The organism is Treponema sp. JC4 (assembly GCF_000260795.1).
GTDB lineage: Bacteria > Spirochaetota > Spirochaetia > Treponematales > Treponemataceae > Treponema_D.
Map to the genome: position 1 here is coordinate 173,015 of NZ_AJGU01000001.1, position 115,343 is coordinate 288,357.

Genomic DNA, 115,343 nt, shown 5'->3' on the forward strand with positions numbered 1-115,343 from the left:
AAAACTAACTGATACATAAATTACCTCTATATTAATACTGCAAATAAGCAGTTACATCACAGCTTTAAAAAGTCCGAAGGAACCTGCCATCATAATACAGCCAGCAAGAAGAAGCCCCAGCATTACGGCAAGAATGGTTTTCTTAAAACTTATATCCAGAAGACTGGCCGCAAGAGTTCCAGTCCAGGCTCCTGTTCCCGGAAGAGGAATGCCTACAAAAAGAATCAGGGCAATAAAAAGTCCGTTACCGGCTTTAGCCTGAAGTTTTTCTCCGGCATGACCACCTTTTTCTAAAAAGAAGGTACAGATTTTTCCTGTAAAGCGTTTGTCCTGTCCCCATTCCAGAAAACGGCGGGCAAAAAGATAAATAAAAGGAACTGGAATCAGGTTTCCCAGAATACAAACCAGATAGGACTGCACTACCGGCAGCTGCAAGGCTTGAGAAACCGGAATTGCTCCACGCAGCTCAATCAGGGGAATCATGGAAATAAAAAATATCCAGAGATAGTTTTTAAGCATAGGGGCATTATATATTTTTTTAATTTCTTTTGCCAATTTCTTTTTTCTTTACTGTATAGAATGCCGTGTTATAATATAGAAGATTCTCTTAAGACAGAGTTCAGGAGGCGCCTATGCGACGTTATTTAAATCGTTTTTTTACTGAACTTGCAGCCCTTTTTCTTTCATGCCTTTTAATTTCCTGTTCAGCCCTTTTTAATTCAAGCGACACCGGTTCGGTAAGTTTTTCTCTTTCCAGCGACCAGCTCCGCGCTATAGTGGCTCAGCCTCAGTCTGCCCGCACTCTTATGCAGGAAAATGAACCAATTACTGAAGATGAAGGTGAACTTAGGCATTTAGTTTTACAGCTTGCTGTTTACAGTTATGATTTTCAGACTTTTAAATCAGGTCAATTAAGATATTCCTATTATGAGATTGAAGCAGGAGTTCAAAAATCTGTAACTCTTGATGAAATTCCTGTAGGTCAGTATGCACTTGTTGCTTTGCTTTATCAGGATGAATCGATGATGGGTGATTATATGAGTGATGGTATTGAGCCTTACTACATGCGTCGACCATTGTATTGCGGAGCTGAAGAAAGCATTTATGTAAATTCAGGAAGTCAAAGTGTTGCAGTCACAATGATAGATTTTAGGGGAGCTTTTATAAAAGGTTTTGACCCGGATTATAAAGAAATCCCATATTATGATTTCCAAAGGTATCTGGAAAGTGCTGTAGGTACAGGAGAAGATTCAGATTTTGGACAGATGTGTATTTGTGCTTCTGAAGATAAACCTTTTTATGCCCTGCTTACAGAAAATTACGGAATAGTTTCTATTGGTCTTGTTGAAGGAAGTCCAAAGAGAAACTTTCCTATAAGAGAACTTGCAACAGTTAATTCTGACCTTTCAAATTTTGCCTTCTTAAAGGATACGAATGTAATTACGGTTGATGTAACAGCAAGTCCTTCAGAAACTGAAGGTTATTATGATATGACCTATGAAATTAATTTTCATGGAAAAACACTTGTCTTTAATGGAACTGAAGAATCCGGTGGCGATGAACCTGGTGGAGGTGGAGACGACCCTAGTGGAGGTGGTGATGAAGGTGAAGCAACTCTTAATATAGATATATATACAGATTCGCAGAGTGGAATTGATAAAATAACGATTCCTGCAAATGCTCGATGTGAACTTTCATTTAAAGAAATTGCTGGTATAACTAAAACTTCCGGTTATTGGGCTGGAGGAGAGTATACAATGGATTCTGTAATAGCATTAGATTCTGGTACATATAGAATACCTCTTTCTGTGGCAGCAATAACGTCTGCAGTTACGGCTAGTTGTTCAAGTGATAAAGAACAAGGAGAACTGGTTTTAGAGAAAATTATAGAAGCATCACAAAGTAGTGGAGTTGTTCATGCAACTTGCGTTATGGTAATTTACGATGCTAGTGGTACAGCTATATATAAGTCTGCAGATCAAAATGGTTTTGATTTTTCTTTGACTGGAACTTCTTTATGGCCTACAGTCATATATCTGCCAGACTAAAACTAGAAATTGTTGTTTTCCCCCGGCGGGAGCCTTGAGCAGCGCGGAGCGGTTGCGGCAAGAATTGCCGCAACTGACCGGTTTAGGGAACTGCGAAGTGCGACTGGGAAGGGAAACTCGCCTGAAATATTTAAGAATACTTCAAAAATTAACTCTGGCTGATTGACCAAAAGCCCATAAAATAGTAAAAATAAGCATGTTAAAGACGTCGTAGACAGTATTCAGATTCTTATCAGGGTACTTTCCACGACGTTTTTTTTTATTTAAGGCACTGCCTTTACGCACAAAAAGTTCCGGAGGACAAAGATGGAAAGTTCTGTAACTGAGATGTTCGGCGAAAACGTTTTCAATGAAGAAACAATGAGGGCGCGTTTACCGAAAGAGACTTTTAAGCAGCTGATGAAGACTATTCAGGGCGGCGAAAAGCTTGACCCGACTGTTGCGGCTGTTATCGCTAATGCCATGAAGGACTGGGCGATTGAAAAGGGGGCAACTCACTACACTCACTGGTTCCAGCCTTTGACCGGTGTTACTGCCGAAAAGCACGACTCTTTTATTGAGCCGACTAAAGACGGCCGTGTTATTATGGAATTTTCTGGCAAGGAGCTTGTTCAGGGTGAATCGGATGCTTCTTCTTTCCCTAACGGTGGTATTCGTGCAACTTTTGAGGCTCGCGGTTATACTGCCTGGGATCCGACTTCTTATGTATTCATTAAAGACGGAACTTTGTGTATTCCGACTGTTTTCTGTTCTTATACCGGCGATGCTCTTGATAAAAAGACTCCGCTTTTGCGTTCTATGGAAGCAATTTCTAAGGAAGCTCTCCGCGTTCTTCATCTTTTTGAAGGTAACGAAAACGTTAGCCGCGTAATTACAACTGTCGGCCCTGAGCAGGAATACTTCCTTGTTGATAAATCTGTCTGGGAAAAACGCGAGGACTTGATTTTTACTGGCCGCACTCTCTTTGGCGCTAAGGCTCCTAAAGGTCAGGAACTTGAAGATCACTACTTTGGTAATATTAAATCCCGCGTTCAGGATTTTATGAAGGATTTGAACAAGGAGCTCTGGAAGCTTGGTATCCTTGCTAAAACTGAACACAATGAGGTTGCTCCGGCTCAGCATGAGCTTGCTCCAATTTTTACGACTACTAACATTGCCTGCGACCACAATCAGCTTACTATGGAATTTATGCGTAAGACTGCCCGCAAGCACGGTATGGTTTGTCTTTTGCACGAAAAACCTTTTGCCGGTGTAAACGGTTCGGGTAAGCATAATAACTGGTCTATTTCTACTGATACTGGAAAGAACCTGCTCGACCCTGGAGCTACACCTGCTCAGAATGCTCAGTTCCTTTTGTTCCTGGTTGGTGTAATTAAGGCGGTTGATAAATATCAGGACTTGCTGCGTATTTCTGTTGCATCTGCCGGAAACGATCACCGTCTTGGTGGCAACGAGGCGCCTCCTGCAATTATTTCGGTTTTCCTTGGCGAAGAACTTACTGGTATTCTTGATGCTATTGAAGAGGGAAAACCTTACGGCGGAAAGGGTAAGCAGAAAATGCAGATTGGTGTTACTGTTCTACCTGAATTCAGCCGTGATGCTACTGACCGTAACAGAACTTCTCCTTTTGCCTTTACTGTTAATAAGTTTGAGTTCCGTTCTCTTGGTGCTAATGATTCAATTGCCCTTTGTAATACAATTTTGAACACCTGTGTTGCAGAAGTTTTGAGCGAATTTGCTGATGAACTTGAAGGTGCTAAGGACTTTACTAAAGAACTTAATGCCCTGATTTTGCGTACTATTAAAGAGCACAAGCGTATTATCTTTAATGGTGACGGTTATTCTGAAGAATGGGTTCGCGAGGCTGAAAAACGCGGTCTTTTGAATCTTCCTTCTACTCCGGAAGCTCTGGTTCACCTGCTTGATGAAAAGAACGTTAAGGTTTTCAAGAAGTTCGGTGTTTACTCGGAGACTGAGCTTAAGTCCCGCTTTGAAATCCACAACGAAAACTATTCTAAGATTGTTAAGATTGAAGCAGAAACCATGCTCGAAATGGCTAACAAGCTTTATCTTCCTGCTGCCAGCCGCTTTGGCCGCCGTCTTTCTGATGCAATTAATGCTAAAAAAGCTGCAAATGCAGGGGTAAATGTAAAATATGAAGAAAAGAATCTTGTCCGCGTTTCAGATTTGACCGGTCAGATTTTTGATAACGTTGAAGCGCTTGAAAAGGCTGTTGCTGAGGCAAAGAGTATTGAAGATGCATCAAAACTAGCCTTCTTCTGCCGCCAGCACATTCTTCCTGCCATGAATGCGCTCCGCTCTTCTGTAGACCAGCTTGAAGTTATTACGCCAAAAGACCTGTGGCCGGTGCCAAGCTACGGCGATGTGCAATACAGTGTTGTATAACGGCAATTTACTACAAGGTAATTTGCTCTGACATAAAAAATGGCGCGAGGGAACAGAGTGTGGAGCAAAAACACTCTGATTGTTGCGGTCGCGAAAGCGACCATTCCTATAGTTTCTCAGCAACAATCAGCGTGTAGCGCATTATTGCGCGGTTTTGCTTCATACTCTGCGACCGGGAGCCATTTTTTTTGTAAATGGCACTATTTAATTAGTAAAATATTTCCGTTATAATAAGCTTATGAAGAATTTCGATTACAGCGTTATTTACAGCGACGAAGACATAGTCGTTTTGAACAAACGTTCCGGCATCCTTATTGCTGCAGACCGTTACGACCCGGACGCTCCCCGCCTGGATTTACTTGCAGAAAAAGAATTCGGCAAACTTTACGCCGTTCATAGAATTGATAAAGATACTTCAGGCCTTATTATTTATGCCCGCAATCCAGAGGCTCATAAAAAACTTTCAATGCAGTTTGAAAAACGCGAGGTTCACAAAACTTACCATGCCCTGGTTTACGGCCATCCTCTCTGGCAGGATTTAAAAGTAAAACTTGCCCTCAAGCCGGATGGAGATGCCCGCCACCGTACAGTTGTTGATAAGAAATTCGGAAAGCCAAGTGAAACAGACTTTCATCTGATTGGAACCTGCGGCCAGTTCAGCTGGATAGAAGCAAAACCTCTTACGGGGCGCACTCATCAGATTCGCGTGCATCTTGCGGCTAACGGCCTCAGCATTGTCTGCGACCCTCTTTACAGCGGTAACCAGAAGCCCCTCCGCCTCAGCGAAATTAAGAAAAACTGGCGTGGTGATGAAGAAGAAGAGCGTCCTCTTTTGAAGCGCCTTGCCCTTCATGCCTATAAAATTGAATTTACTCATCCCAAAACAGGCGAAAAGGTAACCTTTACCGCTCCTTATCCGCGTGATATGGAAGCAGTCAGAAAGCAGTTTGCCAAGATTTACAGAGTAGACAGCACTGCAGAGTAAAACAGAGGTTTTAAGTGTCAGCTTCCAGCTTTTGTAAAAAGATAATTTTCCTCTCATTTGTGATTTTTTTCTTTGGAAAACTGTCTGCCTTTGAAATTTTTCAGTTTTCGGTAGCGCCCAAGTATGCATTGCAGAATGGACAGTTGAATGAGTATGTCTTATATACAAACGGACAGAAGCAGAGTGAATTGAACTGGGAAATCCAGAATATCTCTATGATTGGCCTTAATGCTACTATCGGCTGGGAAATGCTTTTACTGGAAGCAGATTGTATGTGGGGAATCCCAAAAGACAGTGGTGCCATGTATGATTCAGACTGGCTCAATACTTCTAATTATGGAATGAAAACTAATTATTCAGAAAGTGATAATAAAGTTAATTACCTTGGTGATTTGGGATTACGCTTTGGTCTGAATATAAAAACCTGGAACTTTCTGAATATCAATCCTTATGTTGGAATTGCCTACACCAGAATCAAATATACTGCGAACGGCGGTACTTACTGGTATGGAAATAATAATCTTTACCCCTATAATGATCCAGACCATTCCTCTTCAGGAACTTTTACTGGTGATGTAATTTCTTATGAACGGGAATTGTTTAATTATCTGCTTGGACTGAAATTAAAGTTTAATTTTTTGACAAGGTTCACAGTTTCTGCTGATTTTGGACTTTCTGTCTTTACCCAGATTAATTCTCTTGATCATCATATTTTGAAAGATGGTACCTCATCTCCTGCTTATTATCTTGATAAAATGCAGGGCTTTTTCAAAAGTTTTAATGTAGGAACAGAAGTAGATGTAAAAATCTGGAAAGGTCTTTCTGCCGGTGCCGGATTTAAGTTTGTTTACATAAATCAGCTTGTCGGAAATGATTATCAGAAGACAAGTTCAGAAACAAAATATTCTTTGCTTTCTACTGCTAATTCCGCTGCCGACGGCTACACCTGGAACGTAGAAGCCTTCGTCCGCTATTCTTTCTAAAAATCCCCTTATTTTTCTACAACGTTGTCGTAATTTTCTTTACAAAAGAGCCTTTTGGTGCTAATAATAGATTTATGGCTGAAGTTACTATTAAAGATATTGCTAGAGAATGCGGAGTTTCTTTTTCGGCGGTAAGTAAAGCGCTGAAGGAGAGTCCGGAAATCAGTGCGGCTACCATAGAACTTGTGCAGAAAACTGCAAAAAAAATGGGCTACCGTGCAAATGCCGCTGCCCGTAAACTGCGCACAAACCGCTCTTACGACATAGGCGTTATCTTTGAAGATGCAACAGAAAGCGGACTTCAGCATCAGTACTTTGCAAGCATTTTTGATTCCTTAAACATAAACGCAAATCTTAACGGCTATAACATCAGCTTTTTGAACAGCGTAAATCGCGAAAAAGATTCTTACCTGAGTCAGGCTAAATACCGGGGCTTTGACGGGGTTGTTATTGCCAGCACAAACGATTATCACCGAAAAGACATTCAGGAACTCATTCATTCAGATATTCCGGTCTGTCTTTTGGACTATACTTCGGAAAACGACTGTTCTTCTGTACTCAGTGATAACGAAAACGGCATAAAACAGATGCTGAATTACCTTATTTCCAAGGGACATAAGCAGATTGCCTACATTTACGGAGACAGCACCGACGTTACAAACGTCCGCCTGGACACTTTTTACGATGTAATGCGGGAAAATAGGCTTCACGTGCCAAAGGAATATATCATAAAAGGCATTTATCACGATACAAAATCCAGCGAAGAGGCTACCAAAAAACTTCTGGCGCTGAAAAATCCTCCTACCTGTATTATGTTCCCAGATGATTTTGCCTATCTTGGCGGGCTCAAAGTTCTTCATGAACATAATCTGGTGCCGGGCCGCGATATCAGCGTTGTCGGTTACGACGGTATCTTCCTTTCTTCAGTTCTTACTCCAGCCCTCACAACCTATGCCCAGAACGCAAAGGAAATCGGGCGGCAGCTGGCAATGCTGCTTATTCAGCGCATAGAAAATCCTGCCCTGGATGTTCAGATTGTCCGTGTAAAAGGCAGCATCCGTGAAGGCGAAACCGTCCTTTCAATATAAAAAATTCCACAAAATTTACTAAATTTTTCTTGACACCTGGTAAAAAAACGGTAATATATAACTGTAATTAACTACAACGTTGTAGTTACGCAAAATAGCAAATCCGTTAAAAAATGAGCTGCGACAGCGGGTCATTTTAGGATTTTCGAGAAGAATGCGTTCGGGCGAGACTTGCGAGCCCGTTGCAATAAAAAAAAGGAGTCTTTTGTCTCCGAAACTAAAAAAAGGGGTAACTTTATGAAAAAGTTAGTATCTGTAGTTGCTGCTGCAGCTATGGTTGGTCTTGCAGCCTTGTCTATGACAAGTTGTGGTGCTGCTAAATCAAAGGCACAGGGTAAAGTTCTTAACATCTGTGTTTGGAATGAAGAGTTCCAGTCACGCTTCAATGATTATTTTGCAAAAGCTGGCCTTGTACCGGAAGATGTAAAGGTTAACTGGATTATCACACCTAACCAGGGTAACGCTTACCAGAATAAATTGGACGAGCTTCTTCTTAGCCAGGAAAATGCTCCAGCTGATGAAAAAGTTGACTTGTTCCTTGTAGAAGCTGACTATGCTTTGAAATATGTTGATTCTCCATATGTATTGGACGTAAAGAAAGATATCGGTCTTACAGACGCTGACCTTGCTAACCAGTACAAATACACCAAAGACGTTATGACAGACTCAAAAGGACGCCTTCGTGGTGTAACATGGCAGGCTTGTCCAGGTGGATTCGTATACCGCCGTTCAATTGCTAAGGCTGTTCTTGGAACTGATGATCCTGCTGAAGTTCAGAAGGCTCTTGGTGACTGGGACCGCTTCGATGCTGTTGCAGCTCAGGCTAAAGCAAAAGGCTACTTCATGCTTTCAGGTTTTGATGATGACTACCGCGTATTCAGCGACAACGTTACAACTCCATGTGTAAAAGATGGAAAAATCAACGTTGATGCTCAGATCCGCCGCTGGGTAATGCAGACTAAAGAATACACAGACAAGGGTTACAACAACAAAGCTAACCTCTGGTCAAATGAATCCTTCAAGGGTGCTTCAAAGAACGGTAAAGTATTCGGTTACTTCGGACCAGCATGGTTCATCGACTTCTGTCTTGCTCCTGCTACTTTGGATGATCCAAATGCAGAAAAGAAACTTGGAAACGGTTCTTACGGTGACTGGGCATTCTGTATGGGTCCACAGGGCTTCTCTTGGGGTGGTACCTGGATTTGTGCAGCAGCTGGTTCAGACAACGTAGATTTGATCAAGAAAATCATGTACACAATGACTTGTGATAAAGAAACAATGGTTAAGATTGCTAAGGAAGCTTCTGACTTCGTAAACAACGAACCTGCTATGCGTGAAGTTGCAGCTTCTGATTACCAGAACCCATTCCTGGGCGGTCAGAACCACATCGCATTGTTCCTTGATTCAGCAAAATCTATTTCTAAGGCTACTATGACTCCTTATGATCAGGGATTTGCTGAAAAAATCCAGGGTGCTATGGCTGATTACTACAACGGAGACGTTGATGAAGCTACAGCATGGGATAACTTCTATAAGTCTTTGAAAGAACTTTATCCTAACTTGCAGAAATAGGCTAAAGTCGATTTCATAGAATTTGCAGGGCGGAATGATAAAGAGCATCTTCCGTTCTGTTAATCACCTCCTATTTGCTGCCTGAAGAGTCCTCCAACATTTTCTTTTTAGGCAGCGTTTTTTTTGCACTTTATTTGAAACGATTAAAAGGTTAGAGGAGCTATCCTGATGGCTAATGAAAAAGTTAAGAAAACAAGAAAAATTAATTACAACAACTGGGGTTATTTTTTTATCGCTCCCTTCTTTGTTGTATTTATAATTTTTCAGCTGATTCCGCTTATCTCTACAATTGGAAACAGTTTTTTTGAAAATTATCGCGTGGGACTTATGCAGGTAGGCCCGACATTCAACGGACTTGCAAACTTTAAGACAGTTCTTTTTGAAAGTGATGTTCCCCGCTACGCTATGAACACACTGATTATGTGGATTTTGGGTTTTGTTCCTCAGATTATTCTTTCCCTGCTTCTTTCTATCTGGTTTACTGATACAGAATTAAGCCTTAAACACACTCAGTTTTTTAAGACTGTAATTTACATGCCGAACTTAATCATGGCTTCGGCTTTTGCAATGCTGTTCTTTGTAATTTTTGCAGACGGTGGTCCTGTAAACAGCATTCTTATGAACATGAATTTGATAAATGATCCTATTCGTTTCCTTGTTAAAACTAAGTCAGTACGCGGACTTGTTGCCTTTATGAACTGCCTTATGTGGTACGGAAACACAACACTGCTTCTTATGAGCGGTATTATGGGAATTGATAACTCAATTTTTGAAGCTGCACGAATCGACGGCGCTAATCCGGTTCAGGTTTTCTTTAAGGTAACCCTTCCTCAGTTAGCACCGATTCTGGTTTACGTTGTAATTACTTCTTTGATTGGTGGTATTCAGATGTTCGATGTTCCTCAGATTTTGACAAATGGTGAAGGAACTCCAAACCGCACTTCTATGACTTTGATTATGTACCTGAACAAACACCTGTTCAGCAAGAACTACGGTCTTGGTGGTGCTGTATCTGTAATCCTTTTTGCAATCACAGCTGCTTTGAGCGGAATTGTCTATAAGTTCAACATGCAGTCATACAAGAGAGGTAGATAATGAAAAGAGCAGCTTTAGCAACAAGACGTTTTATCTGTTATTTTGTTTTGATTGTACTTACATTCCTTTCTCTGGCTCCGTTTGTACTTTTAATTTTGAACTCTACAAGACTTCATTCTCAGCTGGTTAAAGGCTTCAGCCTGATTCCGGGAACTTTCTTCTTTAAGAACCTGGGTAACCTTCTTGCTAATGACAATATTCCTATCCTTACAGGTTTGTGGAACAGTATTATTGTTTCTGTATTCAATGCCTTGCTTTCTGTTTACTTCAGTGCAATGACTGCTTACGGAATCCACATGTACAACTTCAAGGGAAAGTCAGTCGTATTTAAGTTCATCATGGCTATCATGATGATTCCGACACAGGTTACAGCCCTTGGTTTTGTAAAACTTGTAACAGGAATCCACATGATTAATACCTTGTGGCCTTTGATTCTTCCTGCAATTGCAGCCCCTGTAGTTTTCTTCTACGTTTTGCAGTACATGGAATCAGTTTTGCCTTACTCAATCGTTGAAGCAAGCCGTGTAGACGGATGTAACGAGTTCCTTACTTTCAATGTAATCGTTCTTCCAATGATTAAACCTGCTCTTGCAGTTCAGGCAATCTTTGCCTTTGTAAGTTCATGGAACAACTACTTTATGCCTGCTTTGATTATCAGCTCTAAGGCAAAAAAGACAATCCCAATTTTGATTGCCCAGCTTCGTTCTGCAGACTTCATGAAGTTCGACCTGGCTCAGGTTTACATCATGATTTGTGTTGCAATCATTCCGTTACTTATTGTATATCTTTTCCTCTCACGCTACATCATCGGTGGTGTAACATCGGGCGGAGTTAAAGAGTAATTTATAAAATTAGGAGAATAGATTTTATGAAATTCGGAAATTTCGATGACAAAAACAAGGAGTATGTAATCACAACACCAAAGACTCCATACCCTTGGATCAACTACCTTGGAAGCCAGAAATTCTTCAGCTTGATTTCTAACACTACTGGCGGTTATTCATTCTACACAGACGCACGTCTTCGTCGTCTTACACGTTACCGCTACAACGATATGCCGCTTGATAACAACGGACACTACTTCTTCATTAAAGACGGTGACACAATCTGGAACCCAGGCTGGCAGCCAACTCAGACTCCGCTTGATTCTTACGAGTGTCATCACGGATTCGGCTATTCAAAATTCATTTCTAAAAAGAATGATTTGAAGGCTGAAGCAGTTTACTTTGTTCCAAATACAGAAAATGCCGAAGTAGAAATGCTCACCCTCAAGAACGAAGGAAAATCAGACAAAACTGTAAGCCTTGTTTCTTTTGTTGAATGGTGTCTTTACAACGCATCTGACGACTGCCAGAACTTCCAGAGAAACTTCTCTACTGGTGAAGTTGAAATTGAAGGCAGCGCAATCTACCACAAAACAGAATACCGCGAGCGCCGCAATCACTTTACTTTCTACTGGTGTAACCAGAAAATCGACGGATTCGATACAGACCGCGAAACCTTCCTTGGACTTTACAATCCTATTTCTGCACCAAAAACTGTTGTTGAAGGAAAATCTGGAAACTCAGTTGCAGACGGTTGGTCTCCAATCGCTTCTCACCGCGTAAACCTTACTCTTAAGGCCGGTGAAGAAAAGACTTTGATTTTCGTTCTCGGTTACATCGAGATGGATAACGACAAGAAATTCCTTTCTGAAGCAGACAAAAAGAAGGCTCTGGATGCAGGACTTTTGCGCACAAACACAGCTTCTGGCGTAATCAACAAGGAAAAAGCATACGAACTTCAGAAGAAGTTTGATTCAAAAGAGAAGGTAGAAAAAGAACTTGCCGCTCTTAAAGCATTCTGGGATGAAACTCTCAGCCACTTCTCTATCAAAACTGGAGATGAAAAACTTGACCGTATGGCAGTTTGGAACCAGTACCAGTGTGTTGTTACTTACAACTTCGCTCGTTCTGCTTCTTACTTTGAGTCAGGAATTGGTCGTGGTCTTGGTTTCCGCGATACTTCTCAGGATATGCTTGGTGCCGCTCACCAGCTTCCAGCAAGCCGCATCCGCGAGCGCCTTTACGATGTTGCCGCAACCCAGTTTGAAGACGGTTCTGCTTACCACCAGTTCCAGCCTCTTACAAAACGCGGAAACGCTGATATCGGTTCTAACTTCAACGATGACCCGCTCTGGCTGGTTCTTGGTGTTGGTAACTACATCCGCGAAACTGGCGACGTTGACTTCCTTAAAGTTGATGTTCCATTTGATAACTCAGATACAAACAAAGCTACAATGTTCGAGCACCTTCGTCGTTCATACAACTACATCCCTAACCACATGGGACCACACGGCCTGCCACTTATCGGCCGCGCTGACTGGAACGACTGCTTGAACCTAAACTGTTTCTCTACAAACCCTAACGATTCATTCCAGACTTGTACAAACAAGGAAGGAAAGAATGCTGAATCTGTAATGATTGCTCAGATGTTCGTATTTGTAACACCTGACTATGTTCAGATGTGCCGCCTTATGGGTGATGAAGCAGAAGCTAAACGCGCTGAAGAACTCTGCAAGAAGATGGAAGAAGCTATCTGTACAGCAGGTTGGGACGGAGAATGGTATGTTCGCGCTTACGACGACGCAGGACATAAAATCGGTTCTAACGAATGCGAAAACGGAAAAATCTTCATCGAAAGCCAGGGCTTTGGTACAATGGCAAAAATCGGTAAAGATAAAGGCTATCCTGAAAAATCTCTGAACAGCGTAAAGAAATACCTTGATTCTAAATACGGAATCTGTATCCTTTGGCCAGCTTACCAGGAATACCACGTTGAACTTGGTGAAGTTTCTTCTTATCCACCTGGATACAAAGAGAACGGCGGTATCTTCTGCCATAACAATCCATGGGTTGTAATTGGTGAAGTTGTAAACGGACGCCCTCAGGACGCCTGGGAACACTACACAAAGATTGGACCAGCATGGGTTGAAGAAAAATGGTCAGATATCCACCGCACAGAGCCTTATGTTTACAGCCAGATGGTTGCAGGACAGGAAGCTCGCCGCGAAGGTGAAGCTAAGAACTCTTGGCTTACAGGTACAGCTGCATGGAACTTTGTTGCACTTTCACAGTACATCTGCGGTTTGCGCCCACAGCACGCTGGTCTGGAAATTGAACCACGCCTTCCTGAACACGTTAAGAACGCTGAGTTCACACGTAAGTTCCGTGGCGTAACCTACCACATCACTGTAGAAAACAAGAAGAATACAGGAGCTGTTTCGCTTGAAGTAAAGGGCGGAAAGGCAAATGGTCTGATTGTTGCTGCTGACGCTGGTGCTAAAGACGTTTACGTTAAGGCTGTAGTAGCTTAAGTTTTTCTTTAAGAATTACAAGGCAGTTTGCCTATGAGGCAGACTGCCTTTTTTTATTCACAGATCACTGTAACTGAATCATCATAAGTAATTCCATACAAGGTTGCAGCAATGTAGAGAGTATAGGTGTCCGGTAAGGCATTAGCCGCATCTATCGTAAGAATGTTAGTATTTGAGGATGTAACATCTGTACTTCCTGTTGATAAAACAAGATTCCATGAAATTTCACTTAAAACAGAAGCTGTTATGTCAGTTCCGTTCTGCATAATTGTAGGAGTAACAGCTAACTCGGAAGCAGAGCCTGCGGAAATTGCAGAAGCGCTCAATGCAAAAGTCATTGTAATTCCGAATGGATTTGTAAAGCTTCCACCGCTAAGAACAAAGGCTGCCTCATTACCTGAAGAATCAAGACCAATGGCATAGTTGCAGTCACTTATGAATACAGAGCCCGGCAGTGCAGTATTAGTTGTGCCGTAACCGCTTGTAAAGGTAACGTCATTGATAATAGAAGAAGATGGAATGCTTACGTAAATTGTACTTCCGCTTATATCACCAAGGATATTAAGTTTTTGAGAAGCTGATGACCCGCTTGTATATGGAAGCACAATATTTCTGCTGGCATTGGTATTGTCATTGAATATAAGTGTATTATCCTTAATGATATTAGCCCCGGAAATTTTCAGCCCCATAGAGTTGTTTACCGCACTGTAATTAGACGAATCCGTTCCGGTCGATACTCCTGTTATAGAGTTTCCGCTTATTGTAACACCACCGGAAAGTCTTGTAGCAGCAGTTCCGTTAAGGGCAGAACCAAATGCAGTTAGGGATGTATCAGGAGAAACAACAGTATTATCAGTAATCTTAGTATCTTTAATTGTGATATAAGTTCCAACTCCCATCTGGGTTGCGTCAATTCCTGCAGAACCTGCAGCACCATTCAGAGTATTACCAGAAATTTCACATTCAGTAATATTTATGGTGTAATCAGATTTGATAAGAATGGCAGTACCTGTGTAATCTGTTGTGTTATTAATAAACTTACAGTTCTTTATTTCCAGAGTTTTGCCGGAAGCGTCAGAAGAAGAAACAAATAGGCCTCCGCCGCCCTGGTTGTCAGATGTGGTTCCGCCTTTGAAAATAAGGTTTTCAAGATTAATATTTCCGTTTGTCCAGCCAATCTGAAGAACGCGGCACTTAGAATTTGCATTAATTGTACGAAGGCCATCATAACCTGAAATTGTAATATTACGTACAGGAAGTAAATCTGCAAACTTATAGGTAGTAAGATTTATTTCCTGGTTGATTTCCAGATCGCTTGTAATAAAGATTTTTCCTTCTGTAAGGGTACTGTCATCTGCAAGAGTATCGCTGAGTTTTGAAAGGGCTGCTGTAACTGTTGCAACCGGCTTGGTTCTTGAGCCGGAATCTTCATCACTTCCTGAAGAAGAAACATAGAAAATGGCCGGACAGGTTATAGTTACGTTGGATACAGCAGCTACGGAACTTGTAATATAACCTTCTTTTGCAGCAAATGCCGTAATTTCATAAGTTCCAGGTGGAAGATCAATATCAATATCATCATTTGTTGTGCCTGAGATTTCAGAAATGTTTCCGTCAAATACAGGCTTTCCGTTTGTTTCTCTTACAGTATAGCTTATGGTAACAGGCGCACAGTCCAGGCTTTCTTCGGAATTATAATAAGCCTTGCCCGAATGTGTGATAGATATTGTATATAGGCGTGTATCAATGTCGGCTTCTAGAGGAGCTCCGGAAGACAGAGGATTTCCCTCTGCATCGGTGATTTTTGGAATGTCTATAACAGGAATCCTGTTAGATGCAGAAATTGAATTACTAAGTCCGTAATCATCTTCAAATGTGATATTAAATGTGGTATCGCTGGAAGACAGGGCAATGCCGCTTTTATAATATACAGCAGCATAGGCCTCTGCAGGTTTACCGGCAACACCTGGAAAAACAGGGTAAATGCTGGTATCGGCCCCCAAAGGGTATGTGACCGGTGTGGAAGTATAAAAATCAGATGAACGTTCTGTAAAATCTTCATCAGAATAGATTTCTGCAAGTCCGCCGGAGATTTTCCCGTCACTAAAATAATATGCATTGCCATTTATAATAAGTTTGTGAAGATCCTTTTGATGAACAGTACCATTCAATACTGGAATATAAAAACATAGAATGTAGGACCCGGCTGCAACTCCCTGGTCCGCCTGCAGCATTGCTCCAAGTGCTACCGGCGGAATTGAGTTGGCACGGGCAGAAACATTACAGGTATCATAGATTACACTTTCAGAATCGTCTGTTAAATAGATTTTTCCGCTTAGCTTTTTTAAATCGTAGTTGGCTTTATCAAGTTCAAACAAAAACTCCTGGCTAAAGGTGATTTTTGCTGAATATCGGTCTGATCCCTGAGTGTAGGTAAGAGCAGTGTCTCCGGCTAGTGTCTTAACGTCATCTCCTTCAAACTCATATTTCACTGAAAATGCCTTTTTTTGTGGATTACGCAGTTCAAACGAAAGATTTTGCACAGAATCTGTGGCTACGCAAAGTATTCCGTCAGATCCCTGAGTTCCTTCCGGCAGTGTAATATTTTCTATTCCTAATCCGTCAATTGAATTCTCAAAGAAGTCCTTTACAGAAAGATTGAACATGTCGCAGGACGGAAGTAGTAAGGTTCCCAGATAAACAAAAAGAGAAAGTAAAATTTTATTCAATCTATGCAATATATTCATATTACGCTAATCTATCGTAACCTCACCGTCTGTACATATAACTTTTGTAATACCGCTGTTAGTATTCCAGCCAGGTGTTAAATCGATTTTTCCCCATTCTTCAACAGTACAATTTTCAGAACTATCATAATTTATAGAAGTAAGATTATAGCATCCTTCAAAAGCCCACATATGAATTTCTTCTATAGTTTCAGGAAGTCTGATATATGATAAAGCGGTACAATCTACAAAGGCATTCATTTGTATTTTTTTAGTACCACTATTAATTACAACTGAAACAAGTGAGGTACAGCCTGAAAAAGCATTTCCGCGTATATCCTCTAACGAAGAAGGTAATATTATTGAAGATAAATTAGTACAACCATCAAATGCCCCCTGATCTATCTCAAGCAGAGTTAATCCTGTTGTTTCACTTAAATCAAGATTTACTAATTTTGTAGAAGCCATTATTTCAGTTTTTAATGCAGTTATGGTAGTTGCATCTATAGTACCTTTTACAATTGTATTATTACTGTCTAAACATTTTATATTCATTGTTGATGGGCAACCATTATTCCAGTTATTTCCTTTTACAAGAGAATTCCAGTTACTTGTAGCACCTGCATACTCAATAGTTGCCAATTGTTTACAACTTGAAAAAAGAGATTCTGGAATTGATGTTACAGAATAAGGTATATTTATGCTTGTAAGAGCCCAGCAAGTACTAAATGCACTTTTACCAAAAGTGGTTAAAGAATCTGGAATATTTATTGATGCAAGTTGTTTACAGCTTTGGAAAGCACCTTGTTTAATTTCTGTCACATTACCTTGCAGTGTTATGCTGGTAATGTTTGAACAACCTTTGAAAGTTTCATAGTCCAGTATAGTTACACCGGAAGGAATTGTGATTGCACCTGTAAGGTTAGAACAATTTTCAAAAGCTCTGATACCTATGTAATTTACACCGCTTGGAATAGTTATTTCTGTCAATCCGGAACAGCCTGAGAATACATAATTACTAATTCTAGTTAGACCCGCAGGAAGATTCACTTTTGTAATTTTCTTACAATTATAAAAGAAGAATTCTCCAATTGTTGTTATGTTAGAAGGAATAGTTATTTCACCTTCTATATTTTTACAACCATAGAAGGTTCTTTCGCCCATAGATGTAATACCATCCGGAAATGATATAGATGTAAGCGAAGAACAATTATAGAATGCAAAACTTGATATTGTTTTTAATGAGTTTGGGAAAGAAATATCTTTAAGATTTATACATTCATTAAAGGCATAGCCGCTAATTGATTCAAGTGTATCAGGGAAAATAATTCCGCTAAGATTTGTACAGTTATCAAAGGCTCTGATTGGAATTGAAGTTAAACCTGTAGTGTCTGATAAATCAATAGAAACCTTTATGTCAGATTTTTCTGGTTCAGCGTAAAGATTATCAAGACCTGTTTTCATTGCGGTGAACATATCTGAAGTGATGTCTCCATATAATTTTAAGGATCCATCAGAGGTCATAGATTCTATTGTACCTACTATATCCATAGAAAGATTTCCATCATTTAAAATTGTCCATATAACAGGATTTACAGTACCAGATATTGATTGTGGTGTAACCGCAAATTTTGTAACTTCATCAGAAAGAGTTACACCGGCAGCTGCCCGTAGAACTTCAATTCCCGCAGCATATTCTGCAGGTGTAATTGTAGCTGTTAGTCCGTTAGCTGCATCTGGCGGATTAAGAGAGCCGGTAACTGTAATAGTTGAATAAGTTCCGCTTACTAAAGCAAGATATATAGCATTTTTACCTTCGCTTCCGGCAGGAATATAAGCAGAATTTGAAATATTAAGTGTACCTGTATTGTTACAGATAGCTCCGCCGTTTGTTCCTGCTGTATTATCAGAAATTGTACCGCCTTCCATATTTAATATAGAACCGCTTCCAATATAAATGCCACCACCATTAGAACCGGCTTCATTATTTGAAATAGAACCGCCAAAAAGATTTAATGTATCACTTCCACCACATCTGATTCCGGCTCCTCCATACAAAGAACCGTTGTAAGAAATACTTCCGTTATAAATATTTACAAGGGCATCACCGGCAGTATAAATTCCACCACCCTGATTTTTTGTGTAATTATGAATAACTCCACCTGTAAATGAATCATCAGGGGTAGAGCTGTCTATATATCCTATATAAAGCTTACCACCATTACAGTAAATGCCGCCACCTAAATTGTCTGCATAGTTAGAATATGAATCTGATGTAGCAGGAGATAAAGCGCTTTCTCCTACAATTGCATTTCCATACATATAAAGCTGGCCGTTAGGTTCAATAACTACACCACCGCCGTTTGCATTTGTAGAATTTCCACTGATTACTGTTCCGTTTCCAATTTTTACAACAGAAATAGGGTCGGAACTTGAAGAACCCTGCGTACCAATCTGAATACCGTGGGATTTTCCTTTTGTAATTGTAAGGTTTGTAAGCGTAACAGGAACAGAAGCAGATACGGCGAGAACTGGTGCAGAAGAAGAGTTGTCTCCGTCTAGTACGCCGTTTGTATCACTGCTTTCTTCCGGTGTACCGTCAATTGTAATTGAAGTAACGGTTGTATCATCAATTGTTATTGGTTTATCAGCATCAGTATTATCGCTTGCAGGAATTGAGTTTGTTCCGCTAAGAGTTCCGGCAACATGAATTGAATATGGAACAGAACCGTCTTTAAGATAAGTAATAAATTGAAGCGCAGCTTTTATAGTTTTAAATGGGTTATCCTTATGATTTGATTTTGTAATTCCAGCAAAAGAGTCAGGATCATTTCCTGAACTGCTAAGGTAAATGTCTGTTATGGTTTCTGCCAGGGTGATTTTTCCTGCCGGATTAATTATATAATCAGCTGAACTAACAGCAAATTTACTATAATTATCTGCAAGGTATGTTCCTGAAATAAGCTGGGTACCAAGCGAAAAACTTTCCGGAGTAATTGTTGCCGCCGGAAGTGTTTCTGATGTAATTTGACTGGTAACTTTAATTAATCCGTTAGAACAGATATATACATCATTAATTTTCTGTGTGTCATCATATGGAATAATAATGTTTCCACCAAGCATGAGTTCACCTGTACCGGTTATGTAAACTGCGCCACCCCTACCAGAAACATCATCCTTTACAGCCTTATTATTCTTAAGTTCACAATCAATAATCGTAAAATATTTACCGGAAGTTACTTTTACAGCTCCACCTTCTGATGTAGCAATATTGTTTTCAAAAACAGAATTTTCGACACTGGCATTTGAGTTCTTTTGAGCAAGGATTTGAAATCCGGCACCTTCTTTTGCTGTATTATTTGAAATTGTACAGTTTGAAATCTTGCAAAGCTTAATATTACTGCTGGTTGCCACATAAAGAGCACCTCCGGAAGCAGATGTTGAAGAACCGGATGCAGTAGCATGATTGTCCGTAATTATACAATTTTCTGCTTCAAACTTTCCGCTTTCCAGAAAAATTCCTGCACCTTTTGAAGCCTTACCGTTTTGAATGGTAATTCCTTCTAATTTTACAGATATGTTCGCATCTGTACTTATCGAAAAAACACTGCCGCTTGCATTACCATCTACTATCGCTGTTTTTCCGGTCAGGTTTTGAATTGTAAGAGATTTCATTTTAGTAGTGCTGATACTTACATTCTCTGTAATTGTACCGGCAACATAAATTGTATAATCAACGTTTTCATTATCAGCTGCAATAATTTTATTTAATGCACCGGTTATACTAGCAAGAGGTGCATAGGCACTTCCAAGATTATCGTCTGAAGGAGCGGGATAATCTGGATTATCAAAAATCTTATCATTTGAAACATAGAAAAGACTTCTTTCCCAGGTTTTTAAAGTATCTGAACTTATATTAAAGTTTCCGCTGCTGTCTATGACAGAACTTGAATCTGAACTGGCAACCCATTTATTTGTTGTTACGGCCGGATATACAGTAAAAAACTGTTTTACGGAATATAAGACAGCACCGTTCAAATCACAAAAATATAATGTAGCAAAATAATTACCGGAAAGAAGATTAGATACATGAATTTTTGATGTAGTAAGTTCACCACCAGCTGCCATGGCAGTATCCCATGCAGATTGAGAATCAGAATCGCTAAATGCTATAGAAATGCTGTTTACAGAACTATCAACAGTTATTGCCAGGTCAATAGTGCCCCGTCCGCTTTCAGGAGTCAGATAAACATCCTTTGAAAGAGCAGGAGTTGAAGTATCAATAGTTTCCTGATATGTATCTGACATAACAACATAAGCGTCAGATTTTCGTCTGATTCCGGCTGTTATTTTCCATGTATAACCAGATTTAAGTCCTATTGTGTATTTGAGATTAGATTCAACAGTACCGGTTGCAGAAAGATTTGCACTATCCCCAACAGTTACTGCACTTACAAAATATTCATATCCCGAAGAACCTCCGCTGGAAGTATCTGGCAAAAGATTTGGAATTGCACTACGGCTGGAAGATGTTTCTGAATAATCAATGTTTGAAAGCTGTGCAGCCTGCCGGCGTGCACTTGAGTCTATATTACCTGAAAGATAAACAATAGATTCTGAATGACTGGGATCTGAAGTATCAAAATTATCACTGACAAGATTTGAACAGGAAACAAAAAAAGAAAGTAATGCTATACAGACAGCAGAAAGAGAAAATTTTATTTCAAAAAGTGTCGGTTTAATCATCTTACCTCATCATTGATTTATCCCTCATCCCGCACTTTTTATATAGAGAAATTATAACATATATTTGTAAATCTATCTAATTAAATTTAAATGTAATAAAAAAAAAGCAGTCTGCCGTCAGGGCAAACTGCCTTTTAATTAAACTTTACATTCCTATTCGAGGATAGCACCCTTATCAGCAGAGCTTACAAGTTTAGCATATCTTGCCAGGTATCCAGTCTTAACTTTTGGCTCCGGTGCCTTCCATGCGGCGCGGCGGCGTTCAAGTTCTTCGTCGCTTACATCAAGGTGAATCTTGTAGTTGTTGATATCAAGAGTGATTTTATCACCTTCCTGAACAAGGGCGATTGGACCACCTACCGCAGCTTCCGGTGAACAGTGACCAAGAGATGCACCTCGGGTTGCGCCCGAGAAGCGGCCGTCTGTAATCAAGGCTACCTGTTTATCAAGTCCCTGTCCTGCAAGAGCAGCTGTTACGGCCAGCATTTCGCGCATACCAGGGCCACCTTTTGGACCTTCGTAGCGGATAACTACAACGTCACCCGGTTTAATCTGTGCCTTCTGAACAGCCTCCATTGCCTGGCTTTCATCATCGAATACGCGGGCAGGACCTGTGTGGAGCATAAGTTCTTTTGCGCATGCAGAACGTTTTACAACAGTTCCGTTTGGAGCAAGGTTTCCGAATAGGATTGCAATACCACCGTTGTCGCTGAATGGATTTTCAATCGGACGGAGGATTTCTGGATTGCGGTTGCGGACACCCTTAATATTTTCTGCAATTGTTTTTCCTGTTGCAGTAATCAAAGAAGTGTTGATAAGATTTTTCTTTGCAAGTTCAGCCAAAACTGCCTGAACTCCGCCTGCATCATCAAGTTCGCACATAAAGGTGTGACCGGCAGGTGCAAGGTGGCAAAGGTTAGGAGTTCTGTTAGAAATCTCATTTACTTCGTGAAGGTCAAGTTCAAGACCTGCTTCGTGCATAATTGCAGGAACGTGAAGCATTGTGTTAGAAGAACAGCCCAAAGCCATATCTGCAGCAAGAGCATTGCGGAAGTTTTCTGCTGTCATCATTTTGCGGGCTGTAATTCCCTTGTTGTAAAGGTTCATAACTGCCATACCTGCGTGTTTTGCAAGGGCAATACGTTCTCCTGTTACTGCTGGGATAGTTCCGTTTCCTGGAAGACCAAGCCCAAGAACTTCAGTCAGACAGTTCATAGAGTTTGCAGTGAACATACCAGAGCAGGCACCACAGCCAGGGCAGGCACGGTGTTCCATTTCTTTAAGCTGTTCTTCTGTGATTTTTCCAACTGCAAGACCACCTACAGCTTCGAACATATCAGTTAAAGAAAGATTTTTTCCAGAATAAGGATTTGAGCTGTCGTTACCAGCAAGGTGTCCTGGCATCATTGGACCACCAGAAACAAATACTGTCGGCAAGTCAAGGCGGGCAGCTGCCATAAGCATACCAGGAACAATTTTGTCACAGTTTGGAATCATAACGAGGGCGTCAAACTGGTGAGCCTTTGCTACACATTCAACGCTGTCTGCAATAAGTTCGCGGGTTACAAGGGAATACTTCATTCCTTCGTGGCCCATTGCAATACCGTCGCAAACGCCGATTGCAGGAAATTCAACTGGAGTTCCACCTGCCATTCTAACGCCGGCCTTTACAGCCTCAGAAATGCGGTCAAGTTCAATATGTCCCGGAATCAGTTCGTTTTTTGCACAGATAATTCCAACTAATGGTTGATTTAATTCTTCGTCTGTGTAGCCAGAAGCATAAAATAAAGAACGGTGAGGTGCACGTGCTACACCTTTTTTAGCGTTATCACTTTTCATAAAATCCTCGCTTATAAAAAACTATGCCGGTTATGCCAGCTTTATTTCAATTTAATAATAATCATAAAAGCTATTCTAATCAATAAAATAATTTATAAATACTAAAGTTTCTTAAATATAAATAAAAAAAAAGCGTTCCCTCCGTAGAAGGAACGCAGAATATTTTTAATTCAAATGAAAAAAATCGACTACTCGTACTTGTCCTGAATGACAAGTTTAATAAGCATGTCACTCTTAATTGAGACACGCTTTCTCTGTTCTGCAAGTTCATTGCTGTCAAGACTGATTCGCGACTGTTCACAAATCATCTTTCCGTAATCAGAAAGGCTTGCCGGGCTTGAAGCTTCGCAGGCAAAAATTACATTACGCTTGTTGATAAAGTGGAAGTAGAACTGCTGGAACTCTTCGTTATCAGAAGGCAAAGCGTAAAGCATAATAATTCTCTTGAAATCGTGAATTCTTGCAATTTTCTTTACACAAGTCATCAGTTTTTCAGAGAATGAATGTTCTCCAATATCAGAAGTGATGATTTTTTCGGCAATTACGAACAAATCTCCATCCTCTGGAGGCTCGCCTGCTGGTTCACAAAGTTCAATTTTACTGAAACCAACCGATTCAATAAGGATTTTTGTTTTCGAATCGAGGGCTAAGCGGTCTTTAGGCTGGAAGTGAACATCATCACGGCCGGCACCAGCTTCCTCACCACCGGAAGAAAAGAGATTAGCAAGCTCATCAGTTGAAATTGCAGCGCTTGATGGTGCGCCTTCCTCTTTAGCTTCTTCAGCCTCAATCCCAACGCCGCTTACACTGTCAACGCGGGCTTTTTCTTCACCCATGATATCAGCAAGCATATCATCAACATTATCAGACATTTTATTTTCCTCCGTGTTTTCTGCATCATTTTCTTCTATGTTTATAGCGTTTTCAGTAACGTTTTCTTCAGTCGTTTCTGTTTCAACAGGAGCTTCTTCAGCACCCATTGCTGTCAGTTCTTCAGCAGAGGCTCCAATCTCTTCAATTGTATCAATTGCCTCGTTCTCAACTGTGGCACTTTCAAGCTCATCTCCTGCTGCTTCAACTTCTTCATCAGCAGCTCCGATTTCAGAACTGAAAATATCATCATCTTCGAGGTCGTCTGCATCAGCCATAATAACTTCTGCTTCAGAATCTTCGCTTAAACTGTCTTCATAAAATTCAATCTTATTTTTCTGGGCAGGCGAAATCTTAATTCTAAGCTTATCATCTCCGTCCAGCGATTTTTCATAAAGACAGCCATCATCTTTGATGTAAAAAAGATTGTTTCCTTCATCCACCCTGATATTACGGATAGAATCACAGCCTTCAAAAGCATCATCTGCAAGTTCGTAAAGCTTAGCAGGAAGTACAACCGTTTCCAGACCCTTGCAGTCAGCAAATGCTCTGGAGTGAATTTTTGCAACCGTGTTCGGAACTACTACCGATTTAATGGAAGAACAGCCTGCGCAGCAGTTTTCCGGCAGTTCCTGAATACCCGCTCTAAAAGGAATATCAGTCAGTGACGAACAGTTGTAAAAAAGACCTTCCGGGAATTCTGTAACGACATTAGGCATAGAAACCTTAGTGAGATTAGAACATCCCGAAAACAAATATGGGGGCAGAACCTGTAAAGAAGGAGGCAGTTTTACGCTTTGGAGAGACTCAAGGTTCTCAAAAAGACAGTCAGGCAGTTCCTTTACCGAATCAGGAAGGGTGATGGAAGAAACATTTGTTCCTGCAAAGGCTTCGTCCGCAATCTCCTTTGGTCCGTAAGGCACCTGTCCGTTGAATTCGCTGGAAGCAGAATCAATTCCAACCAGCACATTCATGTCAGACGTAAAAAGCAAACCATTCTTTGATGTATAATCAGACATAACAATATTTTAACACCCAATTTACAATATCGCAATTAAATTCTAAAAAATATTAAATCTTGAAACACCCCTATTTTTTAGTTTATAATATTCGAATTATGACAAGATGTTTTACAATGTTGAAGCCGGGTGTTGTTAACCGCCGGTTGGTTGGCGAAGTTATTTCTCGCCTTGAAAAAAAAGGATTTAAGCTCGTAGGTTTGAAAATGCTTCATCCTTCAAAGGAAATTGCAGAAGCACATTATGCAGAGCACAAGGGAAAACCTTTCTATGATGGACTTGTAGAGTATGTTACTTCTGGTCCAGTTGTTGCAATGGTATGGCAGGCTGATAACTGTGTTGAATTGATCCGCAAATTCTGCGGTGCTACAAAACCTGAAGAAGCAATGCCAGGAACTATCCGTGGTGATTACTGTACACATACAGCACGCAATATCATCCACGCATCAGACAGTGATGCCAGCGCAGAACGCGAAATTAAGCTCTGGTTCAACGAGAACGAGATTTACGACTGGAACGACGCAGAGGCTGGGTGCTATTAGCCGATAATGGAGGAAGCGTTAAAAACAAAGCTGCGACAGCGGGTTTGTTTAGCTTCATCCTTGAAAAATGGCTCAAGCGGCGAGACTAGCGAGCCGCAATTCAGGACAAAAGAAGGCGATTGTAATGAGTAAAAAATCTGTTGGAGTAATCGGCGGCGGTGCCTGGGGTACAGGATTAGCACAGGCTCTTGCACGCGGAAATCACAATGTTCAAATCTGGGCATTGGAACAGGATGTAGTAGATTCAATCAACAACGAGCACGAAAATAAACGTTTTCTTGCAGGCTACAAACTTTCCGAAAAACTTACTGCTACTACTAATATCATTGAAGCTGCGACTGGAAAAGATTTCCTCATCATTGCATCACCTTCTTTGTTTTTGGCAAGCACAATTAAAAAGATTGTCGATGTTCCTAATATCAAAAGCGGAAAGACAATCATCGCTTCATTAACAAAGGGCTTTGTTCCTACAGAAGACGGTCCTAAGTTAATTCTTGAAACAATGGAAGAAGTTCTTCCTGCCTGCTACAAGGGAAAAACCGTTTATGTTGCAGGGCCTAGCCATGCAGAGGAAGTTGCTATGGGTAAGCTTACAGGTCTTGTTTCAGCCTGTGCATATCCACGTAATTCTATTAAGGTTCGAGAACTTTTGCGTGTTCCTGGCCTTATGGTTTATTCAAGCTTTGATGTAATCGGAGTTCAGATTTGTGCTGCCGCTAAGAACGTTGTTGCCGTTGTTTACGGTGCAATGGACGCAATCGCAGAACATTCTGATACCTTTGGTGATAACACAGAAAGCCTTTTGATGGCTGCCGGCCTGAATGAAATTCAGATGCTTGGCTTTGCGATGGGAGCAACCCATGCAGAAACATTTACGTCTATTTCCGGTGTAGGAGACCTGGATGTAACCTGTAAAAGTAAATACGGCCGCAACCGCCGTTTTGGTCAGGATTTAATCAAAACTGACATGCTTTCAAAGTTCAAGGATATTGATGATTTGATAGCAAACGTTGCAAAAATCGGCTACCTTCCTGAAGGTGCCATTGCATGTAAGTACGTACACGAAATTGCAAAGAAGAAGGGCCTCAAGCTCATGATTTGTAACGGACTTTACAGAATTTTGAACAAGGAAATTACCCCTGAAGACTTTATGAACGAGCTTTACAATCAGGGAAAAAAGATATACGTAAGACGAAAGAATACAAAGAAAATTGTACCGGATAAGCGCTAAATCGAAGAACCGTTAAAAAACGAGCTGCGGCAGCGGGTCGTTTTAGGTTCATCGATAAAATCGCTCCGAGCGGAGTAATCCGCGAGTCAAAAACTTTGTAATAAGGATTAAAAGTATGTTAGAGAAACTTTCTGGCGCTTTTTCAAGCGTTGTTAAAACCCTTAGCGGTAAATCAACTATTACAGAGAAGAATATTGAGGACACAGTTGAGCAGATTAAAATGGCTCTTCTTGAAGCCGATGTAAACCTTCGCGTTGTACGCCGCTTTGTTAATTCTACAATCGAAGAAGCAAAGGGAGAAAAGGTTCTTAAAGCCGTAGATCCTGGCCAGCAGTTTGTAAAAATCATTTACGACAAAATTGTTGCCATGCTGGGTGACACAAAGGTTGACCTTCACCTTAAGGGACCTGATACTCAGTCGGTTATCCTTATGCTTGGTTTGCAGGGTGCCGGTAAAACTACTGCTGCCCATAAACTTGCCGCAAAACTCCTTAAAGACGGAAGAAAGCCTCTCCTTGCTGCCTGTGACTTAGTTCGTCCAGCCGCTGTTGAACAGCTTTCTCAGCTTGGAGAAAAAATCGGAGTTCCGGTTTTCAAAGAAAATTCAAAAGATGCCGTTAAGAACGCAAAAGAAGCAATTGATTTTGCCCGCCGTAACGGAAACGATACAATCATCATCGATACTGCTGGTCGTCTTCAGATTGATGAAGAGATGATGGCAGAGCTTGTAAAAATCAAGAAGGTAACCGGCCCGGTAGAGGTTCTTTTAGTTGCCGATGCAATGACCGGTCAGAATGCTGTTGAAATTGCCAAGAGCTTTGACGAGCAGCTGGGACTTACCGGCGTTATCCTTACAAAGTTCGACTCAGATGCCCGCGGTGGTGCGGCACTTTCTCTTAAAACAATCACCGATAAGCCGATTTTGTTCGTTGGTACCGGTGAAAAAACAGAAGATTTTGAAGTTTTCCATCCTGAACGAATTGCCAGCCGTATTCTTGGCATGGGTGATATCGTTTCCCTGGTTGAAAAAGCTCAGGAAACTGTTGATGAAGAAGCTGCCCTCAAAATGCAGAAAAAACTTCAGCGCAACGAGTTTACTTTGCAGGATATGCTTGAACAGTTCCAGCAGGTTAAAAAGATGGGCAGCATGAGTAAACTTCTGGAAATGCTTCCTGGTATGAACGGAATTGACCCAAGCCAGCTTGATATGAGCGGCATGAAAAAGAATGAAGCTATAATTCAGAGTATGACTTACAAAGAGCGCCTGAATCATCTTATTATTGGTCCAAGCCGCCGCAAGCGTATTGCCAAAGGTTCCGGAACCAGCGTTGCCGACGTAAACAAACTTATCAAACAGTTTGAAAAGACAAAGCTCATGATGAAAAAAGTAAGCCGTAACCGTGGCCTCCAGGGCAAAATGATGAATCAGCTTGGCTTAGACCCTTCTGCCATGATGGGTGGTGCAGGTGGAATGGGCGGTCTGGACATGAATGCCCTCAAGGGTATGGACATGAGTAAACTGCAGGCTATGGCTAGACGTTTTAGATAACGGGGCGTTGCGGGGTGTCCCCGCAGAGAGGGTAGCGTAAAAGCAACGCTTTGGAGCGTAGGGGGAGACTTCCCCCTCCTTTTTTTTTTAACCTAATTCACCCTAATCACGCTGGCGCTTCGGCCGTCGGCGGTGTAGATTTTTTCCGGGTTTGTGTTGTCCAGAATAGGGGTGAGACCCAGATAGTAGTTATAGTAATATGTGCCGCTTGTCAGGGGTAGTTCAAGTTCGTAAAGACCCGGCTGAATTTCTTCAAGCTGGTAAATCCATGGATCCCAGTTGGTGAAGGTGCCGGCAAGGTTGAGTTTTAGGCCGCTTTCGCCCTTATAAATGAACTTTACGGTGTCGTTGGAAGTTGCCTCGGTTTCAATTTTTATCTGGCCAAGATTTTCGAGTTTAGAAAAGTACAAATTTACCTGATTGTCGTATTCCTTATTTGGATTCAGGGGGTCGGTTGTCCAAAGGCCGTCGATTACCAGACGGTATTTTAAGGTGTCAAAACGGTGCTGGCGCTGATAGCAGTAAAAAAGGTGCTTGCGGGTAGAGACGCCTTCGTCATCGGTGTTTGAAAGCACCTGAAATGGGTGAATTACCTGATAATTTTCAAAATCAAAGGCAATTCCCACCGAGCGGTTGTTGGTATTTGCCGTAAAAATGATGTAATCTTCCGTTACAATCGGTTCACCCGGTTTTTCAATATTGTGCAAAAGTGTATCAAGCTCAAAATTCTGATAGTTTGCCGGAGCTGCCGCAAACCCCATTCCTGTGCAGAAAAATCCTGCCAGTGCCGACATCAAAACAAATTTTGTCATTTTCATATTCACAATATCGGCAGGTGTCGCTGGAGATTTAGGAATTTTTGAGTGTTAACTAAAATATTATTATGTAGGATAAAATGGCGGAGCCGGGGGAGGCGTACTTATACTTTGGAAGATAAAAAAGGGCGTTGCCGGGGTTCGTGGTTAGCGAAGCTTCAAAAGCGCGGCCGATGCCTCCACTCTAGTGTTAAGAGCCGCCAATGCGGAGCTAACCACGGTTCCCGGCGAAAGCCCTTTTTTTCTTTTATATATAAGTAACATTTTGTTAAAGTGCCCCTTAAAAAATTCCGTTAATTTACAAAGAAGAGTGGGGAAAAACAACTCTCTTGTAATATTGAAGTGTTGTGGGGTAAAATTACACTATGCCAGGCTTGAGCCAACTTAAAAAGTTTAACAACGACATGCTTTCTCTGGGTAACGAAGTTACCGTCCGTGCTACTCGTGGCGAAAAGCCTGTAAAAGTCGAAATCCCGGCTACAATTCCCGATGTTGATGATTCAGAAGATTTTGTTATCGGAATGCCGATGAACGAAATCGTAAAAGAAGAAGCTCCTGCTCCGGAGGATTTTTCTGATATTACCGGTATTGGCGCTCCTGCTGCTGAAACTTCAGGAGCTAACGATTCCGCTGAAACAAGTGCTTCTTCTGCCCCTGACATGTCTGACCTGCTTAATCTTGGAATGGGCATGGGTGGCGGTGATGATGCTGGCGAAGGCGGCGGAGATATGCCAGACCTTTCTATGTTTGAAGATGAACCGGAGCCAGAACCTGAGCCGGAACCAGAAGAAATCCCGATTTCAGATTTGGGTCTTGATGCCCTTCTTGCGGGTGCCGGTTTTGACGAACCAGAACCTGAGCCGGAACCAGAACCTGATCCTGCTGCGATTGCAGAGAGATTTCCTGAACTTGCAGAATTGGCAGGAAGCGGGGTGCAACCGGTTGAAGAAGAGCTTTCAGATTTACCTGATTTGAATTCAGACCTGGCCGAACTTGCTGATATTGGCGACCTTGATATTCCAGGTATTGAAAAAGAAGCTACTCAAGAAGATGTTGAGGCTGCCGCTGAACGCCTTGATCTGGATAATTCTTTTGCAGATGATTCAGCCCTTCCTTCTATGGAAGAACTTACCGGAGAACCTGTAGAAGAGGCTGCAGAAGTACCTTCAGAATCTTTTGACTTTGATGCTGATAACCTTCCTTCTTTTGATGAAAATATAGAAGCAGATGCTTCCCCTGCTGAAGAAGTTGTGCCAGAAGCTGAACCTGAAACAGAAACTCCGGTCGAAGCAGAAGCTTCTCCTGCAGAAGATTTTTCTCTCGAAGATATTCCAGAACTTAATGAGCTCGGAATTATTGAAGCTCAACCAGAAGCAGCAAGTGAGGCAGAAGCTGAAGTTGTGCCAGAAGCTGCAGAAGAGCCTGAGACTGTTCCAGAAGCAAATCCGGCTGAGGAAGAAGAACTTGCTGGTCTTGAACCTCTGGACAGTATTGCTTCTCAGTTTGTTGATAACAATAAAGAGTCTGCTCCAAAAGCCTTTGACGTTTCAGATCTTGATGATTTGAACCTTGATGATATTCCTGAAGTTGAAATAAAGTCTCCAAAACCAAAAGCTGCCCGCTCTGGTCTTTTTGGCGAAATGCCTGAAGATGATATGTTCGACGAGTTTGATTTGAGCGGCGGTTTTGATGATGATGAAGAAACAAATATTCATCCAGAAACTAAGTCTGACAAAAAAGATAATGGACCAAAACTCTTCGATAATACAGGTACTAATATAGAAGAAAGTGCTGAAGAAGCTGAAAGTCTTGATGAAATTCCAGTTGAAGAAGTAAAACCGGCGCCTTCTGTAGAAGATATTAATTTTGATGAACTTAGCCTGGATGGCCTTGATATAGACGGCTTTGAGGATATGGGTGCACCTGCAGAAGCAGAAGAAGTTCCTGCGGAAACTGCTGAAGCTGAAGAAGTTCCAGTTGAAACAGCCCCAGAAGTTGCTGAAGAGCCTGCAGAAGAAGCTGAAATTACAGAGCCAGAAGTTGCAGAAGAACTTTCTGATGATGAGGCAATTGAAGAAACTCCTGTTGCAGAAGAAGGCGGAATATCAGCCGATGATCTGAATCTTGATGATATGGACTTTGGTCCAACAGAGACTACCGGAGATGAAGCTTTTGAAACTCCTGTAGAGGAAGCGCCTGCAGCAGATGAATCAGATACAACAGGTGAAGGACTTGATACCTCAGGTCTTGATGATTTGAATCTTGACGATATGGATTTTGGAACTGGCGAGGCAAGTGAAGCAAGTGAAGTTCCGACAGAAGAAGCCCCAGCTGCAGAAACTGCTGAAGAGCCTGCGGAAGAAGTTCCGGCTGAAGAAACAGCCCTTTCCGCTGCTGACTTAAATCTGGACGACATGGATTTTTCTATGCCGGAGCCTGCAGAAACTGATGTAGAGGCAGAAGAAAATGTAGAAACTGCTGACGCTACTGATGCTGCAGAACCTTCAACATCAGACTTGTTTGATCTCAGCGATATGGACATGCCGTCTATGGACGACACCATTCCCGCTGAAGATACTTCTGCTGACATTTCTGCTGAAAGTCCATCCGAAGAAGCTGACATGTCAGCTGGTGACCTCAACCTTGATGATATGGATTTTGGAAGTCCTGATGTTGCTGCAACTTCACTTGAAGAAACTCCTTCAGATGCAGCAGATTCCCCGGCAGTAGAAAGTGATATTTCTGCAGGCGACTTAAATCTTGATGATATGGACTTTGGTCTTCCTTCAGGCGATTCTGGCGAAGAACTTTCAATGCCAGATTATACCGACGCCGTTGCCGAAGAAGTTTCTGATAATGAAGATCTCAGTCTTGATTCTCTCAACTCCGGCATAGAAGAATCTGACGAACCTGTAGAAGCCTTTGATACTACCGGCATGGATGACATGGACTTTGGTATTTCAGATACCGACAGTCAGATCAGTGAAGATGACTTCCTTGGCGGCGGAGATGACGATGACTTTGTAATTCCAGGATTCTCTGAAATCGCAGAAGAAAAAGAAGAGCCTGCTCCAAAAAGCAAAAAGACTCCTAAAAAAGAAGAACCTGAAGAATCAGAACTTGATCAGCCGGACTTTTCAGAAGCAATTCCTGGCGAAGAGCTTCCTCCAAATACCCTTTCAGATGCCCAGTACAAGGTCTTCCTCAAGAATTTCAGCGAATATCCGCTCAATGTACGTCTTGCCTTTGAAAACTTTATCGTTCAGGACGAATTTACAGAAGACGCTGAATTCGAAGTAATTGAAAAAATTATAAACAAGGCTCCTGCCCGCCAGGTTGCCTCAATGCTCGAAAAAATGCTGGACATTTCAATTCCTGTTCCGCGTGATTTTGAGCACCGTTCAGCAGAAGAATACGAAGCTTATAAAAAATCACTTTCTTACCAGCTGCGTAACAGAATTATTCCGGGCTTTATCGTAGGTTGTGCTTTAATTCTGGTTGGAATTGGAATTTTCAATTTTGCCAAGAACTGTATCTATAAACCTCTTAAGGCAAACTCCCTTTACAAGCAGGGCTATGCTCTTTTACAGACAGAAGAATATCCTCAGTCGGAAATCAAATTTGATGAAGCTGTAAAATACCGTCTCAGCCGTCCCTGGTTCTTCAATTATGCCCGCGGCTATCGTGACCACAAACAGTATCAGCGTGCCGAAAAAATGTATCAGAATATCCTAATGTGCTTCCGTCATGATAAGGAAGCCGGTCTTGAATATGCCGACATGGAACTTTACGATATGGTAAATTATGAGCGTGCTGAAGAAATTGTTCGCCGCGAAGTTCTTGATTATCATATTAATGATGCCGACGGAATTCTTGAGCTTGGTGATATCTATCTTGAATGGGGAACTGAAAAAGACCCTTCAAAACTGGATCTTGCCCGCGAACAGTATGCTTCTCTTATGCAGCTTTATAAGCCTAATAATCTCTATATTGGCCGTATGATGCGCTACTTTATCCGCTCAGACAAGCTTCGTCAGGTTCTGGAAATCCGCCAGAATTTTGATGAAACTAAGGAAAAATCACTTCCTGCAGATGACTGGACAGAGCTTTCCGGCTATCTTCTTGATAAATATTATGGACCTCTTCCTGCAAGTCAGGAATATCTGCGCTTCCAGATTGACGGACTCCGCCGTCTTCTTTTGACTGCGGCTCATGCAAATCCGGAAAATCCTGTGGCTCTCTATAATCTTTCTAAATACTACGTTCTTTCTAACGAAAGCGAAAGGGTAGAAAACACCCTTAAAAATACCCTCAGAAAGTTTGATGCCGCTAAGTCTATCAAGCGCCGCGATCTTTACAAATATATTGATACCTACAAGCTTTTGGGCGAATATTACGAATCAAATGGTGAGCACGTTCAGGCTCAGGAGCAGTATGCGGAAGGAATTTCCCTTTATACTCAGGAACGTGATAACGCAGGCTTTGAAGGAAACAAGGATATCGGAAAGCTTTATGAAGATATGGCAGACTTAAAATACTTTGTTTCTGCTGATTATGATGACGCCCTTAAAAATTACATGTCTTCTGTTGAACTTGAAAACGACAGTCCTCAGATCCGTTACCGCATAGGCTTTATTCAGTATAATAACGATAACCTGACAGAAGCTCTTGGTTCCTTTATGAAGGCCGGAGACGGAAATATCAAGGAAAAGAATCTTATGCTGGCAATGGCAAATACCCTCAGCCTGCGCGGAGACGATTATGCAGCCGAAGGTTATTACAATCAGCTGGTTAAACGCCTTGATGAAGATGTTCTTGAACGCCAGATGGTATTCCCTCAGGTAAACGACAGTGATTACGACATTGTAAATACTTATCTTTGCGCATCAAACAACTACGGTGTAACACTTTACCGTCTTGCAAAAAGAACTGGAAACAGCAGCCTGAACGCAAAATCAATCGTTCAATTCCAGCAGTCAGTTCGAGCCTGGGATGCGCTTACACGTAACCAGAATACGCTTTTGCGTCTGGGCGGAACAAACCTTGCTGAGCAGAATATAAAATATGTAACTCACAATTTCTCAGAATATGAGCCGGCAATTTATACAGAAATTCCAAAAACTCTGACAGATAATGAGAGGTAATGCAGATGCAGAACAGCATTCAGTACGGTATCTATTTAAGACAAAAAGCAAACTCAATTGCCAAGGAACTTTTTAGAAAAAGCATTCATATCTGTTCAAGTTTTGTGCCCTTGTTTCTTGGTCTTGCCTATTATCCGACCTTATGGCTCTTGGTTTTTGCCCTTGCCGGTTATTCTTTGTGTGAATTTTTACGCCTTAAGGGTGTTACAATTCCCCTTGTTTCAAAAATAACTGAGGTTGCAGCCCGTAAACGCGATGAAAACCGTTTTGTACTTGGTCCTGTAACGCTTGTAATCGGAATAATTATTGCAGCCCTGCTTTTACCGCCGGAATGTGCAAAGGTTGGAATATTTGCACTTGCATTTGGAGACGGCCTTGCAAGTCTTTCCGGTAAGTTAATCGGAAAAATTACAATTCCTGGCAGCCACGGAAAAACAGTTGCCGGAAGCCTTACCTGTTTTCTTGCAGTTTACATTGCCACCTTCTGCTGCTGTCAGAACTGCTATGTAAGTCTTCTTACCGGCTGTGCAGCTATGATTCTGGAAATGCTGCCTCTTTCTGATTTTGATAATGTTTTGATTCCTGTAACAATCGGGCTTTTCTTTGGAATTGTAAGTTAGAAGGCCTCAAGTAAGCTAGATTAAGAATTCCACAAATACTGATTGTGCAGTTCCTTAAAATAAAGCACTGTTCCCACCGAAAGAAAAATTACCCCGATAATCAGCTGAAAAAGTGTGTAGCAGTGCTTTAAAATCAAAGATCCCGTTCCAAGTACAAAAAATCCCAGCGTAGTAATCTGAGAAAGTTCCCTCTTGTAATTATTCATGCACATAGAAAGTACAGAAATAATAACAGAAACAACTATGAATAATCTGATTATTTTAGAAAAGGCGGCAGCTGAAGTAAAATTCGGAAGAAGAATGCCTGTATTAATTGGAATAGAAAAAGCAACAAAGGTAGCCGCAACAATAATAATCATACAGTTCTGTTCAAGATTCTGACGGTATTCTTCGCCGGAAAAAAGCACAAGCGCCATCAGCGAAACGGGACCCAGAAAAGTTCCTGTAAGAACTATATTGTTAATTGCAATTAATGCAGTATGAAAACTTCCTGCAAGATTTAAAAGCGGAATAAAAATGCGGGCTGTATCCAGAAGAATTGAAAGCAAAAACAAAAGAAAGTAAGCAAGTTCTCCAGCCTGAGTCTTATAAAAAGCATATAATATAGTAAAACTTGTTCCGCAAAGATAAATGAACTGAAAGAAAATCCCGGAATAGGAAAAAACAGGCTTAAAGCCGAATAAAAAGGAAGCTGGTGAGTTTTCCGGTAACTTTACTTCCGGGACACTAAGGTTTTTTGCAAAAATCTGGTAGTGAAAAAATATCAAGTCAAAAATGAAAACAATCAGTGTAAAAATAAAAAATCCCATGTAGAAACGATTTCGAGCTTTAATTGTCATAATAAAAAAAATAACAGTAAAGACTTTTTCTGTAAAGCCGAAAATAAAGTGATAGACCATAATTTTTGGGAGGATTTATGAAAAAATCGTTCTTGTGCAGTTTTGCTTTTTTACTGGCTGCTACAGCATTAAATGCGGGGGATGTTGCCTCTTTTGTAGATAAAGGATTTTCAGCAGACGGAAAATATTATGTTTTTGCTCAGTATGGAAAAACAGATAAAAAGTTTCAGGGATGGGCAGAAATTTATCAGGTTGATATTGCCGCAAATGACTATGTAGATTCCGGCGTTTTCAAGACACGTCCGTCTGCTGCAACTGCCGACAAAAACGGAAAGGCTGTTTATGACGAGCTGGAAGCAAAGTCTGCTTCTTATATAAATGGGCTCAACTGTAAAAGAGCAAACGCAGAGCACGTGCTTTATATTCTTGATGATGTTCATAAAACTGGAACAGACGAAATTGTATTCAAGGATTTTACAAGCGCAGATCTTGAAAATCAGAATTCTTACAGAATTACTCTGGTTCCAACAATCAATGGTAAAGGAAAAAATGCCCGTTCATCTTTCTATATAAATCTTGAAAAATATGATGCCGATGGCTACGTGCTCAGCACCCAGAGAATCGGTTCTCCTTCTATCAGCCGCAAGGGAGTTACAAATTATAAGATTGAACGCATCTTCCGCGATGAGTGCGGAAAAAATCTTATCTTTGTAATTGAAAAGCATTATGAAGATGATGCAGGCCTTTCTGTGCGCTACATGGTAGAGGCTGCAAAACTCAGATAAAATTGCAGAATTTTTAAACTTTTTTTGAAAAATACTTCCGATTTTTAACAGTCTGCGACTAGTGTATATGTAGAAAATAAAAAGAGGAAGCCTATGAAAAAGTACAAACAAATTATTCTGTCTTTAGTACAGACTATCTTGATTACAGGCATTACGCTATTCAGCGTAATGCCTTTTTCATGTAAGGTGACTCCTGAGGGAGTTCAGATTGTGGGCGGAGATTATGCGTCTCCTGTAATAGAAAATATTGAAGTGGTTGACGAAAACTCGCTTCAAATCAGCTTTTCGGAAAAGGTGAAGGTTACGGGAGCTGTGCTTTCGCCCTTCATTGAAGGAATTTCAGATTCCTATTCCCATTCAAAAACAGAAGAACTTTCTACGGCTCTGAAAGCTGCAAGCGGGGGCTATGGGAAAATTCCTGTTACCATCGAAGCTCAGGAAGATGAAAAAACGATAGTTTTTAATTTTACCTCTTCTACGATTATCGGGAATTCTTATGAACTTTATGCCGTAGTTGAAGATCAGATTGGAAATACTCTTACCTTTTCAACCCGTTTTACCGGCTATAATTCACGCGTTCCTCAGATGATTATGACAGAACTGTATTTTTACAACGAGTCTAATAAAGAGAAAAGCCTCTTGCGTACGGAATATGTAGAACTTCTTGCCCTTAGTGACGGAAACCTTGCAAATCTTTGCCTTTATGGTGCCAGCAAGGGAATTGAAAAAGGATATAATTTCCCGCCGATCGAAGTTCATAAGGGTGAAATCCTTCTTGTTCACCTGCGTCAGAAGGGGGAGGGCTGTATTTCAGAAGAAGGTGAGGATTTGAATCTGGCTGCCAGCGGAATTTCTCCTGCCGGGATTCGTGATTTGTGGACTTCTGATAAGGATTTATGTTATACGAAAAGTGCAGATGCCCTTATTCTTGAAAACAAGGCAAGTTCCCAGATTCTTGACGGAGTCTGCTTTGCAAATCCTGAGGCACTGGAATGGAAAAGTAATGTTCTGCTTGCCGTTGAGCGCCTTTATAATTACGGAATCATAGACAGCATGGATATTTCTGATGCAGTAAGAAAGCCAAAGAATGACAGTGCAGCAAAGTCACTTACAAGAATTGATGCAGAAGATATTAAAAATAATATAGAAGAAAATGATTATCTGGAAGAGGATTATCCTTTGGAAAGTCCTGCCTCTAACTGGGAAATGGCAGCCCGGTCTGAAGGGAGAATTTGAAAGTAGATTGTAAAATTCTGCAAACTTGTGTTAAACTATCCAAATGGTTGAATTATTAGCTCCTGCGGGAAATATTGAATCTTTGGATGCAGCAATCGGCGAAGGTGCCGATGCAGTTTATTTGGGACTGAAGAGTTTTAACGCGCGCCTTAGAACATCAAATTTTGCATGGAATCAGTTTGAGGCGGCTGTAGAAACTCTTCACCGTCAGAACAAGAAAATTTACGTAACAGTTAATACTGTAAGCGAAGAGCGCGAAACTGAGCGTCTTTACCGCTTTTTATCTTATCTCAATGAAGTTGGACCAGACGGCCTTATTGTGCAGGATTATGCTATCATGCGCATGGCTCAGGAATTCTTTCCGAATATGGAACTTCATGCTTCTACTCAGATGAACGTAGAAAGCACTGCCGCAGTACGCCTTTTGCAGAAGCAGGGGGTAAAACGAATGGTGCTTGCTCGAGAACTGGGACTGGAAGAAATTCAGAAAATAAAAAACGAAACAGGCGCAAACCTTGAAGTTTTTGTTCACGGAGCTCTTTGTGTAAGTGAATCGGGCCTCTGTCTCTTTTCAAGCTTCTTAGGCGGAAAGTCTGCTAACCGGGGAATGTGTGCTCAGGCCTGCCGCCGCTACTACAATGCAGAAGTTTCCGGTGGAATTAAGAGCGGTTACTACTTTTCTCCTTGTGATCTTCAGCTTATAGATCATATTCCGGATCTTATTGAAGCCGGTGTTGATTCTTTTAAGATTGAAGGACGCATGAAGAGTGCCGAATACGTTGGCAGTGTAGTTGCAGCTTACCGTTATGTAATTGATCATTATAAGGAAGATAAAAAAGGCGCAATTGCAGCCGGCAAACGTATGCTTGCTTCTGATTTTGCCCGTTCAAAAACAGACTACTGGTACGGCTTTAAGACTCTTGATGATGGCGTTAAAAACTCTGCCCAGAAGATTTTGAATCCTGACCAGGCTGGCGGAACCGGTATTTATCTTGGAAAAATCTCTGCAATTAAGGCAGCACCTCGTGAACTTGTAGAGGCTATCCGCGCTAATGCAAATCCTGATACTCCTCAGGAGCAGATAAATGTAAAAATGGCCTGTCTTTCCGGCGGTTCATACGACCCTGATCCGGGTGATTCAATCCGTCTTCATAAAAAGGACGATACTGGCCGCGTAAGCCACAAAATCCGCTCTGTTGAACTTGATGAAGAAAAAGGAAAACGCTGGATTGATATTCCGGGCGGCTTTGCTGTTGGTGATGAAGTTTACCTTTTGCAGATTAAGTCAGGCTCAAAACGCTATCAGCGAGTTTTGCCGGGTGACCTTGGCCGTTACCGCAAGCAGCCTAAAGATGAAATGCTTCCGATTCTTGACCTTACACCGGTAAAAGATAAGGAACTTGCTTACTTTCCGGACGGCATTTATGCCCAGGTTTCTTCTATTGCAGATGTCTTTGCAGTTCAGGGCTTAAAACCTGTTCGTCTCATTCTGGAATATAACTCAGAAACTTCATATGACCTTTTGAATCATAAGACTGTCCTGCCTTTCTCCAAAAAGCAGATTTTTATTTCGCTTGATCCTTTCTGTAGTCCTCTTCAGGAAGACCAGCTTAAAAATGAACTTACAGCCCTTGTAGAAGACGGCTATAAAAACTTTGTAGTAAACAACCTTGCCCACATTCAGATGCTCAAATCTATGGGCGTTAATATGGTTGCAGGTCCTTACCTTTATACCTTCAACCGCTGGGCAGTTTCCTGGCTTGAAAACCTTAACATCGGAGCCTTTATTTCTCCGTATGAAAATTCAAGAAAGAATCTTGAAGCAACTTACGAAGAAAAAGTGCGTTCCCGTGTTCTGGTGCCAGTCTTTGCATACCCGGCTCTTTTCCGCATGCGCTTTAAAATGCCTTCTGACTATGATTTTACTTTCTTCTCTGATAAAGAGGAAAAAATGTTCAAAATCAGCTCTACTCAGGACGGTTCTTTTGTAATGCCGGAAGAACCATTCAGCATTGTAGATAAGGTAAATATTCTGCAGGGCTCAGGCTTTAAGAAACTCCTTGTTGATTTTTCAAAGACAAAGGTTTCAAAAAGCCAGATAAAAGCCATTATGACTTCGCTTGTTAAGCAGCAGCCTCTCCCAGAAATTTCCAGATTCAACTGGAAAGACGGTTTTTATAATCCGGAAAAACTTGAGGAATATAAAGCTGCCGCTGAACGTGCCGCTGCCGCAAAGGCAAAGGGAACTGCACCTGCAAGAAGCCCTTCTTCAAGAGCTACTCCTGCAAAAGGCAGACCTGGCGCAAAGTTCAAAGGACGTAAAAAACGCTAGAAAACCGTTTCTTCTGCAGAAGTTTCAAGACTGGCTGAGCTTGCCTGACTTTCGACCTCTTCTGCAGAAGCCTCTTCTTCTTCGTTTGCCATTACAGAATTGTTGAACTTTGGTTTGTATTCAATGTGTTCTGCAACTACATAAACCCTGCTGGCAGTTTTTCCGTCCTTATCCTTCCATCTGTCCTGCTTGATTCGTCCCACGACTCTCATGCCCTGACCCTTATCAACTTTCTTTTTACAGTATTCCGCGAGCTTTCCGTAAGCTTCCACATCAAAATACGACACTTCAGAAACGCCTTCATTATTACGGCTTTTGTACCAGCGGTTTACTGCAACCGGAAATCTGCATACAAAAAAGCCTGCTTTTGGCTCCGAAAATTCTGCCTTTTTTACGGCATTTCCTTCAATAATCAAAGAATTCAACTGATTCATATAAAACCTCATACCTTTTAGTTTTTTGCTTTTTCCGGCCGGGAAAAATGTTGAACTTCAACATATATACACTTCCCCTGATTTTGAGGTTTTGACAAAAATTTTGAAAAAAAATTCGAGAAATTTAAAGAAATTTTTCAAATTATCTATACAAATTTACGAGATGAGCCAAAATTTACTGTCTGATAACAAAAGCTAAGAATTATCTGTTGGAAATCAGCCTGAGCATATAAAGTGCAACGTACTCGGTCAGGGCTTTGTTGTTACCAAGTCTCTGCATATTAGGTGCGGCAGTTAATGTTTCTGCAAGATTTTTAATACGTTCTTTTGTAAAGGTCGAATCAGAAAGAGTACGTAAAACCTTACGGGTATAGTCCCGGATTAAAGCGTTTACATCTTCATTCAGCTGATTGTAGGCGTCTTTAGAAATGCGTTTGTTCCATTGTTTTTCAAGATAGTTTAATTCACGGTCAATAGTTGAACCTTCCGGAATCATATCCTGTGTAATGTCTTTTGCCTTTGCGGAAAGTATATCGGCTCTGCTCTTCTTGCGGCCTGCACCAGCTTCTTCTTCCAGCTCTTCAAAAGGATTGTTTGCGGCACTATTTCTTGCTGCCTTTTCCCGCTGGCTTTTACCGGAAGTAAAGAGGGCAAAAATCCAGGAAATAATAGGCATTGTGTAGTAGAAAGGAAGTCTAGCCTTAGCATTTGCAAGAATTTTTGCGTTTTTCAGCATCAAAAGATCATGATAAGGCAGAAGTTTTCCGTTTACAAAAAGTCTGAAGCCCTGAGGCATTTCAGATTCATCTTTATCAAAGGCCAGAAGAGTCATAAAGTTAGCACTTAAAAGGGCATGTAAAACCGGCGAATTCTGTTCAACAAGCTTGTGAAGCGCATTTTCAAAATGACTTATATTTGTCATTTCAGGAAGCTTTTCGTGATCCATCAGGGTGTTGTACCACTTGTCTTCCAGAAAGCGTTCAATAGAATCATGGGCTTCGTTACAAAGACGAACGACAACATTGAGTACGTTTTTTTTGTAGACAAAATAGCGGGTGCCTGAAGAAACTTTAAAAACAAGCAGCGGCGGAAGTTCATTTGATTCACCTTCCGTTGTAAGTCTCTGTAAAGTCTTTTTCAAATCTTCTTCGTTGTAAATTCCGTATAAATCCTTTCCAGACTTATCCTTAAATTTAAGAATCTGATTCATAGAAAAGAAGTATGGAGGTTTTCCCAGTGAACCTTCCAGCTCATTAAGGGCATCCTGTTTTTTCTTGTTATCCTGGAATTTAGCCTTCAGGTATGAACTGTGGATTTCTGCAATCTGAACTGCCTGAAGAATATTTACATCATCAGTCGTTCTATCCTGAATTTTAAGATAATCCTGTTTAATAAAGTACAAAAGCTGATTCCAGAAGTAATAATCATCCCCGTCTGCAAGCTGAGAAAAGTTATTTTCATTTGCATCTACAAATTTTGAATAGAAACCGCGGATTGGAACTTCCTTTGTAGGATTTGTAGAACGCAGTTTTTTCAAAAAGTAGTCGTGATATTCTTCTTTTTTTAGGATTCTGCGGATTTTCTGCTGGGCACTTTCAATCAAAATTTTCATTGAAATGCAGGATGGCAATACTAAAGCTGGAATTTCCTGAGAAAATTCCAGAAAAAAAAATCTGATTTGTTTTTGATGTGTCTTTTTCTATTAAAGACGGAATGTATGAAACGGCAGCTTTTCGCTCAATGGCTGTCAGCGGAAACTGCTTAGGTAAATCAGAAACAAGGGGATAGGGAGTGGAATCATTTCTGAGAATTTCGTTGTACTGGGCTGTGTAGCGGGATACAAAGAAATTAAAGGCAACAATCATCTTTTTATTGCCGTTTGTTGTCATGGCAACCAGATGTTTTTCGCTCAAGCCCTGAAGTTCAGCATTTATAGTGCCCGCTGTATCACCCAGATATTTTACAAGTTCTCCCTGTTCTTCAACATGATGATCTGCATATTTTTTGATATAGGTACAGAATTCCTTAAAATCAATGAAAGGGGATTTTTGTTTATCAGCGTAATATTTAATTAATGCACTTAAATTTGCTGTAGTTGCCATATCATTGCTATTTTATATCAGATTAATTTACTTTACAACGGAAAATCACTATAATTTTTTTCTATGAAAGCAATTGAATTGGAAAAGGCCTACGAGCCAAAGTCATTTGAAGACAGAATTTATAGCGAATGGGAAACAAAAGGCTATTTTAAACCTGCCAGCGACGAAGCTTCCCCTGTACACGCACAGTACAAATGCCAGTGCGAAGATTGTAATAAGAAAACAAACACATATTCAGTCGTGATTCCACCTCCAAACGTAACAGGCGTTCTTCACATGGGACACGGACTTAACAATACTCTTCAGGATATCGTTGTACGCTATCACCGTATGAAGGGCGACAACACTCTCTGGCTCACAGGTACTGATCACGCCGGAATTGCAACTCAGAACGTTGTTGAACGCCAGCTTAAAAAAGAAGGTCTTACCCGCAACGACCTGGGCCGCGAAAAATTCCTTGAACGCACATGGAAGGTTAAGGAAGACCACCATAATACAATCGTAAAGCAGCAGAGAAAACTTGGAAACTCTACAGACTGGGAACGCGAACGCTTTACTTATGATGAAGGACTTAGCGCTGCAGTTCGCGACGTTTTTGTTACTCTTTATGAGCGCGGACTTATGTATCGCGGAAAGCGCCTTGTAAACTGGTGTCCTCGTTGTGGTACTGCCCTTGCTGATGATGAAGTTGACCATGAAGATACACAGGGTGCAATGTATCACCTTTATTATGAATATGCTGATGGAAGCGGAAAGATTGAAGTTGCAACAACTCGTCCGGAAACCTTCTTTGGTGATACTGCCGTTGCCGTAAATCCTAATGACGAGCGCTATAAGGCAATCGTAGGAAAGAAGCTTAAGCTTCCTCTTACTGGAAAAGAAATCCCAATCATCGCTGATGATTATGTTGATATGGAATTCGGAACCGGTATGGTAAAAATTACTCCGGCTCACGACCCTAACGACTGGGAAGTTGGAAAACGCCACAACCTTGAAGTTATCAACCTTCTTACTCCAGACGGACGCTTGAACGAAAACGTTCCTGAAAAATACCGCGGACTCAAGTCTGAAGCTGCCCGCAAACTGGTAATTGAAGATTTGACAGAAGCTGGCCTTTTCAAGGGTGAAGAAAAAATGGTTCACTCGGTTGGTCACTGCTACCGCTGTAAAACTGTAGTAGAGCCATATTTGAGCGACCAGTGGTTTGTAAAAATGAAGCCTATGGCAGACAAGGCTCTTGCAGCCTGGAAAAAAGGCGAAATTCAGTTCTTCCCTCAGAAATGGGAAAACACCTATTCTCACTGGCTTGAAAATATCCGCGACTGGTGTGTAAGCCGCCAGATCTGGTGGGGTCACCGTATTCCTGCCTGGTACTGTCAGAAGTGCGGAGAAGTAATTGTAAGCCGCGAAGATCCATGCAAGTGTCCAAAGTGTGGCGCTGCTGCCTCAGACCTAAAACAGGATGAAGATGTACTCGATACATGGTTCTCTTCATGGCTCTGGCCTTTCTCAACTCTGGGATGGCCTGAAAATACTGCAGATCTTGAAAAATTCTATCCTACAACTGCTCTTGTAACAGCCTACGATATCATCTTCTTCTGGGTTAGCCGTATGATTATGGCTGGTCTTGAATTTACAGGAAAAGCTCCTTTCCATGATATCTATATTCACGGTCTTGTACGCGATAAGCAGGGACGCAAAATGTCTAAGTCTCTTGGTAACGGTATGGACCCTCTTGAGATTATCGATATGTACGGTGCCGACGCCCTTAAGTTCACTCTTGGATTTATGTGCGCACAGGGACAGGATATTCTTATCGATAAAGATTCTTTCAAACTCGGTTCACGCTTCTGTAACAAAGTCTGGAACGCAAGCCGCTACCTTCTTGGAAACCTTGAAGGCCGCAATCTTGTTCCTGTAACAGACGCTGACCTTACAGAGCTGGACAAGTGGATTTACAGCCGCCTCAACTACGCCGCAAAAACTGCCCGCGAAGCTCTGGATACTTACCGCTACAACGATGCCGCAAGCGCTCTTATGGAATACTTCTGGAACGAGTTCTGCGACTGGTATGTTGAAGCTACAAAAATCAACTTCAAAAATGGTGATGATAAGGAAAAAGACCGCCAGGCTTCAGTTCTTATGAACATCCTGGAAGAAAACCTTCGTCTTTTGCACCCATATCTTCCATTTGTTACAGAAGAAATTTACGGAAAGCTTCCTCTTTCTGAAATTGCCGCTAACCGTAAATCAGCTGGAACTCAGAAAGTTGCATCTAACAGCGAATATGCAGGAATGCTCATTAACGCGCCATATCCTGAATACACAGCTGACCGCGAAAATGCAGAAATCGAAGCCCGCTTTGAAGTTCTTAAGGAACTCATCGGTAAAACCCGCGCTCTCCGCGTAGACTGCGGAATTGACCCTGCTTCAAAAATCAATATTGCTATTTTGATTGAAAAGGGTTCTGCTGCCGAAGTTTGCCGCGAAAAAGTTGAAATGATTCAGCTCTTGGCCGGTGTTGCAAAAGTTGACTTTGTTGAGGCAAAACCAGCATCTTCAATTGGTACAGTAGGAAAAGGTTTTGAGTCTTTCATCCTTGTTGACGAAAATATCAACAAAGAGCAGCTTATTGCCCGCTTCCAGAAAACAATTGAAAAGGAACAGGGTTATGCCCGCATGAGCCAGAACAAGCTCAACGGAAACTTTGCTAAGCACGCGCCTGCAAATCTTGTAGAAGAGGAAAAGGCCCGTCTTGCAGAAAGCGAACGAAAAATTGCAACGCTTGAAAGTTATCTTGCGGATTTGAAGTAGAAATTTTATAAATCTGTGCTAAACTGTTAAGCAAGGAAATGGAGGCAGGCAATGGCTAAACAGAAATACGAAATGCGAATTGACCGCTCAAAGGATATGGATCCTGAGCACATGCAGCAGCTCAAAGACATTGTTCTTGCTCCTTATATGCAGCTTGCCACCGGCCTGATAGGTAAAGCCCGTCATGCCGGCGGTAATATGTTCCGTCACCAGATGGACACCCTTTCCATTCTTATTGATTACGGCTATATCGATTCCATTCTGTTAAAAGCCAGCGTCGTTCACGACACAGTAGAAGATATTCCTAACTTTGACCGCAACCTGATTATTAATTGTGATGAAGAAGGGCAGACCGTTCTGAATCTGGTTCTGGAAGTTACCCGCCGTGAAGATGAAGATAAACGCCAGTTCCTTCGCCGCATCCTTGATACTGGCAGCCAGAAGGCAAAAATTCTTAAATGTGCTGACCGAATCAGTAATATGATTTCGCTCGGTTACGTGACAGATCCTAAATTCATTGAACGTTACTGCGACGAAACAGAATTCTTCCTTCTTCCTATGGCACTTGAAATTGACTACAACATGTATCAGGAACTTATCAGCCTGATTATGACCCGCCGCCGCTACCTTGAAGACGGCGGATATTTTGATAACCGGAAGAAAGAGTCTACACCTCCGATCAGCAATTAATTAAAAGCCGAATCCTTTAAGCAGATTCTTTGCCTGTTTTTCAGCCTCTTTCTTTGCTGCTTCTTCAGCTTCTTTTTTAAGGCGTTCTGCTTCAGCCTTAGCTTTAGCTTCCGCCTCTGCTTTTGCCTTTGCAAGTTCTGCTTCTGCCTGTTTTTTAGCCCGGTCTACAGCGCCACTTGCCATATTTTCAAGTTCTTTTTTACGCGCTTCCAGCTCACACTTCATGTTCTGAACGGCTTTATCAGAGTTTTTAATTACCTTTTCAATGTCAGTAAATTCTGCAATCTTATCAGAAGCGATTCCTGTTTTTTCTGCAAGAAGATTATTTATTTTTTCACGTGCCTGATTTGCAATCTTCGAAAGTGCCTTATTAAAGGAACTTGTAAAGGCAGACTGGAAGACATCTCCTGCATCGGTACTTACGTCCAGACTTAAATCATTTTCTTCTGACCATTTATAATCAAAAGAAATCTTCATTTTTTGAATGGAATCAAGAGTGTCTTTATATATATCGTAAACAATTTCCGGCTCAAATGAAGGAGTTATAATCTGAATCTGAGAAAGGTTTAAGATTCCGCTTCCGGAAACTTTACTGTCTGACTTAGGTACAGTTGCAGTACAGTTCAAATCAGCCTTAGATTTCATTCCGTAGGAGTCAATTACCACATCGGTTGGAATGTTTTTGCCGTCATAAGTTCCGCTAACAAGAGGATTTTCGCTATTTGACCTTGCGTCAATTACCGCGTCTACTTCATTTTTAATTCCAGAAAGAGTAAAAGCAGCCTCCAGAAGTGACTGCTTATCACGCTTGTCTGCATCACTTGAAAATTCCTTCGCAAGAAGTTTCCAGCCTTCTCCTGAACCGTAAGCATTTTCCAGAAGGAATTTAGGAACCTTATCTTCTTTATAATAAACAAAACGGCCTGCCTCACGCTGGGCAATACGTTTTTTCATCTTAAGTTTTTTTGCCTTCTTTTTATCGCTGTTTTTCTTTGCTGCAGAGGCATCGTGTTTTGCCTTTAGTTCAAGCGCCTTGTTGATATACTCCCGTGCTTTTGGCGAATACTGATCTGCCATTCCGTAAACAAAGGCAGTAATCATATCATTGAAGACATTTTTAATTCCCTTGTCTTTAAAAGCGGTAAATTTCCCGATTTCTGCTTCTGCAAGTTTTTTATCTGCTTCAATAGCCTTCTGAATGTCGGAAGAAAGCCCTTTGATTTTTGCAGAATCCTTATCCACGTCCCGAACAAGAGTTTTTGTCTGATCAGAAATTTCATTTCCGGTCTTAATGGCAGAATTTACCAGTTCAATCATTTCCTTGATTTTTGCCGGGTCAGAAAGTTTTGCATAATCAAAATTCTGAACAGATTGAGTAAGTTCTGTCATCTCTTTTACAGATTTTTCGATTTTTGCAGGCTGGTCCTTCCATTTATCAACCAGTTCCGAAGCAGTTTTCTGTGCGTCTTGAGCCACAGCCGGCGATTTCAGATTGGATTCCATATTGTTCAATATGTTTTCCGGATTATAATCAGCAAACATGGAAGACAAAGTATTCTGTGTCTTTGCCATTAAATCATTCTGTTTTTTATTCTGTCCGCCTTCAGATTTTTTTTCGTTTTTATTTTTCTTTTCTGCCTTTGCTTTGTCAGCCTTTTTAACTTTTATAAGTTTTCCTGATTTTGAGCGGTCAGTATTAAAAAGAACTTCTCCAATCGTGATGTTTTCAATATCAACCTTACCGCGAAGGGCCTCTGTAAGATTAAAATCAAGGGTAAAATCCGCAATCTGGAAGAGATTTTTCATATCATCATCGCTGCTAGCCTGCGAAAGATTTTTTACCTGAAGTTTGCTGTTTAAAATTTCTATGTGAGCATAGCCGATGTCAGTTTTAGCATTAAAAACCGATTCCAGTGCGGAAGTAATGGCCCTTTTTACAGCCAGATCCTTAAAAAGTATAACTCCCAGAATCAGGGCTGCCAGAAAACCTGCCGTTACGGCAAAAGGAAGCAGCTTAAAGCCAAACTTTCGGCTTTTAATGTCTTTTGCAAGTTTCCTGAACTTTTTCAGCTGCTTTTTTTCAAGAGTAAGAGATAAATCTGCCGCAAGAAGTTCCGGCTTTTTTTCGTAAGGCAAAAAGAGCCCTTTTACAAGTTCCTTATCTGCCGGTACATCGAGTTTTTTAAGCAGTTGGCTTTCAAGTGCTTTTTCCGTATATTTTTTCTTAAATAATTTAGGAAGCTTTTTAGCAGAAATCAGTTTTGCTTTATTTTCTTTTTTATCTTTCATCTTAATTCCTCAGTTTTAAAATCAGCTTTTTACATTAATTCCAGCGAAGCATTGCGGAATTTTTCTGCAAGCGGCAATTTATAGAAGAACTGCCCGATTTTACTGTTGTTCCAAACCGCTGTGATTTTTGTACGCCAGACTTTTACAAAAAGAACAAGGCAAATAAAGAGCGGAATGTAAATCAAAAGGCTGAAGACAAACGAGCCGCAAACAATGGTGTTATTGAACTTTGTAAAGCCGATAAAAGGAATCTCAATCAGATTTGCAAAAAAGGGCGAAAGTCCGCCTGTAAGAATTGAATATCCCAGTGAATCAAAAAATCCGTCAAAGGCCGGTGCAATAAAGGACATTAAAAGCGTAACAAAAAATAAGCAGTTTTATTAATTCTTATAAAGGAAAAGAAAACAAAAAGCAGATACCACAAAAGATTATTCTTAGGAACAAAGCCCAGCAGTACCCCCAGGCAAACCGCATTAGCAATTTCCCCCGGCTTAGAATTGGAATTCATAATTTTAAATAAGGAAACAAGTTTTTTTATCATGTTTTCTATTATAGCGCCCGTTTTCCTGTATAGTCAAACTTAAAAAATCCTGGGAAAAACGGCAAATTTTTTTTTCAAATTTTTGTCAAAAACGCAAAGGTTAAAAATCTTCTCTACAATTGTAAGTATAAATAACCTTTGCTACTTAAATTTTTTCAAAATTTAAGCTTCAAATTTTGTCAAAACGCGATAAACGGCGGGAGTGTATATATAGAAACTTTGATTTATATAAGGATGCACTATGAAAAACAAACAAACCTTGCGCCCGTCGCCGACTGCGCTATTAAATCCACGAATTGACGCCATTTTCAAGGCAATCTTTACTCAGGAAACCGAAGATTCGAATATGGCCCTTGAATCTTTAATTTCCAGTGTACTCGGAAGAAAAATCGACAGCCTTAAAATAACTTCCAATGAACCTCCGGTAACAACCACAAAAGACAAGAAAATGTCCTTTGATGTAAGCGTTACCTTTGAAGGCGGTGAACGTGCTTCAATTGAAATGCAGGGACGAAACGTCGACAACAGCTTTGAAACAAGAAGTGAAATTCAGGTTGCAAGGCTCCTGAACAATAATGCAAAAAGTGGAAAAAAATGGAAGGTCAAAAAGGTTTATCAGATTTCCGTACTGAACTTTCACCTTCCAAAAGATGACATCTGTGAAATGTCGTGGTATACTATGAAAAATCAGAAGGGACATGAACTTTCACAACGCCTAAATGTTATCTATATCGACCTTCTAGTTATTAAAAAACTTCTTGGAACGCCGGTTGAAAAACTGACGCCGCTTCAAAAATGGGGTCTTTATCTTTCCTATGCAGATGACGAAAGACAGAAAGACTATATCAGTCAGATTACGCAAAGCGAGAAAGGAATTATGAAAGCAAAGAAAATTATCGGACATATGAGTAAAGCCGAATCTAACTGGCATCTTCAAAATTCCCGTGATATCGGAATACGAGATTATTACACACCTCTTTATAATGCCAAAAAGAAAGGTCGAGCTGAGGGTAGGGCTGAAGGTCGAAAGATAGGCTTAAAAGAAGGTCGTGAGGAAGGTCTTGCTGAAGGACGTGCTGAAGGTAGAGCTGAAGGTAGAGTTGAAGGTCTTGCTGAAGGTCTTGCTGAAGGCGCACAGCAGAAAGCCATCGAAGTTGTTCATTCATTATACGAAAACGGCGCATCCATAGAACTTATCGCCAAGTCTTTGAAGATGACCGAAGAGCAGGTAAAGGAAATTGTAAGCTCTGCGAAGTCCAACTAGGTTATAAAGATATTGTTATTTTATAACTAACGTTCGTTAGTAGTTTAAAACACACCTTTTCTATGGGGTTATTTCCGCAAGAAAGGTGTGTTTTTATTTTATCCAAAGTCCTGGCTCGCAACCGATTTCCCGCAAAATGCAACCGATTGCCTTATTAGATTTACCGCTAATCCAATTTCAGTTTACCGAGTAAACGTTTTTAACAGGTGTTACTGTAAAAAGTTACAAAATATTTTGAAAATTTAAATAATTTTCTTGACTTGCCATTTTTGCTGTGCTAAGATTTTAAATATAAAAAGGTATCAAATTAAAAAGTCGTTGACTCTTTTGAGGCCTAAAAAAAAAGGAGGATTTTTTCAAATGAAAAAAATCGTTGGAATTATTGCAGCTGCTGCTTTGGCTGCTACTGCATTTGCTGAGATTAATATCGGATCTTGGAACAGAGGTGTATTTGTTCCATTCGCTTATGATGGTGACACACTTCGTTCTTTGGAAGGACCAAGCTGGGGAGTAGATGCAACTGGCGGTATCCGTACAGGACTTTCATTCTCTGCTTCTTCAGAAAATGCCGGTGTTGTATTTGACATTCACGGAAACCCTGGTGCTTCTATCGCTATGGGTGATAATGCATATGCATGGGTAAAACCAGTAGATATGCTTACTGTTAAATTTGGTAAAATGGATAACAACTGGGGACGTCTTGACCACTGCTTTGGTACCTGGGATTACTGGCGTTTCAGTAATGAACGTGGTGAAGGTCTTGCCGGTGTAGGCCGCCAGAATGGTCGTGGTGCTGAAATCACATTGCAGCCTGTAGAAGGTCTTGTTATTGATTACGAGGCTAACTTTGATTATGGTACAGTTACATATGATACTGTAATCGATCCTGAAAAGGGTGTAACAACTACAACAACAGCTGGTAATCACACATACAATGTAATGTGGGAAAACTCTTCTACAATGATTGGTTACCAGGCAGATTTCGGTTTCATCCGTGCAATTATCAATGGTCAGGCAGCTAGAAGTTACAAAGCTGGAGAAGATACAAAACCAGCTGCTACATTCGGTCTTGCTGCAGATATTACAGCAATTGAAAACCTTACTTTGAAAGTAGGTTTCGGTATTCCAACATATCTTCAGAGTTCAGATTCATATGTTAAGGCTGCTGTAGCTGCAGACTATAATCTTGATGCTCTTGCACTCCATGCACAGGTTAGCCTTGATGTTCTTCCAAACAAAAAGAAGGCAGATAACAACTACGAGCTTGGAAACATGGGATTCAATGTTGGTGCTGGTGTAGACTATGCATTCAACGATGCTTGGAAACTTGTAACAGATGTTCGCTTCCAGTCATGGTCTAATACAGAAACTGAAGCAGATGGCGCTGATACAAAAATTAAACTTGTTGACCCATCATTCGGTGCTTACATTGGACTTCAGCAGAACCTTACAAATGCATCATTTGCATTCGGTGCTATGTTCGGAAAACGTTCTATGAACATTGCTAACTCAACAGGAAAAGCAGATGACTTCACATTTGCAGTTCCACTTTCTATGACAGTAAGCTTCTAATCTAACCTAACAGTCTAGATTACCAAACGGCGGTTACCTTCGGGCAACCGCCGTTTTTATTTATGAAAGCCGTTTTTTTACCTTGAAATACTTCTTAACTTATACAGGTTTTACAAATCTTCCAGAATAAAAGGTAATATATAAACAGGTTTGAATTTTAATTTATTTTCTTGAGAAACATCTTTTTGTGACAATAAAAATGAATTTGAAATGTATTGTGAATATTTTTTACAAAAAACATCTATGGATTCATGGATTTTGCTCGAATAAGATTTTACTTCAAATGGAACAATCTTATTGCCTGACTGAACTAAGAAATCAACTTCATAAGAATGCGTACTTTTATCTTTATTCCATGTATGATAATAAAGTTCACGACCAGTTGAGTTCATAATTTGAGCCACAATATTTTCATAAAGATATCCTAAATCAGCAGATAATTTGTCACCAAGCAGTTTGCTATAAATATTATCACCTGTTTTTGGTGTTGAATCAAAAATCATTGTTGTAAATAAACCAACATCAGATAAATATAATTTAAAGGTCTGTTCGTCCCTTGTCTGTGAAAGTGCAAGCCCAGGATTTAAAGTGTTGTAACATGCAATAACAGTCCTTGAGTCGAGCAAATCTGAAAATCTTTCTAAATCTTTATTTACTTTTCTTTTTCCTGTTGCTTTAGAAATGACATATCTTTTTTTATTTGTTGCCAACTGAGAGGGAATTGACTTAAACATTTTTCCCATCAACATAAGCCTGAACAGCCTGCGGCATACCGCCTACTGCCATATACATTCTAAAATCTTTCATAAGTTTACGGTTTACACCATTACCAACTTCTGAATTCGATTTATATAAATCTCTTAATATGCCATAAGTGTCATTTCCAATTGCCCACATAAATTCTTCATAATCCATAGGATAAACAGAAATTTTATGTTCCTCTGATGGAATAACTATATCTTTAACATTTTTTTTGATGCTGATTAATGATCCGGTTTCTATGTAATCAAATCTTCCGTCTGCAACAAGATATTTGATTGACTGTCGTACTTTAGGATTAAGCTGTGTTTCATCAAAAATAATTACAGACTCTCTTTTGTATAAGGTGATTCCTGTAACTGTTTGCAAGCGAAGAAAAAATCGTTCAAGATTTGCTATATCCTTAAATACATCATTAAGTTCACTGGTAATATTTGCGAAATCTATTTTTATATATGATTTATAATTTAATTTAGCGAATTCTTCTGCAATTGTCGATTTTCCGACTCGTCTTGCTCCTTCTAGTAAAACCGCATAACTGGGAGCAAAATTTTCTTTCCACTCTTTCATGGAATCTAAAGCTTTTCTTCTGAACATAATAACCTCAAAAAAAATGCAGTTTTTTCAATATTTTTTATTTAAAATAGTGCGTATAATTCAAAAAAATAAAAGCTTCTAGAAAAAATAAAGGAAACTCTGAATAAACTTTATCAAATGTACCTGTTTTTGCTTGGCGCCAAATAGCAAGTAGTATATATTAGATAGAGAAGGCATTCGCTGAAATGCGTCTTGCCTCTCGGTATATTTGCAAAATCGCCACGTGGGTTGAAGCTGTGGCGGTTTATTTTTTAACCAATTTTACAACTTCTTTTGCTTTATTTTAAATATATTACAATACAATATAAGTGTTTATTAATACATATAAAATGCCTAATCTATACACTTGAACTAGATAAATTGATATGTTATAGTTTTTATTACACCCGTGATATGGGCGGTATTGTCCCCAACTGAAACTTGACCGGTTTTTTACTGGAATTTGATTCAAAGGGGGAATGCTATGGATTTATATGAGATTCTGATGGTAGTAAATGCTATCATTCAGCTTATCATTAAAATCGCTCAGCTTCTCTTCCGCAGACGGAAAGATAAAGAGTAAAAAAAATAGCCCACCCTGTCGTTTTTGCACACTGCAGGATGGGCTTATACCTAAGTAATTAGGTTAGCACTGTGGGGCAAGACGCTTGTCGCGGGTGCCCTTTTATTTAACTATAGCATATAGTGATTAATTGTCAAGATAGAAAAAACGGCTTCCAGAATTGGAAGCCGTTTTTAGTTAATTAGACTTGTTCTAAAACTAAAGGATTAGAATTAGAAGTTGATGTCGAGTACAACTGGTACACCAAATGTGAAGCTCTGTGCTTTTCCATCGTCTTTTGCGTGGTTGCCAATCAAGCTGTTTGTTGAACCAGCGAAGCCGAGTTTAAGAGTAGCATTTGTAAGGTGATGTTCAAGACCACCGTAGAATACTACATGGTCATCACCTTCAGCAGTTCCTGAGTACCATGTGCTGTAGTAGCGTACATCACCAACCAATGTGTAAACATCGTTGATTGCGAAGTCAGCACCACCGCCAATACCAAATCCGAACTTACCGTAGTCACCATCATCAGAACCAAGACGACCATCAAAGAATGCGTGAAGTGCAAGAGCATCCAATTTGTAGTTTACACCAGCACCGAACTGAATAGCAGATTCAGCATCAGCTGTTCCATCTTCTGAAGCTGTTGGTTTGAATGTTGTTGGGACACGAACTCCAAACTGTGCATCAAGGTTTTCTACTCCAGTCAACTGGAATGCAGCGTTGATTACACCCCAAGCTTTAGAATCTGTATCACCTTTTGTAATTCCTTTGTCTTTTCCCCAAATCTGTGCCATGATAGTACCTACACCTTCGATTGAGTAAGAAACACCATAGCGAGCGTGATTCCAGAGTTCATTGTATGCTTTGTTGTTAGCACCAGCTGTTACCTGTGTATCGTAGTTGATTTCAAGACCTTCAACAGGTGTAACCAAAAGTGCGAAGTTTGGTGCGAAATTACCGCTATCTGGACGCCAGAAAGCCAAGTCATCACCTTCATGACCGATTCCGTTTGGACGGAGTGTATTCCATGCACCATAACCGAATCCAAGACGCTTCCAGTTTCCATCCATTCTACCAGCAGAAATCTTCAAGAAACTGAATGGTTTTACCCAACCAAAATAGTTATCATGGGTGTTGTCTTCCATATGGATATCAGTTTTAACACCAGCAACTTCATTTTCTGCAGAAACGCTAAGACCAACACGACCTGTACGGTTAGTTGTGTTCAATCCGTTCCATGTCGCTGTTGGACCAACAGTTACGATATCATCTCCATCATAAGCGATTGGTGCAAAAGCTTCATTTGCAGACAAGCCAAAGTTTACTTCGGCGAAAGCAGATGTTGCCAAAGCAGCAGCTGCAATAATTCCAACGATTTTTTTCATTTGAAAAAATCCTCCCTATTTTTTAGAGTTTTAAGGTGCGTTAATTTCTAAAAAATTACCGTCGGATGTTGAGAATAATTCGTTGTATCTTGAGAAAAATTAGTTCAGATTATTTTCCTGAAATGTTGGAAAACGGGGCACTTTTTGTATAATAATGCACAAATTCCTAAATTCCACTTAAATCCAATTTATAAATGTAACTTGAAAGTTCTGTATTCTTGATGAACATCAACATATAGATTGGAAGATAGGTGATTTTTTCCTTTGTCCTTATATTTGAATTGCACAATACGTAGGCACGCTCAATTTGGTAATCTTCATTTCGTAAGATATTTGACAGAGCATTATGCCGTTCGTAATCTTTACCAGACTTTATTTCCAGAGGAATTACTTTATCATCCTGTTTGATAACAAAGTCTAATTCACCATGTTTTTTGCTGTTGTAATAATATAAATTAAATCCGTGAGAATGCAGTTCCTGTGCAACTGCATTTTCATAAATAGCTCCAAAATTCAAATTATTCTCATCATTTAAGATTTTAAGTTGAATTCCTTCTGCATATTGAGACGCAAGCAAGCCTACATCATTTGAAAAAAGCTTAAAAAGATTACGAGATTTTGATAATTCCAGAGGAAGCTTTGGAGCGTCTACATTATAAACCGGTAAGGCCACGCCTGCTTCTTTCAGCCAGATAAAACTATTTTCATATCGATTAAATTTCATATTTTCATTCAGTTTTTTTAAGATGAAGCGTTTATTCTGTGCATTTAATTCCGATGGAATCAAATCAAATATGTTTTTTATATATAATTTGTCCTCAGGATCATACTGACTGATATCTTCTTTATACATCTGAAGAATTGATTTTTGTACAAAAAGCACTTTTTGAATATTATTTGTTTCCAGATATTCCTTCACAACCGCTGGCATTCCTCCAACAACCATGTACAGCCTGATCAGTTCCATTAATTTCTTATGAATCACTTCATCTATAGGCTGATTTTGTTCGAATGAGTTTTTTAGTCTTTCAAAAATACGTTCTGGAAGTCCACAGGCTTCAAAAAATTCCTGAATATCCATAGGATACATTTCTTTTATGCTCATATATCCTACAGGAACTGAACGAATGCTTTTTAATTCAATTCCCAAAAGAGAGCCGCTTAATGCATATTTATAACTACCTTCTTCAACAAGAAATTTAATTGCTGTAATAATTTCAGGAACCCGCTGAACTTCATCAAAAAAAATAAAAGTTTTGTCTTTTTCTAGTTGTACGTTTGTAAAAGCACTCAAACGGAGAAGGATTTCTTCAGCAGAATTTGAATTTATAAAAATAGTTGCTGCTTCCTGGTTTTCAATAAAATTGATTTCTATAAAGTTTTTATAATTAGTTTTGCCATATTTTCTAATTGAATAGGATTTACCGATTTGTCGTGCACCGGTAATCAAAAGAGCTTTATTATTTTCCTCTTTATAAAATTCTTCTAAAAAAGCATCTATTTTTCTTTTCATAAAAAGTTTCCTTAAAATTACGTCCGTTTTTCCAAGGTAATTTTATGGTATTTTGTCCGTTTTTCCAAGGGAAATATTATACATTTTGTCCTTTTTTCCAAGAATTTGCAAAAACTTTTGTCTCCTGTGTAATTCTTTGTTTTTTTATGGTATATTACTAAATGTGAATGTGCAGTGTTTTTGTAACAAATTAGCCTGTCGTTCATTTTATAATTAGATGGCATTCAAAATCTGAATGACCACTTTTCTACATCTTTTAGGAGTATTTATGAAAATCGCAATTAAAAAAGCTTTGATGGCTGCACTTTTGGTGTCGGCGCTTGGAACAAGTTTTGTTTTTTCGGCAAAAGTCAAATATGACGTAAACGGAAATAAAACAAGTTTCTGGAAAGAATTACTTTTGGGAAAACAGAAATATGTTGAATATGATGATGTAAATCTTTACACAAACACAGTATTTCAGCAGCAGAAAGACCGCGACTCAACAATGATTTATAATCCGATGACAAAGGAAGGCGGAGTTTCTACATATTTTGAAACTATGTACTTCAACTTTGTTTTCAATGAAGAAAACCGTAAACTGATTATTGATGGAGTTAATTCATATCTTGATGATTTTACAAACAAACGCCTGATTCATAGTACAAACAAATCTACCAAAATGTATGGAACCGGAAAATGTTTTGCAGAGTTCGGAACTGTAAAAATCATGATGAACCACGAGGCTAAGACAACTTTTAAAGTTGGTTACCGTTTTGTAAAGAAATCACCATATTTTGTAATTTCGGTTCAGGGTGCAAAGGATCAGGCTGAAAATCAGAGTACTTACACTGTAAAAGATTTTCCAACTGTAACAATGTATTTTACAAGAGCGCAGGCAAAAGATTTTGCAGAAAAACTTAATCAGGATCAGCTTGATGTTCTTCAGAAAGAATATGATGAACGCATTTTCAATCAGCAGAATGTAGTTATTCAGGAAAAAGAAGAATACGCATCAGAAAAAGATGCTTACGAAGAACAATAAAAATCTTTAGATTGGATTGAGGCAGCCATAAACGGCTGCCTTTTTTTTATCTGTTTCTAAAAACAATGCCGCGGCGCTTTAGGAAATTGTATAAAGTCTGTTCTGTAACGTGAAAGGTAACGCTGATATATTTTTTTGAAAATCCACTTGAAAGCATTGCGATTATGTCATTTTCATAAGGAGTAAGTTTATAATGCGAGTTCAATTTTCCACGAGGGCGGCCAAGAACAGTCCCTTCTGATTTTTTACGCCGCAGCGCTTCTCGGGTTCTGTCAGAAATCAAGGTTCGCTCTATTTCTGCCGAGATGCTGAAGGCAAATGCCAGCACCTTACTTGTAAGATCGGTTCCTAGTTTGTAACCTTCTTTTACAGTATAAACAAGAACTTCGTCTTCCATCAGTCGATTGAGGATGGACATAATCATAAACATACTGCGCCCCAGCCGGGAAAGCTCAGAACAGATAATCAAATCACCTTTTTTAACATTTCCTAAAAGCCGCCCCAGAGTGCGCTTGGATGGTGCCACTGTTCCACTGATAGTTTCTGCAATCCACTTGTCAATTTTGATTTTATGCCGTTTTGCATATCTCAAAATCTCATATTTCTGATTTTGAACCGTCTGCTTGTCCGTGCTTACACGAATGTATCCATAAACCATAGCCTGCCTCCGTCGCAATTTTCGACAGAAAGGGCGGAAATTATTACCTCTTAAAATTGACAAAAATTACCTTGTTCATCCTTTTTAAAAATGACAATATCTAGTGTTAAAGTCCTTTGAATTCTGACAATACATACAAAATGATATAGATTAGTAGAAATTGTTAATACGAAAAAAGTTATGCTTGACGTCAAAACTTAAGTAGTTTATATTAAATAAAGAAGGCATTCGCAGAAATGCGTCTTGCCTCCATGTTAGGTTTAAAACCCGCCAAGAGTTTTCGACACGGTTGGCGGGTTTATTTTTTACTCAATTCTATCTCTGCGTTTGCGGAGGTAACTAAGTAATTCAAGAATCAGAATGGCAATATCAATTGCCAACGAAAGCTTTTCGTAAATCGTCATCTTTCTTAGCCTCCTTATCAAATTATTCCATGTAAGCATGGTTTGAGTTCGGAGACAGACCGCCATAACCTGCGAATGCCTTATTTTAATATATTACAATACAAATATTATGTAAATACCTAGATTAATATACGTTTAATAATTTAAGTAATAATAAGTTTTGCTGTGAAAAAAAACGGCGGTTGCCCGAAGGTAACCGCCGTTTGGTAATCTAGACTGTTAGGTTAGATTAGAAAGAAGCTGTGATTGTAAGAGGTACAGCAACTGTGAATGGTTCGTCTGCTGCTTTTTCTGCAGAGATTGAAGGACCAACGTTCTTACCCATCATTACACCAAAGTCAAATGTAGCGTTTGTAAGTTTCTGTTTAAGACCAGCATAGATACCAAATGCATCTTTCTTTTCGCCCATGTACTTGTTTGAGCCAAAGCGGAAGTCTGCAACTGCTGCGAGTGCATCGTTGATGTTGAAGTCAACACCAGCACCAAGTCTGAATCCGAGGTCACCAAGTTTTACAGAGTTATCTGTGTCAACTTCTTTAGGGTTGATAGCGAATTCAGCCTGTGCATGGATTGTAGCAGGGTCAAATGCGAAGTCTGCACCTGCACCAAACTTAACTGAGTTCTTAGAACCATCAGCATTATATCCTGTAAGATTTGTAGGAATTGTAGCACCAACTTTGAATGTCATGTTTTCAACAGCTGTGATGTCAGCAGCAACGCTGATTTTTGCAGCTACAACAGAATCTCCATCCTTGTTTGTACCAGCACGCTGTCCGTTTACGATAGCGCGGATGAAACCGAAGTCAGCATTGTAACCAACCATCAAAGATCCTTTTTCCCAGAATACTTCGTAAGCACGAGCATTACCATATGTACCATCATCATTACCCGAATCGAAGTTAGCTTCGTAATCAATTACCAGTCCTTCTACTGGAGTAAGAGTGAAGTTAGCACCAGTACCTTTCTGACGTTCAACACCAGCGAAACCTTCACCAACGCTCAAATCGTTACCAAAACGCCATGTATCCCATGTTCCAAAGCAGTGATCAAGACGTCCCCAGTTGTTATCAATTTTACCAAATGCAACACGGAACATTTCTACAGGTTTTACCCAAACGTAAGCATTATCACCCAATCCAAGTGAAGAACCAGAATTATCAGGATTTGCATGAACATCCATAACCATACCTGCATTCTCTGTAGAAGCAGAGAAACCAAGTCCTGTACGTACACCTGCTCCACCGTAGTTTGTACCACTCCAGCTTACACCTTCAAGTGTGCGAACTGTGTCACCATCATAAGCAAATGGAACAAATACAGCTCTGTTCCAAGATCCGATATTAATTTCGGCAAATGCTGTAGCAGCCAAAGCAGCAGCAGCAATCATTCCAACGATTTTTTTCATTTGAAAAAATCCTCCCTTTTTTTTAGAGTGGGGGTGTTTCACGGGAGGGTGTGAAACGGGGAGAATATTGAGATTGTATAAGGAGGATTTTGATAAAGTTTAAAATTTTATACAAAAAAAAGACAGACTTTTGAAGTCTGCCTTTTCGTTCTTATGCTAATTAGTACTTGTAACGTAGCTCTTAGCGCTGGCGAAATCGTTTATGCGGGCGATTTTCTGGCGCCAGTATTCGGCTTCGCTTTTTGTTGTGTATGGGCCTACGCGCACACGGTAAAAAAGGTTTTCCTTATTGTCTTTGTAGGTGAAGATGTCGGCCTGAATCTGGTTTGTTCCCAAAGTTGAGCGGGCATTTTCTGCGCCTTTTTTGTTGCTGTAGGCTGCAACCTGTACCCAGTATTTTACAGGGACTGCAGGTTTTGTACTTGCCTTTGAAGCAGCAGGTTTTGTCTCAGATTTTTTTGCTGCAGGAGCTGGACTTGCTGATTTTGAAGTTTCTGTTTTTGCAACCAGGTTCTGTGCAGGCTTTTCAAAATCACGAGGAGCTCTTTCACGAATTGCTGAAGGTTTGTCCTTATCGGCAAAGGTGACTGTAACATTTATATTCTGAGATTGTGCTTCATTTTTAAGTTCTTTAAGTGAGTTCAAATCGATTGTTGTTCCGTTTGAAGGAACTTCATAAACGTTTGCTTTATCTGCAAGAACGTAAACTTCGTTTGCCTTGAGTGGTTCGCCCGGCTGAGGAAGTTCGTGGTTTGGGAAATTAAGCTGATGTTCTGTAGAAGGAGATGGAGCAAAGCCGTTGTTTTCAAAACCAGGATTAGACCAGCCGTTATTCTGGCGTTCTGCAGGAGAAACTCTTGCAACGGTTTGTGTTGATTTTGCTGCAGGAGAATACATAATCAATGCGGCTCCCAAAACTACGAGCAGGAAGGCTCCAACTGCGGCAATTATCCATAATGTTTTCTTGTTTTCCATAAGTTTTCCTCTTTTCACTAAAAGTCTGTTAAACTTTTAGCCACCTTGTTTAACTTATCGGATTTTGAAAAAAACACTTTAGCATTTTTTTTGTTACTTATTGTTGATGATAATTATTGGCTTTCCGCTTTTTTGATATTCCTTTAAGAGATTTTTCTGGGCGTGGAAGCGGTGTAAAATCTGGCGCAGGGGAAGATGGTCGCGGCTGCGGGCACGGAGAAGCCGGGTGATAAAAGGTGCTTTTACAAAAACTATTGCATCGCAAAGGTTTAGAAGTTCAGGAGTTTTAAAAAGTACGGTCGCATTTATTATGACTTTCTGATTCTGAGCGATAAAATCTTTTGTAAGACTTATGATTTTAGGATAGATGATTGATTCCTGCCGGGCAAGAAGCGATGGATTTTTAAAAAGCAGTCTTCCCAGGTTACGGCGGTTGATAGAACCGTCGGCATTTTCTATCCCAAGTCCCAGTTTTTCGGCTTCGCCTTTAAATGCGGAAATTATTTCATCCTTACATTCTTCAATTGCCTGGTGAGCAGTAAGGTCAAGGTCGGTTGCCTGCCAGTCCTCTTTTTCAAGCTTTGAGCAGATGTAGTTTTTGCCGGCGGCCATCTGGCCGGTTACACAGATGATGTTGTACTTGGAAAGTTCATCCATCAGTGGAACTCTCCCCAGTTTTTGCCGTACTCGATGCTGACGCGGAGTGGAACAGCAAGTTTTACGGCGTTTTCCATTTTTTCGCGGATAAGGGCGATGGTCTGGTCAACTGTGTTCTTATCATCTGGGCATTCAAAAATCAGTTCGTCGTGAACCTGAAGCAGAAGACGGGCAGGGCTGTTGGTGTTATTAAGAGCCTGACTGATGCTGAGCATGGCATGTTTAACGATATCTGCGGCGGTTCCCTGAATAGGGGTGTTTTTAGCAATTCGTTCTGCACCTGATTTTTCCAGCTTGTTGCGGCTGTTGATGTTCATAATCGGTCGGTGGCGGCCAAACATTGTGCTTACACAGCCTGTAGCTTCTGCATCGGAGATAACTTGAGTCATAAAAGAAGAAACTCCAGAGTAGGTGCGGAAGTACATATCGATAAAGTTCTGAGCCTGGGTGCGGCTGATTCCAAGATCTTTTGCAAGACTGAAGGCGCTCATTCCGTAAATTACGCCGAAGTTGATGGTTTTTGCGGTGCGGCGCATTTCAGGAGTGACAGCGTCTGGGCTTACTCCAAAAATCATTGAGGCGGTCGCGCGGTGAACGTCGGTACCGTCTATAAAGGCTTTGCACATATTTGGATCGCCGCTCAGGTGGGCAAGAACGACAAGTTCAATCTGGGCGTAGTCGGCTGAAATCAGGACTTTGCCTTTTGGAGCAGTGAAGGCCTGGCGGATGCGGCGGCCGGCGTCGTTTCTAACCGGAATATTCTGTAAATTAGGGTCACGGCAGGAAAGTCGGCCTGTGGCGGTTCCTGTCTGGATAAAGCTTGTGTGAATGCGGCCGGCACTGTCGGTAAGTTTTGGAAGAGTTTCTACATAGGTAGACTGGAGTTTTGCCAGTTCGCGGTATTCCAGAATCATTTTAGGAACGGGATTTACCTGGGCAAGTTCTTCCAGAACTGAAGTATCTGTTGAATAGCCGGTTGCGGTCTTTTTGCCGCGTGGAAGTCCAAGTTCATCAAAAAGGACGGTCTGCAGCTGCTTTGGAGAAGCGATATTGAATTCGTGTCCCACTGTCTGATGAATCTGTGCCTGAACCTGGGAAAGTTTTTGTGTAAGCTCTTCGTTATAGCTGTTTAAGAAGGCTGAATCAAGGTGAATGCCTGTGATTTCCATCTGGGCTAAAACCGGAAGAAGGGCATGTTCAAGGTCAAAGAGTTTTTTTGCAGTATCACCGCCCGGCACAAGATATTCTTTTGTAAGAAGGTCTGCAAGCTGGAAAGTGAAGTCTGCATCTTCGGCTGCGTATGGATATGCGGTTTCCAGAGGAAGGTCAGCAAAAGTTTTTCCTTTTTCTACGATGTCGTCGTATTCAATGCCTGCAAGCCCCAGTTTTGTTTCACAAAGATATTCAAGGCCGTAAGCGTTCTTGCCCATGCGGTCCGGGTTTTCCAGCCAGGCGGTAATCATGGTATCAAAAAGCTGACATTCAAGACCAAGAGCTTTTTCCTTGTTGAGGATTGCTGAAAGCTCGCTCTGAGAAAATGCCTTATTAATAGAAGAAAAGAGCACTTTCAGATCGAATTTTGCGTTATGCATGATTACGGTGATGTCCGGATTTTTGAAAATGCGGAGAAGCTGATTAAGCGCGTCTTTTAATTCAATATAATCGGTCTGGTTGAAAAGGTCATCTGAGGCAAGCTGGATTGGAACGTAAACTGCAAGACCTGGCTGATAACAGAGACTGAAGCCGACAAGGGTAGTTGTAAGTGTATCCAGGCTGGTGGTTTCGCAGTCGTAGGCGATGCGATTGCTGCCGGAAGAGATAAAGTTTGTAATGTAATCTTCCAGGTCGGAAAGTTTTGTGATGGCCTTATAATTTGAAGTATCATTCTTTTTAATTGGAATGATTTCCTCTGCTTGGAATGCAGGGGTTTTAGGGGGTAAGCTTTGCGCCCCCCTAGGAGAAGGGGTAGCGGAAGACGACGCGTCAGCGTTGGCTGAAGCGAGGGGAAGGCTTTCCCCAACCTCTACTTTCTGTCCTGCATTTACGGCAAGTTCGGCGTACTGGCGGGCTGGTTGAAGAGCTCCATACTGAGTCAAAAGTTTTGCAGCGGCGGCAAAATCCAGCGAGAGAGGGGCGGAGATAGCCTTGTCAATTTCTTCACAAGGCACTGTGTCGCAAAGGCGGACGAGTTTTTGAGAAAAATAGGCATTTTCCTTGCCGTCAATCAGCTTTTTCTGCATGGCGCCTTTAATTTCGTCGATGTGGGCGTAGATTCCGTCAAGATTGAGGTAGTCGTTCAGAAGTTTGCCGGCAGTTTTAACACCAACGCCCTGAACGCCCGGGATATTGTCGGCAGTGTCGCCGTAAAGTGAAAGCAGGTCCAGCAACTGGGCAGGTTTAACACCCCATTCTGCAAGAACGCCTTCCTCGCCGGTTACCTTCCAGCCGCCGCCGTTTTCAGGCTTGAGAATCTGGGTTGAGTCGTTTACAAGCTGCATCAAATCCTTATCGCCCGAAAGAATGCGGCAGGTCTGTCCTCGTTCGGCGCATTTTTTTGCAACGGTGGCAATTACGTCGTCTGCCTCGTAGCCGTCGCACTGCAAAATCGGGATACCAAGGGCTGTCAGGATTTCGCAGATCCAGGGAATCTGGGCGTGCAGGTCTTCTGGCGTTTTGTTGCGGGTGGCCTTGTATTCGGGGTAAAAATCGTGGCGGAAGGTTTTTGTTTTGGAATCCATTGCCGCGATGATGTGGCCCGGTTTGTAATGTTCGAGTATATAATGGAAGTTTCTGAAAAATCCGAAGAGGGCACTTATATTTTCTCCCTTTGGATTTGTGAGCGGTCTGTTTATAAAAGCAAAGTAGCAGCGGAAAATGAGTCCGTAGCTGTCTAAAACGTAAACTGTGTTGTTGTCGAAAGTCATATGTGTATTTTAACAGAATCCGAGAACTTGCGCTATGCAAAACTACCCAATGGCGCGAGGGGGGAGGGTATGGTCAAAAATTAGTAACGGTAAAAACATCATCTACATTTGTCTATTTTTTTACCGTTACTATTTCCTTACAAAAATAGCATGTAGCGAGGTACCGAGCGGTTTTGACCACACTCTTCCCCCGGGAGCCTTGGGGGAATTTTCTATGTTGCAAGACAGCCACGCTTTTGTTACAGTTTTACTATGCAGCGTACAGATATTCTTTCCTGCGGCTATAAAATAATTCAGGATGACTCGGCTTTTTGTTTTGGAATTGATGCGGTTTTGCTTTCGGCTTTTACTAAGTTTAAGAAGGGGGCGGCTGTTTTTGATTTGGGAACTGGTAACGGGATCCTGCCTCTCTTACTTAATGCTAAGGCGAAGGAACTTAAAAGCGCTCATGGGGCCGGGGACTGCCATTTTACAGGACTGGAAGTTCAAAAGGGTGCTGCGGAAATGGCGCGGGAATCTGTGCTCTTGAACGGTCTTGAAGGGCAGATTGAAATTGTGGAAGGAAATATCTGCGATGTAAGAAAGATTTTTCCTGCTCAGACGGTGGACGTTGTTGTAACTAATCCTCCTTATATGCTGCCTTCTGCGGCAAAGGCTAATGCCAGGGACGAGAAAACTATTGCGCGACACGAGGTATTGTGCACGCTTGACGACATTGTGGGCGCGGCAAAGTGGCTTTTAAAATCAAACGGCAGTTTCTTTATGATTCACAGACCTTACCGGCTTTCGGAAATCTTTTCTTCTCTTGAAAAATACCATCTCACTCCGCGGCGCATGCAGCTGGTTTATCCTAAAATCGACCAGGCTCCCGAAATGGTGCTTATAGAAGCCCGTCCTAATTACAAGCCTGATTTGAAAATTGAAGCGCCTCTGATTATGTATGGCTCAGACGGGGAATATACTTCAGATTTTAAGGCTTACTGCGGCAACTTTTTTAATTGACATAATCACAAAATCTGTCATAATATCAGATATGATTATAAAAAACTTACCACACTTACTCTATCATCAGGGACTTCGTTATCCGGAAACTCCGGCACAGCTTTCTAAGGACATAAAGGGCGTTTTTCAGCCTGTTTTATATAAAGACTTATCTGAGCAGATGCTCAATTTTGCGGGCGGTCTTATTACGCTTGGAACAAAAAAAGGAGATAGAATCGGTCACCTTGCCGATAACCGCCAGGAATGGCAGGTTGTAAGTCTTGGTATTATGGCGGCAGGGGGAATAGATATTCCGCGCGGCACTGATGTTACCGTAAAGGAAATGGCTTATATCCTCAGCTTTACAGAATGCGAAACTGTGAGCGTGGAAAATCCTTTTGTGCTTGGTAAACTCTGCGAATGTATGAGTCAGATTCCGACACTTAAAAATATCATAATCATAGACACCCAGAATCAGGCGCTGGATAAATACGAGCTTGCTGGACGAAATCTTTACCGCTATGACCAGATTTTGAAAATGGGTCAGCTCTGGCGCAATGAACATCCGACTATAATTGATCAGCAGATTCGTGAAGAAATCTCTGCTGATCAGGTTGCTTCTATTATATTCACTTCCGGAACAACCGGAGTTCCAAAGGGCGTTCAGCTTACCCATAATAATTTTCTCTGCCAGCTTCCAGCCCTTTCTGAAATTTTTGATTTTCACCGGGCAGACCGCAGTATGTGTATTCTCCCTATCTGGCATGTTTACCAGCGGGCTTTTGAATTTTATGTAATGTATTTTGCGGGAACCCTCTGCTATTCAAAGCCGGTTACCAGCATGCTGATTCAGGATTTTGCCAAGGTTCGTCCTCAGCTTATGCCTTGTGTACCTCGTGTCTGGGAAGGAATCTATCAGGCAATTTCAAAAAAGATTAAAAAACAGTCTAAGACAGCCTGGCTTTTGTTTAAGCTTCTTTCAAATGCTTCTGCAAATGCCCTTACCCTGGAAGGAAAGATTAAGGGCCGTCATCCTCTATTTAAACAGCCGAATTACCTGCAGATTGGTCTATCAAAACTTTGGTATGTACCATATGTCTGCCTGCTTCCCCTGCGCGCTTTGGGAAATAAACTTTATTTTAAGAATATCCGCGAAGTTACCGGCGGTCAGTTTGCCTGCGGTATTTCTGGCGGCGGCGGACTTCCACCTTTCCTTGACCGTTTTTACAATTCTATTGGAATCCGCGTTGTTGAGGCTTACGGTCTTACAGAAACTGCCCCTGTTGTTGCGTCCCGAAAGCGTTTTGCGCCGGTGATGGGCACAATTGGACAGGCACTTCCTTACAATCAGGTAAAGATTCTTGATACGGAAGGAAAGCCTATGGCTCCAGGTCAGAAGGGTATTCTTTATGTAAAGGGCGAAAATGTAATGAAGGGCTACTATAAGCAGCCGGAACTTACAGCCCAGGTGCTTGATCAGGATGGTTGGTTTAATACCGGAGACCTTGCAATGCAGACTGTAAAAGGCGAACTTATGATTAAGGGCCGTCAGAAAGATACAATCGTTCTTAAAAGCGGCGAAAACGTTGAACCCTTCCCGATTGAAGCAAAGCTTGCAGAGTCCCCATATATCACGACTGCAATTGTCGTTGGCCAGGATCAGAACAGTCTTGGAGCTTTAATTATTCCTGCGGTTGAAGCAATCAGAAATGCGGCAAAACAGGGCAGTCACCCTGACGAAGAAATCAAAATCGACAATACTCAGAAGCTCCTTTCTTCAAAGTTTGCCCGTGAACTTATCATGCGTGAGTTTGAACGTCTGATTTGTGCTAAAAACGGCTTTAAGAATTTTGAGCGTGTAAATCAGTTTGAATTTCTGGAAAAACTTGAACATCCGGAAGAAGAACTTACTGCAAAAGGCAGCCTTGTCCGCTTTAAGGTAAATCAGAATTACCGCCATCTTATAAACCGCATGTTTAATAAGGAAGAAAAGAAGCGCCAGCGCCTGAGCGATATTATTCAGAACCTGCTGGATTAATACGAAGGTCGTAATCTTAACTCCAGCTTCCCAAGGAACCGAACCTTCGTTTAACTTGCGCATAGCGCAAGTTGTTGGAATTCATCAGTCAATGAAAATGTAATCTGTAAAGTTAATACCCGTTATTTTTCCCAGAGAAAGACGGGCATTAATTTCTTCTATTAATTCTAGAGTGATTCTTTCTTCAGTTTTACCAGAAAGCTGGGCTTTAGTTTTCCCCGAAAAATAGGATGAGAAAAGCCCTTTTATGATGCTGCGCTTTTTTGCAAGTTCTTCGTAAAATACATCATCGCCTGTAGGGTAGGAAAGCCAGGGAGAAATTACCATGGTAACGCTTTCCTCTTTTTTTGTAGCAGCTGTGGAAAGTCTGATTGTGCCGAGTTCAAAATAGGCAGTTACGATATCGCTTACCGGGGCGTTCAGGGCTGTTGCCTTTCCTTTGGCAATCAGGTTTTGAGCCTGCTTAGAGCCTGCATCTACATTTGCCTTAGCCTTTTTTACAAGACCAGCAAAAGTGCCCGCTGCGATAATCACAACGAGCACTGCTGCTATTATAGTAAGAGTCTTTTCTAATTTTCTGATTGCGCCTGCTGTCATGCCTTTATTCTACTATAAAAGGCGATGCCAGTGCTAGCAGTCTTCCTACAGCTCTTGCAGAAATATGAACTCCGTCGTCCAGCCATTCTTCTGTCTGAATACAGCCTGATTTTCTGAGCTCATTAATCAGAAGAACCTGACTTACCGGAATAACGTAATTACAGATTTCTCCGTAAAGCATGTTGTAAATTTTGTCTTTCAAATCTACAAAGCCGATTTCCTCTTTTGCACTGATACAAAGTGCTTCCGGGAACTTTAAGCGCAGCTTTTCCAGCTGCTTTGTTTCGTCGTCGCACTTATCAATCTTATTCAAAAGAAGAATACGCGGATTTTCGTTAGCTCCGATTTCATCAAGAACGTCGCAGACAGTTTCATACTGACTTTCGGCATTCGGGTCGGAAGCGTCCAGCACCAACAGCAGCAAATCTGCCGTAGCGGCTTCTTCCAGCGTAGACTTAAATGCATCAATCAGATGGTGAGGAAGATTACTGATAAAACCTACTGTATCGGTAATCAGAACTCCTGCACTGTCATTAAGCGGAAGCTTCTTTGTAAGCGGATCCAGCGTTGCAAAAAGCTTGTTTTCTACAAAGGCGTCAGAACCCGTAAGCGCGTTCAAAAGCGAAGATTTTCCGGCGTTGGTATATCCCACAAGTGCGCAGGAAGGTTGTTTTCCCCTCTGCTTGCGCTGAGTCTGCCGGTTCAATTCAACTTCTGCTAAATCGTGCTTAATCTGGGCAATTTTTTCGCGGATTCGGCGCTGGTCAAGCTCAAGCTGAGTTTCTCCCGAACCCTTTGCACCAAAGGCACCACCACGCTGGCGGGCAAAATCATTACGCAGATGTGCAAGGCGCGGTAAAGAATACTGCAGGCGGGCAAGTTCTACCTGCAGCGTAGCTTCCTTAGACTGCGCTCGGCTTGCAAAAATGCGGATAATTACTTCCTGACGGTCAAAAACAGAAAGCCCTGTAAGCTCCTCCCAGTTACGCTGCTTTCTTGGCTCAATATTAAAATCAAAGATAATGCAGTCGGCTTCAATTTTGTGGGCAAGCTCGTTAATCTCCTGAGCTTTTCCTGTGCCGATGCCATATTGCGGTTGAACTTCCATACGGTTCAACGTGAGCCTCTGGATGATGTCTAATCCCAAAGTTTGAACGAGACCTTTTAATTCCTGTAAGTCGTTGCCTGGTTCCCCCACCAGTAAAGCACGAGGAACCTTGTTCTGTTCTTTCTCTACTTCAACCATGCTTTAATCTTACAACAGAATTGTTAAAAGTCCAAACAAATCTGAAATTCTCTGAGCTTTTTATACGATAAACGTGGATTTTTACAGATTTTCGACCGATAATAAAGTGATAGTATGACTTCTGGCCAGAAGATAGCTTTCAGCACATTACTGTCAATGCTGCTTTTTGCGGGGTTTGTCATTACGGCGAACCTGAAACTTTTTCCTGAGCTTGAAACGCGTTTTTATGCCCAGACAAAGGTGAGCCAAAAGCTTCAGCATCTTGATGATGTAGCTGAAAACTTTGATTCGTACATTTCAAATATTCTCAAAAAAGCGGATGATTTTGCCAAAACGCCTTGTGTCGCGTCATTTATTGAGCAGAATCCGTCCGAAAAGTCTGTCATTGACCGTCGAAACCGCATTGAAAAGCTCTTTAATGAAGTTCCTTCTCTTACAGGCCTTAGAATTGTGGACAAAAACGGACGAAACGTTCATTATTCAAGCTTTGATAAAACGGATCTTCTTAAGCAGAACGGAATTACAAAGGTTTACAAGAATTATATCGATATTCAGCGCGATTTAGGTGAACTGGACTTTTCCGTAATTAAGACGGACGGCGCACAAAAGGTACTTGTTGATTCAAGACGCAGCCGCCTTATCATCAGCGAGCCTTTTTACTGGTTTGATGACATTCAAAACGGAGACATTTTTTTCTATCTGAATCTTTATGATATCAGGGAAGCTTTTGTTTCTAAAAATGTCTTTTCCTATGGAGAAGGCTTTTCTATTTATAATGATGATGCCCTCGCGGGTGGAATTGCACTGGGTGTTCCTCTGAATGCGCAGGAAGATTTTAAGATTCCGGTTCTTTCTTCCTGGAAAAAAGAAAAAGCAGCAGAGGGTGGCGGTGCGGTTGCTGCTGCAATCGAACAGCCTGCAAAAATCGTTTCTTCATCAGACGGGGAATACTGGACTATTCTTTCTGCTAAGGCTGCAAAATACCTGAAAATAAGCGGAATTTACCGAAGTTCAAATTTTGAACTTTCAAAAGATTTAATCTGGCTTATTTACATCTGCGTTTTTATTACAATTTTCCTGCTGCTTTATCTGATTTTCAGTCTGGGACAGGATTCGCTGAGTCTTGCACGTAAGAAAATAAAAAAGCTTCAGGCGGGAATTATTCAGGAATATCTGGAGCGTAAGCAGGATATTGAGTGGTCAAAAATTGCTCAGGCCCTGCGACTTAGAAAATCTGATTTTCTAAATGATCTTTCGGAAGGCCTGTCTAAGAAGAATCGCCGTCATAAAAAGGAAATAGACGAGCTTCTTGAAAAAGCCTGGAACGATATAATCGAGGTTTTTGAAAAGCAGGAAAATGCGCGTCCTGTGCAGACTGTGGTTCAGCGGGAAGAAATTAATCTTTCTGAAATCAGGAATGTGATAGAAGAGGTTTTAGGTTCAAAACTTGCTTCGGTACAGGCTCTTGCTCAAAAGCCTGCAAGTGCCCCTGTCAGCGTTCAGAACAAGGCTGATGAAGTAGAAGAGATTGAAGAAGTAGAAGAAGTTGATGACCTTGAAGACGTTGAAGAAATAGAAGAAGTAGCTGAACTCGATGAGGCAGATGACGTTGAAGAAGTTGAGGATATCGAAGACCTTGATGACCTTGAAGATGTAACAGAAGTGGATGAGGTCGATGAGCCTGACGATCTTGAAGAAGTAGAAGATGTCGAGGATGTTCAGGAACTTGATGAGGCAGAGGATGTCGAAGAGGTTTCGGATCTTGATGAGGTTGAGGAAGTTGACGAGCCAGAGCCTGTTGATGAAATAGAAGAGGTAGCTGAACTCGACGAGGCAGATGAACTTGAAGAAGTCGAGGAACTTGAAGAGCCTGAAGCTGTAGAAGAAGTTACTGAAACTGAGCAAGTAGACGAGCTTGAGGATGCTGAGGAAGTTGAGGAACTGCAAGAAGAAGTAGAAGAACTGCCTGAAGAAGAAGTTGAAGAACTTGAAGACTTGCAGGAAGAAGAAGAACTTGAAAGCCTTGACGACATTGAAGAAGCAGAAGAAATAGAAGAGTTAGAAGAATTTTCTGAGGAGCCTGAATCTCAGGGGCCGATAGAAGAACTTCCTGAATACGATGAGTTTATCGGGGATAAAGAAATCCCGTATGAAGATGAGGGCATGACTTTCTATTCTGTAGATAATATTCTTCCCGGTAGGGATGAATATCTTGAAGATACAGATGCCTTTATCAGATCAGACAGATTTGCCAGCGTGACAAACCTGTTTGCCGAAGAAATCACGCTTGGAGATGAGTACGATACCTTCACAAAAAGGCATCCGTCAAATGTTATTAATACTTTTAAGGTACACAAACTTTCAGATATGTTTACAGAAAAGATTGATTTAGAAAACGATGGCATTTTAGCCGGTTCAGAAGAACTCTTAGAAGATATTGCAGACCTTACAGAAGAAGTTCCTCCTGCCGAAGGTAAGTCTTATTTTGCCATGACAGATTTTGCTAAAAAAGATGATATAGAAGCTCTGGAAGAAGTTGCCGACCGCGACCATGTAATTTTTGAAAACAACGGCGTTTTCCAGATTGCAAAAAATCTGGATTATTCCACCGCTCAATACAATACAGAATTTAAAGCTCTTGTAGATTCAGTATTACACAACTAAAAAAGAACTAATCGTTCTGTGTAAGGTACTGCTGCATAAGCTGAACAAAAAGGTAAATCTTCTTGTAAATGCCTACGCTGAAGTCTTTCATTGGCTGTTCAATGTATTTTTCAAGTTCTTTCCAGTTCTGAACCAAAACCGGCTTAGAAAGAGAATAGTCTTCAATCAACTGTTTTATAGTCTTACCGATTGTTACAAAGTTCTGTGTAGAAGTAATGATAAAGCCCTTTGCAGCATCATTTGCATCAGAAATAACGCGGTTAATAATGCTGATTGCAGAGTTATCGTGTCCGGTTTTTGGAAGAAGTGTCTTAATCTTCATTCCCATAGCGCCTTCTTCTGCAAAACTTTCGTCAAAAGCGGTAATCTGGTCAGAAACAGCAAGCAGCTCCTGATAAGCGTTAGACATTGGCGCTGAAATAGAAGAATCCCACTGACCGCGGATAACTACAACATCATAGAATTCACGGATATCTTTTTTAAGGTATTCAACAAGGAAGGCCTTAAGGTAATTCAGAGGTTCAGCATAAATAATCTGATCAAGGCTCTTTTTAAGCATTCCTTCATTAAAAGACGGAACATAATGAGCCAGAGACTGAGGCGAAGCGGTTCCAAAAATCTGAAGACAGATATCATTTGCCTTAGATTCCTTCTGGTGTTCGCTGATTTTATTCAAAAGATTCCATGTGTCGTTTGTTAATGTTTCTACATAAGGATCAAGAAGAGATTCGATGTTCATGTTGTATTCAGAAGCGTAAGACGGATCCTGAGAAATCATCTGAATCATCATGTCAAAGGTTCTTGTTGCCTGAATTGAACGGATTCTTGCGATAATCTTTTTCCAGTTACCCTGAGAACAGAGTTCCTTACCTGTAGTTTTCTGGAAGAATTCAAACAAATCAGACCAGACAACTGTATCATCCGTAATAGGGAAGGCTACTGCAATAAAATCCTTAAGGTCATCGGTGATATAATCGCCGTTGAGTTTATCAAAAGTTGGAGTACTTTCAAAAGAGAATTCCTTGATTCCCGAATTGAATTTGCGGAGAAGTACGTAGTAGTCGTAAGTACAGAAATCCTGAAAAAGGCAGAAAGCCTTGTAAAGATTTTCTATTTTATTTGCGCGCTCGCCTTCAAATTCAGCCTTAAAGGTCTGCAAATCGTGGTCAATCTGAGTTTTGATTTTGTTGATTGGAATCTGCTTTGACATTTCCATGATTTTGTTTTCGTCAAAGTGTTCCAGAAGCTCTGCCTGATTTTCTGAAAGTGAGTAGGTGATAAGGCGCTGCTTATGCTGATTAGGATTAGGAATGTTTCTGAAATAAACCTGAGCCTGAGAAGTTGCCTTGTAAAAATCATAAAGCATTTTCGGAAATGGAGGAAGAATTTCCTGTGTATTCGGTTTATAGAAAACGTGGAATTTTGATTTTGAAAATGCCTTAGCAATATTTTTTAACCTGCGTTTTTTATCTGCATCCGGATTTGATGATTTAAAAAGCGATGAAAACAAATTTGAAAAGAATCCGCCAGAACTTGCTGGTTTTGTATTTTTACCTGCTGCACTCATACATTTATAATAAGAGAAAAAAACTGATATTTCAAGTTAAGTCTTTGTTTATCTTAATCCTTTGTTTAGTGGAAATATAAATCAGATTGCAGTATAATTTAGAACAAATTTTTATTATAAAAATTGGGAGAATAAAAATGAAAAAAATTGGTATTGCAATTGCTGCATTTGCCCTGATTCTTTCATCAGCAAGTGCTTACAATCCACCGGAGCTTTCAGAAAATCTCTGGAATCTTTCGAGTACAAGAAACCTTACAGGAATGAATTCTGTTGCCAGTGTGGGAACTTTAGGCTGCAGTTCAGATTCAATCGTTTTGAACCCGGCTCTTACAGCACAGGCTCAGCGCGTGTCTTTGAACCTTGGCTATACTGCTCTTATTACTTATGATCCAAGTGATGATTACGGAAACGCTTTTCAGGCTGGAATCCTGATTCCTTTCAAGATGTTCAACTTTTCAGGCCTTACAAACTTTGTTTCTACTCCATGGCTCAAAAATACATGGAATATGAAGGCCGGACTTTCAAAAGAAATTACTCCAAAACTTTCTGTTGGTGCTAATGCAGACTTAGGTCTTGCCTGGGGCGCTGGTGCTGACTGGGCAATTGGTGCTGGAGTTGGTTTTGTTTATGATTTCGGACAGCTTGCCTTTATGCCAGATTTCAGCGTAGGTGCTTCACTTTTGAATCTTGGAAAATATTACAAACCTGATGAAATTCCAGGAGCAAGATGGGATAAAGCTGCAACAAACTGGCCTTCTCCTGTAACTCTTAAAGCCGGTGCAAATGCTGTTTTCTATAAAAACGAAAACTTTGACGTTAGCGCTGCTTTAGACATCACAGTTCCAACCTTCCAGAATGTTATTTTTGACATTACACCAAAATTCTGTGTAAAAGAAATGCTTTATTTTACAGTTCCTGTATCAATCAACTGTTATGAAATGGCAGAAGCTCACAATAAAGGTTTCTCTGCCGGAATTGGAGCTTTCTTTAAATTCAACTTCAACGTAAAGAACAATCAGTATCTTGAAAAGAACGGCTGGAGCGAAAGTGAAATGGTTGCTTCTGCTGCTTACAAAAATCTTGATGCCTCAGTTCACGCTGTTACAGCAAACGTAGACGTAAATCTTGGTATGAAGGATAAGACTCCTCCTGTAATCAAGGTTTGGTCAGATGATGAAGAAGACGATGACGAGGAGTAGGAATATGGCAAAAATGAAATCTGTAAAAATCGCATTATTAGCATTGATGATTCCTGTCTGCGCGTTTGCAAAAACCCGCTATATTTCACCTAACAATGATGGTGTACAGGATGCTCTTGAGATTCCACTCCGCATTTCTGATAAACGTTATGTTCAGGGCTGGAGTCTTGTAATTATGGACTCAAACAAAAAGGTTGTCCGCACAATTGAAAATAAGGTTTCACTTCCAGAAAAACTTGGAGTAAAATCCTTCTTCAAGCAGCTTATTACTCCAAAACACGGAGTAGAAATTCCGTCTTCAATTACCTGGAACGGAACAATGGATAACGGTGAACTGGCTCCAGATGGAACTTACTTCTATTATATTACTGCAATTGATGATAACGGCAACAAAGGCCAGACAAAAGAATTCAAGGTAGTAATTGATACAGTTGCTCCTGAGGTTGAAATTGCTCAGCCTGGAGATAAAATCTTTGGTGAAGGCGCTAAGGCTGCATTTAAAGTTCGCCAGAGCGGTTCAAAAGAAGATTTGTGGGTTGGTACTTTTGCAAGTGCAGACGGAAAAACTGTTCGCACTTACACCTGGAAAAAATCTGAACCTCTGGAATTCAGCTGGAAGGGAACTGATGACCTGGATGCACAGCTTCCTGATGGTGTTTATAATTATGATATCACAGCAACTGACCGCGCTGGTAACAAGGCTGCAAAAACTGGTATTGCAAATATCATCTATTCTGCAGAAAAACCTGCAACAAACATTTATCTTGCTTCTTCACGCTACTTCTCTCCAAATACAGAAAGCGTTTACAAAGACGTTAAGTTCAACCTCACAATTCCTGTTCCTGAAGAAAAATCTGGTAACAAGCTTGTTGAATGGGCTTTGACAATTGAAGACAGAAACGGAAAAGCAGTTCGTGTTTACAATCAGTCAAATACTGGTGCTGTTCCTCCTTCAGAAATTACTTTTGACGGAACAGACGGAAAAACAAAACTTAAAGATGGTGAATACCGCGCAAGCATTACTGCAAAATATCTGAACGGATATGTTCCTGCAACAATCTATTCTCCATATGTAGTACTTGATACAGAAAAACCTGTTGCAAGCATTAAGGCTTCTGAAACAACCTTTGGTGCCGGCTCAAAAGATTCTGTAAAATTTGCCATTACAACTCTTCCTTCAGCTGGTGCTCCTGTTCAGAACTGGAAGGCTGAAATCAAGAATGTTGATACAAATGAAGTTGTACGCACATATGACTTTGGCGCTTTCCCACCAGAATCAGTTACATGGAACGGTGTAAACGACAAAGGTCAGATCAGCGAAAAGGGTAAATACCAGATGGTAATTTCTGCAGTTGACCTTGCAGGAAACGCAGGCGGTGGACAGACTGCCGGAACTGTAACATTTGATACAACAGAAGCTCAGCTTCTTCTTGCTATGAGTGATTCTGCTTTCTCTCCAAAGCCGGACGGAAACAGCCCTAAAAAGACAATCAGCTTTACTCCACTCACACAGACAAAAGAAGTTAAGTCATACACATTCACTGTAAAGGATTCTTCCGGCAAAGCTGTTTACACAACAAGCGGTGAAAATTCTCTTCCTGCAAGCTTTACATGGGACGGAAAAGCTGATGACAAGACTCTCTGTGCAGACGGAAACTATTCTGCTCAGCTCAGTCTTGAAGCTACAAACGGTTCTCAGGTTGCTGCTTCTACTCAGCTTTTTGTAATTGATACAGTTGCTCCTTCTCTTACTGCTTCTACTCCATACAAGTTCTTCTCTCCAGACGGAGACAGCAAGAAAGATAAAATGCCTGTAACAATTGCAAACTGCACTCCTGAAAAACTCTGGACTGCAAATGTTCGTGATTCAAAAAATCAGATTGTAAAAACTTATACATGGAGCGGTGCTTCATCTTCTCTTACATGGGATGGAAGTGACGAAAGCGGAAACGTAGCAGCAGACGGAGTTTATTCTATTGAATTTACTTCAACTGATGAGGCTGGAAACTCCTTCAAATCAGTTCTTCCTTCACTCACACTCGACAGTCGCGAAACTAAGGCTTACCTTACAGCTGACCTTGAAGGAATCTCTCCAAACGGAGACTCTAAAGTTGATGCCCAGAAGTTTGAAATTACACTTTCTGTTCCAGACGGAATTAAGACCTGGAGCTTTAATGTTCGTAAAGAAGACGGAAAGAGCGTATTTGCCCTTTCTGAAAAAGACAGCGCAAACGTTCCTGCTGTAATCAACTGGAATGGCGCTGGTGCAGACGGAAATGCCTGCGAAGGAACCTTTACTGGTACTCTTGATATTGAATACGAAAAAGGTAACGTAGTAAGTGCAGTTTCTTCTCCATTTGTATGTACTGCAACTCCTCCACAGCTTAAGGTTCAGACAGCTCCTGAATACTTCAGCCCTGATAACGACGGTACAGACGATGACCTCTTTATCAAGCTTTCTTGCGCTACAAAGGCTCAGGTTAAGAACTGGAGCTTTACAATCAAAGATCCAAAAGGAAAGAATTTCTGGATTCAGAACGGTAAGAATGCTATTACAGAACGTCTTATCTGGGACGGTTTGAGTAATGTTCAGAAAGATGCAGCTGGTCGTGCAGAACGCGTTCAGTCTGCTATGGATTATCCTTATGAGTTCACAGTAACTGATAACCTTGGTATGACAAATACTGTAACAGGTCAGATTTCAATCGATGTTCTTGTTATCCGCGATGGTAACGTTCTTAAGATGGCAGTTCCTTCTATTATCTTTGAGAGTGATGCCGCAAACTTCCAGACTGCAAATGCTAAGCTTGCAAAAGATAAGGTAGACAACAACATTAAGATTTTGAACCGTATTGCAGAAATCCTTAAGAAGTTCAAGGATTACAAGGTTACTGTAGTTGGTCACGCTAACAAGGTAACTGATAATCCTGAAGAAGAGACTGTAGATAACATGAACCAGTGGGGTCGTGCTTCTCAGCCACTTTCTAAGGAACGTGCAGATGCAATCCGCGCATACCTTATGAAGAAGGGTGTAAGCGGAGCTAATATCTCTACTGAAGGTATGGGTGGTACAAAACCTGTTGTTAATCCAAAAGACAAGGACAACAACTGGAAGAACAGACGCGTAGAATTTATTCTTGTAAAGTAAGTTTTGTTTAAAAAAATGGCTCCCGGTCACAGAGTACGGAGCAAAACCGCGCGATATCGCGCTACACGCTGATTGTTGCAAAGAAACTATAGAATTGACCGCTTTCACGGTCGCAACAATCAGAGTGTTTTTGCTCCGCACTCTGTTCCCTCGCGCCATTTTTTTATCAATCTAAATTGCAATAATTAATAAAAGACTTTGTTCATCTTAATATCGTGTTCATCACAAGGAATGCTTTCCACAATCTGCTGCGAAAAGCAAACTCCTGCAAGATGAACACGATTTTTTTTGTCTGCAGGGATTTTTGAAAGCCAGCGGTCATAAAAACCTTTTCCGCGGCCAAGACGGCAGCCTTCTTTTGTAAAGGCACGACCGGGTACGATAATCAAGGTACCGTCAGGAAGAGTTTCCGGCTTAATTAAATTTTCTGCTTTTGCTTCCGGCTCTTTTATTCCGTAGCTGGCTTCCGCCTGCAATTGTGTTTGGGCTGTTGCGTAGTAAAAATCCATAAGACCGCTCTGGGCCATTATTCGAGGCAAGCCGACCAGCTTTCTGCGATTTAGTGCGTCATCGTTCAGAATTTTTAAATCAACTTCATCATCCATCGCCATGTATAAAAGCAGGAGAGGGGCTTTTTTGTATTCTTCGCTTTGCATGATAAGCCGGCAGATTCTCTGGCTTTCTGCCTTCCGGATATCTTCTGCGGGGATGAGAGCTTTTATTTGTTTTCTGACTTCTGATTTTGTCATATTCTTCTATATAAATAATATAATTACTGATTATTGTAGGCTTTTAAAACTTTGAGCGTATCTACAGTTTCCTTTACGTCGTGAACACGAACCATAAAAGCCCCCTTCTGTACGGCAAACAGATCTGCGGCAAGAGTTCCGTATAAGCGCTCTTCTACCGGGCGTCCGGTTGCCTCGCCAATGCAGGTTTTTCTGGAAAGGGCCATAAGCACCTTGTATTTGCCGCCGGCAAGTTCTCCGCAGCGGCGGATAAGCTGGAAATTATCATGAGCATTTTTTCCAAAGCCGATTCCAGGGTCAAGAATGATTTTATCAGCTTCAATTCCTTTTGAAAGGGCAAAGTCCACGCGGTTGATGAGGTAGTCGTTAACTTCGGAAAAGCAGTCTGTGTATTCTGTGTTTTTCTGCATGGTTCCCGGGTTTCCTCGTTTATGCATGAGAATTACCGGGAGTTTCTTTTTTGCGCAGAAATCTGCAAGTTCCGGGGCATCTTCCAAAGCGCTGATGTCGTTCAAAATGTCAGCTCCTGCTTCTACTGCAGCCTTAAAAACTGCTGCTTTTCTTGTATCTATAGAAAGGGGAATGCTGCTTGATTTTCTTATTTCTTTAATGAGGGGAATAAGGCGGCGGATTTCTTCTTCTTCGCTTACATATTCACTTCCTGGGCGGGTTGATTCTGCCCCAAGGTCAAGGAGATCTGCGCCTTCTTCAATAAGCTGCAAGGCGCGTTCAATTCCACCGCGGCTTCCGCTGAAAAATGAGTCGGGAGTAGCGTTTACAATTCCCATCACAAAGGCGGGAAGGTCTGTCGTAATTTTTTTAGTTGCAAGTTCAAGTTCAATCATATGGATGAGTATAGCACAAATTAGCACATAAAAATTTTGCACAGCAATAAATTCTAGAATTTGGACAAAATAATTATGATGAAAAACAAAAAAAATGCGTAAGAAACTAATATTGTCTAGAAAATTGATGAATTTTTATTTCTGCAATCTTATATACTGAAATCAATAAGAAACAAAAATGTTTCTATAAAAAAAAGAACACCGCTTAGGAGGCGGAAAGGAGTTTTTTATGAAAAAAATTACAAAAGTTGTACTCGCAGCTTGTGCATTTGCTGCAGTATCTTCTTCAGCTTTTGCTGCTAAAGCAAAGAAAGCTAAGACAGAAGTAGGTATCGTTCTTCCAACAAAAGATGAACCACGCTGGATTCAGGACGAAACATCATTCACAAACCTTCTTAAAGACAATGCTTCTGTAGAAGTTTTGTTCTCTCAGGGAGACTCAAACAAAGAAAAACAGAACGTTGAAGCTCTTCTTACAAAGGGAATCAAAGTTCTTATTATTTGTCCACAGGACGGTGCTGCTGCCGCTGCTGCTGCTGAAGCTGCAAAGAAAGATAAGGTAAAGGTTATTTCTTATGACCGTCTTATTACAGATACAACTGCTGTTGACTACTATGTAACATTCGACAGCTTCTCTGTAGGTGTTGCACAGGGACAGTTCCTTATCGACAACCTTAAAGATAAATCAAAGAAAGGAAACCCATTGTACCTCTATGCAGGTGCTGCATCAGACAACAACGCTTTCATCTTCTTCGAAGGTGCTTGGTCAGTACTCCAGCCAAAAATTGCTGACGGTACATTCGTAATCAAGAACTCTTCTGAAGCTGAAAAACTTTCTTCAAAGAAAACACTTACACGTGCTGAACTTTCTAACGTAATCAACCAGGTAACAACAGACTGGAACTTCGATGTTGCTAAGAGAAAGGCTGCTGATAACTTGACAGTTGCTAAGGCTGCTGACAAGGGTGATGTATCTATCTTGGCTCCAAACGATGGTACTGCTCGTGCAATCGCTGACGAATTCGCTAAAGACCCAGCTGTAAAATCATATGTAATCACAGGACAGGATGCTGAAAAAGCTTCTCTCCAGTACATCCGCGATGGAAAACAGACAATGACAGTATGGAAGAACACATCTGTATTGGCTAAAGCAGCTGTAGACTTGGCTACACAGCTCATCAACGGTAAAGCTCCTGCAACTTCTGCTTCTTACGACAATGGTAAGACAAAGGTTAAGGCTATCCAGGCTGATGTAACTGTTATCACAAAGTCTAACGTTGATATCGTAAAATAAATTGAATGAAGGCGGCTTGTTCGCCTTCTTCAACAGGACGGGGAGTTCGCTCCCCGTCCAAAAATAAAACATATTTAATAAAGATTTAATAATATTAATTAAGAAGAAAATTAAAAATACAGCGTGAATACGCACAAACTTAAACCGGTAAATCCGGATTATTTTTTCAATTACAAAATGGGGGTAATAACAAAATGGGCAAGACAATACTTGAAATGGCTCATATCACAAAAACATTCCCCGGAGTTAAAGCTCTTGATGATGTAACATTTAAAGCTGAAGAAGCAGAAATCCTTTTCATCTGTGGTGAAAATGGTGCTGGTAAATCAACTTTGATGAAGGTTCTTTCTGGAGTATATCCTTTTGGAACTTATAAGGGAGAAATCCGCATCGATGGAGCAGTTCAAGAGTACAAAACAATCAAAGACAGTGAACGAGCAGGCCTTGCAATTATTTATCAGGAACTGGCATTGATTCCTGAATTGTCTGTTTACGAAAACATCTATCTTGGACATGAAATCCGGAACAAGAACGGTACTATTAACTGGAACGAAACAATTATTCAGGCTAAAAAACAGCTTGAGCGTGTAGGACTTGATGTTGACCCAAGTACAAAGATTAAGGATCTTGGTACAGGTAAACAGCAGCTTGTAGAAATTGCAAAAGCTTTGAGTAAGAACGTTCGTATTCTTATTCTTGATGAACCTACATCTTCTTTGAATGAAAATGACAGTGAAAATCTGCTTAACCTTATTGTAGAGCTCAAAAAACAGGGCGTTACAAGTATCATGATTTCACACAAGCTTAAGGAAGTAACTGCAATTGCTGACCGCGTAACAGTATTGCGCGATGGTAAGACAGTTGCTCAGCTTGAAAAAGATGAAATCAACGAAGAGCAGATTATTAAATACATGGTAGGTCGTGAACTTACTAATATCTATCCAAAACGTGAACACATCAATATCGGTGATGTTGCTCTGGAAGTTAAAGACTGGAAAGTTTATGACTACACAGTTTCACGCCAGCTGCTTAAAGGTATAAACCTTACAGTTCGTAAGGGTGAAATCCTTGGTCTTGCTGGACTTATGGGTTGTGGACGTACTGAATTTGCATTGAGCCTTTTTGGTAACCCACGCAAATACAAGGTAGAAGGCGCTGCTTTCCACAACGGAAAACAGGTTAACTACAAACACCCTGCAGACGCTATTGCTGACGGTATCGGATACGTTTCTGAAGACCGTAAAGGTAATGGACTTTTGCTTCAGCAGGATGTAAAGCAGAACATCACAATTGCTTCTTTGAGACAGCTTGTTAAAAACGGCGTTGTAGATAAGAACAAGGAAATTGTTATCAGTTCACAGTATGTAAAAGATCTTCGTGTAAAAACACCATCTATTGATACAAAGGTAAACAACCTTTCTGGTGGTAACCAGCAGAAAGTAGCTTTGGCTAAATGGATGATGACACGTCCAGAAGTTCTTATTCTTGATGAACCTACACGCGGTATCGATGTTGGTGCTAAGTATGAGATTTATTCGCTGATGAACCAGCTGGTAGAACAGGGTATGGCTATTATCATGATTTCTTCAGAATTGCCTGAAGTTCTTGGTATGAGTGACCGCATCTGTGTTGTATCTGGCGGTGTAATTGCCGGCGAAATGAGTGGTGCAGAAGCTACGCAGGAAAAAATCATGCGTATTGCTACTGAAAACTAAATTAAGGAGAAATATAAAATGGGTACATTAACTATAATCAAGCGTAACATGCGTTCTTATGGTATGTTCATCGCTTTGCTTGCTGTAATGCTTTTCTTTACTGCCACAACCGGCGGTATCTTCATGAATGCTCGTAACCTTAGTAACCTGTTCGATCAGACAGGATACGTTGCAGTTCTTGCAATCGGTATGACATTGATTTTGATCGACCTTCAGATTGACCTTTCTGTAGGTTATGTTTGTGGTTTTATTGGTGCTATTGTTGCTCAGATTATGCGTGTTGCTCCTGGTGTTCCAGTAGTAGTACTCGTACTTGGTGCAATGGTAATCGGTATTCTTGTTGGTGCTTATCAGGGTTTCTTAGTTGCAAAATGTGAAGTTCCACCTTTCGTTGTAACTTTGGCTGGTATGTTTATCTTCCGTGGTGCTTTGCTTCTGGTTACTGGTTCTACTGGTACAATCGTAATCAAGAACGAAACATTCAACGCTATTGGTAACGGATTTATTCCTGATATCGGTGGTGAACACGACATTCATATCCTTACAATGATTCTTGGTATTGCTCTTGTAGGATGTCTTATCGGTTCAGAAATCAAGGCTCGTGCTAACAAGGCTAAATATGGTCTTTCTGACAGCCCAAAAACATTGTTCATTGCTAAATTGTTCTTCATGGCAGTTTTGATCTTGTTCTTCACAACAAAACTTGCTCAGTATCATGGACTTTCTTGGACAATCGTAATCGTACTTGTAGTACTTGGTATCTACCACTTCATTACAAACAACACAGTTCTTGGACGCCACATCTACGCTGTAGGTGGTAACCGCGAAGCTGCTCAGCTTTCAGGTATTAAGGTTGAAAAGATTTTGATGTTCGTATTCTGTAACATGGGTATGCTCGCTGGTCTTGCTGGTGTATTGTTCGCAGCACGTCTTCAGTCAGCTACACCAACAGCTGGTAACGCATTCGAAATGGATGCCATTGCTTCTTCTTACGTTGGTGGTACATCAGCATCTGGTGGTGTTGGTAAAGTTACAGGAACAATGATTGGTGCTCTTGTAATGTCTTCTTTGACAAACGGTATGAACCTTATGGGTGTAGGTATTTCTTTGCAGTACATCGTTCGTGGTGCTGTTTTGATTGCTGCCGTATTGTTCGACGTTCGCGCACGCCGCGTTAAGATCTAATTAGAATCCAAATTCTCCTCTAAATAAATTTTCCGCAAGTCCGGGTGGGCTTGCGGTTTTTCTTTTAACTAATTTCCCGGAAATTCTTAAATATAACAAAAAATAATTGCGTTCTGTGCTGATATAACGTACAATCAAGCACATAAAAAAAGTTTTACCGTATTGACATTTTTTATATACAACTGGAGGAAAGAATGGCTAAGAGTAGTTTTTCTTTCAAGTCGATAAGGATGAGTCTTGTCCTTTCGCTGGGGTTGGCAATGATTGTCATTTCAATTTTGATGACATTCATGATTGGTAAAACAGTTCTTCAAAACAATAAGCAGCAAATTACCAAAAGTATTATTACGCTTACAGAAAAGAAGGGAGATTCTGTAGAAAAAACGATGACCGAAATGGTTTATTCGGCAGAAACTCTTGCAGGTCTTTTGGGTGGAACCTGGGCTATACCTGATAAGCAGCGTTCCTCTTCTGTAGAACAGGAAGTTCGTGCTCTTGTTAAAACTTCAAGAATTGATTCGGCATGGGCCTATTGGGTTCCTAATATGTTTGACCACAAAGATGCAAAACGTGCTGATTCAAGAGATAATCCAACAGGACAGTTTAAGGTTCATTATATCCGTGATAAAAACGGACGAATCAAAAACGATATTGTAACAGAATTCACTCCTCAGCAGATTGAACAGGCTTCAAATGCGGGTAATCCTTTTATCAGTGAACCTGCAATTACAACTCTTGACGGAGAAAAGGTTCTGACCGCAAAGGTTTTTGCTCCTATTCAGAATTCGCTTGGTCAGAGAACTGGTGTTGCGGGTATTGATATTGTACTTTCCGGTCTTGCAGGAATGATGGACGGCTCTTCAATCAATAAGGGTACAGTATGTCAGTTCCTTACTTCTTCGGGTGCGGTTCTTGCCGCAAGTGATGGAAGTACGGTTGGTTCAAAAAGTGCCCTTTATTCAGATTCAGCCTATAACGAATATTTTACTTCTGTTGATGAAAATGGAAATCAGACTGCTGATACAAGCTTTTTTACTGCAAAGATTGCAAATGTTAATCAGTTTGTTGTAGTTTCAAAAACTCAGGTGGACCGCTCCGGTGCCTTCTGGTATTTTGTTTCAATGACACCTGTAAAGGTAATGGAAGAAACAGCCTGGAAGACAATCTGGAATATTATATTTGCCTTTATCCTTCAGATTATAATTGTAATGATGATTGTATTTGTCGTTGTTACAAGAATTATAAAGCCTCTTAAGATTACGGTTAAGGCTCTTCAGAATATCAGTGAAGGTGATGGTGATATGACTGTCCGCCTGCACTCAAATCAGGCAAATGAAATTGGTGCAATGTGCGAAAGCTTTAACAAGACAATGGATAAGCTTTCAACTTCAATTAAGGACGTTAAGGAATCAAGTTCAGAAATGGACGGAATTGGAAATGAACTTAATGATTCTATGACTCAGACTTCTCAGGCTGTAGTTGATATTACTGCAAGCATTCAGTCTATTCAGGAGCAGATGCAGGAGCACGCAGCTGGTGTTGAAGAAGCCCGTTCTGTTGTTGAACAGATTGTAAAGAACATTAAAAAGCTTAATGAAAACATTGAAGTTCAGGCAAACAGCGTTACAGAATCATCTGCCTCTGTAGAACAGATGACTCAGAATATCCGCAGTGTTACCAACATTCTTGAAAATAACCGCCAGTCAATCAATTCTCTTGAGCAGGCTTCGGAGTTAGGTCAGTCATTAATTGATAATACGGCAGAACTTTCAGAAAAGATTCAGGAGAGATCAAAAGGACTTCAGGAGGCATCTTCTGTAATTAAGAATATTGCAAGTCAGACAAACCTTCTTGCCATGAATGCGGCTATTGAAGCTGCTCACGCAGGAGAAAGAGGTCAGGGCTTTGCCGTTGTTGCTGGTGAAATCCGAAAACTTGCAGAGGAATCAAGCTCTCAGGGAACTAAGATTCAGAATGAACTTAAAGATGTTCAGAACCTTATTGATGAGGTTTCGGAATCTACAAAGAAGGTTCAGGAACAGTTTACAAGCATCTTCTCCCTGACTAAGACGGTAAGCGAGCAGGAACTTGTAATTGATGAAGCAATGAAACAGCAGAATCAGGGTGGAGAACAGGTTCTTGTGCTTATGCACACCATTAAAGATATCACAGGAAACGTTAAGAACGACTCTGATGAAATGATGGAAGGCAGCAAGCAGGTTTCTTATGAAATGGACAGCATTGCAAACATGACTACTGCCGTAAATAACAATGTGCTGAACATGACAGAAAAAACTGATGCAATCAGCGCTTATTCTAAACAGGCTCAGCATTGTGTAGAAAAGAATGTCGGCAGTATTTCAAAGCTTCGTGAAGCAATGAATAAGTTCAAGGTAGAGTAGGACGGGGGTAAAGTTATGAAAAAGATTTTTTTCGGATTGATTATAATGCTGGCTTCATCTGCTCTTTTTGCGCAGGTCGATGTAGAACTCCCGAAAGGAAGTGTAGAACTTTTTGACGGCTTTGAAAAAGGCAATTACTGGATCTGGGCTGGCTTTGATTACGACCAGTGGGGAAGTCATAAAATCTCAACTGGTGCAAATCTTTCTAAGGACTGGGCTTCGGAAGGAAGACATTCTCTGGAACTTACAATGGAAGCAATGGATGTGGCCTCTTCCAAATCTGCAGTATGGTTTTATGACGGAACAAATGATTTGAGCGGTACAAAATATATTGCAATTGATTTTTATAATCCGGAAAACTATACCTACAATATTCTTGCAGTTTGTCAGGCAACAAATGAATGGAAGTGGTGTCAGGCAACTCAGTCTTATCTGGTTCCAAAAGGAAAGCACACTGTTGTATTTGATTTCAGGGAGCATACAGCTTTTCTGAACGACGTAAAGCGTATTTCAATTACAACAGATAACTGGGAAGTGTATCCAAAGGAATCTCATATTTATATAGATAATATACGTCTTATAAAATAAGGCCTTTTTAGACATCTTTAATTCCCCTAAAGTTCTTTAAAATAATTGAAACTTATCTGCCTTTTCTGTAGTATATGGGAAATAAAATCCTATATTTGGGGGAATTAAAATGTCTACACCATTGGAAAATTATCTTGCTGCCACAAACGGTAAACCAAATGCCGCTATGTGCGCTTATGTTGCTAATCTTCAGCAGGTTGCAGCTGTCGGTCCTGATATTGCTGCTTCAATCGTAAATGAGCTTGAAAATCAGAGAAGCCACCTTAAGCTTGTTGCAAGCGAAAACTACTGTTCGCTTAACGTTCAGGCTGCTATGGGAAACCTTCTTACAGATAAATATGCAGAAGGATATCCTGAACACCGTTACTATGGCGGTTGTGTAAATATCGATGCTGTTGAAAATACCGCTGCCCGCGAAGCAGAAGCTCTTTTTGGTGCTGACTACGCTTATGTACAGCCACACTCTGGTGCAGACACAAACCTTGTAGCTTACTGGGCAATCCTTTCTGCAAAGGTTGAAACTCCAACTTTGGAAGAACTCGGCGTAAAATCTTTGAACGATTTGACAGACGAGCAGTTTGACGCACTCCGCAAAAAGTTCGGAAATCAGAAACTTATGGGTCTTGATTACTCTTGTGGTGGTCACCTTACTCATGGATATAAAATGAATGTTTCTGCACGTATGTTTGAATCACACCCATACGGAGTAGATAAAGAAACTGGTCTTTTGGACTATGATGCAATTGAAAAGCAGGCAATGGAAGTAAAACCTCTCATCCTTTTGACAGGTTTCTCTGCTTATCCGCGCAAAATCAACTTCAAGCGCTTCCGCGAAATTGCAGACAAGTGCGGAGCAGTTCTCATGGTAGATATGGCTCACTTCGCAGGTCTTGTTGCAGGTAAAGTTTTCGAAGGCGACTACGATCCTGTAAAATGGGCAGATATCGTAACAACTACAACTCACAAAACTTTGCGCGGTCCACGTGGTGCTATGATTCTCTGTAAGAAGGAATTTGCTGATTACGTAAATAAGGGTTGTCCTATGGTACTCGGTGGTCCACTCGGACACATCATGGCTGCTAAGGCTATTGCTTTCAAAGAAGCCCGCACTCCAGCTTACCAGGCTTGGGCACAGCAGGTTGTTAAGAACGCACAGGCTCTTGCTGAAGGCTGTAAATCACACAACATTCCTCTCCAGACTGGCGGAACAGACAACCACCTTATGCTCTGCGATGTAACTGTTTACGGTCTTACCGGAAAACAGGCAGAAGCTGCCCTCTTCAAGTGCGGTGTAACTGCTAACGCAAATGCTCTTCCATACGACAAGAACGGCGCCTGGTGGACATCTGGTATCCGTATCGGAACTCCAGGTCTTACAACTCTTGGTATGAATGAAGCTGATATGAAGGAAGTTGCAGACATTATCGACTTCGTTCTTAAGAATACAAAGCCTGGCGTAACAAAAGAAGGAAAACCTGCTAAGGGTAAGATTGAGATTTCTGATGATACAGTTACTGCTGCACGCGCTCGCGTAAACAAGCTGCTTGGTGCTCACGTACTTTATCCTGAACTCGACCTTGACTTCCTTAAGAAAGAGTTTGTAAAAGCATAAAAAAATATGCTAAATAAAAATCTCCGGTTAGTCCGGAGATTTTTTTTGCCGATAATTTAGGCATGGCGTTTTTGGAAGAGGATTTTAATGACTTTATCAGGCTCGATGCTGACAGGATAGCTTTTATTCAAAACTATCTGAACGGTATCGGGCTTGATTGTCCTATAATTCAGGTTGATGGAAAAAATCATCTTTATCCGGTTTTTCCCAAAAATCAGTACAATGCGCTTTTTAAAATCAAAACTATAATTGCCCATTACGACCGGGTTCCAAATACTCCCGGTGCAAACGACAATTCCTCTTCGGTTTATTCACTTCTGCGCTTTGCGGAACGTCTTATCAATCGGCCTGGAATTCACAATATCAGAATGATTTTTACAGACGGCGAAGAGCTGAGCGAGGGGGGAGTTGCATCGCAGGGGGCTTTTGGACTTGCAAAACTCTTCAAAAAACTTGGAATCACAAAAGATGATGTTTATGTTTTTGACTGCATGGGGCGGGGGACAATTCCGGTTCTTACAGAAAGCCTGCTTCCAAAAAATCTTCCTAGTCTTTTTGTAAAGGATTTTTGCCAGCTGGAAGAAAGGGCCGAAAAAATCATCAGAAGTGCGAACGGCGGCAAGTGGACAAAACTTCCCTGTAATTACAGTGACAACGCCGGTTTTATTGCAAACGGAATCCCTGCAGTTGCCTTTACCATGCTCCCCTCTGACGAAGCAGACTATTTTCTGCGTTCCGGACAGCGCCCCCTTACCTGGGAAAAACTTCATACTATGGAAGATAATCTTCAGAGCCTTAATGAAGAAGCCTTTGAAATTACTTCCCGCATTCTTGATAATCTTGCAGACCTTAGAACTGTTCAGCATGCATAATTTTCCCCTTTAATTTATCATTTTCTTATGTTAGAATAAATTAATGTTATAAAATGAATCCCGGGGGATTTTATGAAAAAGTTTGGAAAAAGTGTTCTGGCCGTTCTTTTTACTCTTGTTATCGGCTGTTTTTCTTCCTGTAATTTAATTTCATCAGACAAAGCAGCAGGTGCTGTAAAAATTGAATTTGACGGTAACTTTGCTAAAGCAGTAAGCGAACGTGCTGCACTTCAGATTCAGGAAGAGGATTTAGAGCCTCACGAATTTTTTAGAATCCAGGTTGATATAACCGGTGATTATACCGATAGCGCATATAAAGATTTTAACTTTGATGAATGGCACAGCCTTTTGGAAGGAACGGGATCAGTTTCTTTTGCCTTTGAGAATATTCCTGTAGATTCAAATGTTAATGTAAAAGTGACGGTTTCTAAATCCTGGGGAACTGAAACTCATACTATTATGGCAGGTGAGTCAGAACCAATTACAATACATGCTGGCGAAAATCATATTCCTCTAAACCTTTCTTATGTTGAGGATTATAATTCATCTGAACCAGACCCTGTTGAGCCTAAACCTGAGCCAGAAACTTCAACAACTGCTGGAATTACAGTAACTCTAGCAGAACTTAATTCAGAAGATCTGGCAGAAAAAATTGAACTCAAATCTGAAGTCACTTCCGATATGGTTACCCTTACTGCCGGACCAAAGTCAGACTCAAATATTACAGTTACTTCTTACTCATGGAATGTAACTTACGGTAATCAGCCTGTCGAAGGTACAGCAGCGGACGGTATGTGGACAATTTCTGCAGGAGATCTTGGCTCAGGTATTTACAACGTAACACTTACAGTGCAGATTGCTGGCGAATATTACTCGGGCAGTACAACATTTACAATTACTAAAGAATAAAGATTTATTAAATAAAAATAGGAGACTGTTATGAAAAATAAGTATGTATTTTGCAGCATTTTTGCAGGACTTTTTTTGATTTTTACATCCTGCAACAATCTTTTTGATTCTGAAATTTCGCAAAATAAACAAAATACACAAAGCCTTGCAGGAAAGAAAGTCGTAAGTCTTTCTGTAAATCTGCCTCAGGCAAGAACAATTATGCCGACAGCTGTTACTGCTGAGGATATTACAAAAGTGGAGCTTTTTCAGGATGACAAAAAACTTGATTCATGGAACGGCTTGTCAGCTCTATCTGATGCTTCTGTCACAATTGATTATGGCACTTATGACTTTACTATAAATCTTTATATAACAGAAGGCGATGTATTCTGTCTTGTTCAGACCGGCTCATTACGGGAGTGCACGGTAGATGAAAACACAACGAGCCTTGCATTTACAACAAGTTATGTTGATAAAGGAAGTCTTTCGGTTACGGTTACGCTTGCTAATCCAAATGAAAATAAAATCGGAAAGATAGAAGCAGGTCTTTTTACGATTGCAAGTGATGGAAAAACTGCAGTAACTGGTTTTGACTACACTGAACTTGATGAGTTTGTTGATTTACAGTCTGTTTATTCACTTTCTGAAGTTCCGAACGGCTCTTATTATCTTAAACTTCGTGTTTATGATATAGATAACGAAACCGTTCTCAATACCTTCATGGACGTTGTAAAAATCAACGGCTACAAGACAGAAGGCGAGGTTGAAATTGATCCGAATAATCTTAACTCATTTACTTCTCATACAAGCGGAAATATTCAGATTGATGACAACATTTTGAATATTATTGTGAATACTCCTGAAAAAAAATATTTGAATGTATGTGATATTACTTTCGGAGCTACAACAAAGGTAGGAGATACGGTTTTAACAGAAAGTTCTGATGTGACATGGAATGCTCAGTTGTTTTATGGTGGTTATAATGTTGATGATTACGGAACAACTCATATTCAAGTTACACAAGCCACAGAAGAGGTTCCTGCTACTCTTTCAATCAAAAAACGTCTTGAAATAGGTGGAACCTATCAGCTTTATGTTACTGCAGTGTATAACGGAGTTACTTCAAGCCAGACAGTTGATTTGTACATACCAGAGGCAGAATATTACGAGTATGATGTTTCTGATAAAGAATCTATAGGCACAATTTCAAAAGATATGTCAAATCTGATTGCTCCTGCTGAAGTTAAACTTTCCGGAGAACTTTTAGATTATTCTAATGTTGATAGCAGTACTGTTGCGTCAACTACTTTGTCTTCAATAGCTTCTGCATTTTCTAATGCAGCCAACTATCTTGATGTTGATATGGCAGAAATTACTGTTCCGTCTAGTACTCAGGCATTTCAGTTTTCTGCTTTAGGCAGTGATGATTATTTGTTCAGTAATTCTCCAATTGCATCACTAGTTCTTCCGTCATCAGTGAATACTATTGGCGCCAGTTCGTTCTATTTATCCAGCCTTCAGAAAATCACTATTCCGGCAACGGTTATTTTCATTGAACCGGGTACATTTAAAGACTGCAGCAGTCTTTATGAATTTACTGTTACAGGAGAGACTTCTACTGGCCAGAGAGTTGTTTACTCTTCAATTCATGATAATTTGATGCTTTTGCAGACGGCAACAATTGATGGCACAGAAAAAAAGACTCTGCTTGCAGTATCTCGAAGTGAAATTCCTGACGGCGAAAATCAGGGCGAAGCTGTCACAAGTCTTGATTTCTCTGATTCTGAGCTTTCGGGTGTTTCAGAAATCGCAGCTTATGCCTGCTGTAAAAATAATAAGCTTACAGAAATCAAAAAATTTGGAGATATAACAAAAATCGGAGAAGAAGCATTTTATTACTGTTCAAGTCTTTCTTCTATTCCGAAAATCACAACACCTCTTGCTGAAATTTCTTCCCGAGCATTTTATTCATGTCAAATATCTGCTCTTGAGATTAGTACAGATTCTCTTGTCCTGGAAAATAGCGCCCTTTCATGTTCAAGTCTAACTCTTAGTTTTGATATTACAGAAACTAATTATGCGAGCGTAAAATCTAATATCATTGACAATATTAACAGTGTAGCAACACTAGTTTGTGATGGAACGGTTTATCTTCCTGATATTTCTGGTGCTTATTCTGTATCTACTCCTTACAACTCTTCTTGTTTCTATAATTGTTACAGTTCATTAGGCAGCATTACATTTAACAAGAGTGCGATAATTGGTGACGGTCAGTTTGGAGCTTACTCAAATCTTACGACAGTTGCTTTCAAAGCCGGAGGTACAATTGGAAATTATACATTCTATGGTTGTTCAAAATTGCCGACCGTAGAATTAACGGGAGTTACTTACTTTGGAGAAAAAGCTTTCTATAACTGTAATGCATTGGAAGGATATACAGGTACACTTGGGGATGGTGCTGTAATTGGTACTAATGCTTTCAGTTCTCTACCGAAGCTTACTTCTTTTGATCTTACGAATGTTGCAGGAATTAGCTATGCTGCTTTCTGTAATGCCGGTCTTAGTGGAACAATCACCCTTCCTGCTTCTGTTATTGGTCTTTCAGATTTGGCCCTTTATGTAAACGATGGTAACAGTAACAATGCTTTAACGCTTGATTTGACTAACATCTTATCTGGCGGAACATGGTATTATATTTTGTTGTCTGCTGAATCAGCGGAAACAAACTGGAAAAACTGGCTTTCTTCAAAGCCTGATGCACAGACTATCACTGATGCAGGTTGGACCGAACTTACCGAAGATGGTACAAATGGAACGGTGGAAGCGCAGATTCTTTCTATTTTGAACCAAACTAATACCCCTGAAGGTGGCAGTGCATGGGACTACAGAAAGTATCTTTACAAACTTGTTGATTAGAAGGGAGGGGGAAAGATTATGAAAAACACATTTTATAGATTCAAAGATAAAATCGAAACAGTTGTTGCCTTGATTGCAGTTCTTGGCTTTCTTTCGGGTTGTTCTAATATAATCAGTAATTCTAGAAGTGATGAAGATACAAAAAAAGAATGTATCATAAGCGGAAAAATCAGTGTTGGCTCTTCAAGCGGAGCAATATCTTCTCAGGTACTAAATGTTTTTTCTGAAAACTGCTCAAGTGCACGTTCTGCGACAAGTTCGTTTGACACCTCAACAATTGACATTTCTTTTGGCAGTCTGTATGTTACGCTCAATGGTTCAGTTGATGGCAAAACAAAATCCTTTAATGCAAATATAACAAAAACCGAATCCGGCTGGGCTTATCTGGCAGCGATTCCGTCATCGGGCGAATGGATGCTTGTAGGCGGAATGAGCACTCCTGATACTGGCTGGATATTGTATGGAAGCTCATCGGTTACGGTTGATGAAAAACTTTCTCCAATTTCTGATGCAGATTTCTTTGTATCTCCAAGGCCTGTTGATGGAGTAGCAGGAAAAATCAATCTTCAGATAAATAATGAGACTGAAACAGTTACCAGTGTTTTTTATGAATGGGCAGAAGAAATTGACGGACTTGCAAATGGCAGTCTTACTTTTGCTGACGGGGTTGCAACGTTTGCATTTGACGAAGTTCCGGCCGGAAGCCACGAAGTAACACTTATTTTTAAGGATTCTAGCAATAATGAATTGTATTCGTGCAAAGAAGTGATTACTGTTTTTTCAGGCTTTATCACAGATTCATGGTATGGAGAGAGCCCATATTTTCAGTACGACGAAGTTTCTAATTCTTACCGCTTTATACTTACCGATTCAATTATCGAGTCTTACGAATCTACTCCTGCCGGTGCTTTAGCCCTGGTAGAAGATACTGCCGTAACAAGTACACCTTATGTTTTGTGGAGCAGCACAACAGATGAGTTTAGCTCTGATGCTAGAAGTTGTCTTACTGCAGATAGTGTTACAACAGGCGGAACTACAACTATGGCGGGGCTTCAGGTATTTGGTGAAGTAAACGAAAGCACAACAATTACACGCCCTATTTCAGCGGAATCTAACCCGGTTTTTTGTTTTGGAGACGGCTATCTGTGGATTTTAAGCGGCTCGACAGTTACAGGTTATAAGCAGTCATATTCAGGATATGTAAAAGATTATGACAACGTAATTGATTTAGAATCCCTTGTAAAAACAGATACTATTACTTCTCCATATTTGGGGGATGTTTTGGCATATTATGACGGCAGTCTTTATTTCATCTGGTACTATTATAGTTCTGGTTACAAATACAATCTTTCAAGATACATACTTTCTAGTGGCAATGTTGTAACTGTTTCTATCGACGACAGCTGGAACAAGCTTTATGTGAATTCATATAATAATACTCCGCTTGCTGTGTATGCGGTAACTTCGTCTTCTGGAACAACCATTTACAAGTGTCCGCTTACAATTACTGATACAAGCATTACTTTAGGTACGGCAGAAAGTTACGAAGTCGCGGCAGAAAAGTTTGGTTTTTCTTCGCTTACCTCAATTAACGTCGGTGATTTTTTAGTCTCTTCAAGCAAGCTGTATGTGCTTTTGTACTCGCATTCAAGTTATAGTGGCGTTTATGACCTTTACATAAACAGCGGAACAGAAGGTGAGCCTTCATATACAAGAGAAAAATACTTCTGTGCAAGTAACGGCGGAATCCTGCAGTTTGATTTAAGTGCTACAGAGTTTATTCCGACAGTCTGGTCTGATGGTTCAACAAAGGTGCTGGGCTGGTATACGGATAGTGAATCATCATCCTATTACATACATACATATATTTCTGGGGAAGGAAATGTTTATAAAGCCGTTGGAGATAATCTTACAATTCAGCCGCCGCTTGAAGAAGCCGGTAACTGGTTTTATGGAGCAAAGAAGTTTATTGCAATAAAGCCGGACGAACTTGTAATCGCCGATGAAGGCGCATACATTGACAAGACAGATGGTAATTATAACATTCACTCAAAGAACCGTGTTGTTACTGTAAATCTCGCATCAGAATCTATTTCTGCAACCGATGTAAATGTAACATTCAGCACGAAATTCGGTGGATGTGGAAGCATTGGTATGAGTGACTAGTCCGTTCATGAAACAAGAGCCCAAAATTTCCGTCTGTATTCCGGTGTTCAACTCAGAGAGGCAGCTGAAACGCTGTCTTGATTCGGTGATTTCTCAGGATTTCCCCGATTTCGAGATTGTCATCGTAAATGACGGAAGTACTGGTACAGATGAAAAGGGCTTGGTCTGTCGTAAAATCGTTAAGCAGGCCGAAAAAGACTGTAAGCGTAAACGTAAAGAAAAGGGACAGAATGCTGTTCCCTTTAACTACACTGAGCATCGTTCAAATCTTGGGCTTTTGGAAGCACGCCGAACCGCAATTGAAAATGCACGGAGCGAGTATATCTGCATTTTAGACAGCGACGACATACTTTTGCCCTGTGCGCTTACTTTTTTCTGGGATGTTGCATTCAAAACAAATGCAGATATAGTGCAGGCACACACGGACATTTACTGTGAAGATACGGATTCATCGTCAGTAGAGCGCATAAAAGAAATCAACACAAAATACAACAATGTTTTTGAAGGCGAGCTTACAGGTTCTGCTGTATTCGACAGTTTTTTGATAAATCAAAGTCACATCGGTCTATTATGGGCAAAACTTATTCGCAGGGAAGTGTATCTTGCAGCTCTTTCTCATATTCCGTTTACTCACTGCGTTATGAGTGAAGATATGCTTCAGTATTTTTTTATTGCGTACGAAGCAAAAAAATATGTCGGAATAAAAAATACGTTGTACCGCTACACTGCCGACACCGGCATTTCAAGCAATATGATTATTTCAGACCTTGCTCGCTGGGAAAAAATCTGCACCACAGCAAATGTATTTGCAATCATCTTTGAGGCGATAAAAGAATATCCTGAGGGAACTTTTTCTCTTGAACAGATGGAAGCATTGCGCCTTCAAAGCCGATCTTATCTTGTAAATAATATCCAGCAGATGAGAAAATACGTTATTCCAGAACTACAAAATCAAGCTCATGCCATGCTCTGCGATTACTGGGGTGAAGATTTTGTAAACCGAATGGAACAGGCTTTAGATAAAAAAGCCATTATATGTTCCTTTTAATACATCATGGACTTATGGTTCGAATTATACATTATATGACGGGTTTGCCTTTTATACCGATGCTGATGGTGTAACAAAGTACAGAAATGTAAATCGGGTTGTTACTGTTGATTTGGAGAGTTTTTCAATTATTGAATCAGAAACGGCAAATGTTACATTTAGCGGTGACGATTCTGATTTGAAAACAGTATTAGCCGCCAGTACATCTACAAGTTATCAGACAGCACTTTCAACATTTTTTACGACTTCTAAGTATTATAAGAACGATGAAAATATTGTTGATACGAATGAAACTTATTACGCTCAACTTGGTATTCCTTGCGGAGACTAAGAATAATTCTGTAATGCAGAAGTTTTTACTCGCTTTCCTCCCATATCACGGGTACTACAAATAATATTGTATACAAGTAGGATATCTTGTTGTGTCGCTAGATTTATTTTCTTTAGGAATCAAAATTAAGCAAACGCCTTCCATCAGTGTCTGTCTTCCGCTTTATGGCACCGAGCCCTTGCTTGCCTAGTGCCTGCGTTCGGTTTTCTTGCAGGATTTTGATTCTTTTGAGGTAATTGTGCTTTCCGACGCAAGCAGGGGAAAAGACGAAAACGGCCCCAACGGAAGAAAAATCACAAAATTGACATATAACGAGTGCCGCAAAATCAGAAAAACAAGAGGCCTTCCTGATATTAACGTTCGTTTTATTGAACACCGCGAAAATATGGGTCTTGTCGAAGTTCGCTGCCCGAGCCATGCTATGCGACTACTGGGGCGAAGACTTCGTTACCCGAATCGAAAAATCTATGAAAGCTGAGTAACAGTATCCTGAACGATTTTCTTCACTTCGTCTTCTGTCATGTTCAGGGATTTTGCAATTATTGTGATGGAAACACTGGCTGAATCAATTTTCGTTCCGGCCGGTATTATGGTGGCAGAAATTCAAAAAATGTCTTATAATAAAATGAATTAAATAAAAATCCGGGTGGGAAAAATGGATTCAAAAAAGACTACTGCGGCAAAACCTGCTGCGAAGACTTCTTCTGTAAAATCGACAACAGCAAAAACGACTGCGGCTTCAAAGGCTGCCGCAACAAAAGCGACTGCTGCTAAATCAGCACCTGTAAAGACTGTTTCAAAAACTGCGGCGGGGGCTGCTGCAGTTACCACAGCAAAATCTAGTGTAAAAAAATCTGTAAAGACTGCGGCTGTAAAGGTTGAAGCTCCAAAAACTGAAGCTGTTATTGAAAAAACTGCGGCTGCAAAAGCTGTAAGAACATCTCCTGCTAAAACTACTGCGCCAAAAGCGGCTGCCGTTTACGACGAATCTTCCATCCAGCATCTTGAAGGCCTTGAACATATCCGTCTGCGCCCTGGTATGTATATCGGTTCTCTGGGCGACGGTTCTAACGAAAATGACGGTATTTATATCCTCTTAAAAGAAGGAATTGATAACTCTGTTGACGAGTTCAGTCAGGGCTTTGGTAACCGCATTGATGTTGAAATCAAGGACGGTCGTGTAAAAATCCGTGACTATGGACGCGGAATTCCTCTTGGAAAGCTTGAAGACTGTGTAAGTAACGTAAATACTGGTGCAAAATATAATAACTCTGTTTTCAAACAGGCTATCGGTATGAACGGTGTCGGAATCAAGGCGACTAACGCCCTTTCTTCTTATTTTCGTGCCGCTTCTGTCCGTGATGGAAAGATGGCTGTGGTTGAATTTGCCAAGGGAAATAAACTTTCCGGCAAAACCGGTAACGCAAAGCCTGGTGTGCCAAACGGAACTTATCTTGAATTCGAGCCGGATAAGGAATTATTCGGAAAATATAACTTCAACATGGAATATGTTGAAAAACGCCTCTGGAACTATGCTTACCTGAACCCTGGACTTTTGATTAAGTGTAACGGTCAGGAATATATCAGCCAGAACGGAATTATGGATTTGCTCAGCCACGAAATGGGTGGAGCAGACAAGGCTCTTTACAATCTTTTTGACTACAAGGGAGAAAACCTTCAGTTTGTTCTGACTCATGGTGCCAGCCTTGATAAATTCATTTATTCATTCGTAAACGGCCAGAGTACGGAAGACGGCGGTACCCACGTAACAGCCTTCCTTGACGGTTTTACAAAAGGAATCAACGAATACTTTAAGAAAGACTATGATATCCGCGACGTTACAAGCGGTCTCTATGTTGCCCTAAAAATCGGCCTTGATAATCCTATGTTTACAAGCCAGACAAAAAACAAGCTTGGTAACGTAGAAATCCGCGCTCCAATCATTAAGGAAGTTCAGATTGCGGTTGATGACTGGCTGCGCCATAATCCTGACATTGCCGGTCGCATCGAAGAAAAAATCATCAAAAACCAGAAGGCCCGTAACGAAATCAACAGCGTTACAGACAAGCAGATTCGCGAGGCTTCTAAATCCCTTATGCTTAAAATTCCAAAGCTTAAGGACTGCCGCTATCACTTGCAGGACGGCCCTAAGGGTGCAGAAAGTATGATTTTTATTACCGAGGGTGATTCTGCGACCGGTACAATGACACATGCCCGCGACGTAACTTACCAGGCAATCTTTTCTTTGCGGGGTAAGCCTGCCAACATGTACGGCATGAAAAAATCTGCAATTTTTGATGTAGAAGAGCTTAAAAACCTTACTTTCAGCCTTGGAATCCAGAAGGATATTGAAGGACTTCGCTATCAGAAAATCATTATTGCAACCGATGCCGATAACGACGGTTACCATATCAGAAACCTTGTAATGACCTATCTTCTTTTGTACTTTGAAGAGCTGGTTCTTACGGGGCATGTTTATATTCTTGAAACTCCGCTTTTCCGCGTGCGAAACAAGACAAAAACCGTTTACTGCTACAGCGAAGAAAGCCGCGATAAGGAAATCAAAAAGCTGGGTGCCAGCGCTGAGGTAACCCGATTTAAGGGACTTGGAGAAATCAACCCGAGCGAGTTCGGCCAGTTCATCTTCCCTCGCAAAGAAGGCGAAAGTGAAGACAAGGGCATGCACCTTACTCCGGTTACAATCCAGCAGCTTAAAAATGTGCCGGAAGTTCTGAAGTTCTACATGGGTAAGAACACCCCGGAAAGAAGGGATTTTATTATTCATAACTTAGCGTCTGAAATTGACGCTTAATATACAAGATTAAAAAAAAAGAGGTTCTAAATGAAAAAACTTTCTGTTGCTGCTGCCGTTCTGGCAGGTTTGATTGCCCTTACAGGCTGTAATGAAAAGAAGAATTACATTCTTGCTACTGGCGGTACTTCCGGTACTTATTATCCTTTTGGCGGTGCTATTGCCAACATCTGGAACACAAAAATTGATAACATGAATGTAACTGCGCAGGCTACTGGTGCATCTGCTGAAAACCTTCGTCTTATTTCAAAAGGTGATGCAGAATTTGCTACTGTTCAGAACGATGTAATGGACTATGCATATAACGGAACTGATATGTTCGAAGGTCAGAAGCTCCCGAATCTTGCTTCAATCGGTACTTTGTATCCGGAAGTTGTTCAGATTGCTGCATCTGCTTCAAGCGGAATTAAATCTATTGATGATTTGCGCGGAAAACGTGTTTCTGTAGGTGATGCAGGTTCTGGTGTTGAATTCAATGCAAAACAGATCCTTGAAGGTTACGGAATCTCTTTCTCTGACATAAAAAAGAACAATCTTTCATTCAAGGAATCTGCAGAAGGTATCCAGAACGGAACTTTGGACGCATGTTTTATAACTGCCGGCGTTCCTAACTCTGCTTTGCAGGAACTTGCATTTACTGCAGGTCTTATTCTTATTCCTGTAAATGGTGATAAAGCTGATGCAATCTGCGCTAAATACGGCTTCTATACAAAGACTGTAATTCCTGCTGGAACTTACAAGGGAACTGACCGCGATACTGAAGCTCTTGCAATTAAAGCTACTCTTGCTGTAAACGCAAATCTTGATGAAAACACAGTTTATGCAATGACAAAGGCTCTCTTTGAAAATCTTGATGAACTTGGAGCTGCTCACGCAAAAGGAAAGGAAGTTACTGCAGAATCTGCCGTAACAGGAATTTCTGTTCCATTCCATCCAGGTGCTGCAAAATACTATAAAGAAATCGGCGTTTTGAACTAAGGGTAAATATCACCCCTTTATGAAAAAACTTTTGGTTTTTACAGTGTCCGCTATCCTTCTGGCTTTGAATCTGCCGCTGGTGCGGACATTGTCAATTTCAAACAGAAAGAATCATTCAGAAAGAATTTATTCCATAAAAGCTGTAAAAGAGGGCTTTTCTGTAAATTACACACATTCGGTAAACAAAGGCCGGGTTCATGATTATTACCGTATTTTGAATTCCGGGGAACTGGAGCTTTATAAGACCCGTTTTGTTTCTTATGGAGCGGGAATCCCTGAGCCTTACGAAAGTGAAGGTGCAGAATTTTTAGTTAGCGAAGACGGCTACATTATAGAAAAGCTGAACAGAAGGCTGCCCAAGCTTGTTATGGCTGTCGGCGTAATTGCAGAACATTCTCTTACGGTTGGCGATACTGAATTTTTTTTGAAGGATTTTTTTAAGCCTCAGACAAGCCTTGAATTCCGGGTAAAAAGGCTTTCAATTTTAAAAATTATTACAAAAAGGAGTCCTATAGATGGATATTGAAACTTTGCTTCCGACAACGAACGAAGACGAAATGAAAAAACTGATGAAGGATCTGGACAGGGAAAGGTCCTACCGGGAGCATAAGTGCTGGCGTCAGTACATAACCGTACTTGTTTCGATAGCCTTCTGTACCTTTCAGCTTTTTGCAACCTTAAAAGGAACTATACCGACTCAGATTGTGCGTGCTTCTCACCTTGCTTTTGTGCAGTTCCTTGCATTTCTGCTTTTTCCAGCGACTAAAAAAATGGCTAAAAACACCCTTCCTCTTTACGACGTGCTTCTTGCCTTTATGGGAGCGGGCTGCTGGTGCTACTATATCATCAACTTTGAACAGATTGTAAGACGTGCCGGTGCCTATACCGCTTTGGATATCGTAATAGGAATTATCGGAATCATAATCCTTTTTGAAAGCTGCCGCCGTATAGTTGGTCTTCCAATTATGATTATTGCCGGCTGTTTTATCCTTTATGCCTTTATCGGACGTTATCTGCCAGGCTTTTTGAATCACCGCGGCTACAGACTTTCACGCGTTGTAAGCCACCTTTATTACACAACAGAAGGAATTATGGGAACTCCAATCGGGGCATGTTCAACCTTTATCTTCCTTTTTATTCTTTTTGGTGCCTTCCTTGAAAAAACAGGAATCGGGCAGTTCTTTATTGATGCCTGTAACGCAATTGCGGGTAGTGCAAGCGGTGGTCCTGCAAAAGTAGCAGTCCTTTCTTCAGCACTTTTGGGAACGGTTTCAGGTTCTTCGGTTTCAAATACTGTAGGTTCAGGTTCCTTTACAATTCCTATGATGAAAAAGCTTGGTTACCGCGGGGAGTTTGCGGGTGCTGTTGAAGCCGCTGCCTCAACCGGCGGTCAGCTTATGCCTCCTATTATGGGTGCGGCTGCCTTCCTTATGGCAGAAAGTGTTGGTGTTCCTTACATCACTGTTGTAAAGGCTGCTGTAATTCCGGCTCTGCTTTATTTTGCAGGAATCTTTATTATGGTTCATCTTGAAGCTCATAAGCGCGGCTTAAAAGGTCTTCCAAAAAATGAAATACCACGTTTTCTTCCTTTGTTCCTTAGCCGTGGATATATGATTTTGCCTCTGCTGGTAATTATTTTCTTCCTTTGTTCTGGAAAAACTGCAACTTATTCGGCTCTTATGGGAATCGTTTCGATTATCATTATTTCTATTGCGGCTTCTTTTGTAGATCTGGCTAATGGAAAAAGACCACGTTTTAATCTTCACGACCTTATTGACGTACTTTGTGCCGCTGCCAGAGGAATAATCAGTGTTGCAATTGCCTGTGGAATGGCCGGAATCATCATTGGTGTTGTAACTCTTACAGGGTTGGGACTCAAGCTTGGAGCAGGACTTGTTGCACTTGCCCACGGAAAGCTTTTCATTACTCTTCTTCTTACAATGATTTCTTCTATCATTCTTGGAATGGGTGCTCCTACAACTGCAAACTACCTGATTACTTCAACAATCACTGCAACTGCAATTGTTCACTGTCTTTATGGTGGCAGCGCTCCAACTCCTGAACAGCTTTTGCCTGCCCACATGTTCGCCTTTTACTTTGGAATTATTGCAGACGTAACGCCTCCTGTAGCTCTTGCCGCAATTGCGGGAGCTGCCATAGCAAGGGCAAAGCCTATGCGAACCGCCGTGAATGCTACAAAGCTTGCAATCGGAGCTTTTATTGTTCCTTATATGTTCATTTACAATCCTGCAATGCTTATGATAGGGGCAGATAAACTTTCTATTTTGCGAATTGCAATTACCGCAATTGTGGGAATGTTCGGCCTGAGTGTTGCTTTGGAAGGTTATGCTTTTACAAAAACTGGCTTCCTTAATAACTTTAAGGTATCAAAATCAGTAAAGAAATCGATGTCGGTAATTGAACGTATGTGTTTTATGGTTGCCGGTTTGTGTTGTATTGAATCACATTCAGTTACAGACCTTGTGGGAATGGCCATTATTTTTGTTTTAATCTGCGTCCAGTTACTGCGCAGAAGAAAGGCAGAATAAAGACAGTTCTTGAATAATACTAAAGTTTTGCACTATAATTAAACTTTCACAATCACTTTTAGCGAGGTTGTTATGAGTTTTGATTTGAAAGGACGCGACTTTTTAACACTTAAGGATTTTACTCCGGAAGAAATTCTCGGGCTTTTGGATTTGGCAGCAAGTCTGAAAGAAAAGAAGAAGCTTGGAATACCTGTTGATATTCACCGGGGTAAAAATATTGCCCTCATTTTTGAAAAGACATCTACACGTACCCGTTGTGCCTTTGAAGTTGCAGCTCATGATCTTGGAATCTGCACAACCTACCTTGCAGAGGGCAGTCAGATTGGTAAAAAGGAAAGTATTGCTGATACAGCCCGTGTACTTGGCCGCATGTTTGATGGAATTGAATACCGCGGTTATGGTCAGGAACTGGTAGAAGCTCTTGCAAAATATACTGACGTACCTATCTGGAACGGTCTTACAAACGAATATCATCCGACTCAGATGCTTGCTGATATGCTTACAATCCGTGAACATTTAGGAAAGCTGAAAGGTCTTAAACTTGTTTATTTTGGTGATGCCCGCTATAACATCGGAAACTCTTTGAGTATTGTCTGCTCTAAGCTGGGGCTTAATCTTGTTCTATGCAGTCCAAAAAAATATGCTCCAAATGCAGCTCTTATTGAAGAGTGTAAGGAATGGCAGAAGGAAAGCGGCGGTACAATTACTTTGACAGAAGACGTAAAAGCTGCTGCAAAAGATGCTGATATTATTTATACTGATGTCTGGGTAAGCATGGGTGAGCCTGATGAAGTCTGGGCAGAACGCATTGCTGACCTTAAAGCTTATCAGGTAAATGCAGATGTAATGAAGCTTGCAAAGCCTGAAGCAATTTTTATGCATGATTTGCCTTCTTTTCACAACCTTGAAACAAAAATCGGAAAGGAAATAGGGCAGAAGTTTGGTCTTACAGCAATGGAAGTTACAGACGAGGTTTTTGAATCAAAGCAGTCTGTAGTTTTTGATGAGGCTGAAAACCGTATGCATACTATTAAGGCTGTTCTGGCAGCTACGCTTGGAAACAACTTCTAACGGGGTGTTGCGGGGTGTCCCCGCTGAAGGGGTAGGACGCAACAAAGTGCGGCCGTAGGGGAAGGCTTTCCCCTCAATATAATTTTTAAGAGGTAAATTATGAATGCTATCATTACAGTAGTTGGATCTGATAAAGTTGGAATTATTGCTAAGGTTTCAGAATTCCTGGCACAGCATTCGGTAAATATTGCCGACATTACACAGACAATTCTTTCGGGAAACTTTGTAATGATGATGATGGTAGATTTGTCTAAGGCAGATGTAGCCGTTGACCAGCTCCGCGATTCTTTGACAAAAAAAGCCGAAGAAATGGGAGTTGAAATCAACGTTATGGCTGAGAAGGTCTTCAGCGCAATGCATAGGGTGTAGGTAAAAATCATATTCAGTGCGTGAACGGCAGCGGGGATGCAATCTGCTTCGCAGGGAGCGAGCGAAGCGAGTCAAATGCCTTATACCCTGCGCTGGCAGATTGAAGCACCGATGCCGTGGAAGCACTGTAATTAAACTTTTACTTAAAACCCTCTGTTTGGGTGAGGACCTTCCATAGCGCCGTTATTAGAGCTGCTGGATTTTGTATATACATAACTTGAGCTGGAAGTTGAAATGCCGCTGACACTTGTTGAGCCGCTGCTGACTTCCGGCAATTCTACGTAAAGATTATGGAAGGTAGTTCCACCACTTGCACTTACCCCGCTTACAGCCTTGTAGCTTGTTCCTGTCTGAATCTCAGGGCTTGATAAAATCATAATATAGTTAGAACTTGTGCTTGTTCCGAAGACTGATGGAATGGTATAGGCAAATACAGCATTTCCGGAAGAATCTTCAAGTGCAAAGGTAGTGTTTCCGCTTCCAAAATAATTGCCGCTTAAAACTATTGTACTCTGGCTGCAGGCTGAGCTTGTAGGCGCAGAATAATTGTTGGTTCCGATTCCCACCAGAAGGCCACCTGTTATTGCAAAGGTATTTGAATCACAGTCAAAGGCACATTCAGGGGTGGTTGAGGTAAGGGCTACGATAATACCGCCTGCAAGAGTAAGGGTACCGTTAGAATCAATTGCATCGTTGCCTGAAGAATAGGCAAAGATGTTTCCTCCGTAAATCTCGATCTTTCCTTTGTAGCCTGAAGTATCGCGGCTGACATTCAGACAGTCATCAGTTGTTGTAAGTTCAACAATTCCGCCTGTAATAAAGAGGGCCTGCTTGCCTTCAATGCCTTCTGGGGAAAGTTTGGTTTTTTCGCTTACAGTATCGCCGTCTGCGTCTGTAAAGGTGTAGTAGCTTGAACTTTCATTCTGCGGAGTGCCTGTTGTGGTAATGCTGATTTTACCGCCGGTAACCAGAACAAAAGGATATGGGTCATCAGAGGTGTCGCTGGTGACGGCATCATCATCAATATCCCATTTTGCGCTGATTCCCTTGCTGACTGTTGTGGAAGTGATAGTACCGCCGTTGATTACGATGTAGCCTTCGCCAAGGTGTTCATTTGCTTCTTCATCATCAGTGTCGTAATCCCAGCCTTCAACAATAATACCGCGGCTCTGGTTGTTTGTGTGGGTACCTGTACCGCTTATTGTGATAGTACCATCGTTCATTACAAAGGCATTTGCGGCCTGGAAGGCGTTACGGCCTGTTGAGTTTACAGTGTAAGTTCCGCTGTTAACCTGAATGTAATCATTAGAGAAGAAACCGTGCTTATAGCCTTCATTCAGGGTGATGGAACCGCTTCCGCTCATAATGAGTCCGCCTTTTGTGTAGATGGTGCCTTTTTTGCTTGAGGTAGAAGAGTAGTCAGTGCCGTAGCTTCGTCCGTCTGTAAAGGTGTTGCTGCCTTCTGCTACAAGGTAAACAGGGTTTTTCTTATCCATCTGGATACATGGATAAGAGCCGCTGGTAAGACTGACACTGTTCAGGTAGATAGCAACGCTGTTATTTTTGTTTGCGCTGATAAAAAGTGATTTTCCGCTGGCAGAACCGCTCAAAATCACTTTCAGGTCATTGCCCGTTGAACTTGAATCTGTCAGTGTGATAAGTCCTGTTTCTGAAATGCTGGTAGTAATATTTCCTGTTACAGTTCCATCGCTTGTGATTTCAGAATAGTCGCTGCCATCAGAAGAAACTGTTAAATCAGAAAGATTAAGGTAGAGAGTGTTTGCGAAGGTCAGATCAGAAGGGCTTTTTTCTGTAATCAGGGGTCTTGTTGCTGTGTTCGGGCTGTAGCTGTTACTCCAGTTGTAAATAAAAGAAGGAAGTCCGTTAGTAGAGTTTGTACCCGAAAGGCTTACGTTGTAAGCTTTTACTTCAGAAGTCAGGCTTGTTGCACCCGACGCCGTGGTTGAACTTGCATTTGTTGTGTTTACTGTAGTTGTTGTTGATGTTGAGCTTGAAGAAGACGATGAAGAGCTGGAAGAAGTGCTGCCAGCTGACAGAGAATCAACATCCATGTTGCAAGACATAATAAATAAAGAGGAAATGATAAATAAAAAATAATTAAGTCTTTTCATAATTATAATGGTACGTTATAAAAGTATTCTGGTCTTGAAAGTTGCTTATATTGTTCGTAAGAAAAAATAAGAAATCATTTAGAAAAGCCTGTTATATGTTGTTTATTTTCTGATTTGAGTCTTATAATGAGTTTGTGAAAAAGATAATCCTGATATTTGGTTTATTATCACTTTTTTCTACATATATATTTTCTCAGCCGGGGGGTGGACCTGGAGGCCCTGGTGGAGGACAAGGCAGCGGGCAGGGACCTTCCTCTTCCGGACCTTCTGCACCTGGTGGAAGAGGAGCCCCTTCTTCACCACCTTCTGCGCCTCCTTCGGGAAGCTCACCACCGCCTTCTCACGGAAATCCGCCGCCACCTCCTCCCGGGGGTAGAGGACCTGGCTCAAGTTCTGGCGGCAGTTCGGGATCTTCATCTGGATCTTCCTGTTCGGCTTATCAGGTAATTAATTATTCTGGTATGAGAAAATATTCCGTGCCCGAAGCGCTTGAAGTTTCCGGCACAGAGATTTTAACTCAGAAAAACGGCCTCCTCTTTGTAATTCATTTTAATCAGTCTGTGGATGCCGGAAAATTAAATGTAAATTCAATATTTATTAACGGGAAAAATCCTGAATCTGATGTTAAAATCAAATTCAACAGAAAGGCAGATTCTGTAACGCTTTTGATAAACGGCGGTTCTATTTCGGAAGAGGAGTTAAAAAACGCATCTGTCAGAATTACTGATATTCAGACTTTTGACGGAAAATATCTTGAGGAGTTAATTGTAAAATGAAAATTCTTGTTGTAGAAGATGATAAAGGAATTTCTGACTTTCTTATTCCGGAACTCAAGCATGAAGGCTTTGAAACTGTTCTTGCCCAGAGCGGAAGACAGGGTCTTGATTTGTTTAAAAGCGAAAATCCCGATCTGGTTCTTCTTGATGTAATGCTTCCTGAAATGAACGGAATTGAAGTTTTAAGACGAATAAGAGAAGAATCTGATGTGCCTGTAATTCTCGAAACTGCCCGCGGGGAATCAATAGATAAGGTTAATGGCCTTAATGCCGGTGCTGATGATTACATTGCAAAGCCTTTTGAAATTGAAGAACTGCTTGCCCGCATTAATGCTGTTTTACGCCGTGTAAAAACTACAGATAAAACAAAGACTGTCTTAAAATGCCGCAATCTGGAAATGAATACCCAGAGCATGACTGTAAAAGCTGATGGAAAGGTAATTTATTTTTCAAAAACAGAATACTTCCTTCTTAAGCTTTTTATGGAAAATGCCGGAAAGGTTATTTCTCGTGATGAAATTCTTGATGCAATCTGGGGAAAAGAGCATTTTATTGACGAAAATATTGTTGATGTATATATCGGATATCTTCGTTCAAAAATTGCTGATGTTGTTTCCGGTGAATACATTAAAACCGTGCGGGGAATCGGCTATATAATTGAAAACTGATTTGAAATTATTTAAATCTTTTTCCTTTCGTCTCTCGCTTAAGTTTACTGCGGTGGTTGCCTCCGCAGTTATTCTTGTAACATCGCTTCTTATTTTTATAACAAATAAGACAGTATTTATCAGGCGTGGTATAGAACTTGTTCAAAGTTATGATGAAGTAGTAAGGGTTCTTTCTTTTCCCAAGCCTGAGGATTTTGAATATTACCGGGAACCTTTGTTTAAGCTTCCTTATTATATTTCCTATACTGTGTATAATGAAAAGGAAAATAAAACTCTTGTTTCTAATGATCCTTTTATTCCTCTAATTCTTCCTGTAACTCAAAAGCCCAGAATCTATTTTGAAAAAAATTATTTTTCGGACGGAAACCTTAAAATTCTTTATTACGCAAGAAATTATAAATTAGTTGATTTGGGTGATGTAAAAATTATTATTGCGGTTTATATAGATTCGGATTATTTTTCAAAGCTTTTTCCTGTCATTCCCTATGTAATGATTCCGGCTCTGCTTTTTATTCTGATAATTTCCTTTTTAATTTCTTTTTCCATAACCAGACGTACAATTCAGCCGGTAATACGAATTACGTCTGAGGCTAAAAGCCGTTCTATAAGCGATATTGATAAGGCGTTGCCAGTTTCAAAACGTGATGATGAAATTGATCAGCTTGCAAAAACCTTCAATGAACTTTTTGTTCAGATAAAAAAGGATTTTGAGCGGGAACGCCAGTTTTCAAGCGACGTATCTCATGAATTAAAAACTCCTCTTTCTGTAATCAGCGGGCAGACTAACCTTCTCTTGCGCTGGGGAAAAGAAAATCCTGAGCAGCTGGAAACTTCCCTTAATTCAATTAAGGCAGAAACAAAGTCCATGCAGGCTATTATAGAAAATCTTCTTAAAATCAGCAGATACGAAAGCGGACGCCTTAAGCCGGAAATAAGCTCTTTTAAGGTTTCTGAACTCTTTGAAACCCTGAAAAAGGAATTTCTTTCTATAGAAAATATAGAAAAGACCAGCCCTCTGACAATCAACTGCCGTATTAATGAAGAAATTATCCTTGAGTCTGATTTTGATATGCTTCATCAGATTTTTACAGCCTTTATTTCAAACAGCATAAAGTATGCCGCTTCGGAAAAAGGTCTTGAAATTGAACTTGCCGCAGAAAAAGAGGAAGGAAAGATTGTTCTTTCTGAAGCTGATAACGGGCCGGGCTTCAAAGGGGATGAAGTATTTAAGGTTTTTGACCGTTTTTACATGGGTGACCAGGCAAGAACCCGCGAATTAAAAAACAAGAGCTCAGGTCTTGGTCTTTCTATTGCCAAAACTATGAGCCAGGCTTTAGGTGCTGAGATTTATGCGTCAAATAAGGAAGAAGGCGGGGCAAAACTTACCCTGATACTTTAGAAGGTAATTATTTCTTCGTATACCTGAATTGCATACTGATCTGTCATGCCGGAAATATATTCTATAATGCACTTTGTAAAGGATTCATTATCATTTATATCAAATACGACCGGGGTGTTAAACCTTAAAATCTGTTTTCTGTTTACATAATCGTGTTTTTCTGCTGACCAGGGTCTGTAATTAGTATGCTTTATCAGCCATTCTTCAAAGGTGTGGCAGAGTTTCGGGTAATATCTTAGTACCTGACTTACACGGCCGGTTTTTGCATAAATCTGGGTTTTCATAAGGGTTCGGAAAATTGTGCGGATTATGTTTTCTGCGTAAATGCCGAATTCCTTAAGACGCCAGTGGCTGTAAATCTGGCTGAAATTGAATTTTTTAAGCTCCAGAATAAAGCGGAAATATTCATCAGAAAAACAAAGGCCTTTTTCGGGGCTGGACTGTTCGCAAAGGTCAACAATCAGGTCGTTGATTAAAACTGTTGTGTTTACGGCTTTTCCTGAGCGCAGGGCACGTGCACCCTTGCGTTCAAAGCCCAGAGTAGAGCCTACGATTTCTCGCAACTGGCGGTAGGAAGCCATGTCTATTACGTGGTAGGTGCGGGCATCTTCCAGATCGCGGCCCAGGTAAGCGATTTTATCTGCAATTTTTACAACGCAGCCTTCCCAGGTAAAGGGCTGGGTAAGGCCGGGGCGCTTCATGGAATAAAGGTCTATTGCATCTTTTCTTGGCTTGATTCCCTGCTGGTCAATTTCCCCGCAGTGGCAGATAAGTCCGTCACGAACTGCGTAAGTAAGGTTTAAAGGCTGTTCAACGCCGTTTGGGTCTGCAAGCGTTTCTATATAGTCTGCAAAAAAGAGAGAATTCCTTTCGTGCCAGAATTTTTTTGGAGCATTTAGACCTTCCTTCTGCTCAAGAAGATTGTTGAGGCAGTCTTCTCCGTGGTGGCCAAAAGGTGCATGCCCAATGTCGTGGCCGGTGGCAATTGCCTGGGTTAATTCTGTGTTTAAGCCAAGATATTTTGCAATTTCTGTTGCAACCGAAGCAACGTGGAGAACGTGCTCCATTCTGGTACAGATGTGGTCATTATGAGGGGCAAAAAAGACCTGAGTTTTATGTTTAAGTCGACGGAAGGCCTGACTGTGAAGTATTCGGGTGTAATCGCGCTCAAATTCCGAGCGTATTCCGTTATTTCTTGAATATAGTTCGATTTCGCGTTTACTTGCCTGCTCCCATTTTTCGCTTCCCGGGAAGCAGCCGTAATTTTTAAATGAATCCTGCATATCATAATAATAGTTTAAAATTGTTTGTTAGTCTAATTTTTCCGTGTTATTATAAGTGTAATGAAGACAATAATGATTGTTGACGACGAAAAGGTTTCTCTTATGATGACCGAGCATATTCTTTCTTCGGAATATGAAACGGTGAGCGCAAGCGACGGGAACGAAGCTCTTGAATTTTACTCATTACATAAACCGGATCTGATTCTTTCTGATCTTCATATGCCCCAGATGAGCGGTTACCAGCTGCAGCAGAAAATAAACGAAATTGCGGGCTATCAGGTGCCTTTTATGTTTATGACTGCCGACAAGGCTGACGAGACAGAAAGCCAGGGCTTTGAAAACGGAGCTCTGGACTTTATAAGAAAGCCCTTCCGCGCGGATGTTCTTTTAAAGCGTGTGGGAAACATTCTTCAGACTGTAGAAAAAATCCATGGACTTACAAAGGCTGCCTCTACAGACCCTATGACAGGGCTTTTAAATAAGGCTCGAGCCCAGGAAACAATCAGTGAACTTTGTAAGACGAGCCAGGGCGTTTTAATGATAATTGACCTGGACTCCTTTAAGCTTATAAACGATATTTACGGCCACGATATGGGTGATAAAATCCTTATCCGCTTTGCAGAGATTTTGCAGGCGGTTGTCCGGGCTTCTGATATTGTGGGCCGCATTGGCGGTGATGAATTTATTGCCTTCTGCAAAAATGTAAGTGATGAAATTGTAATTGATAAAAAGGTCCGCTTTATTAATAAAATACTGCTGGAGTCTGCCCAGGAGTTTATGGGACCTGATATGAATATTCCTCTGGGAGCTTCTCTTGGCTGTGTTCCGGTTCCTGTTTACGGTACAGATTTTGAAAAGCTCTGTAAAATGGCAGATAAGGCGCTTTTGAACGTAAAGCAGAACGGTAAGCACGGCTATCTTTTTTACAGTGAAGTTGAGGACGGGGCTGCAAGTCTTATGGAAGCTTCAACTAATGGTATTCAGGGAGCTGTAAAAATTCTTGAAGAGCGTAATATTAAGCCTGGCGCCTTCCTGCTTTCTTTTGAGCAGTTCCGCCTGATTTACCAGTACACAGTCCGCCTTGCAAGTCATAATGAGGCAGATGCTCATCTTTTATATTTTGTAATTAAGCCTAAAGAAGGGGCAAAGCTTGCAGAAGATGTTGCAGAGGAAATCTTCCTTTCTGTTTTGCAGTCTTCCCTGCGCCAGAGTGATGCGGTCTGCCAGTCTTCCAGAAGTCAGTTTTATGCCCTTTTAAGTGATGCAGAACTGTATAAAAAAGAAAACCGCAAGAGCATTTATGAACGCATTGAAGAAAACTGGCAGGCGGAAGAAATTTCCAAAGAGTATGATATGACAATGGAATCGTTCTGTGTAAAATAATTATAAAATTACCTAAATAGCTACCGGGCGGAAAGTGTGATTTTAAAAAATTAGCTCTGACACTTCCAGATAAGAATAGGTAATGTCGCCTTCCATTGTGTCTGTTTTGTAGGTGCCGGTTATGGTGATTTCCTGATTTTCGGCAGGGTAATCTTCCGGGTAGGTGTGGTTTCCAAGCCATTTGAATTCCATTCCCTGTTTGCAGCAGGCAAGAGCATCCGGGATGATTACTGCAAAATAGCGTTCGCCACTTTCTTCATCAACAACTGAATAGAAAAATCCGCTTACTTTGATTGTTTTTCCGGTGTAAGAGTCTGGATCTACGACCATTTCAAAAATGTAGGAATAAATCATGTTGGCATTCATTTTTGTAAGGTCAACATCGATTTTACCGGATTTTTGAGGAAGGGGAGGTGTTTGTCGTTTGTTGCCGAAAGTTCCATCGTCTGGTGTGCGGACTGGCTCTTCCTGTAAGGTCTGGGCGGGCGGCATTTGCCTTTGCGCTTTGGCTTTGCAGCCGGCAGAGAGAATTAAAGTTAAAAATATAGGAAGAAGATATGCCGCACGACCCTTCATCTTATCGTCCTTTTATAAATTCAATTGTGTAAAATACCAGGAATACAAAAATATCGGCAGCAACAATTGTGCTTCCAACCGGGGTTCCTGCAAGAATGGCTATTAAAAGGCCTGTAACTGCGCAGGTAACAGAAATGATTGCCGAGCAGATTGTTACAGAGAAAAAGCTTTTGAAAAGTCGCATTGCAGAAATGGCAGGGAAAATTACAAGGGCAGAAATCAAAAGGGAACCTACAAGGTTCATTGCAAGTACGATGATTACTGCGATGATGATTGCGATTGCAAGGTTGTAGATGCTTGCGTGGGTTCCGACTGCGGTTGCAAAGTCCTGATCAAAGGTAACTGCGAAAATCTTATTGTAAAAAAGAATGAATGCGATTATTACGCAGAGGGAAAGAAGGCTGCAAAGGTAAACTTCGCCTTTTGTAAGGGTGAGAATTGAAGTTGAACCAAAGAGGGTGGAACATACGTCGCCCGAAAGGTTAGATGAAGTTGAAAAAATGTTCATTAAAAGGTAGCCGAGTGCCAGGGCGCCTACAGAAATCATTGCAATTGAAGCGTCTCCCTGGATTTTTGTGTCTTTTCCGGCGCGGAGTAAAAGGATGGCACTTAAAATTGTGAGGGGAAGCACCAGATACATGTTGTTAGAAAGATTGAGAACGCTTGCAATTGCGATTCCTCCAAAGGCTACATGAGAAAGTCCGTCACCGATAAAGCTGAAGCGTTTGAGAACTAAGGTTACTCCCAGAAGAGAAGAACAGAGGGCAATTAAAACGCCTACAATAAAGGCATAGCGTACAAAGGGAAATGAAAAATACTGTACTAAGGTTTCTATCATAAAAATTTAATCCTTCCTGTAAGCGGAACTTTCTGGCGGAAATCATCTTTTTTGCCGAAGAAAACTTCATCGCCAATGTGCAGAATGTGGCTTGCGTACTTCATTGCGGCCTGAATGTCGTGAGAAATCATGATGATTGTAATTCCGTCTTTGTTCAGCTGCTGGATAAGGCGGTACATTTCTTCTGTAACAATAGGGTCAAGACCAGAAACTGGTTCGTCCAGAAGCAGCATTTTTTGGGTGGCACAGAGGGCGCGGGCTAAAAGAACTCTCTGCTGCTGTCCGCCTGAAAGTTCGCGGTAACAGCGTTTTGCAAATTCTGTAATGCCCATTTTTTCCATGTTTTCTGCGGCAAGAAGTTTTTCCTCTTTTGTATAGAAGGGGCGGCGTCCGCAGCGGGACTGGCAGCCGGAAAGAACGATTTCTCTTACGCTTGCAGGGAAGTCCTTCTGAACTTGTGTCTGCTGGGGAAGGTAGCCTATTTCATCCGGAAGAAGGCCGTCGCCTGTAATAATACGGCCGCTAATGGGCTTATGAAGGTGTAAAAGGGTCTTCATAAGGGTTGTTTTTCCCGAACCGTTTTCGCCGATTATGCAGAGATAGTTTCCTTTATTAATAGAAAAGTTTAAATCTTCTATTATAATGCGCGAGTTATAGCCTAAAGTCAGGTGCTCGCAGGTTAATTGTGCCATATATGTCCTTAATTAAAAGTGATAATCATTATCAAATTGCCTTATTAAATCATATTGCGTGCCTTGTGTCAAATCAATAAAATAGAAGAAATTTATTTTAGACTAGGGAATATTATATGGCAGATGCAAAATCAGTATGCCGCAAGGTTGTTTGTGCGGCTCTCAATGAATTTATAAAAGCAAAAGCTCCGGAAGCAGAGCTTGCAAAAGAAGAAAATATTCAGGTTGTAACCCCACCAAAACCAGAAATGGGAGACCTTGGAGTTCCTCTTTTTGCATTTGCAAAATCACTTCATATGGCACCTCCTCAGATTGCTGCAGAGGTTGCAAAACTTATTACAGATAAATCAATCGGTGAATTCCTTGCTGTTGGTCCTTATGTAAACGTAAAGCTTGATAAGGCAGGAAGCGCTGCTGGCATTTTGGATGCAATCCGCGCTCAGAAAGACGAATATGGTTCTTTCGGCTCTGACGGTAAAAAGCCGCTTGAAGGTCGCCGCGTAATGGTTGAATATTCTTCTCCGAATACAAATAAGCCTTTGCACCTTGGACACCTTCGTAACGATGCCCTTGGTGAATCTGTAAGCCGCATTTTGAAGGCTGCGGGCGCTGAAGTTTACAAGGTAGACCTTATCAATAATCGTGGTGTTCACATCTGTAAATCTATGCTGGCATATAAACTCTTCCACGAGGCAAAGGGCGATACTCCTGAAAGCCTTGGAATGAAGGGCGACCACTTTGTAGGTCAGTGCTATATTGAATTTGACCGCTATCTTAAGGGCGAAAAAGACAAGCCTGAAACAGCTCATCCTGAAGCTAATCAGATGGCAGAAGATATGCTCATTAAGTGGGAGCAGGGTGACCCTGAAGTTCGCGCCCTCTGGCAGAAGATGAACGACTGGACTTTGGACGGCGTAAAGGAAACTTATGCCCGCACAGGCGTTTCTTTTGATAAACTTTACATGGAAAGCGAAACCTACCTTAAGGGTAAGGACGAGATCCTTAAAGGTCTTGAAAAAGGCGTATTCTTTAAGGCTGATGACGGATCTGTCCGCATTGATGTAACAGACGTTGTCGGTAAAGGAAAAGACGAAGACAATCACGAAAAAGTTCTTCTCCGTAAGGATGGAACTTCGGTTTATATTACTCAGGATATTGGTACTGCTATCAGCCGCCACGATGACTGGGCTTTTAATCAGTTGGTTTACGTTGTTGCTAGTGAGCAGAACTACCACTTTAAGATTCTCTTCCATATCCTCAAAAAACTTGGATTTGAATGGGCAGATAAGCTTTATCACCTCAGTTACGGTCTTGTAAACCTTCCAAGCGGACGTATGAAGAGCCGCGAAGGTACAATCGTTGACGCTGATGATTTGATTGATTC

Annotated in this window: 84 protein-coding genes (2 of these 84 running past the window's edge); 51 read left to right on the top strand and 33 right to left on the bottom strand. The window is 40.9% G+C overall.

The window, feature by feature from the left end:
- A protein-coding gene (locus tag MSI_RS00715; RefSeq protein WP_009102623.1) for an AEC family transporter crosses the window boundary here: on the bottom strand, positions 1-17 show its beginning. It extends 922 nt beyond the left edge of the window; 17 of the gene's 939 nt are visible here — the first part of the coding sequence; the start codon lies at positions 15-17; its stop codon lies beyond the left edge, outside the window.
- Between the two features lie 34 nt (positions 18-51).
- Positions 52-519 carry a small multi-drug export protein gene (locus MSI_RS00720; RefSeq protein ID WP_009102625.1) on the bottom strand — a complete coding sequence of 156 codons (468 nt, stop codon included), beginning with the start codon at positions 517-519 and terminating at the stop codon, positions 52-54.
- 113 nt (positions 520-632) lie between these two features.
- Here MSI_RS00720 and MSI_RS00725 point away from each other — a divergent pair, with 113 nt between their 5' ends.
- The 9 genes from MSI_RS00725 (at position 633) to MSI_RS00765 (ending at position 13,532) form a co-directional block, all read left to right on the top strand.
- A complete protein-coding gene (locus MSI_RS00725) occupies positions 633-2,048 on the top strand; it encodes a hypothetical protein (protein ID WP_009102627.1) in 1,416 nt (471 codons plus the stop codon).
- A 306-nt stretch (positions 2,049-2,354) separates the two neighbouring features.
- Positions 2,355-4,454, top strand: coding sequence for a glutamine synthetase III (locus tag MSI_RS00730; RefSeq protein WP_009102630.1), 2,100 nt, complete (start codon positions 2,355-2,357; stop codon positions 4,452-4,454).
- Between the two features lie 238 nt (positions 4,455-4,692).
- A complete protein-coding gene (locus tag MSI_RS00735) occupies positions 4,693-5,439 on the top strand; it encodes an RluA family pseudouridine synthase (RefSeq protein WP_009102632.1) in 747 nt (248 codons plus the stop codon).
- Positions 5,440-5,498: 59 nt separating this feature from the next.
- Entirely contained in the window at positions 5,499-6,422 is a 924-nt protein-coding gene (locus MSI_RS00740; protein WP_255324443.1) for an omptin family outer membrane protease, read from the top strand.
- A 74-nt stretch (positions 6,423-6,496) separates the two neighbouring features.
- On the top strand, positions 6,497-7,510 hold the full coding sequence (locus MSI_RS00745) for a LacI family DNA-binding transcriptional regulator (RefSeq protein ID WP_009102637.1): 1,014 nt from the start codon (positions 6,497-6,499) through the stop codon (positions 7,508-7,510).
- A 237-nt stretch (positions 7,511-7,747) separates the two neighbouring features.
- Complete coding sequence (locus tag MSI_RS00750) at positions 7,748-9,082, top strand: ABC transporter substrate-binding protein (RefSeq protein ID WP_009102639.1); 1,335 nt, start codon at positions 7,748-7,750, stop codon at positions 9,080-9,082.
- A gap of 168 nt (positions 9,083-9,250) precedes the next feature.
- On the top strand, positions 9,251-10,177 hold the full coding sequence (locus tag MSI_RS00755) for a carbohydrate ABC transporter permease (protein ID WP_009102641.1): 927 nt from the start codon (positions 9,251-9,253) through the stop codon (positions 10,175-10,177).
- Complete coding sequence (locus tag MSI_RS00760) at positions 10,177-11,019, top strand: carbohydrate ABC transporter permease (RefSeq protein WP_009102643.1); 843 nt, start codon at positions 10,177-10,179, stop codon at positions 11,017-11,019. The genes MSI_RS00755 and MSI_RS00760 overlap by 1 nt, the downstream gene beginning before the upstream one ends.
- Positions 11,020-11,045: 26 nt before the next feature.
- Positions 11,046-13,532, top strand: a complete 2,487-nt coding sequence (locus MSI_RS00765) for a GH36-type glycosyl hydrolase domain-containing protein (protein WP_009102645.1) — start codon at positions 11,046-11,048, stop codon at positions 13,530-13,532.
- 53 nt (positions 13,533-13,585) lie between these two features.
- On the opposite strand, the gene MSI_RS00770 is transcribed toward MSI_RS00765, so the two are convergent.
- The 4 genes from MSI_RS00770 to MSI_RS00785 form a co-directional block, all read right to left on the bottom strand.
- Positions 13,586-16,261 (bottom strand): right-handed parallel beta-helix repeat-containing protein, encoded by a 2,676-nt coding sequence (locus MSI_RS00770; RefSeq protein WP_155815448.1) that lies wholly within the window; start codon positions 16,259-16,261, stop codon positions 13,586-13,588.
- A 24-nt stretch (positions 16,262-16,285) separates the two neighbouring features.
- Positions 16,286-21,004, bottom strand: a complete 4,719-nt coding sequence (locus tag MSI_RS00775; protein WP_009102650.1) for a leucine-rich repeat domain-containing protein — start codon at positions 21,002-21,004, stop codon at positions 16,286-16,288.
- A 153-nt stretch (positions 21,005-21,157) separates the two neighbouring features.
- A complete protein-coding gene (gene ilvD, locus MSI_RS00780; protein ID WP_009102654.1) occupies positions 21,158-22,843 on the bottom strand; it encodes a dihydroxy-acid dehydratase in 1,686 nt (561 codons plus the stop codon).
- A gap of 188 nt (positions 22,844-23,031) precedes the next feature.
- Complete coding sequence (locus tag MSI_RS00785; protein ID WP_009102656.1) at positions 23,032-24,732, bottom strand: leucine-rich repeat domain-containing protein; 1,701 nt, start codon at positions 24,730-24,732, stop codon at positions 23,032-23,034.
- 98 nt (positions 24,733-24,830) lie between these two features.
- Here MSI_RS00785 and ndk point away from each other — a divergent pair, with 98 nt between their 5' ends.
- The 3 genes from ndk to ffh all read left to right on the top strand — a co-directional run bounded on the left by ndk (position 24,831) and on the right by ffh (position 28,054).
- Positions 24,831-25,274, top strand: coding sequence for a nucleoside-diphosphate kinase (ndk, locus tag MSI_RS00790; protein WP_039923815.1), 444 nt, complete (start codon positions 24,831-24,833; stop codon positions 25,272-25,274).
- A 124-nt stretch (positions 25,275-25,398) separates the two neighbouring features.
- The gene (locus MSI_RS00795) at positions 25,399-26,505 is read left to right on the top strand and encodes an NAD(P)H-dependent glycerol-3-phosphate dehydrogenase (RefSeq protein WP_009102660.1); all 1,107 of its coding nucleotides are present in this window, start codon (positions 25,399-25,401) and stop codon (positions 26,503-26,505) included.
- Positions 26,506-26,620: 115 nt separating this feature from the next.
- Positions 26,621-28,054 carry a signal recognition particle protein gene (gene ffh, locus MSI_RS00800; protein ID WP_009102661.1) on the top strand — a complete coding sequence of 478 codons (1,434 nt, stop codon included), beginning with the start codon at positions 26,621-26,623 and terminating at the stop codon, positions 28,052-28,054.
- Positions 28,055-28,146: 92 nt separating this feature from the next.
- Here ffh and MSI_RS00805 read toward each other — a convergent pair whose 3' ends face one another.
- A complete protein-coding gene (locus tag MSI_RS00805; RefSeq protein WP_009102663.1) occupies positions 28,147-28,872 on the bottom strand; it encodes a hypothetical protein in 726 nt (241 codons plus the stop codon).
- A gap of 362 nt (positions 28,873-29,234) precedes the next feature.
- Here MSI_RS00805 and flcA point away from each other — a divergent pair, with 362 nt between their 5' ends.
- A complete protein-coding gene (gene flcA, locus MSI_RS00810) occupies positions 29,235-34,013 on the top strand; it encodes a periplasmic flagellar collar protein FlcA (RefSeq protein WP_009102665.1) in 4,779 nt (1,592 codons plus the stop codon).
- Positions 34,013-34,633, top strand: a complete 621-nt coding sequence (locus MSI_RS00815; RefSeq protein WP_050983872.1) for a diacylglycerol/polyprenol kinase family protein — start codon at positions 34,013-34,015, stop codon at positions 34,631-34,633. The genes flcA and MSI_RS00815 overlap by 1 nt, the downstream gene beginning before the upstream one ends.
- Before the next feature lie 20 nt (positions 34,634-34,653).
- Here the strand turns inward: MSI_RS00815 and MSI_RS00820 are convergent, their stop codons facing one another.
- Positions 34,654-35,472, bottom strand: a complete 819-nt coding sequence (locus MSI_RS00820) for a hypothetical protein (RefSeq protein WP_155815449.1) — start codon at positions 35,470-35,472, stop codon at positions 34,654-34,656.
- A gap of 77 nt (positions 35,473-35,549) precedes the next feature.
- On the opposite strand from MSI_RS00820, the gene MSI_RS00825 reads away from it, so the two are divergent.
- From MSI_RS00825 to MSI_RS00835, 3 genes are all read left to right on the top strand, one after another.
- Positions 35,550-36,257: a DUF2259 domain-containing protein gene (locus MSI_RS00825; RefSeq protein ID WP_009102671.1), complete on the top strand. Its 708-nt coding sequence runs from the start codon at positions 35,550-35,552 to the stop codon at positions 36,255-36,257.
- A 93-nt stretch (positions 36,258-36,350) separates the two neighbouring features.
- Positions 36,351-37,493, top strand: a complete 1,143-nt coding sequence (locus MSI_RS00830; protein WP_009102674.1) for a hypothetical protein — start codon at positions 36,351-36,353, stop codon at positions 37,491-37,493.
- Positions 37,494-37,536: 43 nt separating this feature from the next.
- Positions 37,537-39,825 (top strand): U32 family peptidase, encoded by a 2,289-nt coding sequence (locus tag MSI_RS00835; protein ID WP_009102676.1) that lies wholly within the window; start codon positions 37,537-37,539, stop codon positions 39,823-39,825.
- On the opposite strand, the gene MSI_RS00840 is transcribed toward MSI_RS00835, so the two are convergent.
- The 3 genes from MSI_RS00840 to MSI_RS00850 all read right to left on the bottom strand — a co-directional run bounded on the left by MSI_RS00840 (position 39,822) and on the right by MSI_RS00850 (position 42,361).
- On the bottom strand, positions 39,822-40,259 hold the full coding sequence (locus MSI_RS00840; RefSeq protein ID WP_009102678.1) for a single-stranded DNA-binding protein: 438 nt from the start codon (positions 40,257-40,259) through the stop codon (positions 39,822-39,824). The two genes, MSI_RS00835 and MSI_RS00840, sit on opposite strands and share 4 nt — an antisense overlap.
- A 202-nt stretch (positions 40,260-40,461) precedes the next feature.
- Positions 40,462-41,871, bottom strand: coding sequence for a hypothetical protein (locus MSI_RS00845; RefSeq protein WP_009102680.1), 1,410 nt, complete (start codon positions 41,869-41,871; stop codon positions 40,462-40,464).
- Positions 41,855-42,361 carry a hypothetical protein gene (locus MSI_RS00850; RefSeq protein WP_009102682.1) on the bottom strand — a complete coding sequence of 169 codons (507 nt, stop codon included), beginning with the start codon at positions 42,359-42,361 and terminating at the stop codon, positions 41,855-41,857. The genes MSI_RS00845 and MSI_RS00850 overlap by 17 nt, the downstream gene beginning before the upstream one ends.
- A 63-nt stretch (positions 42,362-42,424) precedes the next feature.
- On the opposite strand from MSI_RS00850, the gene MSI_RS00855 reads away from it, so the two are divergent.
- Both MSI_RS00855 and MSI_RS00860 read left to right on the top strand, forming a co-directional pair.
- A complete protein-coding gene (locus MSI_RS00855) occupies positions 42,425-45,175 on the top strand; it encodes a valine--tRNA ligase (protein WP_009102684.1) in 2,751 nt (916 codons plus the stop codon).
- Positions 45,176-45,247: 72 nt separating this feature from the next.
- Entirely contained in the window at positions 45,248-45,865 is a 618-nt protein-coding gene (locus MSI_RS00860) for a hypothetical protein (RefSeq protein ID WP_081481335.1), read from the top strand.
- Here MSI_RS00860 and MSI_RS00865 read toward each other — a convergent pair whose 3' ends face one another.
- The gene (locus tag MSI_RS00865; RefSeq protein WP_009102690.1) at positions 45,866-48,154 is read right to left on the bottom strand and encodes a hypothetical protein; all 2,289 of its coding nucleotides are present in this window, start codon (positions 48,152-48,154) and stop codon (positions 45,866-45,868) included.
- Positions 48,155-48,183: 29 nt separating this feature from the next.
- Positions 48,184-48,504, bottom strand: coding sequence for a hypothetical protein (locus MSI_RS14955; protein ID WP_009102692.1), 321 nt, complete (start codon positions 48,502-48,504; stop codon positions 48,184-48,186).
- A 432-nt stretch (positions 48,505-48,936) separates the two neighbouring features.
- Between MSI_RS14955 and MSI_RS13700 the strand changes: the two genes are divergently transcribed.
- Positions 48,937-49,959, top strand: coding sequence for an Rpn family recombination-promoting nuclease/putative transposase (locus tag MSI_RS13700; protein ID WP_009102694.1), 1,023 nt, complete (start codon positions 48,937-48,939; stop codon positions 49,957-49,959).
- A gap of 360 nt (positions 49,960-50,319) precedes the next feature.
- Entirely contained in the window at positions 50,320-51,531 is a 1,212-nt protein-coding gene (locus MSI_RS00880; protein ID WP_009102696.1) for a hypothetical protein, read from the top strand.
- Between the two features lie 110 nt (positions 51,532-51,641).
- On the opposite strand, the gene MSI_RS14850 is transcribed toward MSI_RS00880, so the two are convergent.
- The 4 genes from MSI_RS14850 to MSI_RS00895 form a co-directional block, all read right to left on the bottom strand.
- Positions 51,642-52,265 carry a DUF4143 domain-containing protein gene (locus MSI_RS14850; protein WP_202799317.1) on the bottom strand — a complete coding sequence of 208 codons (624 nt, stop codon included), beginning with the start codon at positions 52,263-52,265 and terminating at the stop codon, positions 51,642-51,644.
- Entirely contained in the window at positions 52,258-52,887 is a 630-nt protein-coding gene (locus tag MSI_RS14855) for an AAA family ATPase (protein ID WP_009102700.1), read from the bottom strand. Before MSI_RS14855 ends, MSI_RS14850 begins: the two co-directional genes overlap by 8 nt.
- Before the next feature lie 774 nt (positions 52,888-53,661).
- Positions 53,662-54,819 (bottom strand): hypothetical protein, encoded by a 1,158-nt coding sequence (locus MSI_RS00890; RefSeq protein WP_009102704.1) that lies wholly within the window; start codon positions 54,817-54,819, stop codon positions 53,662-53,664.
- 166 nt (positions 54,820-54,985) lie between these two features.
- A complete protein-coding gene (locus MSI_RS00895) occupies positions 54,986-56,332 on the bottom strand; it encodes an ATP-binding protein (protein ID WP_009102707.1) in 1,347 nt (448 codons plus the stop codon).
- A 268-nt stretch (positions 56,333-56,600) separates the two neighbouring features.
- Here MSI_RS00895 and MSI_RS00900 point away from each other — a divergent pair, with 268 nt between their 5' ends.
- Positions 56,601-57,356 (top strand): hypothetical protein, encoded by a 756-nt coding sequence (locus tag MSI_RS00900; protein ID WP_009102709.1) that lies wholly within the window; start codon positions 56,601-56,603, stop codon positions 57,354-57,356.
- A 46-nt stretch (positions 57,357-57,402) separates the two neighbouring features.
- Here MSI_RS00900 and MSI_RS00905 read toward each other — a convergent pair whose 3' ends face one another.
- From MSI_RS00905 to polA, 5 genes are all read right to left on the bottom strand, one after another.
- Positions 57,403-58,014: a master DNA invertase Mpi family serine-type recombinase gene (locus tag MSI_RS00905; protein ID WP_009102711.1), complete on the bottom strand. Its 612-nt coding sequence runs from the start codon at positions 58,012-58,014 to the stop codon at positions 57,403-57,405.
- A 633-nt stretch (positions 58,015-58,647) separates the two neighbouring features.
- Entirely contained in the window at positions 58,648-59,823 is a 1,176-nt protein-coding gene (locus tag MSI_RS00910) for a hypothetical protein (protein WP_009102714.1), read from the bottom strand.
- A 156-nt stretch (positions 59,824-59,979) separates the two neighbouring features.
- Entirely contained in the window at positions 59,980-60,798 is an 819-nt protein-coding gene (locus MSI_RS00915) for an SPOR domain-containing protein (protein ID WP_009102716.1), read from the bottom strand.
- 93 nt (positions 60,799-60,891) lie between these two features.
- Positions 60,892-61,455 (bottom strand): dephospho-CoA kinase, encoded by a 564-nt coding sequence (gene coaE, locus MSI_RS00920; protein WP_009102718.1) that lies wholly within the window; start codon positions 61,453-61,455, stop codon positions 60,892-60,894.
- Positions 61,455-64,379 carry a DNA polymerase I gene (gene polA, locus MSI_RS00925; protein WP_009102720.1) on the bottom strand — a complete coding sequence of 975 codons (2,925 nt, stop codon included), beginning with the start codon at positions 64,377-64,379 and terminating at the stop codon, positions 61,455-61,457. The genes coaE and polA overlap by 1 nt, the downstream gene beginning before the upstream one ends.
- 252 nt (positions 64,380-64,631) lie before the next feature.
- Between polA and MSI_RS00930 the strand changes: the two genes are divergently transcribed.
- Both MSI_RS00930 and MSI_RS00935 read left to right on the top strand, forming a co-directional pair.
- Positions 64,632-65,381, top strand: a complete 750-nt coding sequence (locus MSI_RS00930; RefSeq protein ID WP_009102723.1) for a tRNA1(Val) (adenine(37)-N6)-methyltransferase — start codon at positions 64,632-64,634, stop codon at positions 65,379-65,381.
- A 31-nt stretch (positions 65,382-65,412) separates the two neighbouring features.
- The gene (locus MSI_RS00935) at positions 65,413-67,398 is read left to right on the top strand and encodes a long-chain fatty acid--CoA ligase (RefSeq protein ID WP_050983873.1); all 1,986 of its coding nucleotides are present in this window, start codon (positions 65,413-65,415) and stop codon (positions 67,396-67,398) included.
- Positions 67,399-67,482: 84 nt separating this feature from the next.
- On the opposite strand, the gene MSI_RS00940 is transcribed toward MSI_RS00935, so the two are convergent.
- Both MSI_RS00940 and hflX read right to left on the bottom strand, forming a co-directional pair.
- Positions 67,483-67,995 carry a flagellar basal body-associated FliL family protein gene (locus MSI_RS00940; RefSeq protein WP_009102727.1) on the bottom strand — a complete coding sequence of 171 codons (513 nt, stop codon included), beginning with the start codon at positions 67,993-67,995 and terminating at the stop codon, positions 67,483-67,485.
- 4 nt (positions 67,996-67,999) lie between these two features.
- The gene (gene hflX / locus MSI_RS00945) at positions 68,000-69,241 is read right to left on the bottom strand and encodes a GTPase HflX (protein ID WP_009102729.1); all 1,242 of its coding nucleotides are present in this window, start codon (positions 69,239-69,241) and stop codon (positions 68,000-68,002) included.
- Between the two features lie 114 nt (positions 69,242-69,355).
- Between hflX and MSI_RS00950 the strand changes: the two genes are divergently transcribed.
- Positions 69,356-71,905, top strand: coding sequence for a cache domain-containing protein (locus tag MSI_RS00950; protein WP_009102731.1), 2,550 nt, complete (start codon positions 69,356-69,358; stop codon positions 71,903-71,905).
- A 7-nt stretch (positions 71,906-71,912) separates the two neighbouring features.
- On the opposite strand, the gene MSI_RS00955 is transcribed toward MSI_RS00950, so the two are convergent.
- Complete coding sequence (locus tag MSI_RS00955; protein ID WP_009102732.1) at positions 71,913-73,472, bottom strand: hypothetical protein; 1,560 nt, start codon at positions 73,470-73,472, stop codon at positions 71,913-71,915.
- A 137-nt stretch (positions 73,473-73,609) separates the two neighbouring features.
- On the opposite strand from MSI_RS00955, the gene MSI_RS00960 reads away from it, so the two are divergent.
- Entirely contained in the window at positions 73,610-74,671 is a 1,062-nt protein-coding gene (locus tag MSI_RS00960) for a hypothetical protein (protein WP_009102733.1), read from the top strand.
- A 4-nt stretch (positions 74,672-74,675) separates the two neighbouring features.
- Positions 74,676-77,819: a FlgD immunoglobulin-like domain containing protein gene (locus tag MSI_RS00965; protein ID WP_009102734.1), complete on the top strand. Its 3,144-nt coding sequence runs from the start codon at positions 74,676-74,678 to the stop codon at positions 77,817-77,819.
- A gap of 185 nt (positions 77,820-78,004) precedes the next feature.
- Here MSI_RS00965 and MSI_RS00970 read toward each other — a convergent pair whose 3' ends face one another.
- Together MSI_RS00970 and folP are read right to left on the bottom strand one after the other, a co-directional pair.
- A complete protein-coding gene (locus MSI_RS00970) occupies positions 78,005-78,568 on the bottom strand; it encodes a 5-formyltetrahydrofolate cyclo-ligase (RefSeq protein ID WP_009102735.1) in 564 nt (187 codons plus the stop codon).
- A 23-nt stretch (positions 78,569-78,591) separates the two neighbouring features.
- On the bottom strand, positions 78,592-79,413 hold the full coding sequence (folP, locus tag MSI_RS00975; protein WP_009102736.1) for a dihydropteroate synthase: 822 nt from the start codon (positions 79,411-79,413) through the stop codon (positions 78,592-78,594).
- 229 nt (positions 79,414-79,642) lie between these two features.
- Between folP and MSI_RS00980 the strand changes: the two genes are divergently transcribed.
- The 19 genes from MSI_RS00980 to MSI_RS01070 all read left to right on the top strand — a co-directional run bounded on the left by MSI_RS00980 (position 79,643) and on the right by MSI_RS01070 (position 104,212).
- Positions 79,643-80,707 (top strand): sugar ABC transporter substrate-binding protein, encoded by a 1,065-nt coding sequence (locus MSI_RS00980; RefSeq protein WP_009102737.1) that lies wholly within the window; start codon positions 79,643-79,645, stop codon positions 80,705-80,707.
- 194 nt (positions 80,708-80,901) lie between these two features.
- Positions 80,902-82,422 carry a sugar ABC transporter ATP-binding protein gene (locus MSI_RS00985; RefSeq protein ID WP_009102738.1) on the top strand — a complete coding sequence of 507 codons (1,521 nt, stop codon included), beginning with the start codon at positions 80,902-80,904 and terminating at the stop codon, positions 82,420-82,422.
- A gap of 18 nt (positions 82,423-82,440) precedes the next feature.
- Entirely contained in the window at positions 82,441-83,607 is a 1,167-nt protein-coding gene (locus tag MSI_RS00990) for a sugar ABC transporter permease (RefSeq protein WP_009102739.1), read from the top strand.
- A gap of 194 nt (positions 83,608-83,801) precedes the next feature.
- Positions 83,802-86,009 (top strand): methyl-accepting chemotaxis protein, encoded by a 2,208-nt coding sequence (locus tag MSI_RS00995; protein ID WP_009102740.1) that lies wholly within the window; start codon positions 83,802-83,804, stop codon positions 86,007-86,009.
- A 15-nt stretch (positions 86,010-86,024) separates the two neighbouring features.
- Entirely contained in the window at positions 86,025-86,597 is a 573-nt protein-coding gene (locus MSI_RS01000) for a hypothetical protein (protein ID WP_009102741.1), read from the top strand.
- A 109-nt stretch (positions 86,598-86,706) separates the two neighbouring features.
- The gene (locus MSI_RS01005) at positions 86,707-88,209 is read left to right on the top strand and encodes a glycine hydroxymethyltransferase (RefSeq protein WP_009102743.1); all 1,503 of its coding nucleotides are present in this window, start codon (positions 86,707-86,709) and stop codon (positions 88,207-88,209) included.
- A gap of 62 nt (positions 88,210-88,271) precedes the next feature.
- Positions 88,272-89,081: a M28 family peptidase gene (locus MSI_RS01010; protein ID WP_009102745.1), complete on the top strand. Its 810-nt coding sequence runs from the start codon at positions 88,272-88,274 to the stop codon at positions 89,079-89,081.
- A gap of 72 nt (positions 89,082-89,153) precedes the next feature.
- On the top strand, positions 89,154-89,990 hold the full coding sequence (locus MSI_RS01015) for a hypothetical protein (protein WP_009102747.1): 837 nt from the start codon (positions 89,154-89,156) through the stop codon (positions 89,988-89,990).
- Positions 89,991-90,020: 30 nt separating this feature from the next.
- Positions 90,021-92,888, top strand: coding sequence for a leucine-rich repeat domain-containing protein (locus MSI_RS01020; protein WP_009102749.1), 2,868 nt, complete (start codon positions 90,021-90,023; stop codon positions 92,886-92,888).
- Positions 92,889-92,906: 18 nt separating this feature from the next.
- Positions 92,907-95,054 (top strand): hypothetical protein, encoded by a 2,148-nt coding sequence (locus tag MSI_RS01025; protein ID WP_009102752.1) that lies wholly within the window; start codon positions 92,907-92,909, stop codon positions 95,052-95,054.
- A 7-nt stretch (positions 95,055-95,061) separates the two neighbouring features.
- Positions 95,062-96,102 carry a glycosyltransferase family 2 protein gene (locus tag MSI_RS01030; RefSeq protein ID WP_009102754.1) on the top strand — a complete coding sequence of 347 codons (1,041 nt, stop codon included), beginning with the start codon at positions 95,062-95,064 and terminating at the stop codon, positions 96,100-96,102.
- 178 nt (positions 96,103-96,280) lie between these two features.
- Positions 96,281-96,433: a hypothetical protein gene (locus MSI_RS01035; protein ID WP_155815450.1), complete on the top strand. Its 153-nt coding sequence runs from the start codon at positions 96,281-96,283 to the stop codon at positions 96,431-96,433.
- 238 nt (positions 96,434-96,671) lie between these two features.
- Positions 96,672-96,911 (top strand): hypothetical protein, encoded by a 240-nt coding sequence (locus MSI_RS01040; RefSeq protein ID WP_009102760.1) that lies wholly within the window; start codon positions 96,672-96,674, stop codon positions 96,909-96,911.
- A gap of 177 nt (positions 96,912-97,088) precedes the next feature.
- The gene (locus MSI_RS01045) at positions 97,089-99,245 is read left to right on the top strand and encodes a toprim domain-containing protein (protein WP_009102764.1); all 2,157 of its coding nucleotides are present in this window, start codon (positions 97,089-97,091) and stop codon (positions 99,243-99,245) included.
- Positions 99,246-99,275: 30 nt separating this feature from the next.
- The gene (locus tag MSI_RS01050) at positions 99,276-100,223 is read left to right on the top strand and encodes a TAXI family TRAP transporter solute-binding subunit (RefSeq protein WP_009102766.1); all 948 of its coding nucleotides are present in this window, start codon (positions 99,276-99,278) and stop codon (positions 100,221-100,223) included.
- A 19-nt stretch (positions 100,224-100,242) separates the two neighbouring features.
- Positions 100,243-100,749 (top strand): DUF1850 domain-containing protein, encoded by a 507-nt coding sequence (locus MSI_RS01055; RefSeq protein WP_009102768.1) that lies wholly within the window; start codon positions 100,243-100,245, stop codon positions 100,747-100,749.
- Positions 100,739-102,772: a TRAP transporter permease gene (locus MSI_RS01060; protein WP_009102771.1), complete on the top strand. Its 2,034-nt coding sequence runs from the start codon at positions 100,739-100,741 to the stop codon at positions 102,770-102,772. The genes MSI_RS01055 and MSI_RS01060 overlap by 11 nt, the downstream gene beginning before the upstream one ends.
- 72 nt (positions 102,773-102,844) lie before the next feature.
- On the top strand, positions 102,845-103,843 hold the full coding sequence (gene argF / locus MSI_RS01065; RefSeq protein WP_009102773.1) for an ornithine carbamoyltransferase: 999 nt from the start codon (positions 102,845-102,847) through the stop codon (positions 103,841-103,843).
- 99 nt (positions 103,844-103,942) lie between these two features.
- The gene (locus MSI_RS01070; RefSeq protein WP_009102774.1) at positions 103,943-104,212 is read left to right on the top strand and encodes an ACT domain-containing protein; all 270 of its coding nucleotides are present in this window, start codon (positions 103,943-103,945) and stop codon (positions 104,210-104,212) included.
- A 143-nt stretch (positions 104,213-104,355) separates the two neighbouring features.
- Here the strand turns inward: MSI_RS01070 and MSI_RS01075 are convergent, their stop codons facing one another.
- Positions 104,356-106,344 (bottom strand): carbohydrate-binding domain-containing protein, encoded by a 1,989-nt coding sequence (locus tag MSI_RS01075; protein ID WP_081481331.1) that lies wholly within the window; start codon positions 106,342-106,344, stop codon positions 104,356-104,358.
- Positions 106,345-106,521: 177 nt separating this feature from the next.
- Positions 106,522-106,761, bottom strand: coding sequence for a hypothetical protein (locus MSI_RS14465; RefSeq protein ID WP_155815451.1), 240 nt, complete (start codon positions 106,759-106,761; stop codon positions 106,522-106,524).
- A 44-nt stretch (positions 106,762-106,805) separates the two neighbouring features.
- Between MSI_RS14465 and MSI_RS14470 the strand changes: the two genes are divergently transcribed.
- Genes MSI_RS14470 through MSI_RS13705 form a run of 3 tightly spaced genes read left to right on the top strand, consistent with a single transcriptional unit; the run spans position 106,806 to position 109,187 of the window.
- Positions 106,806-107,120: a hypothetical protein gene (locus tag MSI_RS14470; protein ID WP_009102777.1), complete on the top strand. Its 315-nt coding sequence runs from the start codon at positions 106,806-106,808 to the stop codon at positions 107,118-107,120.
- Entirely contained in the window at positions 107,117-107,788 is a 672-nt protein-coding gene (locus MSI_RS01085) for a response regulator transcription factor (RefSeq protein WP_009102778.1), read from the top strand. The genes MSI_RS14470 and MSI_RS01085 overlap by 4 nt, the downstream gene beginning before the upstream one ends.
- Before the next feature lies 1 nt (position 107,789).
- Positions 107,790-109,187, top strand: coding sequence for a cell wall metabolism sensor histidine kinase WalK (locus MSI_RS13705; RefSeq protein ID WP_155815452.1), 1,398 nt, complete (start codon positions 107,790-107,792; stop codon positions 109,185-109,187).
- Here the strand turns inward: MSI_RS13705 and MSI_RS01095 are convergent.
- Positions 109,184-110,470, bottom strand: a complete 1,287-nt coding sequence (locus MSI_RS01095; protein ID WP_009102781.1) for a deoxyguanosinetriphosphate triphosphohydrolase family protein — start codon at positions 110,468-110,470, stop codon at positions 109,184-109,186. The genes MSI_RS13705 and MSI_RS01095 overlap by 4 nt on opposite strands.
- A gap of 60 nt (positions 110,471-110,530) precedes the next feature.
- Here MSI_RS01095 and MSI_RS01100 point away from each other — a divergent pair, with 60 nt between their 5' ends.
- On the top strand, positions 110,531-111,853 hold the full coding sequence (locus MSI_RS01100; protein WP_009102783.1) for a diguanylate cyclase domain-containing protein: 1,323 nt from the start codon (positions 110,531-110,533) through the stop codon (positions 111,851-111,853).
- A gap of 42 nt (positions 111,854-111,895) precedes the next feature.
- Here MSI_RS01100 and MSI_RS13710 read toward each other — a convergent pair whose 3' ends face one another.
- Genes MSI_RS13710 through MSI_RS01115 form a run of 3 tightly spaced genes read right to left on the bottom strand, consistent with a single transcriptional unit; the run spans position 111,896 to position 113,959 of the window.
- Positions 111,896-112,429, bottom strand: a complete 534-nt coding sequence (locus tag MSI_RS13710; protein WP_009102785.1) for a hypothetical protein — start codon at positions 112,427-112,429, stop codon at positions 111,896-111,898.
- A gap of 1 nt (position 112,430) precedes the next feature.
- The gene (locus MSI_RS01110) at positions 112,431-113,267 is read right to left on the bottom strand and encodes a metal ABC transporter permease (protein ID WP_009102787.1); all 837 of its coding nucleotides are present in this window, start codon (positions 113,265-113,267) and stop codon (positions 112,431-112,433) included.
- Positions 113,264-113,959 carry a metal ABC transporter ATP-binding protein gene (locus MSI_RS01115; RefSeq protein ID WP_009102789.1) on the bottom strand — a complete coding sequence of 232 codons (696 nt, stop codon included), beginning with the start codon at positions 113,957-113,959 and terminating at the stop codon, positions 113,264-113,266. The genes MSI_RS01110 and MSI_RS01115 overlap by 4 nt, the downstream gene beginning before the upstream one ends.
- Before the next feature lie 116 nt (positions 113,960-114,075).
- Between MSI_RS01115 and argS the strand changes: the two genes are divergently transcribed.
- Positions 114,076-115,343, top strand: the 5' portion of a protein-coding gene (argS, locus tag MSI_RS01120) for an arginine--tRNA ligase (RefSeq protein ID WP_009102791.1). 556 nt of this gene lie beyond the right edge of the window; the window shows 1,268 of its 1,824 coding nt (coding positions 1-1,268); its start codon is at positions 114,076-114,078; its stop codon lies off the right edge, out of view.

Bases quoted from the DNA above. Each gene is read 5' to 3' on its own strand.
- MSI_RS00720 (WP_009102625.1), bottom strand. From the start codon at position 519: ATGCTTAAAAACTATCTCTGGATATTTTTTATTTCCATGATTCCCCTG.
- MSI_RS00725 (WP_009102627.1), top strand. From the start codon at position 633: ATGCGACGTTATTTAAATCGTTTTTTTACTGAACTTGCAGCCCTTTTT.
- MSI_RS00730 (WP_009102630.1), top strand. From the start codon at position 2,355: ATGGAAAGTTCTGTAACTGAGATGTTCGGCGAAAACGTTTTCAATGAA.
- MSI_RS00735 (WP_009102632.1), top strand. From the start codon at position 4,693: ATGAAGAATTTCGATTACAGCGTTATTTACAGCGACGAAGACATAGTC.
- MSI_RS00745 (WP_009102637.1), top strand. From the start codon at position 6,497: ATGGCTGAAGTTACTATTAAAGATATTGCTAGAGAATGCGGAGTTTCT.
- MSI_RS00750 (WP_009102639.1), top strand. From the start codon at position 7,748: ATGAAAAAGTTAGTATCTGTAGTTGCTGCTGCAGCTATGGTTGGTCTT.
- MSI_RS00755 (WP_009102641.1), top strand. From the start codon at position 9,251: ATGGCTAATGAAAAAGTTAAGAAAACAAGAAAAATTAATTACAACAAC.
- MSI_RS00760 (WP_009102643.1), top strand. From the start codon at position 10,177: ATGAAAAGAGCAGCTTTAGCAACAAGACGTTTTATCTGTTATTTTGTT.
- MSI_RS00765 (WP_009102645.1), top strand. From the start codon at position 11,046: ATGAAATTCGGAAATTTCGATGACAAAAACAAGGAGTATGTAATCACA.
- MSI_RS00775 (WP_009102650.1), bottom strand. From the start codon at position 21,004: ATGATTAAACCGACACTTTTTGAAATAAAATTTTCTCTTTCTGCTGTC.
- ilvD (WP_009102654.1), bottom strand. From the start codon at position 22,843: ATGAAAAGTGATAACGCTAAAAAAGGTGTAGCACGTGCACCTCACCGT.
- MSI_RS00785 (WP_009102656.1), bottom strand. From the start codon at position 24,732: ATGTCTGATTATACATCAAAGAATGGTTTGCTTTTTACGTCTGACATG.
- ndk (WP_039923815.1), top strand. From the start codon at position 24,831: ATGACAAGATGTTTTACAATGTTGAAGCCGGGTGTTGTTAACCGCCGG.
- MSI_RS00795 (WP_009102660.1), top strand. From the start codon at position 25,399: ATGAGTAAAAAATCTGTTGGAGTAATCGGCGGCGGTGCCTGGGGTACA.
- ffh (WP_009102661.1), top strand. From the start codon at position 26,621: ATGTTAGAGAAACTTTCTGGCGCTTTTTCAAGCGTTGTTAAAACCCTT.
- MSI_RS00805 (WP_009102663.1), bottom strand. From the start codon at position 28,872: ATGAAAATGACAAAATTTGTTTTGATGTCGGCACTGGCAGGATTTTTC.
- flcA (WP_009102665.1), top strand. From the start codon at position 29,235: ATGCCAGGCTTGAGCCAACTTAAAAAGTTTAACAACGACATGCTTTCT.
- MSI_RS00815 (WP_050983872.1), top strand. From the start codon at position 34,013: ATGCAGATGCAGAACAGCATTCAGTACGGTATCTATTTAAGACAAAAA.
- MSI_RS00820 (WP_155815449.1), bottom strand. From the start codon at position 35,472: ATGACAATTAAAGCTCGAAATCGTTTCTACATGGGATTTTTTATTTTT.
- MSI_RS00825 (WP_009102671.1), top strand. From the start codon at position 35,550: ATGAAAAAATCGTTCTTGTGCAGTTTTGCTTTTTTACTGGCTGCTACA.
- MSI_RS00830 (WP_009102674.1), top strand. From the start codon at position 36,351: ATGAAAAAGTACAAACAAATTATTCTGTCTTTAGTACAGACTATCTTG.
- MSI_RS00835 (WP_009102676.1), top strand. From the start codon at position 37,537: ATGGTTGAATTATTAGCTCCTGCGGGAAATATTGAATCTTTGGATGCA.
- MSI_RS00840 (WP_009102678.1), bottom strand. From the start codon at position 40,259: ATGAATCAGTTGAATTCTTTGATTATTGAAGGAAATGCCGTAAAAAAG.
- MSI_RS00845 (WP_009102680.1), bottom strand. From the start codon at position 41,871: ATGAAAATTTTGATTGAAAGTGCCCAGCAGAAAATCCGCAGAATCCTA.
- MSI_RS00850 (WP_009102682.1), bottom strand. From the start codon at position 42,361: ATGGCAACTACAGCAAATTTAAGTGCATTAATTAAATATTACGCTGAT.
- MSI_RS00855 (WP_009102684.1), top strand. From the start codon at position 42,425: ATGAAAGCAATTGAATTGGAAAAGGCCTACGAGCCAAAGTCATTTGAA.
- MSI_RS00860 (WP_081481335.1), top strand. From the start codon at position 45,248: ATGCGAATTGACCGCTCAAAGGATATGGATCCTGAGCACATGCAGCAG.
- MSI_RS00865 (WP_009102690.1), bottom strand. From the start codon at position 48,154: ATGAAAGATAAAAAAGAAAATAAAGCAAAACTGATTTCTGCTAAAAAG.
- MSI_RS14955 (WP_009102692.1), bottom strand. From the start codon at position 48,504: ATGTCCTTTATTGCACCGGCCTTTGACGGATTTTTTGATTCACTGGGA.
- MSI_RS13700 (WP_009102694.1), top strand. From the start codon at position 48,937: ATGAAAAACAAACAAACCTTGCGCCCGTCGCCGACTGCGCTATTAAAT.
- MSI_RS00880 (WP_009102696.1), top strand. From the start codon at position 50,320: ATGAAAAAAATCGTTGGAATTATTGCAGCTGCTGCTTTGGCTGCTACT.
- MSI_RS14850 (WP_202799317.1), bottom strand. From the start codon at position 52,265: ATGTTTAAGTCAATTCCCTCTCAGTTGGCAACAAATAAAAAAAGATAT.
- MSI_RS14855 (WP_009102700.1), bottom strand. From the start codon at position 52,887: ATGTTCAGAAGAAAAGCTTTAGATTCCATGAAAGAGTGGAAAGAAAAT.
- MSI_RS00890 (WP_009102704.1), bottom strand. From the start codon at position 54,819: ATGAAAAAAATCGTTGGAATTATTGCAGCTGCTGCTTTGGCAACATCT.
- MSI_RS00895 (WP_009102707.1), bottom strand. From the start codon at position 56,332: ATGAAAAGAAAAATAGATGCTTTTTTAGAAGAATTTTATAAAGAGGAA.
- MSI_RS00900 (WP_009102709.1), top strand. From the start codon at position 56,601: ATGAAAATCGCAATTAAAAAAGCTTTGATGGCTGCACTTTTGGTGTCG.
- MSI_RS00905 (WP_009102711.1), bottom strand. From the start codon at position 58,014: ATGGTTTATGGATACATTCGTGTAAGCACGGACAAGCAGACGGTTCAA.
- MSI_RS00910 (WP_009102714.1), bottom strand. From the start codon at position 59,823: ATGAAAAAAATCGTTGGAATGATTGCTGCTGCTGCTTTGGCTGCTACA.
- MSI_RS00915 (WP_009102716.1), bottom strand. From the start codon at position 60,798: ATGGAAAACAAGAAAACATTATGGATAATTGCCGCAGTTGGAGCCTTC.
- coaE (WP_009102718.1), bottom strand. From the start codon at position 61,455: ATGGATGAACTTTCCAAGTACAACATCATCTGTGTAACCGGCCAGATG.
- polA (WP_009102720.1), bottom strand. From the start codon at position 64,379: ATGACTTTCGACAACAACACAGTTTACGTTTTAGACAGCTACGGACTC.
- MSI_RS00930 (WP_009102723.1), top strand. From the start codon at position 64,632: ATGCAGCGTACAGATATTCTTTCCTGCGGCTATAAAATAATTCAGGAT.
- MSI_RS00935 (WP_050983873.1), top strand. From the start codon at position 65,413: ATGATTATAAAAAACTTACCACACTTACTCTATCATCAGGGACTTCGT.
- MSI_RS00940 (WP_009102727.1), bottom strand. From the start codon at position 67,995: ATGACAGCAGGCGCAATCAGAAAATTAGAAAAGACTCTTACTATAATA.
- hflX (WP_009102729.1), bottom strand. From the start codon at position 69,241: ATGGTTGAAGTAGAGAAAGAACAGAACAAGGTTCCTCGTGCTTTACTG.
- MSI_RS00950 (WP_009102731.1), top strand. From the start codon at position 69,356: ATGACTTCTGGCCAGAAGATAGCTTTCAGCACATTACTGTCAATGCTG.
- MSI_RS00955 (WP_009102732.1), bottom strand. From the start codon at position 73,472: ATGAGTGCAGCAGGTAAAAATACAAAACCAGCAAGTTCTGGCGGATTC.
- MSI_RS00960 (WP_009102733.1), top strand. From the start codon at position 73,610: ATGAAAAAAATTGGTATTGCAATTGCTGCATTTGCCCTGATTCTTTCA.
- MSI_RS00965 (WP_009102734.1), top strand. From the start codon at position 74,676: ATGGCAAAAATGAAATCTGTAAAAATCGCATTATTAGCATTGATGATT.
- MSI_RS00970 (WP_009102735.1), bottom strand. From the start codon at position 78,568: ATGACAAAATCAGAAGTCAGAAAACAAATAAAAGCTCTCATCCCCGCA.
- folP (WP_009102736.1), bottom strand. From the start codon at position 79,413: ATGATTGAACTTGAACTTGCAACTAAAAAAATTACGACAGACCTTCCC.
- MSI_RS00980 (WP_009102737.1), top strand. From the start codon at position 79,643: ATGAAAAAAATTACAAAAGTTGTACTCGCAGCTTGTGCATTTGCTGCA.
- MSI_RS00985 (WP_009102738.1), top strand. From the start codon at position 80,902: ATGGGCAAGACAATACTTGAAATGGCTCATATCACAAAAACATTCCCC.
- MSI_RS00990 (WP_009102739.1), top strand. From the start codon at position 82,441: ATGGGTACATTAACTATAATCAAGCGTAACATGCGTTCTTATGGTATG.
- MSI_RS00995 (WP_009102740.1), top strand. From the start codon at position 83,802: ATGGCTAAGAGTAGTTTTTCTTTCAAGTCGATAAGGATGAGTCTTGTC.
- MSI_RS01000 (WP_009102741.1), top strand. From the start codon at position 86,025: ATGAAAAAGATTTTTTTCGGATTGATTATAATGCTGGCTTCATCTGCT.
- MSI_RS01005 (WP_009102743.1), top strand. From the start codon at position 86,707: ATGTCTACACCATTGGAAAATTATCTTGCTGCCACAAACGGTAAACCA.
- MSI_RS01010 (WP_009102745.1), top strand. From the start codon at position 88,272: ATGGCGTTTTTGGAAGAGGATTTTAATGACTTTATCAGGCTCGATGCT.
- MSI_RS01015 (WP_009102747.1), top strand. From the start codon at position 89,154: ATGAAAAAGTTTGGAAAAAGTGTTCTGGCCGTTCTTTTTACTCTTGTT.
- MSI_RS01020 (WP_009102749.1), top strand. From the start codon at position 90,021: ATGAAAAATAAGTATGTATTTTGCAGCATTTTTGCAGGACTTTTTTTG.
- MSI_RS01025 (WP_009102752.1), top strand. From the start codon at position 92,907: ATGAAAAACACATTTTATAGATTCAAAGATAAAATCGAAACAGTTGTT.
- MSI_RS01030 (WP_009102754.1), top strand. From the start codon at position 95,062: ATGAAACAAGAGCCCAAAATTTCCGTCTGTATTCCGGTGTTCAACTCA.
- MSI_RS01045 (WP_009102764.1), top strand. From the start codon at position 97,089: ATGGATTCAAAAAAGACTACTGCGGCAAAACCTGCTGCGAAGACTTCT.
- MSI_RS01050 (WP_009102766.1), top strand. From the start codon at position 99,276: ATGAAAAAACTTTCTGTTGCTGCTGCCGTTCTGGCAGGTTTGATTGCC.
- MSI_RS01055 (WP_009102768.1), top strand. From the start codon at position 100,243: ATGAAAAAACTTTTGGTTTTTACAGTGTCCGCTATCCTTCTGGCTTTG.
- MSI_RS01060 (WP_009102771.1), top strand. From the start codon at position 100,739: ATGGATATTGAAACTTTGCTTCCGACAACGAACGAAGACGAAATGAAA.
- argF (WP_009102773.1), top strand. From the start codon at position 102,845: ATGAGTTTTGATTTGAAAGGACGCGACTTTTTAACACTTAAGGATTTT.
- MSI_RS01070 (WP_009102774.1), top strand. From the start codon at position 103,943: ATGAATGCTATCATTACAGTAGTTGGATCTGATAAAGTTGGAATTATT.
- MSI_RS01075 (WP_081481331.1), bottom strand. From the start codon at position 106,344: ATGAAAAGACTTAATTATTTTTTATTTATCATTTCCTCTTTATTTATT.
- MSI_RS14465 (WP_155815451.1), bottom strand. From the start codon at position 106,761: ATGAAGATCCCGAACTGCCGCCAGAACTTGAGCCAGGTCCTCTACCCC.
- MSI_RS14470 (WP_009102777.1), top strand. From the start codon at position 106,806: ATGAGAAAATATTCCGTGCCCGAAGCGCTTGAAGTTTCCGGCACAGAG.
- MSI_RS01085 (WP_009102778.1), top strand. From the start codon at position 107,117: ATGAAAATTCTTGTTGTAGAAGATGATAAAGGAATTTCTGACTTTCTT.
- MSI_RS01095 (WP_009102781.1), bottom strand. From the start codon at position 110,470: ATGCAGGATTCATTTAAAAATTACGGCTGCTTCCCGGGAAGCGAAAAA.
- MSI_RS01100 (WP_009102783.1), top strand. From the start codon at position 110,531: ATGAAGACAATAATGATTGTTGACGACGAAAAGGTTTCTCTTATGATG.
- MSI_RS13710 (WP_009102785.1), bottom strand. From the start codon at position 112,429: ATGAAGGGTCGTGCGGCATATCTTCTTCCTATATTTTTAACTTTAATT.
- MSI_RS01110 (WP_009102787.1), bottom strand. From the start codon at position 113,267: ATGATAGAAACCTTAGTACAGTATTTTTCATTTCCCTTTGTACGCTAT.
- MSI_RS01115 (WP_009102789.1), bottom strand. From the start codon at position 113,959: ATGGCACAATTAACCTGCGAGCACCTGACTTTAGGCTATAACTCGCGC.